This window comes from Streptomyces sp. NPDC051662, from assembly GCF_040681655.1.
In the GTDB taxonomy this organism is placed as follows: domain Bacteria; phylum Actinomycetota; class Actinomycetes; order Streptomycetales; family Streptomycetaceae; genus Streptomyces.
Genome location: NZ_JBFAZD010000029.1, coordinates 1 through 112,871 on the forward strand (window position 1 = coordinate 1; position 112,871 = coordinate 112,871).

Annotated in this window: 97 protein-coding genes, 1 tRNA gene, 9 pseudogenes and 2 CRISPR repeat arrays; of the genes and pseudogenes, 56 read left to right on the forward strand and 51 right to left on the reverse strand. The window is 68.2% G+C overall.

Annotated features, from left to right (window positions below; genetic code table 11):
- Positions 1-533 precede the first annotated feature (533 nt).
- Positions 534-1,229: direct repeats of the CRISPR family, unit length 29 nt; unit sequence GTTGCGAGCCCTCCAGGGCTGATGACGGC.
- Between the two features lie 369 nt (positions 1,230-1,598).
- Genes cas6 through AB0M67_RS33690 form a run of 8 tightly spaced genes read left to right on the forward strand, consistent with a single transcriptional unit; the run spans position 1,599 to position 9,672 of the window.
- Positions 1,599-2,276 (forward strand): CRISPR-associated endoribonuclease Cas6, encoded by a 678-nt coding sequence (gene cas6 / locus AB0M67_RS33655; RefSeq protein WP_365751369.1) that lies wholly within the window; start codon positions 1,599-1,601, stop codon positions 2,274-2,276.
- Positions 2,273-3,703 (forward strand): hypothetical protein, encoded by a 1,431-nt coding sequence (locus tag AB0M67_RS33660; RefSeq protein ID WP_365751370.1) that lies wholly within the window; start codon positions 2,273-2,275, stop codon positions 3,701-3,703. The genes cas6 and AB0M67_RS33660 overlap by 4 nt, the downstream gene beginning before the upstream one ends.
- Entirely contained in the window at positions 3,704-4,762 is a 1,059-nt protein-coding gene (gene cas7i, locus AB0M67_RS33665; RefSeq protein WP_365751371.1) for a type I-B CRISPR-associated protein Cas7/Cst2/DevR, read from the forward strand. It begins immediately after the preceding gene.
- Positions 4,763-4,767: 5 nt separating this feature from the next.
- A complete protein-coding gene (locus AB0M67_RS33670; RefSeq protein ID WP_365751372.1) occupies positions 4,768-5,442 on the forward strand; it encodes a CRISPR-associated protein Cas5 in 675 nt (224 codons plus the stop codon).
- A complete protein-coding gene (gene cas3, locus AB0M67_RS33675; protein WP_365751374.1) occupies positions 5,424-7,889 on the forward strand; it encodes a CRISPR-associated helicase Cas3' in 2,466 nt (821 codons plus the stop codon). The genes AB0M67_RS33670 and cas3 overlap by 19 nt, the downstream gene beginning before the upstream one ends.
- Positions 7,886-8,422, forward strand: coding sequence for a CRISPR-associated protein Cas4 (locus AB0M67_RS33680; RefSeq protein ID WP_365751375.1), 537 nt, complete (start codon positions 7,886-7,888; stop codon positions 8,420-8,422). The genes cas3 and AB0M67_RS33680 overlap by 4 nt, the downstream gene beginning before the upstream one ends.
- Positions 8,422-9,402 (forward strand): type I-B CRISPR-associated endonuclease Cas1b, encoded by a 981-nt coding sequence (gene cas1b / locus AB0M67_RS33685; protein WP_365751376.1) that lies wholly within the window; start codon positions 8,422-8,424, stop codon positions 9,400-9,402. The genes AB0M67_RS33680 and cas1b overlap by 1 nt, the downstream gene beginning before the upstream one ends.
- Positions 9,403-9,417: 15 nt before the next feature.
- The gene (locus AB0M67_RS33690; RefSeq protein ID WP_365751466.1) at positions 9,418-9,672 is read left to right on the forward strand and encodes a CRISPR-associated endonuclease Cas2; all 255 of its coding nucleotides are present in this window, start codon (positions 9,418-9,420) and stop codon (positions 9,670-9,672) included.
- 99 nt (positions 9,673-9,771) lie between these two features.
- Positions 9,772-10,752: a CRISPR direct-repeat array (repeat unit 29 nt; unit sequence GCCGTCATCAGCCCTGGAGGGTTCGCAAC).
- A gap of 1,142 nt (positions 10,753-11,894) precedes the next feature.
- Here AB0M67_RS33690 and AB0M67_RS33695 read toward each other — a convergent pair.
- Positions 11,895-12,410 (reverse strand): hypothetical protein, encoded by a 516-nt coding sequence (locus tag AB0M67_RS33695; protein ID WP_365751377.1) that lies wholly within the window; start codon positions 12,408-12,410, stop codon positions 11,895-11,897.
- Positions 12,411-12,415: 5 nt separating this feature from the next.
- Positions 12,416-13,114 (reverse strand): MBL fold metallo-hydrolase, encoded by a 699-nt coding sequence (locus AB0M67_RS33700; RefSeq protein WP_365751378.1) that lies wholly within the window; start codon positions 13,112-13,114, stop codon positions 12,416-12,418.
- A 160-nt stretch (positions 13,115-13,274) separates the two neighbouring features.
- Here AB0M67_RS33700 and AB0M67_RS33705 point away from each other — a divergent pair, with 160 nt between their 5' ends.
- The 4 genes and pseudogenes from AB0M67_RS33705 to AB0M67_RS33720 all read left to right on the forward strand — a co-directional run bounded on the left by AB0M67_RS33705 (position 13,275) and on the right by AB0M67_RS33720 (position 16,385).
- Positions 13,275-13,958, forward strand: coding sequence for a TetR/AcrR family transcriptional regulator (locus AB0M67_RS33705; protein ID WP_365751379.1), 684 nt, complete (start codon positions 13,275-13,277; stop codon positions 13,956-13,958).
- A gap of 390 nt (positions 13,959-14,348) precedes the next feature.
- On the forward strand, positions 14,349-14,894 hold the full coding sequence (locus AB0M67_RS33710) for a YcaO-like family protein (protein WP_365751380.1): 546 nt from the start codon (positions 14,349-14,351) through the stop codon (positions 14,892-14,894).
- On the forward strand, positions 14,795-15,355 hold the full coding sequence (locus AB0M67_RS33715) for a class I SAM-dependent methyltransferase (RefSeq protein ID WP_365751381.1): 561 nt from the start codon (positions 14,795-14,797) through the stop codon (positions 15,353-15,355). Before AB0M67_RS33710 ends, AB0M67_RS33715 begins: the two co-directional genes overlap by 100 nt.
- Positions 15,356-15,379: 24 nt before the next feature.
- Positions 15,380-16,385, forward strand: a pseudogene (locus AB0M67_RS33720) (NAD(P)H-dependent glycerol-3-phosphate dehydrogenase).
- A 46-nt stretch (positions 16,386-16,431) separates the two neighbouring features.
- Here the strand turns inward: AB0M67_RS33720 and AB0M67_RS33725 are convergent.
- From AB0M67_RS33725 to AB0M67_RS33735, 3 genes are all read right to left on the reverse strand, one after another.
- Entirely contained in the window at positions 16,432-17,313 is an 882-nt protein-coding gene (locus tag AB0M67_RS33725) for a hypothetical protein (protein WP_365751382.1), read from the reverse strand.
- A 10-nt stretch (positions 17,314-17,323) separates the two neighbouring features.
- Positions 17,324-17,887, reverse strand: coding sequence for a papain-like cysteine protease family protein (locus AB0M67_RS33730; RefSeq protein ID WP_365751383.1), 564 nt, complete (start codon positions 17,885-17,887; stop codon positions 17,324-17,326).
- 130 nt (positions 17,888-18,017) lie between these two features.
- Positions 18,018-18,269 carry a hypothetical protein gene (locus tag AB0M67_RS33735; RefSeq protein ID WP_365751384.1) on the reverse strand — a complete coding sequence of 84 codons (252 nt, stop codon included), beginning with the start codon at positions 18,267-18,269 and terminating at the stop codon, positions 18,018-18,020.
- A 288-nt stretch (positions 18,270-18,557) separates the two neighbouring features.
- Between AB0M67_RS33735 and AB0M67_RS33740 the strand changes: the two genes are divergently transcribed.
- Positions 18,558-18,809, forward strand: a complete 252-nt coding sequence (locus AB0M67_RS33740; RefSeq protein WP_365751385.1) for a hypothetical protein — start codon at positions 18,558-18,560, stop codon at positions 18,807-18,809.
- Positions 18,810-18,860: 51 nt separating this feature from the next.
- Here AB0M67_RS33740 and AB0M67_RS33745 read toward each other — a convergent pair whose 3' ends face one another.
- Genes AB0M67_RS33745 through AB0M67_RS33755 form a run of 3 tightly spaced genes read right to left on the reverse strand, consistent with a single transcriptional unit; the run spans position 18,861 to position 20,862 of the window.
- Positions 18,861-19,766, reverse strand: coding sequence for a haloalkane dehalogenase (locus AB0M67_RS33745; protein WP_365751467.1), 906 nt, complete (start codon positions 19,764-19,766; stop codon positions 18,861-18,863).
- 2 nt (positions 19,767-19,768) lie between these two features.
- Positions 19,769-20,173: a TIGR03618 family F420-dependent PPOX class oxidoreductase gene (locus tag AB0M67_RS33750; RefSeq protein WP_365751386.1), complete on the reverse strand. Its 405-nt coding sequence runs from the start codon at positions 20,171-20,173 to the stop codon at positions 19,769-19,771.
- Entirely contained in the window at positions 20,170-20,862 is a 693-nt protein-coding gene (locus AB0M67_RS33755) for an NAD(P)H-binding protein (RefSeq protein ID WP_365751387.1), read from the reverse strand. The genes AB0M67_RS33750 and AB0M67_RS33755 overlap by 4 nt, the downstream gene beginning before the upstream one ends.
- 76 nt (positions 20,863-20,938) lie before the next feature.
- On the opposite strand from AB0M67_RS33755, the gene AB0M67_RS33760 reads away from it, so the two are divergent.
- Entirely contained in the window at positions 20,939-21,595 is a 657-nt protein-coding gene (locus tag AB0M67_RS33760; RefSeq protein ID WP_365751389.1) for a TetR family transcriptional regulator, read from the forward strand.
- 220 nt (positions 21,596-21,815) lie between these two features.
- Here the strand turns inward: AB0M67_RS33760 and AB0M67_RS33765 are convergent, their stop codons facing one another.
- From AB0M67_RS33765 to AB0M67_RS33780, 4 genes are all read right to left on the reverse strand, one after another.
- Complete coding sequence (locus AB0M67_RS33765; RefSeq protein ID WP_365751390.1) at positions 21,816-23,195, reverse strand: MmgE/PrpD family protein; 1,380 nt, start codon at positions 23,193-23,195, stop codon at positions 21,816-21,818.
- 184 nt (positions 23,196-23,379) lie between these two features.
- On the reverse strand, positions 23,380-24,093 hold the full coding sequence (locus tag AB0M67_RS33770) for a haloacid dehalogenase type II (RefSeq protein ID WP_365751391.1): 714 nt from the start codon (positions 24,091-24,093) through the stop codon (positions 23,380-23,382).
- Between the two features lie 134 nt (positions 24,094-24,227).
- Positions 24,228-24,782, reverse strand: a complete 555-nt coding sequence (locus tag AB0M67_RS33775; protein ID WP_365751393.1) for a CGNR zinc finger domain-containing protein — start codon at positions 24,780-24,782, stop codon at positions 24,228-24,230.
- 298 nt (positions 24,783-25,080) lie between these two features.
- Positions 25,081-26,751, reverse strand: a complete 1,671-nt coding sequence (locus AB0M67_RS33780) for a long-chain fatty acid--CoA ligase (RefSeq protein WP_365751394.1) — start codon at positions 26,749-26,751, stop codon at positions 25,081-25,083.
- Between the two features lie 401 nt (positions 26,752-27,152).
- On the opposite strand from AB0M67_RS33780, the gene AB0M67_RS33785 reads away from it, so the two are divergent.
- Positions 27,153-28,322 (forward strand): CaiB/BaiF CoA-transferase family protein, encoded by a 1,170-nt coding sequence (locus tag AB0M67_RS33785; protein WP_365751395.1) that lies wholly within the window; start codon positions 27,153-27,155, stop codon positions 28,320-28,322.
- A 50-nt stretch (positions 28,323-28,372) separates the two neighbouring features.
- Positions 28,373-29,527 (forward strand): acyl-CoA dehydrogenase family protein, encoded by a 1,155-nt coding sequence (locus AB0M67_RS33790; protein WP_365751396.1) that lies wholly within the window; start codon positions 28,373-28,375, stop codon positions 29,525-29,527.
- A gap of 109 nt (positions 29,528-29,636) precedes the next feature.
- Here the strand turns inward: AB0M67_RS33790 and AB0M67_RS33795 are convergent, their stop codons facing one another.
- From AB0M67_RS33795 to AB0M67_RS33820, 6 genes are all read right to left on the reverse strand, one after another.
- Positions 29,637-31,712 carry a SpoIIE family protein phosphatase gene (locus AB0M67_RS33795; RefSeq protein WP_365751397.1) on the reverse strand — a complete coding sequence of 692 codons (2,076 nt, stop codon included), beginning with the start codon at positions 31,710-31,712 and terminating at the stop codon, positions 29,637-29,639.
- A 147-nt stretch (positions 31,713-31,859) separates the two neighbouring features.
- Positions 31,860-33,053, reverse strand: a complete 1,194-nt coding sequence (locus tag AB0M67_RS33800; protein ID WP_365751398.1) for a TetR/AcrR family transcriptional regulator — start codon at positions 33,051-33,053, stop codon at positions 31,860-31,862.
- 132 nt (positions 33,054-33,185) lie between these two features.
- On the reverse strand, positions 33,186-34,016 hold the full coding sequence (locus AB0M67_RS33805; protein WP_365751399.1) for an SDR family oxidoreductase: 831 nt from the start codon (positions 34,014-34,016) through the stop codon (positions 33,186-33,188).
- A 121-nt stretch (positions 34,017-34,137) separates the two neighbouring features.
- Positions 34,138-34,554: a MaoC/PaaZ C-terminal domain-containing protein gene (locus tag AB0M67_RS33810; RefSeq protein WP_365751400.1), complete on the reverse strand. Its 417-nt coding sequence runs from the start codon at positions 34,552-34,554 to the stop codon at positions 34,138-34,140.
- Positions 34,551-35,009 (reverse strand): MaoC family dehydratase N-terminal domain-containing protein, encoded by a 459-nt coding sequence (locus AB0M67_RS33815; RefSeq protein WP_365751401.1) that lies wholly within the window; start codon positions 35,007-35,009, stop codon positions 34,551-34,553. The genes AB0M67_RS33810 and AB0M67_RS33815 overlap by 4 nt, the downstream gene beginning before the upstream one ends.
- 3 nt (positions 35,010-35,012) lie before the next feature.
- Complete coding sequence (locus AB0M67_RS33820) at positions 35,013-36,197, reverse strand: lipid-transfer protein (RefSeq protein ID WP_365751402.1); 1,185 nt, start codon at positions 36,195-36,197, stop codon at positions 35,013-35,015.
- A 223-nt stretch (positions 36,198-36,420) separates the two neighbouring features.
- Between AB0M67_RS33820 and AB0M67_RS33825 the strand changes: the two genes are divergently transcribed.
- From AB0M67_RS33825 to AB0M67_RS33835, 3 genes are all read left to right on the forward strand, one after another.
- A complete protein-coding gene (locus tag AB0M67_RS33825) occupies positions 36,421-37,452 on the forward strand; it encodes a fumarylacetoacetate hydrolase family protein (protein ID WP_365751403.1) in 1,032 nt (343 codons plus the stop codon).
- Complete coding sequence (locus AB0M67_RS33830) at positions 37,445-38,911, forward strand: AMP-binding protein (RefSeq protein ID WP_365751404.1); 1,467 nt, start codon at positions 37,445-37,447, stop codon at positions 38,909-38,911. The genes AB0M67_RS33825 and AB0M67_RS33830 overlap by 8 nt, the downstream gene beginning before the upstream one ends.
- Positions 38,912-39,010: 99 nt before the next feature.
- Entirely contained in the window at positions 39,011-39,961 is a 951-nt protein-coding gene (locus AB0M67_RS33835) for an MBL fold metallo-hydrolase (RefSeq protein WP_365751405.1), read from the forward strand.
- Between the two features lie 65 nt (positions 39,962-40,026).
- Here AB0M67_RS33835 and AB0M67_RS33840 read toward each other — a convergent pair whose 3' ends face one another.
- Positions 40,027-41,586 (reverse strand): AMP-binding protein, encoded by a 1,560-nt coding sequence (locus tag AB0M67_RS33840; RefSeq protein WP_365751406.1) that lies wholly within the window; start codon positions 41,584-41,586, stop codon positions 40,027-40,029.
- Between the two features lie 250 nt (positions 41,587-41,836).
- On the reverse strand, positions 41,837-42,808 hold the full coding sequence (locus AB0M67_RS33845) for an NAD-dependent epimerase/dehydratase family protein (RefSeq protein WP_365751407.1): 972 nt from the start codon (positions 42,806-42,808) through the stop codon (positions 41,837-41,839).
- A 98-nt stretch (positions 42,809-42,906) separates the two neighbouring features.
- Between AB0M67_RS33845 and AB0M67_RS33850 the strand changes: the two genes are divergently transcribed.
- The gene (locus tag AB0M67_RS33850; protein WP_365751408.1) at positions 42,907-43,536 is read left to right on the forward strand and encodes a TetR/AcrR family transcriptional regulator; all 630 of its coding nucleotides are present in this window, start codon (positions 42,907-42,909) and stop codon (positions 43,534-43,536) included.
- Positions 43,537-43,696: 160 nt separating this feature from the next.
- On the opposite strand, the gene AB0M67_RS33855 is transcribed toward AB0M67_RS33850, so the two are convergent.
- The 3 genes from AB0M67_RS33855 to AB0M67_RS33865 form a co-directional block, all read right to left on the reverse strand.
- Positions 43,697-44,236: a YbhB/YbcL family Raf kinase inhibitor-like protein gene (locus AB0M67_RS33855; protein WP_365751409.1), complete on the reverse strand. Its 540-nt coding sequence runs from the start codon at positions 44,234-44,236 to the stop codon at positions 43,697-43,699.
- Entirely contained in the window at positions 44,233-44,382 is a 150-nt protein-coding gene (locus AB0M67_RS33860; RefSeq protein WP_365751410.1) for a hypothetical protein, read from the reverse strand. Before AB0M67_RS33860 ends, AB0M67_RS33855 begins: the two co-directional genes overlap by 4 nt.
- A 143-nt stretch (positions 44,383-44,525) precedes the next feature.
- A complete protein-coding gene (locus AB0M67_RS33865) occupies positions 44,526-45,167 on the reverse strand; it encodes a TetR-like C-terminal domain-containing protein (protein WP_365751411.1) in 642 nt (213 codons plus the stop codon).
- 133 nt (positions 45,168-45,300) lie between these two features.
- Here AB0M67_RS33865 and AB0M67_RS33870 point away from each other — a divergent pair, with 133 nt between their 5' ends.
- Positions 45,301-46,371: a hypothetical protein gene (locus tag AB0M67_RS33870; protein ID WP_365751412.1), complete on the forward strand. Its 1,071-nt coding sequence runs from the start codon at positions 45,301-45,303 to the stop codon at positions 46,369-46,371.
- Positions 46,372-46,617: 246 nt separating this feature from the next.
- Here AB0M67_RS33870 and AB0M67_RS33875 read toward each other — a convergent pair whose 3' ends face one another.
- On the reverse strand, positions 46,618-47,649 hold the full coding sequence (locus AB0M67_RS33875) for a 2-dehydropantoate 2-reductase N-terminal domain-containing protein (RefSeq protein WP_365751413.1): 1,032 nt from the start codon (positions 47,647-47,649) through the stop codon (positions 46,618-46,620).
- Between the two features lie 148 nt (positions 47,650-47,797).
- Here AB0M67_RS33875 and AB0M67_RS33880 point away from each other — a divergent pair, with 148 nt between their 5' ends.
- Positions 47,798-48,406 carry a helix-turn-helix domain-containing protein gene (locus tag AB0M67_RS33880; RefSeq protein WP_365751414.1) on the forward strand — a complete coding sequence of 203 codons (609 nt, stop codon included), beginning with the start codon at positions 47,798-47,800 and terminating at the stop codon, positions 48,404-48,406.
- A gap of 181 nt (positions 48,407-48,587) precedes the next feature.
- Here AB0M67_RS33880 and AB0M67_RS33885 read toward each other — a convergent pair whose 3' ends face one another.
- The 4 genes from AB0M67_RS33885 to AB0M67_RS33900 form a co-directional block, all read right to left on the reverse strand.
- A complete protein-coding gene (locus AB0M67_RS33885) occupies positions 48,588-49,919 on the reverse strand; it encodes an MFS transporter (protein ID WP_365751415.1) in 1,332 nt (443 codons plus the stop codon).
- Positions 49,920-50,019: 100 nt separating this feature from the next.
- Entirely contained in the window at positions 50,020-50,913 is an 894-nt protein-coding gene (locus AB0M67_RS33890) for a cyclase family protein (protein ID WP_365751416.1), read from the reverse strand.
- A 49-nt stretch (positions 50,914-50,962) separates the two neighbouring features.
- Positions 50,963-51,979 (reverse strand): transketolase C-terminal domain-containing protein, encoded by a 1,017-nt coding sequence (locus AB0M67_RS33895; protein WP_365751417.1) that lies wholly within the window; start codon positions 51,977-51,979, stop codon positions 50,963-50,965.
- The gene (locus AB0M67_RS33900) at positions 51,972-52,919 is read right to left on the reverse strand and encodes a thiamine pyrophosphate-dependent dehydrogenase E1 component subunit alpha (RefSeq protein WP_365751418.1); all 948 of its coding nucleotides are present in this window, start codon (positions 52,917-52,919) and stop codon (positions 51,972-51,974) included. Before AB0M67_RS33900 ends, AB0M67_RS33895 begins: the two co-directional genes overlap by 8 nt.
- A gap of 253 nt (positions 52,920-53,172) precedes the next feature.
- Between AB0M67_RS33900 and AB0M67_RS33905 the strand changes: the two genes are divergently transcribed.
- The 5 genes from AB0M67_RS33905 (at position 53,173) to AB0M67_RS33925 (ending at position 58,215) form a co-directional block, all read left to right on the forward strand.
- Entirely contained in the window at positions 53,173-54,510 is a 1,338-nt protein-coding gene (locus AB0M67_RS33905) for an adenylosuccinate lyase family protein (RefSeq protein ID WP_365751419.1), read from the forward strand.
- Positions 54,511-54,642: 132 nt separating this feature from the next.
- Positions 54,643-55,422 (forward strand): SDR family NAD(P)-dependent oxidoreductase, encoded by a 780-nt coding sequence (locus AB0M67_RS33910; protein ID WP_365751420.1) that lies wholly within the window; start codon positions 54,643-54,645, stop codon positions 55,420-55,422.
- A gap of 20 nt (positions 55,423-55,442) precedes the next feature.
- Positions 55,443-55,949: a VOC family protein gene (locus tag AB0M67_RS33915; RefSeq protein ID WP_365751421.1), complete on the forward strand. Its 507-nt coding sequence runs from the start codon at positions 55,443-55,445 to the stop codon at positions 55,947-55,949.
- Positions 55,950-55,996: 47 nt separating this feature from the next.
- The gene (locus AB0M67_RS33920) at positions 55,997-57,076 is read left to right on the forward strand and encodes a Gfo/Idh/MocA family oxidoreductase (RefSeq protein ID WP_365751422.1); all 1,080 of its coding nucleotides are present in this window, start codon (positions 55,997-55,999) and stop codon (positions 57,074-57,076) included.
- A gap of 8 nt (positions 57,077-57,084) precedes the next feature.
- Positions 57,085-58,215, forward strand: coding sequence for a LacI family DNA-binding transcriptional regulator (locus AB0M67_RS33925; protein WP_365751423.1), 1,131 nt, complete (start codon positions 57,085-57,087; stop codon positions 58,213-58,215).
- A gap of 150 nt (positions 58,216-58,365) precedes the next feature.
- Here the strand turns inward: AB0M67_RS33925 and AB0M67_RS33930 are convergent, their stop codons facing one another.
- Both AB0M67_RS33930 and AB0M67_RS33935 read right to left on the reverse strand, forming a co-directional pair.
- The gene (locus tag AB0M67_RS33930; protein WP_365751424.1) at positions 58,366-58,650 is read right to left on the reverse strand and encodes a muconolactone Delta-isomerase family protein; all 285 of its coding nucleotides are present in this window, start codon (positions 58,648-58,650) and stop codon (positions 58,366-58,368) included.
- A 13-nt stretch (positions 58,651-58,663) separates the two neighbouring features.
- A complete protein-coding gene (locus AB0M67_RS33935; protein WP_365751425.1) occupies positions 58,664-59,890 on the reverse strand; it encodes an extracellular solute-binding protein in 1,227 nt (408 codons plus the stop codon).
- 296 nt (positions 59,891-60,186) lie between these two features.
- On the opposite strand from AB0M67_RS33935, the gene AB0M67_RS33940 reads away from it, so the two are divergent.
- Entirely contained in the window at positions 60,187-61,593 is a 1,407-nt protein-coding gene (locus AB0M67_RS33940) for a sugar porter family MFS transporter (protein ID WP_365751426.1), read from the forward strand.
- A gap of 19 nt (positions 61,594-61,612) precedes the next feature.
- Here the strand turns inward: AB0M67_RS33940 and AB0M67_RS33945 are convergent, their stop codons facing one another.
- Positions 61,613-62,800 (reverse strand): ROK family transcriptional regulator, encoded by a 1,188-nt coding sequence (locus tag AB0M67_RS33945; RefSeq protein WP_365751427.1) that lies wholly within the window; start codon positions 62,798-62,800, stop codon positions 61,613-61,615.
- A gap of 359 nt (positions 62,801-63,159) precedes the next feature.
- Here AB0M67_RS33945 and AB0M67_RS33950 point away from each other — a divergent pair, with 359 nt between their 5' ends.
- The 9 genes from AB0M67_RS33950 to AB0M67_RS33990 all read left to right on the forward strand — a co-directional run bounded on the left by AB0M67_RS33950 (position 63,160) and on the right by AB0M67_RS33990 (position 76,052).
- Positions 63,160-65,169: a CBM35 domain-containing protein gene (locus AB0M67_RS33950; protein ID WP_365751428.1), complete on the forward strand. Its 2,010-nt coding sequence runs from the start codon at positions 63,160-63,162 to the stop codon at positions 65,167-65,169.
- A 22-nt stretch (positions 65,170-65,191) separates the two neighbouring features.
- Positions 65,192-66,148 carry a sugar ABC transporter permease gene (locus tag AB0M67_RS33955; protein ID WP_365751429.1) on the forward strand — a complete coding sequence of 319 codons (957 nt, stop codon included), beginning with the start codon at positions 65,192-65,194 and terminating at the stop codon, positions 66,146-66,148.
- Between the two features lie 12 nt (positions 66,149-66,160).
- On the forward strand, positions 66,161-67,066 hold the full coding sequence (locus AB0M67_RS33960; protein ID WP_365751430.1) for a carbohydrate ABC transporter permease: 906 nt from the start codon (positions 66,161-66,163) through the stop codon (positions 67,064-67,066).
- 19 nt (positions 67,067-67,085) lie between these two features.
- On the forward strand, positions 67,086-69,503 hold the full coding sequence (locus tag AB0M67_RS33965; RefSeq protein ID WP_365751431.1) for a glycoside hydrolase N-terminal domain-containing protein: 2,418 nt from the start codon (positions 67,086-67,088) through the stop codon (positions 69,501-69,503).
- Positions 69,497-70,474, forward strand: a complete 978-nt coding sequence (locus tag AB0M67_RS33970) for an alpha/beta fold hydrolase (RefSeq protein ID WP_365751432.1) — start codon at positions 69,497-69,499, stop codon at positions 70,472-70,474. Before AB0M67_RS33965 ends, AB0M67_RS33970 begins: the two co-directional genes overlap by 7 nt.
- A 5-nt stretch (positions 70,475-70,479) precedes the next feature.
- Positions 70,480-71,841 carry a sugar ABC transporter substrate-binding protein gene (locus AB0M67_RS33975; protein ID WP_365751433.1) on the forward strand — a complete coding sequence of 454 codons (1,362 nt, stop codon included), beginning with the start codon at positions 70,480-70,482 and terminating at the stop codon, positions 71,839-71,841.
- Between the two features lie 65 nt (positions 71,842-71,906).
- Positions 71,907-74,144, forward strand: a complete 2,238-nt coding sequence (locus AB0M67_RS33980) for an alpha-galactosidase (protein ID WP_365751434.1) — start codon at positions 71,907-71,909, stop codon at positions 74,142-74,144.
- A gap of 113 nt (positions 74,145-74,257) precedes the next feature.
- A complete protein-coding gene (locus AB0M67_RS33985) occupies positions 74,258-74,941 on the forward strand; it encodes a TetR family transcriptional regulator (RefSeq protein WP_365751435.1) in 684 nt (227 codons plus the stop codon).
- A 292-nt stretch (positions 74,942-75,233) separates the two neighbouring features.
- Complete coding sequence (locus tag AB0M67_RS33990) at positions 75,234-76,052, forward strand: SDR family oxidoreductase (protein WP_365751436.1); 819 nt, start codon at positions 75,234-75,236, stop codon at positions 76,050-76,052.
- Between the two features lie 275 nt (positions 76,053-76,327).
- Here the strand turns inward: AB0M67_RS33990 and AB0M67_RS33995 are convergent, their stop codons facing one another.
- The 5 genes from AB0M67_RS33995 to AB0M67_RS34015 form a co-directional block, all read right to left on the reverse strand.
- Positions 76,328-79,171, reverse strand: coding sequence for a discoidin domain-containing protein (locus AB0M67_RS33995; protein ID WP_365751437.1), 2,844 nt, complete (start codon positions 79,169-79,171; stop codon positions 76,328-76,330).
- Positions 79,172-79,297: 126 nt separating this feature from the next.
- Entirely contained in the window at positions 79,298-81,943 is a 2,646-nt protein-coding gene (locus AB0M67_RS34000) for a hypothetical protein (RefSeq protein WP_365751438.1), read from the reverse strand.
- Positions 81,940-82,869, reverse strand: a complete 930-nt coding sequence (locus AB0M67_RS34005; RefSeq protein WP_365751439.1) for a carbohydrate ABC transporter permease — start codon at positions 82,867-82,869, stop codon at positions 81,940-81,942. The genes AB0M67_RS34000 and AB0M67_RS34005 overlap by 4 nt, the downstream gene beginning before the upstream one ends.
- Entirely contained in the window at positions 82,866-83,756 is an 891-nt protein-coding gene (locus AB0M67_RS34010) for a sugar ABC transporter permease (RefSeq protein ID WP_365751440.1), read from the reverse strand. The genes AB0M67_RS34005 and AB0M67_RS34010 overlap by 4 nt, the downstream gene beginning before the upstream one ends.
- A 138-nt stretch (positions 83,757-83,894) precedes the next feature.
- Positions 83,895-85,166: an extracellular solute-binding protein gene (locus AB0M67_RS34015; protein WP_365751441.1), complete on the reverse strand. Its 1,272-nt coding sequence runs from the start codon at positions 85,164-85,166 to the stop codon at positions 83,895-83,897.
- A gap of 372 nt (positions 85,167-85,538) precedes the next feature.
- Between AB0M67_RS34015 and AB0M67_RS34020 the strand changes: the two genes are divergently transcribed.
- Together AB0M67_RS34020 and AB0M67_RS34025 are read left to right on the forward strand one after the other, a co-directional pair.
- A complete protein-coding gene (locus tag AB0M67_RS34020; protein ID WP_365751442.1) occupies positions 85,539-86,204 on the forward strand; it encodes a GntR family transcriptional regulator in 666 nt (221 codons plus the stop codon).
- Between the two features lie 99 nt (positions 86,205-86,303).
- The gene (locus AB0M67_RS34025; protein ID WP_365751443.1) at positions 86,304-86,759 is read left to right on the forward strand and encodes a VOC family protein; all 456 of its coding nucleotides are present in this window, start codon (positions 86,304-86,306) and stop codon (positions 86,757-86,759) included.
- A gap of 166 nt (positions 86,760-86,925) precedes the next feature.
- Here the strand turns inward: AB0M67_RS34025 and AB0M67_RS34030 are convergent, their stop codons facing one another.
- The gene (locus AB0M67_RS34030) at positions 86,926-87,213 is read right to left on the reverse strand and encodes a transposase (protein ID WP_365751444.1); all 288 of its coding nucleotides are present in this window, start codon (positions 87,211-87,213) and stop codon (positions 86,926-86,928) included.
- Between the two features lie 155 nt (positions 87,214-87,368).
- Here AB0M67_RS34030 and AB0M67_RS34035 point away from each other — a divergent pair, with 155 nt between their 5' ends.
- Entirely contained in the window at positions 87,369-87,983 is a 615-nt protein-coding gene (locus AB0M67_RS34035) for a hypothetical protein (protein WP_365751445.1), read from the forward strand.
- 85 nt (positions 87,984-88,068) lie between these two features.
- Positions 88,069-88,173 (forward strand): annotated as a pseudogene (locus AB0M67_RS34040) (hypothetical protein); the annotation flags it as partial.
- Here AB0M67_RS34040 and AB0M67_RS34045 read toward each other — a convergent pair.
- Together AB0M67_RS34045 and AB0M67_RS34050 are read right to left on the reverse strand one after the other, a co-directional pair.
- Positions 88,146-88,337: pseudogene (locus AB0M67_RS34045) on the reverse strand (IS630 family transposase); the annotation flags it as partial. The pseudogenes AB0M67_RS34040 and AB0M67_RS34045 sit on opposite strands and share 28 nt — an antisense overlap.
- A gap of 335 nt (positions 88,338-88,672) precedes the next feature.
- Entirely contained in the window at positions 88,673-91,123 is a 2,451-nt protein-coding gene (locus AB0M67_RS34050) for a S8 family serine peptidase (RefSeq protein WP_365751446.1), read from the reverse strand.
- Positions 91,124-92,002: 879 nt separating this feature from the next.
- Here AB0M67_RS34050 and AB0M67_RS34055 point away from each other — a divergent pair.
- Positions 92,003-92,464: a hypothetical protein gene (locus AB0M67_RS34055; protein WP_365751447.1), complete on the forward strand. Its 462-nt coding sequence runs from the start codon at positions 92,003-92,005 to the stop codon at positions 92,462-92,464.
- A gap of 731 nt (positions 92,465-93,195) precedes the next feature.
- On the opposite strand, the gene AB0M67_RS34060 is transcribed toward AB0M67_RS34055, so the two are convergent.
- The gene (locus AB0M67_RS34060) at positions 93,196-93,648 is read right to left on the reverse strand and encodes a MarR family transcriptional regulator (protein ID WP_365751448.1); all 453 of its coding nucleotides are present in this window, start codon (positions 93,646-93,648) and stop codon (positions 93,196-93,198) included.
- A gap of 63 nt (positions 93,649-93,711) precedes the next feature.
- Here AB0M67_RS34060 and AB0M67_RS34065 point away from each other — a divergent pair, with 63 nt between their 5' ends.
- Positions 93,712-94,080, forward strand: coding sequence for a VOC family protein (locus AB0M67_RS34065; protein WP_227996749.1), 369 nt, complete (start codon positions 93,712-93,714; stop codon positions 94,078-94,080).
- A 107-nt stretch (positions 94,081-94,187) separates the two neighbouring features.
- Here AB0M67_RS34065 and AB0M67_RS34070 read toward each other — a convergent pair whose 3' ends face one another.
- Positions 94,188-95,441, reverse strand: a complete 1,254-nt coding sequence (locus AB0M67_RS34070) for an aromatic acid/H+ symport family MFS transporter (RefSeq protein WP_365751449.1) — start codon at positions 95,439-95,441, stop codon at positions 94,188-94,190.
- 79 nt (positions 95,442-95,520) lie between these two features.
- Positions 95,521-96,297 (reverse strand): IclR family transcriptional regulator, encoded by a 777-nt coding sequence (locus tag AB0M67_RS34075; RefSeq protein WP_365751450.1) that lies wholly within the window; start codon positions 96,295-96,297, stop codon positions 95,521-95,523.
- Between the two features lie 68 nt (positions 96,298-96,365).
- Between AB0M67_RS34075 and AB0M67_RS34080 the strand changes: the two genes are divergently transcribed.
- The 5 genes and pseudogenes from AB0M67_RS34080 to AB0M67_RS34100 all read left to right on the forward strand — a co-directional run bounded on the left by AB0M67_RS34080 (position 96,366) and on the right by AB0M67_RS34100 (position 99,192).
- Complete coding sequence (locus tag AB0M67_RS34080) at positions 96,366-96,605, forward strand: hypothetical protein (protein ID WP_365751451.1); 240 nt, start codon at positions 96,366-96,368, stop codon at positions 96,603-96,605.
- 328 nt (positions 96,606-96,933) lie between these two features.
- The gene (locus AB0M67_RS34085; protein WP_365751452.1) at positions 96,934-97,209 is read left to right on the forward strand and encodes a hypothetical protein; all 276 of its coding nucleotides are present in this window, start codon (positions 96,934-96,936) and stop codon (positions 97,207-97,209) included.
- Between the two features lie 171 nt (positions 97,210-97,380).
- Positions 97,381-97,746, forward strand: a pseudogene (locus AB0M67_RS34090) (carboxymuconolactone decarboxylase family protein); the annotation flags it as partial.
- Between the two features lie 5 nt (positions 97,747-97,751).
- A pseudogene (locus tag AB0M67_RS34095) lies at positions 97,752-97,859 on the forward strand (3-oxoadipate CoA-transferase); the annotation flags it as partial.
- A 91-nt stretch (positions 97,860-97,950) separates the two neighbouring features.
- On the forward strand, positions 97,951-99,192 hold the full coding sequence (locus tag AB0M67_RS34100) for a 4-hydroxybenzoate 3-monooxygenase (RefSeq protein WP_365751453.1): 1,242 nt from the start codon (positions 97,951-97,953) through the stop codon (positions 99,190-99,192).
- Between the two features lie 254 nt (positions 99,193-99,446).
- On the opposite strand, the gene AB0M67_RS34105 is transcribed toward AB0M67_RS34100, so the two are convergent.
- From AB0M67_RS34105 to AB0M67_RS34120, 4 genes are all read right to left on the reverse strand, one after another.
- Positions 99,447-99,521 (reverse strand) — tRNA-Trp (locus AB0M67_RS34105).
- 247 nt (positions 99,522-99,768) lie between these two features.
- Positions 99,769-99,951: a hypothetical protein gene (locus AB0M67_RS34110; protein ID WP_365751454.1), complete on the reverse strand. Its 183-nt coding sequence runs from the start codon at positions 99,949-99,951 to the stop codon at positions 99,769-99,771.
- A 503-nt stretch (positions 99,952-100,454) separates the two neighbouring features.
- On the reverse strand, positions 100,455-100,811 hold the full coding sequence (locus tag AB0M67_RS34115) for a nuclear transport factor 2 family protein (protein ID WP_365751455.1): 357 nt from the start codon (positions 100,809-100,811) through the stop codon (positions 100,455-100,457).
- Between the two features lie 34 nt (positions 100,812-100,845).
- On the reverse strand, positions 100,846-101,589 hold the full coding sequence (locus AB0M67_RS34120; protein ID WP_365751456.1) for an SDR family oxidoreductase: 744 nt from the start codon (positions 101,587-101,589) through the stop codon (positions 100,846-100,848).
- Positions 101,590-101,725: 136 nt separating this feature from the next.
- On the opposite strand from AB0M67_RS34120, the gene AB0M67_RS34125 reads away from it, so the two are divergent.
- The 3 genes from AB0M67_RS34125 (at position 101,726) to AB0M67_RS34135 (ending at position 103,795) form a co-directional block, all read left to right on the forward strand.
- On the forward strand, positions 101,726-102,574 hold the full coding sequence (locus AB0M67_RS34125) for a helix-turn-helix transcriptional regulator (RefSeq protein WP_365751457.1): 849 nt from the start codon (positions 101,726-101,728) through the stop codon (positions 102,572-102,574).
- Between the two features lie 127 nt (positions 102,575-102,701).
- Positions 102,702-103,082 (forward strand): Rrf2 family transcriptional regulator, encoded by a 381-nt coding sequence (locus tag AB0M67_RS34130; protein ID WP_365751458.1) that lies wholly within the window; start codon positions 102,702-102,704, stop codon positions 103,080-103,082.
- Positions 103,049-103,795, forward strand: coding sequence for a glucose 1-dehydrogenase (locus AB0M67_RS34135; protein ID WP_365751459.1), 747 nt, complete (start codon positions 103,049-103,051; stop codon positions 103,793-103,795). Before AB0M67_RS34130 ends, AB0M67_RS34135 begins: the two co-directional genes overlap by 34 nt.
- Positions 103,796-103,920: 125 nt before the next feature.
- Here AB0M67_RS34135 and AB0M67_RS34140 read toward each other — a convergent pair whose 3' ends face one another.
- The 3 genes and pseudogenes from AB0M67_RS34140 to AB0M67_RS34150 all read right to left on the reverse strand — a co-directional run bounded on the left by AB0M67_RS34140 (position 103,921) and on the right by AB0M67_RS34150 (position 105,439).
- Positions 103,921-104,340, reverse strand: coding sequence for a hypothetical protein (locus tag AB0M67_RS34140; protein ID WP_365751460.1), 420 nt, complete (start codon positions 104,338-104,340; stop codon positions 103,921-103,923).
- An 83-nt stretch (positions 104,341-104,423) separates the two neighbouring features.
- A pseudogene (locus AB0M67_RS34145) lies at positions 104,424-104,573 on the reverse strand (IS5/IS1182 family transposase); the annotation flags it as partial.
- A gap of 149 nt (positions 104,574-104,722) precedes the next feature.
- The gene (locus AB0M67_RS34150; protein WP_365751461.1) at positions 104,723-105,439 is read right to left on the reverse strand and encodes a CDP-diacylglycerol diphosphatase; all 717 of its coding nucleotides are present in this window, start codon (positions 105,437-105,439) and stop codon (positions 104,723-104,725) included.
- Between the two features lie 639 nt (positions 105,440-106,078).
- On the opposite strand from AB0M67_RS34150, the pseudogene AB0M67_RS34155 reads away from it, so the two are divergent.
- Positions 106,079-106,890, forward strand: a pseudogene (locus AB0M67_RS34155) (nucleotidyltransferase).
- Positions 106,891-107,012: 122 nt separating this feature from the next.
- On the opposite strand, the gene AB0M67_RS34160 reads toward AB0M67_RS34155, so the two are convergent.
- Positions 107,013-107,408, reverse strand: a complete 396-nt coding sequence (locus tag AB0M67_RS34160; RefSeq protein WP_365751462.1) for a DUF6188 family protein — start codon at positions 107,406-107,408, stop codon at positions 107,013-107,015.
- Positions 107,409-107,555: 147 nt separating this feature from the next.
- Here AB0M67_RS34160 and AB0M67_RS34165 point away from each other — a divergent pair, with 147 nt between their 5' ends.
- The 3 genes from AB0M67_RS34165 to AB0M67_RS34175 all read left to right on the forward strand — a co-directional run bounded on the left by AB0M67_RS34165 (position 107,556) and on the right by AB0M67_RS34175 (position 110,217).
- A complete protein-coding gene (locus AB0M67_RS34165; protein WP_365751463.1) occupies positions 107,556-107,840 on the forward strand; it encodes a hypothetical protein in 285 nt (94 codons plus the stop codon).
- Between the two features lie 184 nt (positions 107,841-108,024).
- On the forward strand, positions 108,025-108,495 hold the full coding sequence (locus AB0M67_RS34170) for a DIP1984 family protein (RefSeq protein ID WP_365751464.1): 471 nt from the start codon (positions 108,025-108,027) through the stop codon (positions 108,493-108,495).
- A gap of 783 nt (positions 108,496-109,278) precedes the next feature.
- The gene (locus AB0M67_RS34175; protein ID WP_365751465.1) at positions 109,279-110,217 is read left to right on the forward strand and encodes a MerR family transcriptional regulator; all 939 of its coding nucleotides are present in this window, start codon (positions 109,279-109,281) and stop codon (positions 110,215-110,217) included.
- Between the two features lie 657 nt (positions 110,218-110,874).
- On the opposite strand, the pseudogene AB0M67_RS34180 reads toward AB0M67_RS34175, so the two are convergent.
- A pseudogene (locus AB0M67_RS34180) lies at positions 110,875-111,713 on the reverse strand (transposase); the annotation flags it as partial.
- Between the two features lie 692 nt (positions 111,714-112,405).
- Between AB0M67_RS34180 and AB0M67_RS34185 the strand changes: the two are divergent.
- Positions 112,406-112,871: pseudogene (locus AB0M67_RS34185) on the forward strand (hypothetical protein); the annotation flags it as partial.

Genomic DNA, 112,871 nt, shown 5'->3' on the forward strand with positions numbered 1-112,871 from the left:
CAAGCACCGGGCCAGGCGCCACGACGTCGGCAAGACGGTCAAACGCGCCGAGTCGATCAAGGAACACCAAGCCCGCCGAGGATAAACGCCAAGCTAAGACGACGGGACCAAAGAAGAGGTCCAGTTCGAAAAATCCTCAGACCCGCCTCCAGCCGCCCGAAACCAGTTCAGCCGAACTGATTCCATCGGAAGGCTATGCCCCAAGAGGACCGTATCACCCTCTCACATCCCCCCGATGTCGCCATCCTGGGAGACCAACCCACCGAACGCTGTGCAAAAATAACAAGAATATCACCACATCAATTATTACCACCACCCCGCACCAAAAGAAAGGACGCTCGCATACGCGCAGCCGAATAGGAAAAGAGAATAAAAAAACCCGCCCGATTTTCCACTAGGGAGAATCGGGCGGGCTTCCACGGACCCTATAGGGCTGATGACGAATAGCCGGGTGCCGGGCATAGCCTTCTTTGCGACCCCTGCAGGGGTGATAACAGTCTGCGACGGCACCTGTGGTCTGCAAAGCGTAGAGCACTGCGAACGCTCCGGGGCTGATGACGGCAGACGACGCCCGCACCGCCCGCTGGTGGCCCCTGAAGTAGCGAGCCCTCCAGGGCTGATGACGGCCCAGCACGCTTGGTGGCTGATGCATGTGGGCACCGTGTTGCGAGCCCTCCAGGGCTGATGACGGCAAGAGCACCGTGCATCTCCGCGACGGCCAGACCTGGACGTTGCGAGCCCTCCAGGGCTGATGACGGCGCCCCGTCCGTGCCGTTCGTACCGGCCGGCCCGCGCAGGTTGCGAGCCCTCCAGGGCTGATGACGGCAAGCCCAAGACCCGCAGGACCCTCAACAAGGTCGGCGTTGCGAGCCCTCCAGGGCTGATGACGGCCCGGACTTCATGACGGTGCGGCCCTGGAGCAAGGGGTTCGCGTTGCGAGCCCTCCAGGGCTGATGACGGCCCAGGAACCGGGAGTGTTCGTCACGTCGGTGGACGCACAGTTGCGAGCCCTCCAGGGCTGATGACGGCCCGCGGTAGAGGCGTACCAGGGTGTGGTGCCATCCCTGTTGCGAGCCCTCCAGGGCTGATGACGGCCTCGAAGCCGAACACGGCCAGGCCAAGTCCCTACTGCTGTTGCGAGCCCTCCAGGGCTGATGACGGCCCCGGTCAACCCGGCGGGGTGGGACTCGCCGTTGTCACGTTGCGAGCCCTCCAGGGCTGATGACGGCCCCCGAGGGTAAAACCGCTGGTCAGAGTTGTCTTGCGGCGGCGTTTCGGGGCGGATTCTGCAGCGATCCGGCGGTGATGCATCAGTGCAGGTCAGAGCGTTGAGCGACGTGCGGCTACTGCTGCCGCGGGGCGATTGTCAGTGGTGCCCGCTAGTTTGCGGGGTTGGACCTCACAGCAGGCAGCTTCAGCGCTGCTCGTATTGAAAAAATACCCCTATCAATGAAATTCACTCTTTAGTGGCATTTATAACCGATTGCCACTTTTCCTACCTTTGCCTGGCTAGGCTCTGCCCACGTCACGGTCTTGCGGTTAGTGGTGCAGCAACAACCGCTGCTGTCAACGATGTTGGGGGTGCGATGCGGGTCAGAGTGGACGTCAAGGCGGACGTGCCGAGCCTGCGGTGGGAGGACGTGCATGGGCCGGCGCGCGCCGTGATGTACGAGCTCCTGGGGAGCCAGGACGCCGTCCTGGCACGGTCGTTGCATGACGAAGGATGGAAGGGCCAGCCGCTCAAGCCGTTCGGTCTGACGAGTCCGCAGTTCAAGGGGGCCCTGAAGAAGAAGGGCGTGTACACGACGTCGCGTGACGGGTCGGTGTGGTTCGGTTCTCCGGTTCCGGAGATCGCGGCGGTTCTGGTCGCGTCGCTCGCTTCGCGTACCGAGATCGTGTGGGGGTCGGCTCGCCTGACCGTGCGTGGCTTCACCGTCGATGTCGGCACCCCAGCGTCGGACGGCCCGGTGGAGTTGAGGACGGCCACTCCCGTAGTGGTCAAGCACGAGAGCCTTTACCTGCTTCCGGGCGACGACCACTACGTCGAACGGCTTCAGCACAACTTGACGCGCAAGGCTGACTTTCTGGGGCTTCCGGCTCCGCACGGGTTACGGGTGCTGGAGGCCGGGCCCCGGCGCCGGTTCACGGTGCGGGGGGCACCGAGGATCGGGGCGGAGGTCCGGGTGGCTATGGAGGCCGACGCCCGCTTCGTGGAGGCTCTGCGCTCCTGGGGCCTGGGGTTGGACACAGCACAGGGCTTTGGGTGGATCCGATGAGCACGCTGACGACTGCCCCAGGACCGCTGGCGGCGACGAGCCATCCGCTTCAACGCGCCGGTGCGTGGGCGATCGCGGTGCTGGCCGAGCGCGCGATCCCGCAGGAGGTCACTGAATCCGATCTGGACTCGGTGGCTTCCCGTCTGGTGGATGACATCTCGGCTGCCGCCCTGGCCGCGAAGGACACGGCCGCGTACGACTGGTGGAAGGTCCTCTTCGCGCTGTATCCGAACTCCAAGGCGACGCACAGCAAGCGTTCCCGTGACCGGGCGGTGCTCCTGCCGGGGATCGCCGAAATGTTCGTACCCGACGCCCCTGGCGCTCCCACGCGACCCTGCACATTCTGTGGAACGGCCGCCGCTACGGTGTGGACGAAAACGGCCCTGCCGATGTTCGACACCAACAAGGCACTCAACACGCTGCCACCTGGTGTTCCGGGCTGGTCAGTCTGCCGGGGGTGCCGTATCGCGGCATGGGCCCTGCCGTACGGTGCCTGGGTCACCGCCGGGTCGGCGACCGTGCTCTCCTGTGAAGAGGACGGGGTGGAGCGGGAGTTCTCGGCGCGCAATGTGCTGCGGGCCCGGCGGATCATGCATCTTGGGTTCAGCGGCTTGCGGGCCGGCGCCCGGCCCGAACTGGTCGCTGTCCGTGCCCTGCGCTCGTTGAGGGGCGGTCTGCCTGCCGCCGCCACGTTGTGGAGCTTCAAGAACGATAATCAGGACCCCTGGCTACGGGTGACACGGACCCGCCGCGCCGTACCCGTCTTCCTGGCGACGGTGGAGGGCAACACCGAACTGCGCCGGGGTTGGAGGCTGCTGGAGCTGGCCCTCACCAGACATGACAAGCACGGTCATGTGACTACCAGCGGCTCCGCCGAATCGGCACGACTGCTGTTCGAGGCCGAGGACGGCCGCAGCCGGTCGCTGCTGTCACAACTGCACTACCTGCTGGACGAGCCCGACGGTTCCTGGACGAGAGGCGACCGAAGCGCCCTCACCGGGCTCGCCTTCACCTATGCCAAGGAGATTCTGGGCATGAATCCGGACCTGACGCCCGTGGCGACCGTGATCGCCGACTGGATCGAGCACGGCAGCGGCAGCCCGCGAGGGCGGCTGGCGGAGTACCGGAACGTCGCGCTGAGCGATTACAAGCTCGGCACCCTGCTGTTGCAGGCGCACTTCCGGCTGACCCTCGACGGCCGGCCGGTGGCGGCGGGTCCGGAGGACTGGAGGCCGCTGATCCAGCAGCGCCCCCGCGCCTGGGAGCAGCGCATGCTGCTGGCCGCCGGCGTGCTGCAACTCCTCCAGGAGCGTGGCGTGGCCGTGAACGAGAAGCCCGTGGATGCGGACGAACAGGCCCGGACCGAGCAGCTGCTGGAACAGCCGGTGCTCGCTGCCGGCGTGGACGACGAGATGGGAGCGGCGTAAATGGCTTATCTGGCAGGAAAGATGGTGCTCGCGGTTGAGGCGGGCGCGCCGAACAACGGCAAGGGGGAGGAGACCAAGTCGAGGGTGAAGTTCGCCCGTATCCGGGGCCGGCACTATCCCTATATCTCCGCGCAAGCCGTCCGGCGCTGGACGCGCGACGGCATGGTCGAGCTGGGCGCCGTACCCTCACCGGTCACCCGGGTCGGCAAGGCACAGAACAAGGCGCAGAAGGCCAACACCGACGCGGATCCAGTGCGGTATGCCGACGACGATCTGTTCGGTTACATGCGGGCCGGAGCGAAGAAGGACGACGCGGCCACCACACTGCGCGACAGCCCGTTCATGCTGGGCACGCTGATGTCGGTCGAGCCCGCCTATCCGACCGAGGACTTCGGCGTCATGTCGCGCGGGGTCACCGAGCCCGTGCTGCACGGGCACGAGTTCTACACCGCTGATCTGGCTGCCCCCTTCCTGCTTGACGTCCCGAGGATCGGTACGTTCACTCTCCCCGACGGCAATGGCGTGGGCAGGCCGAACTACCTCACCAAGGAGCAGGCCCTCGCCGTGGCCGATGCCGCGGCAGCCGGGGCATCCGCCACCGACTTCCGGGGCCAGCCCGCCGTACGGCTGCCTATCGCGGAACGCCGGTCCCGGGCAGCGCTGCTGCTGGAGGCGCTGGCCCACCTCAGCGGCGGGGCCAAGCAGGCCCTCCACTACGGGGACCGCGTGCCCGACCTGATCGTGCTGGTGCCGTTCAAGGGCGGCATCAATCCGCTGGCACACTGCGTCGACGGCCAGGAAGGCACCGGACTGCGTATCCGGGGCAAGGTGCTGCGAGAAGAGTTGGCGGCGTGGGACGGCGAGTGGGAGGCGCCGGTCCGCATCGGCTGGCGCCCCGGGTTCCGGGACGATCTGCGCGAGGACTTCGAGAAGGAGTGTGCGCAGGAGATCGAGGAAGGGACAGTGGTCATCGACCATCCCCGAACCGTCCTGCGCGGCCTGGCCGCCGAGTTGCGCGAAGGCCAGCTCGACGGCTGGTTCGACGACCCCCAGCGGTGATGTCCGTGCCTCATGAGCCGCAAACGGCATGGCGGGCGGATTTCTGGGCCCCCGTCGCGTCCTTCCGCGACCCCCTCTTCCCCGGCCTCAGCCATGGTCTGCCGCTGCCGCCGCCCTCCACCGTGCGAGGACTGCTGGCGGCGGCAACCGGAGAGCCCTCGGAATCCGTGCCCCTGGGAATGGCTGCCTGGTCCGAGGGGAACGGAGTGGACGCCGAGAAGTACCACCCGATCGCCGCCGACGGCTCCAACCCGGCCGTCTCGGGACGTGTACGCGCCGGTAAGGGCGGCATGACGATCCGGGACCGCCCCTTCCTCACGCATGTCCATCTGAGCGTATGGCTCCCCGGAGCCGACGGCGATCGCATCGCCCGAGCACTGCGCCGTCCCCGCTGGCCCCTGCGCCTGGGACGCTCACAGGACATCGTCCATCCCCTGCGCTTGCGGCCCAGCACTCTGCGCCCCGCCGAGGAGGCGGTCGTGGACCACGCTCTGGCACCGGCCGGCGGCCACGACGTACCCAGCGCGACGCTGCACCGCATGGCAGCCAGTGTCTCCACCGACCGACTCACCACCGCGTGGGCGGACTTTCTGTGGTGCGACGCCCCAACGGGTCACCGGCCTGTCCGGAACGCCTATCAGGATGAGAAAGGTCAGGCGGTGTGGCTGCTCAGCCCGTAACCCCGAGAGCCTCCCGGCGCGTCCTGCCGGACGTCCGTGCCAAGTCCGCCCCGGCCGACGATCCCGAGCGTCTGACGACCCACTCCCGCACCGTCCACGACACCGTCTCCCAGATCGAGAAACGCCTCGCGAACGCGGGTGTCCTCGCCACCGACCCCGCCTTCTGGGCCCGCATCCGTCGGGCCGCGCTCCTCCACGACGCCGGCAAGGTCGCCGAAGGCTTCCAGCAGCAGCTTCGTCCCGGCGGGAAACGCTGGGGCCAGCGTCACGAAGTGCTGTCCCTCGCGTACGTCGATCTCCTCGCCAAAGCAGCAGGATGGGACGACGAGGACCGACTCATGATCGCCACGCTTGTCGCGACCCATCACCGTGCTCTGCACTCCTCGGCGTCGAGCGCGGCAGGGGGCAAGCCCAGCCTGTCGCAGATGTACAACAGCCAGACTCGATGGGACGAAGCCTTCACCCACACCCCGTACACAGGAGGTCTGCAGGTGCAGGTCCAGCTCGGACTGCACCGGGAACTGGTCGCCTGGTTCTCCGGCGCTCTGGACATGGACCCGCCGACACATGCCGCGGGCGGCCCCACCCTTGCCGAGCGGGCCCGGCTGACTCTCGAATATCTGCTGGATTCCTGGCGGCAGCCCGTCCAAGCCGACCGTGGGCTGCTCGCCGTCCTCGCACAGGGCGCGCTGACACTCGCCGACCACGCCGGGTCGGCGCACGAGCACCTGCAGACGCATATGCCGCTGCCCGCCGGCTACTTCGAGCGGCTCCCTCACACGCCCTACGTGCACCAACGACAGGCAGCCGACACTGACGGCCATCTCGTCCTCGTCGCCCCCACGGGCAGTGGCAAGACGGAGGCAGGACTGTCCTGGGCAGCCCGGCAGGTGGCGGCGATGCCGGGCCTGCCCCGTGTCGTGTGGACCCTGCCCTACCGCGCCTCCCTCAACGCGGCGCGCCGCCGACTGCAACGCGATCTCCTTCCCGCGGAGGGAGACACGGTGCCAGACATTGGCCTTCTTCACGGCACCGTCGCACACACACTGCTCGGCGAAGCAGTCGAGGACTGCCCATCGGACGACCGCGCGCCGGACGGCGACACGAACGACAGCGGCGTAGCCGACAACGGGCGCCAGTACGTCGAGCCGACCGCCGCGATGGCACGACAGGCCCGTGCGCGCGCGGGCGCCATGCGCCTGTTCGCCCAGCGCCTACGCGTCGCCACCCCCCACCAACTTCTGCGGGGCGCCGTCGCAGGCCCGGTGTACTCCTCCGTCCTCCTCGAACAGACCAACTCCGTCTTCGTCCTGGACGAGCTCCACGCCTATGAACCGGAGACCTTCGGCCGCCTCTGCGCGGCCATGGGGCTGTGGGAACGACTCGGCAGCCGTGTCGCCGTCCTCTCCGCCACCCTCGCCGCACCCATGACGAAGGTCATCGAGGAGAGCCTCACCCAGCCGGTGACCTGCCACCACGCGCCCCAGGGCACCAGCCCGGTCCGCCACCATCTCGTCCTGGACGACACCCCCCTCACCTCCGCCGAAAGCGTGGAGCGCCTGCGCACTTGGCTCGGGGAAGGCCACAGCGTCTTGGCCGTCGTCAACACGGTCGCCAACGCTCAGCAGTTGTTCAAGGACCTGTACGACGACGCCCGCGACTCGGGCCCCGGCGACCCGCACAGCGCTCTGCTGCTGCACTCCCGTTTCAAGAACCGTGACCGGAACGCGATCGAACGGAACCTCCTGGAGCGGCACCCCGAACGCCACGCGGATGACCAGGCTCGACGAGGCGGACTGACCGTCGCTACGCAGACCGTCGAAGTCTCCCTGCAACTCGACTTCGATCGCGGAGCCGTGGAGAACGCGCCGGTCGAGGCGGTAGCCCAGCGCGCGGGCCGGGTCAACCGGCGCGGTCTCCACCCCGACGGCCCCGCCGAGTTCCGAGTCCACCGTACGGACGGCGCTCGCCCCTACGAACCGGAAGCCGTCGCCGCCTCCTGGGAGGCGCTGAACGCCCTCGCGGCGGACGGCGTCGAAACGCTCAGCGAACAGGACATCGACCGGCTCCTTGCCCTCGCTTATGACACCGCCTGGGGCAAGAAATGGCTGGAGCGGACCCGACGGGCCCGCGACGCGTTCAGGGATGTCTTCCTCACCTTCTCCGATCCGTTCCACGACCGCTCCGAATTCGCCGAGAAGCTCAGCGAGCAGTTCGACAGCGTGGAGGTCCTGCACCGCGACGACACCGAGGAGTACCGGGAGCTCACCACGGGCCGTGAGGGTCACATCCTCCGCGCGGCCGGCCTGCTCATCCCGCTTCGCTACGGCCAGCTCAAGACCTATAACGCTCAGTACGACCGCGGCCTGGGAGTCCATGTGATCGACGGGGAGTACGACGAGACCATCGGGCTGGAACCCCCGCAGGATCCGGAGACCATCCTGTGAGCGCACGAACAACCGCCGCCTCCGACCACGGACCAGAGGCAGAAGACGTGCCGCTGGGCGGCGTACACATCAAGTACCTGCATCACTGCCCACGCCAGTTGTGGCTGTACAGCCGCGGTTACTGGCCCGAACAGCGCAGCGACCTCGTCGCCTTCGGCGAAGTCGTCGACGACACCACCTTTACCCGTCGACGCGACATCGACCTCGGCGAAGCGAAGATCGACTGGGTGACCACGGGGGCGGTCGTACACGAGACCAAGTCCTCCCGCGTCCCCTCACCGGCACACGCTGCCCAGGTCCGTCACTACTGCCTGCTGCTCGAACGCCGGGGCATCGCCGTCCGCGGCGGCACCGTCCACTACCCGCTCATCCGCCGCACCACCGACGTCCCCTGGGACACGGCCGCCCGCGCCGAGGCCGAGAATTCCGAAGTCCGAGCTCGCAGCGTCATCGCCGCCCTCGAAGCGCCGGCCCGTCTCACACGCGCGAACTGCCGCGGCTGTTCCTACCTCGACTACTGCTGGGGAGACTGATGCCCGCCGTCGGCCGTACCTACTGGCTCACCGAACCGTGCCGTATCCGCCGCGAGGACAACAGCGTCCGCATTGAACGCCCCGACGGCAGCCCGGTCCGCATCCCCATCACCGACATCCGCGATTTCGTGGCCTTCGACCACGTCGACGTCAACACCTCCGCCCTGTCCCTGCTGAGCCGCAACGGCGTGGCCCTCCACGTCCTCGACCATTACGGCAACCACGCAGGCCACTTCAGTCCCTCGGAGTCCATGTCCTCGGCCAGCGTCATCCGCCGACAGGTGGAGATCACCGCCGACTCGGACCGACGGACCTCCACTGGCCGGTCGCTTGTCCTCGCCACCGCCGAGAACCTGCGCTGGGCGATGGACACCGAGCTCCTCGACCCCGCTCTGTCGTCCCTGCGCGCCGCGCTGCCCGACTGCGAGGACAGCGACGCGATCATGGGCCAGGAAGGCAACTTCCGCCGCACCGCATGGGCCGTCCTCGACGCTCAACTCCCTGCCTGGCTGCGGCTCGATGGCCGCACCCGCCGACCTCCCACGAACGCGGGCAACGCCTTCATCAGCTACCTCAACACCCTCGTCTACGCCCGCGTACTCACCGCCCTGCGCACCACCCCGCTGCACCCGGCCATCGGCTTCCTCCACTCCGACACCGACCGGCGCCGCAACACCCTGGCACTCGACCTCGCCGAACCCTTCAAGCCCCTCTTCGCGGAACGGCTCCTCAGACGCGCCGCCAGCCAGAAGAAGCTGAAGCCGACCGACTTCGAGACCGACGTGGCCAGGGCCTCCCTCAGCAAGGACGGCCGCAAAAAGGTCGCCGCCCTCGTCAAGGAGGAACTCGCCACGACCGTCCACCACCGCACCCTGAAACGCAAAGTCAGCTACGAGGAACTCATCCACCTCGAAGCGCTCAAGATCGTCCGCATGTGCCTCGAAGACAAGCCGTACAAACCCTTCCGCCCTTGGTGGTGACCAGCCATCTTCGTAATCCTTGTCTACGACACTGCCGTCGAACGCAACCCGAAAATCCTCAAGACCTGCCGCAAATACCTCCACTGGACCCAGCGCAGCGTCTTCCAGGGCGAACTCACCACAGCCCAATACCGCGCGCTCACCGCCGCTCTGAACACCGCCATCGACCCGGAATACGACAGCATCGTGACCTACACCGCCCGCTCCCCCGACATGATCGAGTCCAGCACGCTCGGAGTCGACCTGGGCGGCCCAGGAGACATCCTCTGAACAGCTCTGACCTGCACGGATGCACTACCGCCGGACCGCTGCAGAACGGCTCACGAAACGGCGAGCAATCAGCGCCCTGACCTGCAATTTTACCGTCGGGCCGCCATCAGCCCTGGAGGGTTCGCAACCGGACCAGGCCGACGGCCCGGATCTTCTCCAGCGCGGCCGCCATCAGCCCTGGAGGGTTCGCAACGCGATCAGGGCGGCGGCCTCGTGCAGCGGGCAGGAGGCCGCCATCAGCCCTGGAGGGTTCGCAACCACATGAAGGCCAACGCCAACGCGGCCAGCCGCCTCTCGCCGCCATCAGCCCTGGAGGGTTCGCAACTTAAACACCGGGGCGGCCGACTGGCCGTCAACCTCACGCCGCCATCAGCCCTGGAGGGTTCGCAACTTGCACGGCAGCGGCGCGGTGCGGGTGCCGGACCGCCGCCGTCATCAGCCCTGGAGGGTTCGCAACCCGGCGCGGAGTTTGGTGCGTTCCAGGGCGAGCGGGGGCCGTCATCAGCCCTGGAGGGTTCGCAACCCGCTGGCGACAACGACGTTGTACATGCCGTTCCGGGCCGTCATCAGCCCTGGAGGGTTCGCAACTAGGTCGGCGGGTGCTTCTCCCCCTGGAACCAGGTCGCCGTCATCAGCCCTGGAGGGTTCGCAACACGTGGCCCTCACCATCTACGCCACGACCCACGACCCGCCGTCATCAGCCCTGGAGGGTTCGCAACGCGGTGTAGCGGATGGTCTCGAAGGTCTCGGTCATGGGCCGTCATCAGCCCTGGAGGGTTCGCAACAGGACCAGGCCGTGCGCGCCGCCGCCGACCGCATGATGGGCCGTCATCAGCCCTGGATGGTTCGCAACATGTCCCCGGTGATGTCGAGCGCGCTGGCGTGCGGGCCGTCATCAGCCCTGGAGGGTTCGCAACTGGGACAGCGGTGCTTCGGCCTGGACCGCCACGGAGCGGCAGGTCGTCATCAACCCAGGAGGGTTCGCGACTCCAGCCCGGCCAGGAGGGTTCGCAACAGGAGTGGGGTCTCCTCACCAGTGTCCGGGGCCTACGTCCTCATCACCCCAGGAGGATTCGCACACCGGTTCAAGAGCGAGATGGCGCCGCTTCGCGCGGCCTCAGTCAACGGCCGCCACGCAAGACCGATCTGCCGCCGAAAGAACGTGGCCCTGCACCGATACCCTCTGCCGCCTCCTCGACGGCGACGGAGAAGTGGCACTCATCCATATCGCGCCACTGCCGCACCAGTCGAGGCGGTAAACCACGGCCAATCGGAGCACGTGACGGTTTCCACGCACAGATCGATGAACCGCCGCGTGACGCTAACGAGTGGAGGAGTTCTCCGTTCTCACGGGTGAAGCCTTTCCCGTTTCGGCTCAAGCAGGCCCCTACTTCTCGCAGCACGTAGCTCGCAGAGACGTCGACTCTCACCCGTCCGTCAGCGGAAACAGAGCACCCCTGGCGAGGCAGTTCGAGGGCACATCCAGGGCACATGAGCCTGGGAAACGGCGTGGACCAGTGAGAACTGGGGAGAGGTGTTTCCGCAGGTGATCGCGCTTTCCGTACCGAAACCCCAGGTCAGCATCCCGCCACCCTCAATCGCTGCACGAATGGCAGGACTTCAGCCGCAGGCTCCATGCACGAACAGCAACCCGAACCACCCATAGGTCGGCAGCGGAAGCACACGACCCAGCCACAGGCGGAGCGAGCTGGGGCGAAGTCCACATCGCCGGGGGCGATGCGGCCTTCGCGCTCGTGCCCGTCCAACGGGGCACGGACCGAGGGGGGATCGAGGCCGAGCGTGGCCTCCACCAGGACCAGGAGCAGCCTGCCGAACCCAGCGGGCCCGCCGCCGTCGCCCAGCGGATCCTGACCGACCCCGCCTGGCCCGCCCTCGCCGAATCCGCCGGCACCCCGCCCCGCAAGGCCCTCGCCGACCTGGCAGGACAACGCGAACTCGACACCGCGGACCACCCCGCCGAGGTCCTCATCTGGCGACTGCGAAGCAGCACCGCCGACCGGATCCATCGGCGCGCCCGCTCCGCCCAGCCCCGCACCACCCACCGACACACACCTCTGCCCACCCCACCGCCAGTCACCCTTCAACCGCATCCACAGCCCGGCCGGGACCGGAAACCAACGCGCGCCGCAGCACACGCTGACCGCTGCTCTTCGCGGTGGCGCGGGCGCCGCACGGTATCCACGCAACGGCCTTGCGACTGGTCAGCTGCTTTCCAGAAAGTCCCTCATGAGGGGAGTCGTATGTGCGGCGAGCTTGCTTTTGAGTCCCGTGAGGAGGCTGGTTCCGCGGGAGGAGGTGACGCCGCCGAGGGTCTGTATTGCCCGGTTGGCGGTGTGTACGGCGGCGTCGACGTCTCCGAGCGCGAGATGCGCGTCGGCCTCGCGGGTGAGGCGTGGAGCGGCTGTGCGCGGCGGGGGCTGGTCGTGTGCACTGGCCTGGTGGGCGTTGGCCATGGCGGCGTGGCGGTGGGCGGCGTCCACGAGTTGGAGCGCACCTTCGGGGTCGCCTGTGCTGTAGCGGAGCATCGCCCAGAAGCCGAGGGTGTTGGCGGTGATGACAGGGTCGGCCGCGCTCCCGGCGGAGCGCAGGGCGGCCAGGTAGTGGCGTTGGGCCGGTGCGGGGTGGCCGGAGTCGACGGCGCACCAGCCTGAGATACGTGATGCTTCGGCGGCAGCGGCGAACAGGCGACGGCCGGTGGTGGCGCTGTAGAGCGCCACCTGCCTCACCCGGATGCCGAGAGCCGACTGGGCACCGGAGCGACCTTGTCGAGGCGTCGTCGGGTCTCGTCCGCGTCGAGGGGCCCGCCGTGGCCGGGGAGCAGGCGCTGCGGACGGCGGTCGAGCTCGGTCATGAGCGCCCTGCGCACTCCCGCGGCGTCCTCGGTGAAGAAATGGCGCTTCGGGCTCTGGCGGCGGAGCACGCCACCGCGGACCAGGTCGCCGACGAGCGTGTCGTCGCCGACGCGGACGACGAGCGACCCGGGGGTGTGGCCGCCGAACCGCTCGGCGTGCGCGTCGACACCGTAGGGACTCAGGTCGAACTTGTCCTCCACCAGGATGTCGGCTTCGACCGGCTGGGCCTTCGCGCGGAGGACCATGGGCCTCAATATCGCACCGGCTGGATGACTGATCGGGAGTACGCCGATGCGTCCGGTACGCAGGAGTTGTTCGTCACCCAGGCCGACCGCGATCGGAACGCCGGCATCCGCGAACGACGCCGCCGTGCCGCTGTGGTCGTTGTGGCCGTGGGTCAGGAGGACCAGGGCGATGTCGCGAGGCTGAAGGCCCTGCGCGGACAGCGCGTCGCGCAGGCGGTCGCCGTCCTCCGGTCCGCCCGTGTCCACGAGGATCGCCTGCTCGCCACGCAGGAGATAGGCGTTGCTGTTGCCCATGGAAAGCGGGGTGACGGTCGTGGCGCTCATGCGGTGCACCGTGACCCTTCGGCGCCGGCACCGACGTTCATGCGGCTGTCGACGGTGAGTATGCGAACGAGAACGTCCATGACCATCTTCCTTCACGCTACCAATGTAACTTTACGGCCGTAAGTAGAGCACGAGAACTTACGGCTGTAAAGTCATCGTCATGGCTCCAGCGGCAGCACGCAGACGCAACCCCCGAGGTCAGGGAGGGCAACTCCGCGACGAGATCGTGACCGCAGCCCGTGAGCTGCTGGTCGAGACCGGATCGGACAGCGCGGTGACCTTGCGGGCGATCGCCCGCAAGGTCGGCATCGCGCCACCGTCGATCTACGCGCACTTCGACACGCCCGACCAGATCGTGGAGGCCGTGGTCACCGAAACCCGCTCACTGCTGGTGCGTCATCTTGAGACCGCCCGGGCGGAAGCGGACGGCGCGCGTGAACGACTTCTGGCCGACTGTCACGCCTATCTCGTCTTCGGTGCCGAACAGCCCGAGCTCTACGCCCTTCTGTTCTCCCGCCCGCGGCCCAGGGGTAGCAGCACCACAGAAGAACGCATTGACCAGGCGGTACGCCAGCTCGCGCCCATTGTCGGCGAGCCCATCGCGAGTCAGCTCGCTCCCGCCGAAGCATTCTCGATACTTCTGCGCGACGTCGCCGATGCGATGCGCGACGGCACGTCCCGTGCGGAGGATGCGCTCGCCACGGCGACCGCTCTTTGGGCGGCTCTGCACGGCCTCATTCTGCTCCGCGCTCGCATTCCCCGATTCCCGTGGCCGCCACCCGGTCCGCTGGAGGACGAGATCATCAGTCGGCTCGCATACCTGCACGACCCTGCACCCAGATGACCGCTTGCTCGGCGCGACGCTGCCAGATCGTCAGGGCCCGATTCGAACTCTCTCCAAGAAGCTGTGGTCTTTACGATCTTGAGAGATGCGCGTCGAACGGGAGTCCCGATCGGGTGGTCGGCGGCGCTGCGCGCATACGAACAGGGGCTCTTGAACAGCTCGTTGGTGTCGAATCGCCGAGCAGCAGGAGGCCCTGGTGCAGCAGCCATGCGTGCCGATGGCCGGGCAGTCCAGTGCGGTCACCTGGGAGTGTGACTGCCTGGCTCACCGGTTCGGAAACAAGCGGAGGACGCCGCCGCACCCTGGTCGACCCGCGGAGCGTGGACGACCCCTACTGCCGGGACCTGATCGGCCGGTTCCAGTCCGCCGGTATGTTCCTGGAGATCGCTCGTGGACAGCGACCACCAGATCCCCGTGTGCGCGGCCTACATCTGGTCGGAGGACTATCCGGTCCTCTTCGCCGGTTCCGGACGCCACCGCGATCCGCGCATCGCGCTCTCCCGAGCCCTCACCGAAGCCGCCCAGTCCCGGCTGACCTGCATCGCCGGCACCCGCGACGACCTCGACTCCCACGAGAACGCCTTCGCCGCCCGCCCTCCGTCTCCCGAGCCGGCCTGGCCGGGCAGCGCCGACTGGAACACCCTCGTCAGCCACTACGCGGCGGCCGAGCCGGACTTCGCCCGGGAAACGGCGTCAGTGGCCGCCCGGATCGCCTCCGTCACCGGCCATGAGCCGATCGCCGTCACCCTGCACCAGTCCGACGCCTACGCCGGAGCGAAGGTCATCAGCCCCGGGCTGGAAATGCGCATCAGCTGTGGCTGTCCCGCGCACTGTCCGTGCACCTCGTCGGCATCGACATCTCACCGACGGCGATCACTCTCGCCGCCCAACGAACTCCCGCATTCGTACCGCCCGGACAGGCCAGCTTCCGCGTAGCGACCATAGAGGCCACCGGCCTACCCGACGCGCAGGCCGACGGCATCGTCTGCATCGACGCCCTGGGATTCGCCCCCGACCGGATGGGCGCGCTCAGGGAGATGCGCCGGGTGCTGCGCCCCGGCGGCCGGGCTGTCCTCACCTCCGGTGGCCGCCACACAAACCCCGCGGCACCGCCCTGGCCGCGGCGAGCCGCAGCGGCCGGCCTGGAGCTGGAGTCGGAGGAAGAGCGGCCGGACGAACCGACGATGTGGCGCCGCCTCTACCAGCTGTGGACCGGACACGAAGCGGACCTGCGCCGCCCGCTCGGCGACCACCAGGCCGAGAGCATGCTCACCGAGGCCCGCACACATGCGCCGGCACTCGGAAATCGACGCTCCGTCACCGTTACGCTGTGGCGGCCCCACGTTGAGGACGCAGCCTCAAGCGCCCCGGCACGACTGAGCCGTCCCGGGGGATGAAACGAAAGGTAGGTACACCGGCCGATGCCGACTCGTGTGGCCGTCTACGGGGCCGGATCCTGGGGCACCGCTTTCTCCATGATCCTCGCCGACGCCGGGTGTGAAGTGTCGCTGTGGGGGCGGCGTGCCGAACTCGTCGACGCCATCAACAGCACCCGCAGCAATCCCGACTATCTGCCCGGCGTAACCCCCCCCGAGCGGGATCAGGGCGACGGCCGACGCGGCACAGGCCGCCAAGAACGCTGACTTCGCTGTCCTCAGCGTCACCGCGCAGACCCTGCGGGCCAACCTGACGACCTGGGCCCCCTTCCTCGCGCACGACACCGTCCTCGTCTCCCTGATGAAAGGCGTCGAGCTCAGCACGGCCTCGCTGATGAGCGAAGTCATCGCCGACGTCACAGGCGCTGGGCCAGAGCGGATCGCGGTCGTCACCGGCCCCAACCTCGCAGGCGAGATCATCCGCCGACAGCCCGCCGCCGGCGTCGTGGCATGCGCGGACATGAACGTCGCCGAAAGGCTCCAAGCCGCCTGTCACACCCCGTACTTCCGCCCGTACACCACCACCGACGTCATCGGCTGCGAACTCGGCGGCGCGGTCAAGAACGTCATCGCCCTGGCCGTGGGCATCGCCGACGGCCAGGGCCTCGGCAAGAACACTCAGGCCGCACTCGTCACCCGGGGCCTGGCCGAGACCACCCGCCTCGCCCAGGCAATGGGCGCCGGCCCGCAGACCCTCGCCGGGCTCGCCGGCATGGGCGACCTCGTCGCCACCTGCTCCTCACCCCTGTCCCGCAACCACACCTTCGGCGCCAACCTCGGCCGCGGCCTCACCCTCGCCGAAACCGCCGCGGTCACCAAGCAGACGGCCGAAGGCGTCACCTCCTGCCGGTCCGTCCTCGACCTCGCACGACGTCACAACGTCGACATGCCACTGACCGAGACCGTCGTCGGCATCGTCCACGGCGGCACACCGCTACAGCAGGCCATCAAAGAACTCATGTCACGCTCAGCGAAACCCGAGCTTCACTAAGGTAGGGCCCGGATCCGCATCGGGATCCGGGCCCTTGGGGTTGGGTTCAGCGAGTGCTTGCGCGTCGGCGCCGGCGGAGCACGGCGGCGCCGCCTGCGAGGGCGAGTGCCGTGCCGGAACCGCCGGCAAGGAGCAGGGTGGAGGGCGAGGCGTCGTCCTCCGTGTGCTGGAGGCTGTAGCCGCTGGAGTAGCCCTTGCTGTCGTACTCCGAGCCGGGCAGTTTGTCGGTGTAGCGGGCCTTGACCAGTTTCTGGTAGTCGCTGAGCGACACCGACGCCTTGCCGCCCAGTCCTTGCCGGGCCTGGTCGTTGAGTGGTTCGACGGTGAGGAGCTTGAGCTGGTACCAGCCGCGGATCTGCGGCTCGGTGAAGACCAGCGTGCCCGCGATGGCCTTGCCGGCGTATGTGGCGTCGCTGTCGCCGTCGCGTACGGCCGCCAGGTGCCAGCCGCCGCCCTGAGTGGGGGCGAGCATGACGGTGGCGTTGCGGCCGTTGACGGTGGCGCTCAGCGAGGCGACCAGCTGCGTCAGCTTGATCGCCTCGGTGGGCAGTGGCTGGGCGGTGCCTGCGACGAACCCGGGAGTGATTTCGTTCCGCGCCACCGGGTCCTTGATCGTGAACACCGGGAGGCCCTGGCAGGGCTCGGCCGTTTCGGGAATCGTCTGCACCGGCTTGCCGACGTCGCCGCTGGGCACCGGAGTGCGCAGGAAGCGGCAGACGGCGTTGCGGACGTCGGTGGACTTCACCGCGTTGAGTGCGGCCCGGTAGTCGGGGATGTCGGCCGGGAGGGGGTCCTTGGCCGGGGCCGCGTGCGTCGGACCGACGACGGACAGCAGCGCGGACGCACTCGCTGCGATGACGATGGACAGACGGGAGAAGCGGGTGGCCGCCCGCGTGCTGGACGTTTTGGTGCCGCTGGTGTCGCGCATGTCGCCTGCCTTAGCGGGAGATACCGATGCGGGAGTGGGTCCACTTGGACGAGCTGTTGCTCACGTAGTCGTTGTAGTTCCACCACGTGTACGTGGTGGTGTCCGGCCACGGGTCGGCCACAGCGATCGTGTTGTTCGATGTGTCGAAGCCGTAGACCACGTTCATGTGGCCGCCACCGGAGGTCCACCCGATGCGGGTGCCGATCGGCCGGGCCGCCTTGACTTCGGTGTACACCTGGTTGAACGTGGCCGCGCTGTCCAGGCCCGAGCCGGGGCGGGTCATGCCGAGGCTGCTCCAGCCCCTGGCCATGTCGTCGAGCGTGGCGGGCTGGTTGTTGCAGCCGTAGTAGGGCTGAGCCCGGTTGCAGAAGTCCGTCTGTGTGGAGCCGAAGCCCTGGAACCTGGCAATGGTCAGCCCGGAGGCGACCCAGCACCACTGGGTCTTCTCCTGCTTCAGCATGCCGATGCTGTCCTGACCCGCTTCCGCGTGAGCCGCGCCTCCCGCGGCCACGAGCGATCCCAAGGCGGCCAGCGCGATGGCCGACGCCGTGGTTCCGTACCTGAACCTGCCCATTTTCCTGCCTTCCCCTGATGGGTACAACGAGATGAACGGGGCAATCTGGCAGGAATATGGCAGCACATCATTTCTGAGGTTTTATAGGCGACTTACATGAATCACCCCTTACTGATTATTATTCAGGTAATCAGTAAGGCGATCGCTTTGCTTGTGCTTTGTCTACCGGGCTCGACGGCCCCGTCCCAGGCAAGCGCCATGCCGGGCACGGTAGGGGGCAGCGGAACCATGTGGCCACCTGGTCCGTGGTGAGGATCTGGGTCCCTTCGCGGATCTTGAGGTCCTGCGCGACCACGGCAAGTGTGTTGCCGGCGGTCAAGCCCTCAAGCACCTGCCGCTCTCGGGGCGCGAGGAAGACCCGCGTGACGATCATGGTGGTCACTGCTCAACTCCTCGGTGTGTGTGAACGATCGATCCGCTGGCACCGTGCGGCGAACCGCAGCTCGTCGGCGGCCACCAGGCGATGTCGGACGGGGATCGGCCGCCGTCGGTGTCGCGCCCGGCGCAGAGCCACGAGGGCGAGCGCGCCGAGGAGGAAGGGGCGGAGCGGCGGGGTGCCGCCCGGCGCTGAGGCGCTTCGGCTCCCCGTGGGGGACGTACGGAGCCGTGTTCTCCCAGCGCCGGGTGGGGCGTCGAGCCGCCAGAGGAAGCGGCCCGACATCTGCGGCACATGGAGAAGGCCGTCAAACTCGCGCTGTTCGAGCTGATGGTCCGCCAGCCATGGCGGAAGACCGGCAGCGCCCGTCGCATCCACGAAGCACTCCTGGCCGACCGCCCGGAGGAGCGGGTGACGCTCCTGGTAGAGCCGAGCCACCCGAAGGTACAGGTGCTCTACGAACAGTGGGGATACAAGTGCATCGGTGATCAGCAGCCATTCCCCGACGCCCCGATCTACGCGACCATGCTCCGCCCACTGTCGTAAGGGCCGGGATTCGCCCGTGACGCGGCGCGGCACCGCCGTGATCGAGGGCGTCTACTGGCGTGTCAGCCCGTGACGGTCGGCCCAAGCGGTGATCGCCGCGGCCAGTTCCTCGGGCCTGTCCTCGGGGGAGTGGTGGCCGGCCAGGCCGTGGCGGGAGACCTCCAGGCCCGCGATGTGCTCCTCGCACCACGCCACGGCTCCTTGGTCGGTCATGGCACCAGGGCCCGGCTCGAACGCGGCGAGGAGCTTGGGGACTCCGGGGCTGGCGGCCAGCCAGGCGTCGTAGCGTTCGACGCGGGCCACGACGTCGGCGGGTTCGGCGTCCAGTGGCATCATGCGCGTCCACGCCAGCACCGGGCGGCGGCTGTGCGGGGTCGGGAAGGGGCGACGGTAGATCTCCAGGTCAACGGGGTCGAGTGGGGTGGCGAGCGTGTTCGGGAGCCCCTCGATGAACAGCGACTTCTCCAGGATCATCTCCTCAGCTACGCCGGGAGTGCGCAGGAGGGCGAACAACTCCCGTCCGGCCGCCGGGAATTCGTCGCCGACCAGCGGTTTGATGATGGTCTCGGTGAAGGCGAGGCCGCGGACGCGGCCCGGGAGGCGGGCGGCGCGGTCGAAGGCGAGCGCGCCGCCCCAGTCGTGGCCGACGAGCACGGCCTCGGCAAGACCGAGGGCATCGAACCATGCGTCGAGGTAGCGGGCGTGGTCGTCGAAGGAGTAGGCGAGGTCGGGCTTGCCGGAGTCGCCCATGCCGATGAGGTCGGGGGCCAGAAGGCGGCGGCCGGGCGCTGCCACGCCCGGCAGGACGTTCCGCCACAAGTGGGAGGAGGTGGGGTTGCCATGGAGGAAGACGAACGGCAGCCCGTCGGGGTCGCCGGACTCGCGGTAGTGGAGGGTGGAGTCGAGGACGGGGAGGGTGGGCATCGCGGTGTCACATCGCTTTCCGTACCGGGGGATGATCAGAGATTGAGGCTCAGGACGCGTTCGACGGAGACCTCGACGACGACCATGTCCGGCGGGGTGGGCGGGGCCGCGCGGTAGCGGGCGGCGTAGCGGCGGACCGCTTCGGCCAGGCGTGCGGGGTCGTCGGTGACGGCGGCCCGGCCTTCGAGGGTGACCCAGCGGAAGCCGTCCGCCTGGCAGAGCGCGACGCGGGCCGTCGGGCCGCCCGCCGCCACATTCCGGGCCTTGCGGGCCCCGGCCCTGGTGGTCACCCGGGCAAGGCCGGTGGCCGCGTCGAAAGTGAAGCGGACGGGGGTGACGTGCGGGGTGCCGTCGGAGCGAAGCGTGGTGAGGGTGGCTGTGAGGCGGCGGGCGAGGAACGTCCTTGTGCCGGAGGGGAGTTCGATGGTGGCCCGGCTCACCTCTTCTTCACGCCCTCGTGCCAGATCAGCTTGGCGATGTTCGGCTTCACGGCCGTGGTGATGACGCCCATGGCCGTGCGGCTGTACCGCTTCTCCTCCAGCTCGCGCAGCATGCTCGCGGCGAGGTCCACGCGGGCGGTGAAGACCCCGTCGGCGCTGGTCTCGGCGGTGCGGTAGTCCGTGATGGAGGAGTGCTCGAAGAGGCCCGAGGGGCGCACGAGGGTCCAGTCGAGGTCCGTCCGGCGGATCACGGCCTCCATACGGCGCATGTCCTCGTGGAGGGTGCGGCCGAGGCGTCGGTTCACCAGGGGGTCGAGCACGTGGTTGAAGAAGTGCGCTCCGGTAGGCCGCCAGTCCGGGTCGGCGATGCTGGAACTGACGGTGAGCAGCCGTTTGATGCCGTGGCGGGCCATGGCCCCGGTGATGGCGGTGGCGCTCGCCGAGTACGTGGTGACGGTCTCCTTGCTGAAGCGCGCGCCCAGCGCGGAGAGCACGGCGTCCGTCCCGCCGATCGCGGCATCGACGGCCGCCGGATCGGTGGCGTCGGCGACGGCCACGGTGAGGCCCGCCCGCGCGGGGAGGGAGCCGGGGCGGCGGGTCACGGCGACGACCTCGTGGCCGGCCGCGAGGGCCTGGTCCGTGAGGTGGCGGCCGGTCGGTCCGTTGGCGCCGAAGACTGCGATACGCATGATGTCGGGGCATCCCTTCGAGTGGTGTGCGGAACGCCCTTGACCCTGCCGATCACGGAATGCAGGCTCAACGCTGATGAATAACGCCGCCCCCGCCCCCGCCCGTACCCGAGGCCGCCCACGCGGCAACCCGCCGACCCGCGAGTCGCTCGTCTCGGCGGCCCGCACGCTGTTCCTGGAGCGCGGCTACCGGCGCACCACCCTGCGCGCGGTGGCCGGGGCCGCCGGGGTCGACGTGGCGCTCATCGCGTACCACTTCGGCTCGAAGAAGGGCCTGTTCGCGGACGTGATGCAGTTCCAGTGCGCCAACGCGCTGGCGGTGGACGACGTCCTCGGCGGCGACCCGGTCACCCTCCCCGACCGTCTGATCGACGCGGTGACGGACCTGTGGGAGGACGCCGACTTCCTCCAGCTCACCGCTCAGGGCGACGAGGCCGCCGAGGTCATCCGCGAATACCTGGAACACGAGCTGCTGGCCCGGCTTGTTGAATTTCTGGGCGGCCGGGACGCGACCGCCCGCGCCACGGCCGTGGTGACGATCCTCGGCGGCCTCATCTACACCCGCTACCTCAACCCCCTTCCCACCCCTGCCGCCCTCACCCAGGCCGAGACCCGCCGGATCCTTGTCCCGGCACTACGCGCGGCGCTGACCCCGAGGCCGCGCATCGCGAAAACCGCCGGAGCAGGCCGCCGGGGCTCGCCGGCCTCCGGTGGAGGCGCCGTCCGACCTTGACCACCTGCTGAGGCCGCTGCCAAGGCGCGGTGGGCGGCGACTGCGGTGAGGCTTCGCCCTTCGTCGCGGGTGATCTGCTCGCCGAGTCGGCCGGTGGCGAGCAGCATGGTGCCGTCCTTGTGCGTCGTACCTGAGACGAACACCAGGTCCGCGGCGAGTCGGGCGACGGTCTAGTCGCCGGCCGGCATGGGGAGGTCCACGGACGTGGGATCCGTGGTGGTCACACCTGGGACCCGGACTCGAACAACTGGGTGAGCGTGTTGATGTCTTCCACGGTGTCGAGTTCGTCGATCAGCCGCTTGATCTGTGCCGCACGGTCGGGGTCGACGACGCCTGCGGTGAGGCTGGTGAACTTGTTCTGGAGATCGTTGTCCGACAGGGGGTTCTGTGCCGCGCCGAGGGGGAATTCGACGTCGCGGATGTACTTGGCGCCGCTGTGGGTGGTGACTTGGGTGATCGATCCCACCGACTGGTGCTTGCCGCCTGAACGCTGGTCGAAGAGGCCATCGCCGGTGAGGGTGATCCGGTTGGCGAACTCGGCGATGGCGGGGTCGGAGCGGCGGTCCTCCATGATGTCGGCGAAGTTGACATGCCCCTGGTGCGCGGCGACGGCGAGGACGTACTGGGCGCAGTGTGAGCGCAGCGGGTTGTTGTCGACGACATGGTAGGAGGACTGCGGGGCGCGGACGTGGACGGAGGCGATGTCGTCGACGCTGATGTCCTCGCTCCGCAGGATGTCGAGCAGTCCGTCCAGGCCGGCGGGGATGAAGACGCAGCAGGAGTTGCGCTTGAAGAACAGTTCCGTCACTTCGAACCGCTCGCCGAGCTGGTCCAGCAGTGCGTTCTGGTCCCATTGGCCGGTGAAGGCTTTTCCGAAAGGGTACTTGCCGCCGAAGATGTCGTCCGGTCCCTTGAAGCCGGTGGCGGCGAGCATGGCGGCCTGGACACCGGCCTGGGAGGCGAGGCCGATGTTGAGCGGGCGGGACTGTTCGGAGGGGTCGTCGACCCAGGACAGCAGGCCGCAGGCGCTGGTTCCGGCGAGGCCGAAGGCGCTGGCGAACCGTGCGTTGTCCAGGCCGAGGAGGAGTCCGGCGGCGACGGTGCTGCCGAAGGTTCCCGCCACGGTGGTGGGGTGGAAACCGCGGGCGTACTGCTCGGAGGGGCTGAGCGCGTAGCTGACGCGGGCGGCGACGTCGATGCCCGCCACGATCGCGGCCAGGACCTGCGCTCCGCTGGAGTTCTGGCGCTCGCCGACCGCGAGGGCTGCCGGTGCGACCACGGCGATGGCGTGGACGTTGGCGGAGGGGTGGTGGCTTTCGATGTCGCAGTAGTAGGCCAGGGTGCCGTTGGCGAGGGCGGCGGTGGCCGGGTTGGTCCGCAGTGTGGAGCCGGCGAGGCGGGATTCACCCGCGCCGCCCGCCTCGGTGACCATGTGCTTGAGAAGGGACATGACGGGGTAGCTGTGGGAGGTCGCCGCGAGCAGTGCGCCGATGCTGTCGTAGAGGGCGTTCTTGGCCTGTTTGACGACCGGTGCGGGGAGTTTGTCGTAAGCAAAGACGCCGAGGTTGTCAATGAGTTGCCTGGTGGGTGTGGTGGTCACAGGGGCGTCCGTTTCTGGGGGCGGGTGGTTCCGGAGGTGGTAGCCGGGGGTGATCAGCACGCCTGCGTCACGCACGAGTTGATCGGCCAGGCGGGGGCGCGCAGGGCCCATCGCGCTGAGGACGTCCTCGGCGGCGTTGATGACGGCCCAGGGCGTACCGCGTCGGAAACGCGACGGCCGGCCGTCATGAGCGGGCCTCACCACCAGGGGCGAGCCCGAGCAGGGACAGTAGCCCTGTCAGGTCAGGCAGTTCGGCGGTGGGTGCGGGTGTTTCCCGCCTCAGTGTCTGACCCTGCCGGTTGATCCACACCGTCGGTATGCCCAGGGGCACGGATCGGGGCAGGTCCACGTACTGGGACTGGGCCACGTGAACGACTTCGTGCGGCTCGGCTCCTGCACGCTCCAGTACCAGATCGAACAGGGCCCGGTCGGGCTTGTACGCCTGGACGACCTCGCCGGTGATGGCGTAGGTGAAGGGATCTCCCAGCTTCTTGGCCCCGGCTTCGAGAATGTCGCGCTGGCTGTTGGAGATCGTCGCCAGCGGAACGTGCTTCTTGAGCTCAGCAAGCACGTCAACAGTGTCCGAGAACGGATCGGCCTGAGCCATGACGTCGCCCAGGACGCTGAGCTCCGCCGGGTCGAAGTCGACCTCCGCTTCGGCCAAAGCCTCCGCCATCGTGTTCTTCAGCAGATCACGGTAGAGCTGGAAGGGCCCGGACACGGCGGGCAGCGCGAAGCCGTAGTACCAGCGCTGGTAGAACTCCGCGACGTCGACGTTCACACCCTTGCCGGCGAACAGTTTCGCCACGTGGGCGCGTAGCGCGGAGTCCCAGTCGATGAGGGTGCCGTAGGTGTCGAACGTGATGAGCCGCGGTGTCGCGGGCAGCGGTGCAGCCATGTCTGCCTCCCATGAGCGAGCCGGGCGAACCCCTCATGACCAGGGACGCCATTGGTCGACGCAACGGTAAGCAGCACAGAAGTCATGAGTCAAGCATGGTTAACTAATGCGCCCAGGGATGGCTCCAGTGACCGTCAGTTCGCCTTCTGGCGCTTACGCTCCCGGTAGGCCGAAGCGTGCACCCGGTTACCGCAGCCTTTGGCGTCGCAGAACCGGCGTGATCCGGGCCGCGACGCGTCCACGAAGACGTTGCCGCACTCCGCTCGCTCGCAGATGCGCAGGCGGGAGCCGCCCCCGTCCGCGATCGCGGTGAGCAGGGCCACTACGCAGGTGGTCGCGACCCGCTCGGAGAGCGGTGCCCTGGGGCGGGAGTAGTGCCAGTGCCAGCTGCCGTCGTGGTCACTGAGCTGTGGCTGGGCGCCCAGCTCGCGCAGGACTCCGTTGAGAGCTTCGACCGACTTGCGAACCGCGGGGTTTCCGAAGGCGAGCCTCAGGCGGGGGCGCAGGTCCCGCAGTCGTTTCAGGTCGGAGTCGGACAGTGGGCGGTCCAGTACCCAGCCGCGCTTGCTGAGCAGCTTGGCGGCTGCGGCTTCCGAGGTCAGCCCGTCACCGCCCGTCATCACGTCGTAGCTGTTGATGAGATCGACCGCCGTGAGGGCCGCCCGACCTGAATAATCACTTATTGCCATCTTGGCTCCTGACGAAAAGGAGGGTAGCCCGTCATTACCTTAAGTCAGTATACCCATGACGTTCGTGTCGTCGTTTGGGGCGTGCCTCGCGGCGGGCTCCAGCGACTGGGCGGTCGTCGGATCGGACCGGCTGCCGTGGTCGGCTTCGGCCTGGCGAACCATCCCCGCAAGGCTTCCTCGTGGATACCGAGGTCGGGCAGGTGTCGCCACCGCGCCGCGAGAATGACCATGTCATTCGTCGATGATTCCGATCGACATGCCCCCCGTTCCCCCTCTCTTGCCCGCCGGTGGTGGGTTCTCAGTCCGTGGCTACGGCGTTCTTCGCAGCCTCCGTGGTTGTGGGCGAGCCGACGCGATAGTCGGCGAAGCGTTCGCGCAGGGTCTTCTTGGAGAATTTGCCGACGCTGGTCTTGGGGATCTCGTCGATGAACTCGACCGCGTCGGGGAGCCACCATTTGGCCACGCGCGAGGACAGGAAGTCGATGATGTCGTCCGCGGCGAGGGATTCGCCGTCCTTGACCACGACCAGTGCCAGTGGGCGTTCCATCCAGCGCTCATGCGCGATGCCGATCACCGCCGCCTCGGCCACCTTGGGATGGGCCATGATCGCGTTCTCCAGCTCGACCGAACCGATCCACTCGCCGCCTGACTTGATCAGGTCCTTCGTGCGGTCGACAAGCCGCACGGAGCCATGGCGGTCGATCGTGGCGACATCGCCGGTACGCAGCCAGCCGTCCTCGGTGAACTGCTCATCGCTGTCCTCGGCACGGTAGTAGGACTTGGCGACCCACGGCCCGGCAGCCTGCACCTCGCCGGTGGTCACGTCGTCCCATGGCTGTGTTCGGCCGGTGTCCGGGTCGCAGATTCGCATCTCCACCAGCGGTGTGGCGTAGCCCTGGCGGCTGCGTACGCCGTCACGCTCGTCCTCGGACAGGGCGTCGTGATGGGTGCGTGTCCGCGAGACCGTGGCGATCGGGCTGGTCTCCGTCATTCCCCACGCCTGGAGGATCGGTACGCCGATCGTCTCCCGATAGGCGGCGGACAGAGCCTTGGGGACTGCGGAGCCGCCGCACATGATCGTGCGAAGCGAGGTCAGGTCGTGGTCGGCCAGCAGCGGCTGGACGCCCATCCAGATGGTCGGTACGCCGGCGGTGACGGTCACCCGGTGCCGCTCCAGCAACGAGACGATCGCTGCCGGCGTCATGTCCGAGCCGGGGAACACGATTGACGCGCCCGCCATGAGCGCCCCGTAGGGCAGGCCCCAGGCATTGGCGTGGAACATGGGTACGACCGGCAGCACGACGTCGCGTTCGCTCAGCGCCGTCGGCCCGTCGGCGAGCAGCGTCAGCAGCGCGTGCAGCACCGTCGAGCGATGGCTGTAGACCACTCCCTTGGGATTGCCGGTGGTGCCCGAGGTGTAGCACATCGCGGCGGCGGTGTTCTCGTCCTCGATGTGGAAGACGCCGGCGAACGGCTGGGCGTCGGCGAGCAGACCTTCGTAGTCCGCGATGCGCGGGTCGTCGGGGAGCGGGACATCGGATCCGTCGTCGAGCACCACGAAGGTGCGCACGGTGGGCATCCGGTCGGCCAGCGGCCACAACACCGGCAGCAGCGAGCGGTCGACGAAGACGACCTCGTCCTCCGCGTGTTCCGCGATGTAGACGATCTGGTCGGGAAACAGCCGGATGTTGAGCGTGTGCAGGACCCGGCCGGTACACGGCACAGCCAGGTACAGCTCCAGGTGGCGGTCGCTGTTCCAGCAGAACGTGCCGACCCTGCCGTCCGCACTCACCCGCAGTGTGTCGAGCACGGTGGCGAGCCCGCGGACGCGGGCACAAATTGCTTCGACCGTGGTCGTGGCCTCGCCGTAGGGCCCGGACGTGACGATCGTCTTGTGACCGAAGTAGTGCTCGGCGCGGTGGAACAGATGAGGCAGAGCGAGCGGACGGTCCTGCATGAGTCCGAGCATCAAGGGCTCCTATCTGATGATGAGGGGCAGGGCGATCCTGTGCCGTTCGCTGTGTGACCGGACCACTGCGTCCGTGTGCGCGCCGGACTGATCCATCGCCACTCCTCGCCTGAACCATCACCATCGACTATTAGAAATTCACTTCTTACCTCATACGGATTGACAGCGCCAGTACGAGGAGTCAGTGTTTGCTGCAACAAGCTCTTGGATATTCACAACAAGATCGGCGCACCCCCGGGCCGCTCAGCTCGCGACACCGGTCCCGGTTCGACCACGCTCTCGCCGTCGAGATACGGACGAAGGGGTCGAGACGCGGACGAAGAGGTCGGCTGCGAAACCCCCTGGCCGGCCAAGCGCCGAACGTCCCCACACCGAACTCAAGCCGAAGTGGCGGAGCCACCATGACAAGAACTTCATCCGGGCCACTTGCCGGAGTGCGCGTCATAGAGATCGCCAGCCTCGCTCCTGGGCCGTTCGCCTGTACGGTGCTGTCCGATCTCGGTGCCGAAGTCCTGAGGATCGACCGCGCGGCCTCGGTCGGCGCACTGCCCGAGGGACCGACAGACCCGCTGATTCGGGGGCGCCGATCGGTGGCCGTCGACCTCAAGCATCCGTACGGCGCGCGTTTGGTCCGTGACCTTGCCGCTTCGGCCGACGTGCTGGTGGAGGGGTTCCGTCCCGGTGTCGCCGAACGTCTGGGCATCGGCCCGGACGACTGCCGTGGGCTCAACCCGCGCCTGGTCTATGGCCGGATGACCGGTTGGGGGCAGGAGGGACCGCTCGCGCCACGCGCCGGTCACGACATCAACTACATCGGATTGTCCGGGGCGCTGGAGCCGATCGGTGACGCGGCACGGCCCACCGTGCCGCTGAATCTCATCGGCGACTTCGGGGGCGGCGGCATGCTCCTCGCCGTCGGTATCCTGGCCGCGCTCTTCGAGCGCGAGCGCTCCGGCCTCGGCCAGATCGTCGACGCCGCGATGGTGGACGGCGCCGCGCTGCTCACCGCCGGCCTCCACGGGATGCGTGCCGCAGGGCACTGGCCGGCAGGCCGCCGGGGGAACCTGCTCGACGGCGGCGCACCGTTCTACGACACGTATGAGACCGCCGACGGCCGTTTCATCGCGGTGGGCGCCCTGGAGCCCCAGTTCTACGCCCAGTTGATGACCGGACTCGGCCTGTCCGAAGCCAATGACATACCGCGGCAGGACGATCGCGCACGGTGGCCCGAACTGCGCAGGCGCCTGGCGGCGGTGTTCAAGGAGCGCACCCGTGACGAGTGGACGGCCCGCTTCCAGGACACCGACGCCTGCGTCACGCCGGTGCTCAGCCCCTGGGAAGCCCACGAGCACCCGCACAACGCGGCTCGCGAGGTCTTCCAGTCGTCGTCCGGTGTCCGGCAGCCGTCCCCCGCGCCGCGCCTGGATCGGACGCCCGGCTCGATCGCCGGACCGCCGCCGCACCCCGGGCAGCACACCGTGTCCGCGCTCGCCGACTGGGGCCGGCCCGAGGAGGAGGTCTCCGCACTGCTGGCAGCCGGTGTCATCGTCACCGCCCCGGCCACTGTCTGAGACGGACCTCCCCCTACCTCTCGTACTCTCCTACGGCCCCGAGGAGTCCAGTGAAGAGCAAGCTCTATACCGAGGACCACGAAGCGTTTCGCGAGATGGTCCGCGAGTTCATCGCGCGCGAGGTCACACCGCATCAGGAGCGCTGGGAGCAGGAGCGCCTCATGGACCGGCAGTTGTGGACAGCCGCGGGTAAACAGGGACTGCTCGGCATCGCCGTGCCCGCGGAGTTCGGTGGCGGAGGCGAGAGCGACTTCCGCTATCGCGCCGTCGTCATGGAGGAACTGGCCGACGTCGGAGCCGCGTCGGTCAGCTTGAGCCTGAGCTTGCAGGACGACATCGCGCTGCCCTACCTGCTCGACCTCGCCACCGGGGAGCAGAAGCGCCGGTGGCTTCCCGGTGTCTGTTCCGGCGAGATCGTCACCGCCATCGCCATGACCGAGCCCGGCGCGGGCAGCGATCTGCAAGGCATCCGCGCGACCGCCGTCAAGGACGGCGACGACTACCTCGTCAGCGGAGCCAAGACGTTCATCACCAACGGCATCCACTCGGACCTCGTCATCGTGCTGGCCAGGACCGATCCCGCGGCCGGTGCCAAGGGGATGAGCCTGTTCGTCATCGAGCGCGGCATGCCCGGCTTCACTCGAGGCCGCAAACTGAACAAGGTCGGGCTGCACGCGCAGGACACCGCGGAGCTGTTCTTCGACGAGGTCCGTGTCCCCGCCGCCAACCTCCTTGGCACGCCGGGCCGCGGTTTCGTCCACCTCATGGAGCGCCTGCCCCGCGAGCGCATGGCCATCGCGGTCGTCGCACAGGCCGCCGCCGAGGCAGCCCTGCGATGGACACTCGCCTACTGTGCTGAGCGCACCGCCTTCGGCAAGCCGATTGCCGACCTCCAGAGCACCCGCTTCACCCTGGCTGAACTCGCCACCGAGACAGAGGTGACGCGCGCTTACCTCGACCGGGTGATCGGCGACTTCAACGACGGCACGCTCAGCGCCGTCGACGCGGCCAAGGCCAAGTGGTGGGCCACCGAACTCCAGAACCGGGTCGTCAACCGGTGCGTGCAACTCCACGGCGGCTACGGCTACATGCTCGAATACCCCATCGCACGGGCCTTCGTCGACGCCCGCATCCAGACGATCTACGGCGGCACCACCGAGATCATGAAAGAGATCATCGGCCGTGACCTCACCTCCAACGGATGAGAGGAACGTCACGACGACGACCACTCCAGCCGACGCGACCGTTGCCCGACCGCTTGTAGCCGCCGAAGGCGAGGGGCGCGACATCGGAAATGCCCCGCTCGATGGTGGATCAGGGGCGCGGCCGAGGCCGGGCAATGAGTATCGCCACGTCGTCCCGATCGTGTGGATCACGCAGTGTGTCCAGGAGCCGGTCGCAGGTTTCTTCCAGAGAACGGCCGGGGCCGTCGAGCACGCGGAGGAAGACGTCGAGGCGATCATCAATGGCATCGCGGCGGGTTTCGACCAAGCCGTCGGTGTAGAGGACCAGTTGGTCTCCGGGGTACAGGGGCGCGGTGGTCGTTTCGAACGGGACGCCGCCGACGCCGAGGGGCGCGCCGGATGGCAGGTCAAGCAGCTCGGAAGGCCCCGATGCGGGGATGAGTGCCGGGGGCAGGTGTCCGGCCCCGGCAATACGGCACTGATCGTTGTGCGGGTCGTACTCGACGTAGATGCAGGTGGCGAAGAAGGGCTCCAGACCGGCGGTTATCTTGTCGAGGTGTCGCAGCACCTCGGCGGGCGAGAGGTCGAGGTCGGCCAGTGTGGCGGTGGCGGTGCGCAGGCGGCCCATCGCGGCGGCCGCGTCGATGCCGCTGCCCATCACATCGCCCACCACGAGCGCGGTCCTGTCCCCCGCGAGGGGGATGACATCGAACCAGTCGCCACCAACCTCGTTGGTGGCCACCGCGGGTTGGTAGCGCGTGGCGACCTCCAGGCTCTCGGGCGGCGCCGGTCGCGGCAACAGACTGCGCTGGAGTGTCACCGCCGTGTTGCGGACGCTCTGGTACAGGCGCGCGTTGTCGAGGGACACCGCGGTCCGGCCGGCCAGCTCACCGGCCAGGATGGAGTCGTCCGCCGTGAAAGGGAGCGGATTGGGGCCGCGCATCAGGCTCAGTACTCCCCGTACCTCGCCCTGGGCTGCGAGCGGTATCGCGAGATATGAGTGGATGCCGCTCCTGGCCAGGACAGCGGCGGCTTCGGCGTCACGGGCGATGCGTGCCAGATCCTCTTCGTCCACGTGAGCCACCATGATCGGGTGACCGGTCCGTACTGACTGGGTGAGCAGTCGATCGGCGTCGTAGTCGGCCAGTTGGTCGACTGTGCCGAAAGCGGGGGCCACTTCTGTGGGGCAGGCGGTCTTCACCGCGAGGGTACGCACGAGTACCGGGCCGCTGTCGAGTACCGCGGGGCGACGATGGCCCAGGGTGGAGTCGAGCACGTCCACCACCGCGATGTCGCTGAGTCCGGGCACCACGACGTCAGCCAGTTCGCGGGCCGTCTGTGTGATGTCCAGGGTGGTTCCGATACGGGCGGAGCCCTCGGCGATCAGGCCCAGACGCCGACGTGCCTGGGCCGCCGCTGTGATCGCATCGTACCGATCGGTGATATCCACTACCGACGTGGCCACGCCCAGAACCTGTCCGTGGGGACCCTCCAGCCGGTATACGGAGACGGACCAGGCATGATCGTTGTCAGGGTCGGCCGCGGTGCGGCCCATGGAGAACTTGTCGATCTGAGGGCGTCCGGACTCAAGCACGTCCCTGGCTACCGCTTCGGACGCCTCGACACTGGCCGAGGGCAGGACCTCGCCGAGCCCCCGGCCCAGGTGGTCCTTGGCCGGCAGACCATGGAACCGTTCCATCGCCGGATTGACGGCCACATAACGCAGATCGGTGTCCAGGACCGCCAGCCCGATCGGCGACTGGGCGATGGACTGCGTGTACAACGCGATATCCCGCTCCACGTCACGCACCTTCGACGCGTCCGTGGCGATACCCAGCGCGAAGAAGTCCCCCTGGTCGCCCGGTAGCCGCGTCCAGCGGAATTCCACCTGCCGCGTTCCTCCGTCCTCGGTCCGGACGGGAAGGACACGGGCCCAGCCCTCGCCGGTCTCGACCATCCGCGCGCACTCGCCGGCCACCAGCTCCCCGCTGCTGTCATGGGCCAGCAACCGCGTCGCGCGCCGGCCGAGCACTTCCCGCGCGGGGTAGCCGAAGAGCTGCTCGGCCTGCGGGCCCCACAGGACGATCCGCCCTGCCGCGTCCAGCGCCACCACCGCCACACCGAGTGCGTCCAGCACCCCACTCGGCCGCTCCAGCGGACGGCCGGAAGAATCGCTGTCGGCCTCGAAAGATCCCGTTTCCGTCATCCCGGACCGCACCTTCCACCTTGCCGGCGCCTGACCTCCTCAGCGCTGGCTCTGAAGCTGGGGCGCTGGGATGTCTCCCGTGACTTCCAGTGCTTCCATTGTCCCCTGATACGGTCGACGACGCACAGTTACCGCTCGGTCCGCGGTTCAGTGCTGCGGCAAGGCTGGGGTTCCCAGCAGCCGCAGGCACAGTGTCCGCACCGCGGGCTCGGTGGCGGTGTTGTGGCGCAGGTGCGGTGTGCGGGCGGTGTCGTTGGCGACGGCCAGCGCGGCATGGACCCGGATGCGGGCGGCCGTGGGGTCGAGCTCGGGCCGGGCGGCGCGCAGCAGGTGTGCCCATTCACTGACGTAGTCGTGCTGGGCACGGCGGGCGTCGTGCCGTTCGTTGTCGGGCAGGTGCCCGAGTTCGGTGATCATGAGGTCGATCAGGTCGTGGTGCTGGCGGGTGAAACCTACATACGAGGCCACGAGCCGGGTGAGCGCTGCTGCCGGGTCGGGGGCTGTGCCGTAGATGGTCGAGAGTTCCATGGACAGCACGGCCGTGCCACGCCGCAGGGCGGTGACGAGCAGCTCGGCTTTGGTGTCGAAGTGGTTGTAGAGGGAGGCTCCAGCGATGCCGACGGCCGCGCCGATGTCCTCGATGCCGACCCCGGTGTAGCCGTCACGGGCGAACATCCGAACGGCCTGGGTCAGCATCGCCTCGCGGCGTGAATGCGGCACAAGCCCCGGCGGCCCGGGTGCGGGCGGTCCGGGATCGGGCAGATGCGGCAGCGGGGTGTCAACGACGATGCCGACGAGATCGGTCAGCAGTGCTGTGTACTCCGGCGTGGGCAGGTCGAGGCGGTGGAACGACGTACTCATCAGAACCCCGAGGATCGACCAGGCCAGCAGGTCGGCCGCCGCCGGGGAGAGGTCCGGCCGGGCGTGCCGCAGACGGCTCGCGAGCAGTTGCCCGATCCCGCTGAGTTCGGCGCGCAGGTCGGTGAAGTCCGGCTGGGCGACGTGGCGGGCTTCGCGCTGCCAGAGGACACCGAGCCGGCGGTGTTCGAGCGCCAGCAAAGCGAGTTGGGGAAGCCCGGTGGCCCGATCGGTGAGATCCAGGGTCTCGATGGTCGCGCGGAACGGGACCAGGGCCGAGGTGAGGACTTCGCGCAGCAGGGCCTGTTTGCCGGCGAAGTGCCGGTAGAGCGCCGACGGGCCGATGCCGACGGCCTCGGCGATGTCGGACACGCCGATCTTGTCGTAGCCGCGGTCGAAGAACAGCTCGGTGCCCGCGCTCACGATGAGGGCGCGGCGGTTGCGTGGGCGGGTGGTCCGCGGTGCCGCGCTGCCGACGGTCATGGTCTCCTCCGCGTCGCGGTTGCCGGGTGCTCGATTGTCACTCTCGCACGCCGAGGCGCGGTGCGGTGTAGAACGTGATGACGAACCGGTCGGAGTTCGTCGCCGTCCTTCCCCGACGCGCCGATGTCGGTCTCAGATGATGAATCCGCCGCCGCAGACCAGGGTCTGAGCACTGACGTAGTCCGATTCGGGGATGCACAACAAGTAGACCGCGCCGGCGGCTTCCTCGGCTGTGCCGGTGCGGCCGAGCGGGATCATCCGTTCCATTGTGGAGAGCAGTTCGGGGTTGACGCCGACCTTGATCTCTTGGCCCGCCACGTCGATGGTGCCGTCGCCATTGGCCGATGCTTCGGTGAGGCGGGTCCTGATCATGCCGAAGGCGACGGTGTTGACGGTGACGTTGTAGCGGCCCCATTCCTTGGCCAGCGCTTTGGTCAGTCCGGTGACGCCGGCTTTCGCGGCGGCGTAGTTGGCCTGCCCGGCGTTGCCGCCGAGTCCGGCGATCGAGGAGATGTTGACGACCTTGCGGCAGGGCACCGGTTCGCCTGCCGCCGCGTCCTTCTTGGCCGCCGCGGAGATCACCGGTTGAGCGGCGCGCAGGATCCGGAACGGCGCTTTGAGGTGGACGTCGAGTATGGCGTCCCACTGCTCGTCGGTCATCTTCTGGATGACGGTGTCCCAGGTGTATCCGGCGTTGTTGACGATGATGTCCAGCCCGCCGAAGTTCTCCACCGCGGCGCGCACGAACGTCTCGGCGAAGCCGTCCTCGGTGACGCTGCCGACGACCGCGACCGCTTGTCCGCCCGCGGTCCGGATGGCAGCGACGGTTTCCTTGGCCGGTGCGTCGTCGATGTCGTTGACCACGACCGACGCGCCGTCGGCGGCGAGTTTCAGCGCGATCTCCCGGCCGATGCCGCGGCCGGAGCCGGAGACGATCGCTACCTTCCCGTCGAGCTTTCCCATGTGCGTCAAGACCTTTCGCCGTCACGTGTCATCGATGAGGATTACGTCGCTGTCGGACGGGGCCCCGGGGGTCCGCGGACGTCACAGGCGCGTCCGGCAAGCGGGACTTCGAGCGCCGTCGTCACGGACCGAGTCCGTTTCGGACATCGATGACGGCGTCGCCGGTGAGGGTGATGGTGCCGTCCTCAAGGGTGATCGTCAGCTCGACGGTCGCCTCGTCGTGGTCGAGGGACACGACGGTGCCGGTACAGGTCGGTTGGCCGTGGACCGGGGTGATCGAGACGAAGCGCACCCGGTAGGAGCGGATCCGTGACTGCGGGACCCACCCGGTCAGGAGCCTGCCGAGGTAGGCCATCGAGAGCATGCCGTGACAGAACACATCGTCGAGTCCGGCGGACTTGGCGACGTCGAGGTCGAGATGGATCGGATTGTGATCCCCCGACGCGCCGGCGAACAGGGCGAGCGTGGTCCGGGAGATCGGCTCGACCCGCAGGGGCGGGAGTTCGGTGCCGACCCGGATCTCCGGTGCCGTGGTCATTTCGCTGCCTCCGGGTGACGGACGACGAGCACCGAGGTGGCCTCGGCGACAAGGTCGCGGTCGCGGGTGATGTCGGTGCGCTTGACCAGGAACTCCAGCGCGCCGCCCTTCTTGCTGTACACCTCGCTGATGCGCGGCCGCAGGGTGAGCGTGTCCCCGGCATGCGCGAGCGAGTGGTAGGTGAAGGACTGCTCGCCATGCAGGATCGTGCGCAGGTCGATGCCGATCTCGGTGAGGTAGCCGAACGGGTCGGGGGCCTCCAGTTCGAGGCTGAAGTAGAACGTCGGCGGGATCAGTAGGTCGCGGTGCCCGGCCTGCTGGGCGGCGTGGAGGTCGGTGTAGACCGGATCCGTTTCACCGATCGTTCGGGCGAAGAGCGCCAGCCGCCCTCGGTCGGCTCGCACCGTCAGCGGGTCGAAGACCAGCGCGGTGGCCTTGCCCGGGTCGATGGTCAAGGGTCAGCTCACCTTCTCGTAGAGGGTGACGACCGCGGCGCCGCCGAGGCCGATGTTGTGCTGCAGCGCCAAGTTCACGTTCTCCACCTGCCGGGCGTCGGCCTGGCCGCGCAGCTGCCACACCAGTTCCGCGCACTGCGCCAGCCCGGTCGCGCCGAGCGGATGCCCCTTCGACAACAGGCCGCCGGAGGGGTTGGTGACCACGCGCCCGCCGTAGGTGTTGTCGCCGTCGAGGATGAACTTCTCCGCTGTGCCCTCGGGCGTGAGGCCCAGCGCTTCGTAGCAGAGCAGTTCGTTGGTGGTGAAACAGTCGTGGAGCTCGACGACCCGGATGTCCTCGGGGGATGCGCCGGACCTCTCGTACACCTGCTGCGCGGCGGCTCTCGTCATGTCGTAGCCAACGACTTTCCGCATGTCCGCGTCGGTGAAGGTCGACGGGGTGTCGGTGGTCATCGCCTGTGCCTTGATCGCGACGTCGGTGCGCAGCCCGTGTTCACGGGCGAAGTCTTCACCACACAGCACCGCGGCCGCCGCGCCGCACGTTGGCGGGCAGCATTGCAGACGGGTCAACGGGCCGAAGATCTGCGGCGACGCCAGCACCTGCTCGACGGTGACCGGGTCGCGGAACACCGCGTACGGGTTGTTCGCCGCGTGTGCGCGGGCCTTGACGGAGATCTTCGCGAGCGTGTCGTCGGCCAGACCGTACTCGGCGGCGTAGGCCGCACCCGCGCCGCCGAAGTACTGTGCGGCGAAGGGGGCGTCGGACTCGCCCTGGATCGCCTGGGCGACCTCGTCGAACCGGACGAACGGACTGGGCCGGTCCTGCCACCCCATGCCGAGGGCGCCACGCTGCATCTGCTCGAACCCCAGAGCCAGCACACAGTCCACCGCGCCGCTCTCGATCGCCTGCCGGGCGAGGAACAGCGCAGAGGACCCGGTGGAGCAGTTGTTCGTCACGTTGATCACCGGGATGCCCGACTGGCCTACGCGGTAAAGCGCCGCCTGCCCGCAGGTCGAGTCGCCGTAGACATAGCCGACGTACGCCTGCTGCACCCGCTCGTAGTCGATCCCGGCGTCGGCGAGCGCCGCCCGGGTGGCTTTCTCACCCATCACGTCGTACGGCTCACTCGTCCTGGGAGTGGCGAACGGGACCATGCCCACCCCCGCCACGTGCACTCGCTGACTCATCGCGGCTCCTCATCCGAATCATCGCCATCGACTATTCAATATTCACTTCTTACCGCATGGCGATTGACAACGCCAGCATGGGGAGCCAGTGTGTGCTGCAACACGCTCTCGGTGATTCACAACAAGAACGGTCCAGTGACACGGCGAACGGCAAGCTGCCGCCGCCCGCGTGTCCTTGTCCGAGCCGCGACGCAGCACAGCAATCAGCAGATTGGAGACGGGCATGCGACTGGTGACTTTTCGCCCCGGTGCGGGTGGACCGCGACTCGGAGTCCTCGACGGCGAGAGCGTGGTCGAACCGGGACCGGCGTTGCGAGCTGAGCAGCGGTTGCGATCAGGGCCGACGGCCGGCGGGCGAGCCCCCGAGGTCGCGACGGAGATGGTGGCGTTCTTCGAGAGCGGCGATGACGGTCTCGAACACGCGCGCCGGGCGCTGGAAATCGTGCGTGAACGTCGCCGCCGCGGCGACACCCTCACCGGTGACGACGACGCCCCAGTCGTCCACGCGATCGACGATGTCCGACTGCTCGCACCGGTACCGCGCCCTCGGCGCGTGCGGGATTACCTGACCTATACCCAGCATGCCACCGGCGCGGGGCTGGCCGTGCCGGCGGCGTTCGCGGCGATGCCCGTCTGTTACAAGTGCAACGTCGAGACGATCGTCGGCCCCGACGACGAGCTGCTGTGGCCGTCCTACACCGACCAACTCGACTTCGAACTGGAAATCGGCTTCTTCACCGGCGGTGGCGGGCGTGACCTCACACCGGCCGAGGCCCGCACACGTATCGCGGGTATCACGATCTTCAACGACGTGAGCGCCCGCGACATCCAGTTGTTCGAGATGGCCATGACCATCGGCCCGTCCAAGGGCAAGGATTTCTGCACCGCGATGGGCCCGTGCGTCCTGACGATGGACGAGGTCGACGAGTGGTCGATCGCGATGAGCGCCCGGGTCAATGGAGAGGTGTGGGCGTCGGGCACGTCCAAGGAGCGGCAGTACTCCTTCGCCGAAGTGCTCGCCTGGGCCTCGCTCGACGAGGACGTGTACCCCGGGGAGTTCTTCGCCACGGGGACGGTCGGTGGTGGCTGCGGTTTCGAACTCGATCGGTGGATCAAGCCGGGAGACGTGGTCGAACTTGAGGCATCCAACGTCGGGGTGCTGCGTAACACTGTGGGGAACAAGCAGGTCCGTCGCGAGGGCGCGGGAGTCGCCAGCTATCACGGTGCGCCGTCGATACATGTCGCTCATGACTGACACCGTCGCCGGACTGTTGCGTCGCCACGCCGTCGGACAGGACCGCGTCTTCGCTGTCCTGCCCGACGGCGAAACGATCACCTACGCCCAGCAGTTGGCGCGCAGCCGGGCGATGGCGGCGGGGCTGCGTCGCAGTGGCGCGCGACCTGGTGACCGTGTCCATGTGCAATTGTCGAACTGCCCCGAGTTCTTCGATGTCTGGTTTGCCACGGCGCTGTCGGGCACCGTCCTGGTGCCGACGAATCCGCAGTCCTCGGAACACGAACTGCGCGACATCCTCGACGACGCGGTCCCAGTGGTCTCGATCCGCGACACCGCCGAGGTCGACGCTCTACGCGGCACCACGCCGGCGCAGGCGGCGCAGGACACCGACGAGCGGAACCCGGGACGGGTCGCCGCCATCCTCTACACGTCGGGCACCACAAGTCGCGCCAAAGGTGTCATGGTCACGGACGCGAACTATGTCGCCGCGGGCAACGCCGTCGCCGACCACCTGAAGGTCACCGAGCGGGACCGGTGGCTGATCGTGTTGCCGCTGTTCCACGCGAACGCCCAGTACTACTGCGCCATGTCGGCACTGGTGCGTGGTGCGTCGGTCGCACTCGCGCCGCGTTTCTCAGCCAGCGGTTGGGCACGACAGGCACGAACGATGGACGCGACCCTCGCCAGCTTGTTCGCGGCTCCTGTGCGCATGATCCTGGCCGGCGCGCCAAGGCCCCGCGACGCGGACAACCGCCTGCGGACCGTGCTGTTCGCCCAAAACCTCACCGCGACCGACGCAGCCACATTCGAGCACCGCTTCGGCACCCGCCTGGTGCAGCTGTACGGGATGACCGAAACCGTCCTGCCACCCACCATGAACCCCGACGACGACGGTCGCCTGTGGGACAGCATCGGCCGCCCCGTCCGGGGCGTCACCGTCGACCTCGTGGACGAGAACGGCCACACCATCGCCGGCCCCGGCACCGGCGAAATGCGCATCGTAGGACATCCCGGTGAAACCCTGGCCGCCGGATACTGGCACGACCTTCCCGCCACCCGGGAGACTTTTACCGATCAGGGCCTGCGCACCGGCGACCTCGCACGTCGCGACGCCGATGGTTTCCTGTTCTTCGTCGACCGCTCCAAAGACATGATCAAACGCTCCGGGGAGAACATCTCGGCCGGCGAGATCGAACGCGTCGCCGGCGACCACCCTGCCGTCGCCGAATGCGCCGCCATCGGTGTCCCCGACCCGGTCCGCGACGAGGCCATCGTGCTCGTCGCCACCGTCCGTTCCGGCTATGAGCTCAGGGCCAACGACCTACTGGACTGGTGCGCCGAACGGCTCAGTGCTTTCAAAGTCCCCAGCTCCGTCGTGTTCCTCGACCGCCTCCCACGCACCAGCGTCGGCAAGATCCGCAAGGCGGAGCTACGCGCACAACACGAGATCCGCGCATCGCGAGGCCGTCCGGCCTGACCCCCTCCCGGCGGCGCGACCCACCGCCGGGGCCATCATCCTCCCCACTGCCCCGCAGCAGCCGGTCCTGTCGGCTGCCCGACCGGAAAGAGCACACCCATGACCTCGACTCCCTCCATCCCCTACACCCGCGGCCTGCACCGTCTCACCGAGCATTGCCACGCCTGGCTCGTCCCCGACGGCACATGGGGCTGGAGCAATGCCGGCCTTGTCGCCGGGGCCGGTGAGTCGTTGCTGGTGGACACCCTGTTCGACCTGGCCATGACCCGCGAGATGCTCGACGGTCTGGGTCAGCTCACCGGCGACAACCCGATCCGGACCGTCGTCAACACCCATGCCAACGGGGACCATTGGTACGGCAACGAACTGGTCGCCGACGCCCAGATCATCACGTCGCGGGCCACCGCCGACGAAATGGCGACGAGCGGTCCGGACCTCGTCCGGGGCCTACTCACTCAGACAGGGCCGGCCGGTAGATTCGCACGCCACATATTCGAGCCATTCGACTTCTCCGACATCACTCCCACCGGCGCCACTCGCACCTTCGACCATGAACTGACCATGGACGTCGGCGGCGTCGAGGTGCGGCTGATCAACCTGGGGCCGGCCCACACCGGCGGAGATACCGTGGTGTTCGTACCCTCCGAACGCGTGCTGTACGCAGGCGACCTGCTGTTCATCGGGGGCACACCGATCAGCTGGGCAGGCCCTGTCTCCAACTGGATCACCGCCTGCGACCGGATGCTCGCCCTGGAACCCGAACTGGTAGTCCCCGGCCACGGACCCGTCATCGCCGCCTCGGGCATCCACCAGGTCCGCGACTACCTGACCTGGGTGCAGGCCGAAGCGCGAGCCCGCCACGAGAAGGGAATGACACCCGAGGACGCCATGCGCGACATCAACCTCGGCCGGTTCGCCGATCTCGACGAGCGCGGGCGGATCGCCCAGAACATCCTCGCCGTCTACTACGAACTCGACCCCACCCTGGAACGAGTCGACACCCTCGAAGTGTTCCGCCGGATCGCCGAACTCGAAGGATTCACCGAATGAGCACCTCAACCCAGGTTGGCAGAGAGGGCACTTCGACGAGCTGAGTGGCGCGGACCGCCTGAAGGTCAGACTTTGCGGTCGCGGTGAGCCCAGTACTCGTCTCGTAGTTTTCGACGGAGGACTTTGCCGACGGGAGAGCGTGGAAGGTCACGAAATTCGACGAATTTCGGCGCCTTTACTGAGCCCAGAGCCTGTTTGCAGGCGGTAATGACCTGGTCGGGATCCAGGGTCTGCCCCGGTTTCGTTTCGATGACGGCAGTGACCGCCTCGCCCCATTTGTCGTCCGGGATGCCGATGGCGGCACAGTCGTTCACGGCCGAGAAGGTGTGAAGCACTGCTTCCACTTCGGATGGAAAGACGTTGAATCCACCGGTGATGATGATGTCTCTTTTGCGATCGAGTATGTAGACGTAGCCGTCTTCGTCGCGGTAGCCGATATCACCGGTGCCGTGCCACCCTCCCCGGCGTCGGGTTTCGGTCGATGCCTCAGGATTATTCCAGTACCCGCCGAATACGAGATCGGAGCGTACGACGATCTCGCCTTGCTCGCCGGGGCCAAGGAGATCGCCGAGATCGTTCATGATCTCCACTCGCGCCGCGATCGTCGGTCGGCCACAGGACGCAAGTCTGCCGCGATGCTTCACGTCGGCGGCGGCGTCGGCGATGTCTTCCCGTGTCAACACCGTGCAAACGAACGGGGCTTCGGCCTGGCCGAAAAGTTGGGTCATTACCGGGCCGAACACTTCGACCGCTTCGGCGAGCCGTTCGGGGGCGATCGGTGCTGCGGCCAGCAAGAAGTAACACAAGGACGAGAAGTCTCGCGTGCGCACATCCGGGTGAGCCAGTAGGGCATACAGCGCGGTCGGTGGAAGAAAGATCCTGGTCGCTCGATTGAGCTGGATCGATTCGAAGATGTCGACCGCTTCGACCCCCTGATGAATGATCACCTGGCCGCCTTCGGCGAGCACCGGGAAAGCTGCCATCCCTGCGGCATGCGTCATCGGCGTCGCACAGATGTATCTCGGAGGCTGCTGTTCAGGAAAGTGGACGTTCTGCGCCAGGCACATCAACACCAACTGTCGATGGGTGATGGGCACCGCTTTCGGTGCGCCCGTGGTGCCTCCGGTCGGGGCCAACATCGCAAGGCGCTCCGTGTCAGCAGGCTGATCGGCGCACAGAGTCCCCACCGGTGCCATCCAGTCCGACAGTACGGGATCGTTGCCGCGGCCGCGGCCAATGGAGACCACCGACTTGATCGAGGGGACGCGTGCGAGCAGTGCGGGTACTCGATCGGCAAGGCTGCCGTGATAGATCAATCGGGTGCACCCCACCAGATGCAGAAAGCTGCCGGTCTCGTCCTCTTTGCCGGCCACGTTCACTGGTGTCCACACTGCGCCCGCGCGAACCGTAGCGACAACGCACGCGAACGCGTCCCCGTCGTTCGGGCTGAACACGGCGACACGGTCACCAGGCTTGAACCCATGGGAAAGAACTGCCGCGGCGATTCGATGGGTCAGCTGATGGAACTCGGCGTGCGTGCTCAGTGTCGTTCCGTCGGGCAGTGTCATGCACGGCGCGTCCGGGGCTATCCTCGCGCCTCGGTCCAAGTAGTCGATCAGCATCATCTCTTGAGATCCTTCCGCAAGGTCCGCGCGAGAGCGGTGATCAGAGCGTCGATCGCATCGAACGCGTCATCGACGCCGATCGCGATGGAGATGCGATCGGCGTCGATCGGTACCGCCCGAGTCGGCACAGCTCACCCACTGGCCTCGGGTGTTGCCGGGTCAAGGCGATCGCGCCACGCGCGGCGGCCAGGGCCCACGTCGTGCAGTCTTTTCGATGCGCTGGAGTCGTCCTGTCCCAGCAGCCCTCGCGTCAGAACTTGACGAGCGACGCCGCCGGTTGACGCTTCGGCTCCGGGTAGACGCTCTTGAGGTCAAGCGGCTGGGGAAGTGACGCGAGCTCCTCAAGGAGACCGGGGCGGTGCGGCTGCCAGCCAAGTTCCTCCCGCGCCTTCGCGCACGAGGCGCGGAGGTTGTAGAAGAAATCCCCTTCATTCGCTCGGCCATTGAGCTGTCGCATCGTCATGTGATCGACGACCACGATCTCCCCACCGAGGCCGGCCGCCTTACTGACTCCACGCGCCACATCCATCATGTGGACGGTGTCGGTCGCGGCGATGTACTGCCCGCGTGTGGAGGGATTGTTGAGAGCGATCGCGTACAGGTCGGCGAGGTCATCGACGTGGACGAAGGTGAACGCATTGTCCGTGTTGCATGCGTGGACCACCCCATGCTTGCGAACGTCGTTGAACGATCGCCCGACCGGCCCGATGTAGCCGCCGCCCCGCCCGTACAGCTGGCCCGCCGCGATGATGATCGCGCGGACGTCCTGGACCGCCAGGAGTTTCTGGGCGATCTGAAGGAAATGAATGTAGAAGTGCGGGACGGTCATGGGATCAGCTTCGGTGACGACCCGCTCGGGGAAGGCACAGCCGGTGTCGAGCCAGCCGCCGGTGCCGCCGGTCCAGATGTAGGGCTTGTCCGTGCCGGCCAGGGCCTCCAGTACGGCATCGGTGGTCGCCACGGCTTCATGGACCGTGTCCAGCGCCTGAACCAGGAACCCGCCCGTCGTGATCTGAACCACGCCGTCGGCCGCCCGCGACTCCTTCTGGATGATGTCGACATCGCCGAGTGCGCCGCGCACCGGCTCGATGCCGTCCTCGACGAGCTGGGCCGCTGCCTCGTCGCTGCGTGCCAGGCCCCGCAGCTGGTGCCCTTCGGCGAGCAGCCGTTCGCAGACGACCGATCCGATGTAGCCCGTACCGCCCATGACGAAAAGCTTCATCCTGTTCCCCTTCCATGAACGCACATCGTTGTGCGATAACGGCGATGCTATGCGCACTCACACACTTATTGCAAGCTCGTGTGCGTTAGATTGGTGGCATGACAGAATCAGTCCGCAGAACAGGTGGCCGCAGCGCGCGAGTCCGACACGAGGTCCTCTCCGCCACCCAGGCCCTCCTCCTTGAGGAAGGCCTGGAGGCGACGACCGTCACCGCTGTCGCCGAGCGCTCGGGGGTGCACCACACGTCGATCTACCGTCGCTGGGGCGACCGCGCCGCGCTCGTGCGCGATGCGCTGCTAGGAGCCGTCGACAGCGCGGTACCCGTTCAGGACACCGGCAGTCTGTACGACGAACTCGTTCAGATGCTCAATGATGTTCTGGCGATGTATCAGTCTGCTCTTGGACCTGTCCTGCTGGACCTGATCCGTTCCAACGAGCCGTCGCTCGCCGAGCTTCAGGTCGGCTATCTCGACGAGCGCCTCAAGCTCTGCGCCGAGGTCATCGAGCGGGCCAAGGAGCGCGGCGAGCTGCCCAGAACGGTCGACCACCGCCTGGTTTTCGAACTCCTCATCGGCCCCGTGCTCGGCCGCGCACTTCTCACCGCCGACGGCGTCAATTCCCTGGACTCAACAGTCATCGTGCGGGCAGCGCTCTACGGCGTATGCGACGGCCAGGACCGTGATCCAGCGCCATCTCGGGCATCGGGACGTCGCGCCTCGGCTCACTGATCGAAGAACGAGACCGCCGCCCTGCCGCTCGGCCGCCGCGCGGAAGCGGCGGAAGGGCCACCCGTCCAGCGGATGGCCCTTCTTCAGGCGGACGACGCGGGCCCCGGGATGGTGCGGAGCTACCCCTCCGTGGTGCCGGTGAGGCGGGTCATGTTGTCGGTCAGGCGGGGGTTTCGGCGGTGGCGGTCAGGACCGCGCGGCCGAGGATGTGTCCGGCCATGGTGAAGCCGAGGTAGGCCGGGGTGGCGTCGGCCGGTACGCCGATGGACTCGACGTCAAGTGCGTGTACCACGATGAAGTAGCGGTGCGGGCCATGCCCGGCGGGCGGGGCCGCGCCGATGAAGCGGGCGGCGCGGGCGTCGTTGGGCAGTTGGAAGGCGCCCTCGGGCAGGCCCGAGCCGGTGTCGTCGCCCGCGCCTTCGGGCAGTTCGGCGACGGTGGCGGGGATATCGGCGACCGCCCAGTGCCAGAACCCCGACCCGGTGGGGGCGTCGGGGTCGTAGACGGTGACGGCATAGCTCTTGGTGCCGTCCGGGGCGCCGCTCCAGGACAGCTGCGGGGAGATGTCCTTCCCGCCGGGGACGCCGAAGATGCCGGAGAACTGCTCGGGCGCCCAGGCCGCGCCGTCGGTGACGGTGGTGCTGGTGACGGTGAAGGAGGCCGCCTCGGGCAGGCGGGCGAAGGGGTCGTTGGCGCTCATCGCGTCGTTCCTTCCGGGCACTCGACGAGTTGCGCCGCCGGTTCTTCCCTGCGCGCCGGCCCGATGTGCACTCGCCCATCGGCTTGCAGGCGGTCCGAGACGACCGGATCGAGGTGGCTCGTTGCCTTGATAACGAACAGTTTCATGGTGATGTCCCTTGTTAACGCACTATCCTTGTGCGTTAGCTCACCATAGATGCGCCGCACGGCAAACGCAAGTGCATGTGCGTTAATCTGCCGCCGTATCGCGGGGTTCCGAAGTCGCCGCGCCCTCGATGGGCTGCCTGCCGTCAGGGGGTGTGGGTGCCGGGGAGCAGGACGGGAAGAAATACTTCGTCCACGATGCTGATGATCTCCTCGTCGCCGACCCTGCCGTGCATCAGGAAATCGTGGCGCAGCAGGTCCACGGGGAGTGTGAGCACGCGGGGGGTCGGGAGGTCGGGCCCGAACTCCCCCCGGGCAATGGCCCGGTCCACCAGTGTGACCACCAGTTCCTGACGCAGGACGCGGGAGTGCTGGGCCAGGACCAGGGCGAAGAGCCTCTCGTCGTGGGCGGTTTCGGCCATGAGGCCCCAGAACACCTCCGGGCCGAGGTTGGCGAATCTGTCGGAGACCCATCGGAGCAGGGCGATGACATCGGAGCGGAGGGAACCGGTGTCGGGCAGCTCGTCCGTGCCGGGATGAGAGTTGGCCACGGCGGCGAGTACGAGTTCGGCGCGGGTGGGCCAGCGGCGGTTCAGGACCGGCCTGCTGGTGCGGGCCCGGGCCGCGACGCCTTCGATGGTGAGCCCCACGTAGCCCGTCTCGGCGAGTTCCTCAAGTGCGGCGCGGAGGATGGCCTGCTCCAGCTCTTTGCCGCGGCGACGTGTGGCGACCTTGCCCGCTGTCCGAGTGGTGGGCGCGAGCTGGCTGGCAGTGGAAGTGTGCCGCACCGGGCCTCCTAAGAGCGACTCTGCATCTTATGTGGTTCACTATACCGCGACGGCTGAAGATGCGCCGTGCATCTTATTTTCGTCACGCGTTGACACTTCCCTTACCGCACCACACATAGATCCAGGAGGACCGGTGACTCCATCACCGTCATCACCGTCCCAGGCCCCGGCGCCGCCCTCCGATGACTGGCGCCGCCCCGCGATCGTCGTCGCCGGGCTGGTCGTGCTCTTCCTCGCCATGCTGTCGGCCTTCGCCCTGCCGCCCCTGCACTCGAAGCCGCATGACATCCCGATCGCTGTCGCCGGACCGAGCGGGCCTGCCGGGCAGCTCCGAGATCAACTGCGGGAGCAGGACCCCGGCGCGTTCGACATAGCCACGCTCGGCAACGGCCAGGAGGCCAAGGACCGCATCCTGGACCGCGACGCGTACGGCGCCTTCGTCACCGACGGCACCCATACGACCGTGCTGGTCGCCGGCGCCGCCAGCCCGGCGGTCGCCAATACGCTCAAGACCCTCGCGGTCCAGTTGGGGGAGGCGCAAGGAGCGGCTGTCCCGGTCGAGGACGTACGGCCGCTGCCGCCGGACGACCCCACGGGTGCCGGGCTCTCCGCGGGTGCGTTTCCTCTCGCGCTGGGCGGCTGGATTTGCGCGGCCGTGCTGCTGGCCACCGTCCCCCGGCAGCGCCAGCGTGTCGTCGCCGCCTTCGCCTTCTCTGTTACGGGGGCGATGGCTCTCACGGCCTTGCTGCAGTACGGATTCGGTTCACTGGACGGCAACTATTGGCTGACCAGCGCCGGCGCCGCCCTCGGGATCGCCGCGACGGCGTGGACGATCCTCGGCCTGCGCACGGCGTTCGGCAACGCGGGTCTCGGTCTGGGTGCCGTCACGATGATCTTCGTCGGCAACCCTCTGTCCGGCCTGAGCAGCGCACCCGAACTGCTTCCGTCCGGCTGGGGAACCCTGGGCCAGTTTCTGCCACCGGGCGCCACCGGCAGCCTGCTGCGCTCGTTCGCCTTCTTCGACGGTGCCGGCTCCGCGCGACCGCTGATCGTGCTGTCCTGCTGGCTGGCCGGAGGTCTCGCCTTGTACGTCATCGGGCTGCGACGCCTGCGCGGCAAGGGTGCGGCCGTCCCGTCCGCGAACAGTGAGGGCAAGCCTTCCAGCGAGGACAATCCTTCCGAGGAACTCCTGCCCACAGCCTGATCATGTCGACCCCACGATCCCCTCGGTACGGACGTGGTGGACGAGCGGCTCTCCTCACGAGCGGTCATCGATCTGAGGAGAGCACCGCTGGAACACTTCCGTTCTCCTTGTCGCCGCCCGGCATGGGTCAGGCGGCGCGGGGCGAAGCCGTCGTCGTAACCCACGTGTTGAACGGACGCGACGAGTGCCGGGTACCTGGATACGGCTCGCGGTCCCCGATGAGAGTCTGTTCGGCGTGGACTGTCGTCAGACGGCTTGCTGACGGAACGCCGTCAGATCGGCGATCAGCTGTTTCAGTGTCACCATGGGCTTGCCCTGACGCTCCCCGGCGGCGACGTGGTCCCGCAGCAGTTCCAGGTCTTGCTGCGCGACCTTGCCGCCGTGGTGGAACGCGTTGAACGCGTTCGCGTCCAGCGGCAGGGCTTTCTCCTCAAGGGCTGCCATCATCCCCTTCAGGAACTCGCTGCTACTGGCCTGATTCGCGGGGGCGTACTCGTCGAGGGAGACGACCTCCCGGACCGCGTCGACGGCGAGTTTCCAGGTGTCCTTGTGGTCGGTGAGCTGTGCCGCAGGGGGCCAGCCCATCAGCTCGCATGCGGCGAAGACCGGAAACACGATGGCTACTTGGGCCGGGAACTGGTCGTGGTCGACGATGTCGCAGTGCGATACGTCGCAGGCGTCGTAGAGCGCCTTGAAGCGAGTGGCGACGGCGGGGAACCGGTCCTCGACCGTGAAGCTTCCCGTGGGCATGGTGCGGTAGGCCATGTCGGCCTGAGCCAGGAGGGCGGGGTCGGTGGGTGGGTGGACGGGTAGGTCGGCGGAGGCGACCTGGTGGGCCAGGAGGGTGAGCGCTCCGCTGATGACGCGTTCCTCGTCGAGGCCGAGTGCGTCGAGGCAGTGCCGGCGCAGACCGAGGCCGACGCCGCCGATGATGACGACCGCAGAGGTGTCGCGGACGGTGTCGCCGAGGCCGTTCAGCAGGGCCGTGCCCTCGGCGGAGCGTGAGGAAGCGCCGTCGAGGGTGACGATGACGTAGTCGTAGGCCCGGTCGCCGGCCTTGGTGACGTCCGAGAGAAGCCGGTAGCCGGAGAAGGGCTTCAGGCTCACGTCGTCGTAGGAGTACAGCATCTGGGGCCGTGACAGTTTCTCCACGCGCTGGGGACGCACCAGGAACGTCACCTCGGCGCCGGCCAGCCGCAGGTGGTAGCCGGACATGATGCCCATTGCTCCGGCTCCGACGATCAAGATGCTGGGAGCCGACGGTGTGTTGCAGGACATGAAGTGCTCCTGTTGTCGGGTGTGGGGGCCGACCGCGGTTGAAAGCGCGGAGGCGGTCGTGCCACATACTAACTGACCGATTCGGTCAGAGTGTCCCCGATTCGGTCAGTCGGTGTCTGGGGTGGTCAGCTCGCGATAGGCTGACCTCATGCGAATCCGGCCGTCCAAGGAGGAGATCGATGAAGAGGTACTCGACACCGCCGCGGGGCTGCTGGCCCGCCGAGGCGTGAAGGGCACCTCGATCCAGGCCGTGGCCGATGCCACGGGCTACTCCAAGGCTGGGATCCTCAACCGTTTCACCAGCAAGGACGCTCTGATCGAAAGGGCGGTCCAGCAATGCGGGAGGCAGACCCGCACCGCCCTTCACACCGTCAGTGACCTGCCCTGCGGGCCGGCACGCGACGCCGCCGCTCTCGTCACGTTGACCGAACTGGCGCTGCGTCGGCCGGGCTACATCACCCTCGTGTCGGCGTTCATGACACCTCTTGAGGAGCCGCACCTGCAGCGCGGCCTTGAACTGCTCGGCGAGGACTTCTGTCGCATGTTCTGTCTGCCGGGCCCCAGGCAGGGAGACCTCGAACGCTGGTGCCGTGTGATCGGAGCCCTGGGAGCCCTCTGCACACTCGCCGTCGCCACGCCGGATCACGCCCCCGTGACCGTGCCCCTGCAGGCTCAGCCTCACATTCTCGCGACGGCGTGGAGCGCTCTCGGGCACGGCATGGCACTGGGCGACGCTCAGACAGCCGCAGCGACCTGAGCGGCGCACGGACACAATGATCGCGGGTCGGCGCCACCGGCTCGGAGGCGTCGTGAGCCGCTACCCGATCCAGAACGTCTCGCCCGCCGACCCGGCCCAACTCCGCGTTGTGCGCGGCGGGGTTCTGTCCTGACGACGTCGGCCCGCACAGGGTGGCGACTGGTCGCGATGACCGGTTCACTCAGTGGTGAGGGCGCGGTACGGATACGGCGTGGTCGGCCTTTCCCCGCGTGGTGGTCTCCGGGGAACCGGATGCCGGGGCGGGTGGCCGAACGAGCGTGGCCAGGGCCACCGCGCCGGCGAGGGCGAGGGCGGCGCCGAGTATGAACGCGGAGGTGTAGCTGCCGGTGGTTTCCACGATGGCACCTGTCACGATGGGGGCCAGGATCCCTGCGAGTGTTGAGCACATCTGAACGACGCCGGCCAGGCGTCCGGTGTACTCCGGCGGGACCGTGGCGATGATCAGCGCCTGGTAGTGGTAGCTGGCGAACAGGAAGAAGATCGCCACGCAGACGAGCAGCAGGCCGACGGTGGGGGATCGCACGGCGGGGGAGGGCCCGAAGCAGGCGGCCACCATGACGAGCGAAACGACGATCATCCACTTGCGCGGTGTGATCAGGTTGGCGCTCTTCTTGATCAGCCTGTCCGCGGTGAATCCGCCCAGGACCAGTCCGGCCGTCGCCGCGACCCACGGGATCGTCGCCGTGCCCGCGAGGTCCGACTTGTCCATGCCGCGGGCGTCCACGAGGTACTGCGGATACCAGGTCAGGAACATGAACAGGACCCAGGAGTAGGCGAAGAAGGCGATCGCGAGAGCGATGACGTGGCGCTGCCGGACGAGGTTCCAGAATTCGGCGTGGGAGGTGCGGCCCGTCGGCCGGCTCCGGTCGGTGGCCGGTGTGTGGTCGGCGGTGATGTAGGCGTGCTCCGCCGCATCGACGCCGGGGTGGTCCGCGGGCCGGTCCCGCGCGGTGAACCACCACACCGCACACCAGAGCACACCGAGCGAGCTGAGCATCAGGAACGCCGGACGCCAGCCGAGGGTGGCGCAGATCCAGACCACGAACGGGGTGGCGATGATGGGGCCCACGGTCGTGCCGGCCTGCGCGAGGTTCAGCATCGTCGAGGTCTGCCGCCTCGGGAACCAGTCCGCTGTGAGCTTGGCGCTGATGGGGGCCTGCGGTCCTTCGCCCATACCGAACAGCATCCTGACGGCTATGAAGGTGGCGGCGTTCCAGGCGCCCGCCGTCAGCGGGATGGTGAGGGACCATGCCAGCATGCACGCCGTGTACGCCCGGCGCACGCCGATACGGTCGACCATGAAGCCGCCGAGGAGCGCGAAGGGCGAGTACGTCCAGAAGAAGGCGCTGAGGATGAGACCCCACACCGCGGGGGAGAAGTGGTACTCGGCGAGGATGAACGGCGCGGCGACGGACAGAGCGGTCCGGTCACCGTAGTTGATCAGACACGCCAGGAAATTGAGCGCGAAGAGCCGATAGCGGACCTTGGACATGGAGACTCCGCGGTGGTGATCGTGCCGCACGGCCTGGGGCACGGCCGAGCGGCAGGAAGAGAGCGGGACAGACGCGGTCAGTCCGGGTGAAGGACCGCTTTCAGAAAACGCAGAGCGGGTTCACCGGCGAGCCGGTACCGCCCGGGAGACGCAGCGGAGCCACGGTCAGCATGAACTGATGGGTATTCAGCTCGCCGCAGATGGCGACGAGACCGGCGAGCCTGGGGCAGTCGAGCAGGACCAGCCCCATGGACACCAGCCCGATCTGGTGCAGGGGCAGCGGTACGGCCTCACTGGGGAAGGGGATGCGCTCGACGCAATCGCCGCTGTAGACGGCCACTTCGTGGTCGTGCAGCCAGGGGACGCAGTCCGCGCCGAGTCCGGCGCGCAGCGACAGATCCTCCGGTCCTTCCTCGGCTTCCCTGCGCTCCAAGCCCACATGGACGAAGACCGCGTCTCCCGACTCGACTGTCAGGCCGGCCAGTTGTTCGGCGGCGTCGAGGTCGGCCGCGGTGACCGTTTCGCCCGCTCGCAGGAACGGCACCCCGCGCGCGGCTGCCACATCCAGGAGCACGCCCCTGGTCACGATGCCCTCGCGCTGTGCGTACACCGAACCGAAGTTCAGCCCGCTCGGCGTGACGACGTCCTGCGTTGAGCGCCCGTTGTACGACCGCCCGTTCCAGAACACATGACTGAGCGCGTCAACATGTGTCACGGCGAAGCCGTGGATGGACATCTCGAAGCTGTCGACGGCGGAGAGCGGTGCGATCGCGTCGAAGAGCATGCGATGGCGCACCGGGTCGGTGTTCACGGCGTCGGCTGTGGTGGACAGATCCCGACCGAGGGAAACCGTCCGGCCGTGGCGGACCTGGGTCGCGGCCTGGAGCCGCTTGGCATCGGTGATGTAGTTGAGGGTGCCGAGTTCATCACTGTCCCCCCAACGCCCCTCGTTGGAACAGCGGGTGAAGAGGGAGATGAGTTCGTCCTCGGTCATCGTGCGATTCCTTCCGTGGCCGTGGCCGTGGCCGTGGCCGTGGCCGTGATCAGTGGGCAGGGTGACAGGAGGGCCCCTTGTCGAGAGAGAACGCGGAACTGAGCTCCTCGGTGATGCGATCGACGCCGGGGACCAGATGCGCGGCCAGTTCGGGCGCGGCGGGGATGCGGGAGTCGGGTGCGCCGATCCGTACAGGCCGGCCGCTCAGTACGCCGGATTCGGCGATCCGGGTGATCACCTCGGCACCGAAGCCCGCCGTCGTGTTGGCCTCGTGCACCACGGCCAGCCGGCCACCCGTCCTGGCCACCGACGCCACGACCGTGTCTGTGTCGAACGGGTTGAGCCAGGGTGTCTCGATGACGGTGACCGGCGTTCCGCGTGCGGCCAGCCGGTCTGCGGCCTCCAGGACCCGGTGGGTCACCGCGCCCCAGGTGACGACCGTGGCTTCCGTCCCGGTGCGGCGGATGTGGCTGCCACCGACCGGGGCCGGTGGCCGGCCGGTGATGATCTCCTGCTTCTCGCCGAAGTACAGGGTCCGGTTGTCGAAGACGACCACGGGGTCGTCGCAGTGGACGGCGGAGACCATCACGTCGTACGCGTCCTGCGGTGTCGAGGGCATAGCGACCCGCAGGCCCGGGGTGTGCAGGAACAGTGCTTCGAGGTTCTGCGAATGCTGTGCACAGGCGCCCGGTGAGTTGCCCTGCTGGGTGCGCACGACGAGCGGTGCGGTCAGGCGGCCCTCGGAGACATAGCGCACGTTGGCCGCTTGGTTGATCATCTGGTCGAGGGCGACCAGGAAGAAGTCCGCCCACATGATCTCGACGATCGGGCGCCGGCCCATCATGGCCGCGCCCACGGCGGAGCCGAGGATGGCCGACTCACTGATGGGGGTGTCGAAGACGCGGTCGCCGAACTCTTTCCACAGTCCGCGGGTCACCCCGTGCACTCCGCCGGGTTTGGCGACGTCCTCGCCGTAGAGCAGGGTCTCGGGAACCTCGGACAGCACCCGGCGCAGGGCGGCGTTGACGGCTCCGGAGTAGTTGACCTTGATGGTTTCGTCAGGCATAGATGTGCTCCTTCGCGCTGCTGCTGTCGGCCGACGGGTCAGCGAGCGCGGCGGCAGTCGCCCTCTCGACCTCCTCGCGGGCGCTCTGCTCCGCCTGTGCGATCTCGTCCGTCGGCACTCCCGCGGCGGCCAGTTCCCGGATCGCCCGGGCAATCGGCTCCCGCTCCCGGTCCCGGGCAACCTCCTCCCGCGTGCGGTACTGCCCCGGATCGCCCACGTAGTGGCCCACCAGCCGTTGGGTGTCCAGTTCCACGTAGGCCGGGCCGCCTCCGTCACGGGCCTCTTCCACCAGGTCGGAGACCGTTTCGCGAATGAGTTCCGGGTCGTTGCCGTCGATGCGCACGGACGTGATGCCGAGCGCCCTCGGCCGGTCGGACAGCGCCGGATTACGGACGGCCTCGCGGATCGGGGTCAGCTCCGACCATTGGTTGTTCTCGCATACGAAGATCACGGGCAACCGCGTCGCCGCGGCGAAGTTCATGGCTTCGTGCACGGCTCCCTGATTCATCGCGCCGTCCCCGAACACCGTCAGTGCCACCCGGTGTGAGCCGTCGTGGCGTCCGGCCAGGGCGGCACCCACCGCGATGGGGGCGCCGGCGCCGACGATCGAGTTCTCACCGTAGAAGCCGTACTCCGGAGCGCTCAGGTACGCCGATCCGCCCCGGCCGCCATTGACGCCCGTCGACCGGCCCAGCAGCTCCGCCATCAGCGGGTGCAGCGGCGTGCCGCGCGCGATGGCCCAGCCATGCCCGCGATACGTGGCGTACAGGGCGTCCGCGGCGTCGAGTGCGTCGCACGCGCCGACCGGCCCTGCCTCCTGGCCGTTGCACAGATGGACCGACCCCCGGATGTCACCGGACTCGACCAGTGCCTGCGCCTTCTCCTCGAAGGCGCGAATGCGCCACATTGCCCGTAGGTCCGTCATGAGACGTTCGCGCATCACGCTTCCTCTCTGCTGTGAACAGGATTCAAACCTGAAGTCATGGTCTGAGTCAATCGATTGACTTGACGCTGGTCCGAGTCTAGGTGGCGACCGGCCCTTGGGCAACGTTTCCAGCACTGAGCAGCTCTGTCATCCAATGTCGCGGCTTGCTGCGGCAGGCGTCGAGGTCTACATTAGACAAACGATTGACCAGAGGTCGGGTGAGCACGGCTATGGCTGCCCGCGCCTACGCGACCATGAAAGGGGGACGATGAGTCCGCGCCGTTTCGAAATGCTCGTCGGCCTGTACGGGGACGACGGCATGGCCGTGATTCTGTCCGAGGAGGAGACCGTCCGGTCGTGGCTGCGCGTCGAGGCGGCTCTGGCCACTGCCCAGGGTGAGGCGGGTGTGATCCCCCCGGAGACGGCCGAGGTCATCGCCCGCACAGCCACGCTTGAGGCCATCGAGCCGGCGCGGCTGTGGCGGGAGACCCGCAATGTGGGCTATCCGATCCTGCCGCTCGTGCGCCAGTTGGACGAAGCGCTGCCCCCGGAGCATCGGGGCCGTGTCCACTACGGCGCCACGACACAGGACATCATGGACTCCGGGCTGGCCCTGCAGTACACCGCCGCGGCCAGTCGTCTGGGGGAGCTGCTCGCGGGGTTCGGAGAGGCCATCGCCACTCTCGCGACCACCCACACCGACACGGTGATCGCCGGACGGACCCACGCCCTCCAGGCGGTGCCGACCACGTTCGGCGCCAAGATGGCGGGTTACCTGGGCGAACTCGCCCGCGATCGCGCGCGTTTGTCGAGCGCCGTGGAGGCGGTCGCCACCGTGTCGCTCTTCGGTGCCGGCGGTACCTCGGCCGCATACGGCGACCACGCCGTGAAGATACGTGCGCGCGTTGCCGAACTGCTGGAACTGGCGGCCACCGACGTGCCCTGGCACGTAGCCCGTGACCGGATCGCCGAGTACGGCTCGGTCTGCGCCCTGCTCACCGCGACCTGCGCGCGCTTCGCGCGGGAGGTCGTCGACTTGTCCAGGACCGAGATCGCGGAGGTGTCCGAGGCCGCCGGGCACCTTCGCGGCGCGTCATCGACGATGCCGCAGAAGGCGAACCCGATCGAGTCGGAGGCCGTCATCGGTATGGCCGTGACCGCGGGCGCTCTCTCCTCCGCCCTCTACAGGATCATGGAGGCAGGACACGAGCGGGCCGCCGGCGAATGGCAGGCGGAGTGGCAGGTGCTGCCCCACCTGTCCGCGCTGGCCGCAGGGGCGCTCGCCACCGCTCGCTCGATCGCGGAGGGCCTCCAGGTCTTCCCCGAGGCGATGCACCGGAACCTGGAGGCCGATTCGGGTCTGGTCATGGCCGAGGCGTACATGATCGGCCTGGCCGCCACGCTGGGCCGCGAACAGGCACATGACCTGGTGTACGAGGCAGCGCGCCGCTGCCGCGAAACCGGCGAGGATTTGGGGGCCGTGCTGCGGGAGGTGGCACCGGCCGGAGCGGCGGCCTCGGTGGCCGAACTGGCGCCCGCGGACTACGTGGGAGATCCACACATCACCGTTGATTCGGCGCTTTCCGCATGGCGGGCAGGCGGCTGAAGGGATACGGCGCGGCGGGCCGTACTCCAGGCCGCCGGTCACCGCGGGCCCGCGACGGCCGCGCACAGGGAACGATCCGGAACCGGGCACGAGCCGGCCCGGGGACAACAGGCAAGAAGGGAACGATTCTCCATGGGACGCTTCGAAGGGCTCACCGCTGTCGTCACCGGGGCGGGAGGTGGGATCGGCCGGTCCGTCGCTCTCCGTCTCGCTGCTGAGGGCGCACGCGTCGCTCTGCTGGACATCTCCACCGGGGCCGCCGATCGGACGGCCGAGGCGATTGCCGAGGCCGGGGGGCGGGCGGAGAGTTACCGCACGGATGTGACGCGCCTGGCCGATGTCGAGGACGCGCTGGATCGTGCTGAGAACGACCTCGGACCGCTCACCCTGGCCGTGGGCGCGCACGGCATCGTACGCAACCACCCCTTCCTCGAACTCCCCGCCGACGACTGGGACGCCACGCTCTCCGTGAATCTCAAGGGGATGTTCCTGCTGTTGCAGAGGGCCGCTGTGCGTGCCGCGGCGAACGGAGGAGGTGCCATGGTCGCTGTCTCCTCCGTCGCCGGACGCGGAGCCCGTCCGACGTGCGCCGACTACGCCGCCAGTAAGGCCGGTGTGATCAGCCTGGTCCATTCGGCCGCGCTCGCGCTGGCGTCACACGGTGTCCGTGTCAACGCCGTGTGCCCTGGCGTGGTGGACACCGAGATGACCCGTGCCATCCACCGGCAGAAGGCGGAGATCAACGGAATCACCCCGGAAGAGTCCTTCGCCGAGCAGGCGGCGAAGATCCCCCTCGGCCGCATCGAGACACCCGAGGAGATCGCCGGGGTAATCGCCTTCCTGCTCTCCCCGGAGTCCTCCTACATCACCGGCCAGGCAGTGAACGTCTGCGGCGGCCTGGAAATGAACTGAACGAGACGAGGAGTCCCCACATGCTGCACGGCGTCTGGCACTTCAGCTTCACCGTCGCCGACCTGGACCGGTCGGTGGACTTCTACACCCACCATCTCGGGTTCGACCACATCCACTCGCAGGAACAGCAAGGCGGCTACACCAGCGAACTCGTCGGCTACGAGGACGCTCATCTGCGCATCGCGCAACTGGCCGTCCCCGGCAGACCGGCCGGCCCCTCCACGCACGATCTGGAGCTGGTGCAGTACCTCAACCCTGTCGGTATCCGCCAGGACCCGGGAATCAAGCATCCCGGAGCGGCTCACCTGGCCCTGACCGTGGATGACATCAGCGAGCGGTACGAGCGGCTGAGCGCCGTCGGCGTGCGGTTCTACTCGCCCCCCAACGCCATTACCGGCGGTGTCAACAAGGGCGGGTTCACCTGCTACTTCGAGGACCCGGACCAGATCGTCCTGGAGTTGGTCCAGCCGCCGGCCCACCGGCTCACGGCGCCCGCCCACCCGGGGGACGTCGCCCGCCCAGTCTGACCGGACCACCGGTCCGGCCGCCCACGGCATCAGGAAGGATCCTTCTCATGCTGGATGCCTACGCGTCCATTGCCGAGACCATTGACACCGCGATCGCCCCCGAACACCGGCTGCCGGTGGCAATCGTGGGCGCTGGAGCCATCGTCGACGTAGCCCACTTGCCGGCATACCGCACGGCCGGACTGGAGGTCCGCGGCCTCTTCGACCTGGATGCGGAACGGGCGAAGGACGTCGCCGGCCGCCACGGCGTGCCGAATGTCTACGCCTCTCTGGACGAACTGCTGCATGACAACGCCGTACGGGTCGTCGATATCGCCGTCGCCCCACAGGCCCAGCCGGACATCGCCCTGCGCGCTCTCCACGCGGGCAAACACCTTGTCTGCCAGAAGCCGTTCGTACCCGACGAGGAGACGGGCAGGAAGATCATCGAAGTCGCGGACCGGCTCGGCCTGAAGATCGTTGTCAACCAGCAGATGCGCTACGACGAGGGCATCGCCGCGGCTCGTGCCATGGTCGAGGCGGGCTGGATCGGCGAACCCACGACGCTGTCGTTCACCGTGAACATCGCCACGGACTGGACGCCATGGCCCTGGCTGGTGAGGAGCGACCGGCTGGAGATCATGTACCACTCGATCCACTACCTCGACGCGATCCGATCGGTGTTCGGCGATCCGGTACAGGTCTTCTGCACCGGGTCACGCACTCCTGGCCAGGTCGCAGCCGGGGAGACCCGGACGATCAGCACACTCGTTTTCCCCGGCGACGTACGCGCCGTCGTGCACGCCACTCACGAGAACCGCACCGGTGACTCGGAGGCGACCTTCCGCATCGACGGCTCCGGCGGCAGCATCAAGGGCACGATCGGACTGCTCTACGACTATCCGCACGGTCGGCCGGACACGCTCGAAGTCAACAGCCTGTCGCTGCCCACCGACGGTTGGCTGCCGTATCCCGTCACCCGCCGCTGGATTCCCGACGCGTTCGCCGGACCGATCGGTTCGCTGCTCCGCGCCGTGGCGGACGGAAGTGAACCGTATCCGTCCGCGCGCGACAACCTCGGCACGATCCGACTGGTCGATCGGCTCTATGCCTCGATGGACTCGGGGCACAGCATGCCTATGAAATGATGGCAGCGATGGCAGCCAAACCAGCTGAGAACGCCAACCGGGCCACGAACGCCAAACGGGCCACGAAGGCCGAGCCGGCGCCGCGCCGCGCCGCGCCGTTGAAGAACACACCCGCGAAGGCCGGTCCAGGCAAGGTGACCCTCGCCGATGTGGCCCTGGTCGCCGGCGTCGACCGCTCGGTGGTCTCCCGAGTGATCAACGACGACCCGAAGCTGAGCATCCGACCGGACACCCGGCAGCGGGTCCTGGACACCATCGGCAAGCTCGGCTACCGGCCCAACGCCGCGGCGCGCAGCCTGCGTACGGCGCGGTCGAACATGCTCGGGCTGTTCATCCCCGACTTCGCCAACCCCGTCTACGCCGAGATCATCAAGGGCGCGGAGACAGCAGCGAGCAGCCTCGGGTACGGGCTGATGACAGCCAGTTCCGAAGGGCTGCGCCGGGGTGTCGAGAGCTATCTGGATCTGTTCGGACAGAGCCGTGTCGACGGTCTGCTGTTCGCCGGCGACGAGACGGGCCGGGCCCTCGACCAGATGCGCTCTCTGCGGCTTCCCTGGCTCCTGGTCAACCGCCGCGCCGCGGGATCCGACCGCTACGTCATCCTTGACGACGAGCACGGCAGCCAACTCGCCGTCGATCACCTGGTGGCACTCGGCCACCGCCACATCGCGCATATCGCGGGTCCGGAGACCGCGGACACCGCCCGCCGGCGGCGCATCGGATACACCTCCGCCATGACCGAGGCCGGACTTGTGGCGGACCCCCGGCTGATCGTGCACGCCGACTACACACCGGCCGGCGGCCACGCGGCTCTGGAGGCTCTGCTCGACACCGGAACCGGCCCGCGGCCGACAGCGGTGTTCGTCGCCAACGTCGCCTCGGCGGTCGGGGTGCTGCACGCGCTCCACGCACGCGGCGTACGGGTCCCTGATGACATGTCAGTGGTCGCGGTACATGACATGCCGCTGGCGGGCCATCTCGTTCCCGCACTGACGACGGTACGGATGCCCTTGGGCGAATTGGGTGCGCGCGCCGTTTCCCTGCTCGTGGCGAGCACACCCGAGGACAGCATCACCGAGGTGGTCGCGGCACCGGCGGAGATAGTGGTGCGGGAGTCGACTGCCCCGCCGCCCGCGTAGGGCGTGTTGCGAAAGTCCCGCCTGGCCTGCGGGCGGAGGGCGCTACTTTCGCAACACGCCCTAGCCCGCCGCGGCGGTCGCCCTACGGCGCACACCGCCATACGCGGACAGAGCTGCGGCACCTCCCGGGCAAGGCCGGAGGTGCCGCCTTCACCGCTGCTCCTGGTCCAGCGGATGCTTGGCCAGCGCCGTGATCGTCACCCGGGCGTACCGCCACACCGGCAGGCTCACCAGCGCTTCATGCAGTTCCTCAGGGCCCGGTGTACTCCAGATCGCCACGTTGGCCAGCTGCCCGGGCAGTCGCCAGATCCGCTGCAGGGTACCGGCCGCGCGCAGCTCACGGCCCCGCTGCCGCTCCTGAGCGAGCAGCGCACGCCGGTCCGGCTCCGGCATGTCCGGAGGAAGCGCGGTTTCCACGCGAACGAGGAAGTCCATGTGCTGTGCCCGCTCACCCGAGTTCCGTCAGCCTGCGATGGGCCTCGGCAACGGCGTCGGCCGGCCGTGCGGTGTCCGCCACGAGTGAGCCGACCATCTCGTTGAGGATCACGGAGATGCGAGGCCAGCGCGGGTCCCGCGGCAGTGCGCGGGTGGTGCGATGCGCCTCCTCGAACTGCGCGTAATACGGAGCCAGTGAGGACACCGCCGGATCGGCCCAGGAGTCCCGGCGGGTGGCTGTGCCGCCTTCCTGCGCGGTGATGCGGTCCATCTCGGCTGTGGTCAGGCCTCGCAGCAGGTCGTACGCGGCGGCCGGCCGGGTGGAGCCGGCGGCGATCGCCAGCACCCGGTAACTGTTCAGCGCGACCCGCGAACCACCAGGAGCGCTCACGCGCGGTACCGGTGCGCACCGCACCCGGCCGTGCGTGGGGGAGTCTCCCGGCGCCGAAAGCGCGGCGAAGCCACTCCAGTTCACCATCATCGCGGCCTCGCCCGCCGCGAAGTGCACCCCTGCGGCCACGCTGTCCCACTGAGCTGCCGCCGGGTCGACCACACGGTGGGTGTGCCACAGGTCGTACAGGAAGCGTGCCGAGTCCAGCGCCTCGGGCATGTCCAGGCTCAGATCGCCGGACGGGTCGGTGAGGTCGGCGCCCCGGCCCCACAGCTGGGTGAGGAAGTCGTACACCGTGTTGTGCTCGTCCGGGTACCCCGCGACGATCGTGCCGTACAGACCGCGCTCCGGCCGGTTGAACCAAAGCGCCTGGTCGGTGTACTGCTCCCAGGTGTCGGGCGGCGCCAGCGGATAGCCGAACTTCTCGGCGAAGCGCGCCCGTTCCACCGCGTCCTCGTACAAGTCGCCGCGGTACAGCAGCATCTCGGGGCCGACGTGGTACGGCACCCCGTATGTGCGCCCGTCGGGTCCGCGCTGTAGCGCGCGCAGCGCCGGGTGCCACGCATCCGGCCAGCCCTCCGGCGGTGTGTCCCGGAAGAATTCGTCCAGTGGGAGCACCTTGCCCTCGTCGATCAGGGCGGGCAGCCAGTCGGTCACCACCAGCAGCACATCCGCCTCACCCGACGTGGCCGCTTCTCCTTCCACGACCTCGGCCCGCAGGTCGAGGATCTCGGGCAGTCGGTACTTCGCGGGTCGGGCGGCGGCCTTCGGCAGCTGGCGACTCAACGCCCGGTCGAACCCGTCGAAGGAGCGGCCGAGCAGCAGCAGGGGCTCTTCACGTTCGGACATGATCCTCCTCCAGCCCGCGTGCCGTCCCGCCCGCGGACCGTGCGTCCGGGGGCCCCGCGGGCTCCCCATCCGGATCAGGCAGGACCGGAACAGACCGGTCCAGATCTGATCAATCGATTGTTCGTGAAGTATTACCTTGCTGAGCTGTATGGGTCAATGTCACACACGCAGCTCTCGCAGGGCTGCTCTCCATCCCGGGCATTGTCATCAGCGGGGCTCGCGATTACGGTTAGGCAATCGATTGACTAGTGATGTCGGGTCACCGCGGGCATCGCACCGAACACGCAGGAGGCATCGTGGCCAAGCTGGACAGCGTCGTCGGCACCGGCGGGAAGCGCGGCAGCACCGCGGTCGTCAGGAGTGCCGGAGGCCGGCCTCCCCGGCTGATCTACGCCGTGGCTGTGCTCGGCGGAATGGCCGGACTGCTCTACGGATACGACTCCGGCGCGATATCACTCGCCCTGCCCTTCGTCACCGAGCAGTTCGGGCTGAGCGCCGGCGCCCAGGGCTGGGTCACCAGCCTCCTTCTGCTCGGTGCCTTGCCCTCCATCGTGGCGGGCACGTTCATGGCCCGCCGCTACGACCGGCGGATCCTTCTGGTCGTAGCGGGTGCGATATTCGTGATCGGCTCGGTTCTGTGCGGTCTGGCTCCCGGCCCCGGCTGGCTGATGACCGCTCGATTCATCCTCGGCCTCGGCGTCGGCCTCGCCAACATGTTCGGCCTGATCTACCTCGCCGAACTCGCACCGAAGCAGAGCCGCGGCCTGATCACCGCGCTCTACCAGTTCAGCGTGAACATCGGCATCCTCATCGCCTATGCCACCGGCGACGCGTTGTCGGGTGCGGGCGCCTGGGAGTGGATGCTCGGCCTCGGAGCCATCCCGGCGGCTGTCTTCTTCGTCGGCATGATTATCAGCCCGTCGAGTCCGCGCTGGCTGCTGCTCCACGGCCGCACCGACGAAGCCGTCGCGGTGCTGCGGCGACTGCGTACAACTGAGCGGGAAGCACAGGCCGAGGTCGCCGAGATCGGCGCCAGCCTGCATCAGCAGGAGGTGGGCCTCGGGGAACTGCTCCGCCGTTACCGACCCGCGATCGGTGTGGTGCTCGTTCTCGCCTTCTTCCAGGTCTTCACCGGCATCAACGCCGTCGTCTACTACGCTCCGTCGATCTTCCAGGGGCTGGCGACGCATTCCAGCGACACCGCGATCATCGCCAACTACTGCGTCGGTGGTGCGCTGGTGCTCTCCACCGCCGTGTCTCTGCCCCTGATCGACAGGGTCGGCCGACGGGCCCTGCTCGCCTGGAGCCTCGGCGGCCAGATCGCGCCACTGGCACTGCTGACACTCTTCCCGCACGCCGTGACGCTGAATGTCGTGTGCGTGTTCGTATTCACCTTCGCGTTCGGCATCGGCCTGGGCCCGGTGTTCTGGCTCTACGCGCCCGAGGTGCTGCCGCTGCGGGCGCGGGCGATCGGCATGGGCGTCATCACCTTCGTCGAGTACGTGATGAACTTCGCCTTCTCCCAGACCTTTCCCAGCATCTTCGCCGCGATCGGCAACGACGTATTCATCATCTACGCGGTGCTGTCGCTGGCCGGGCTCGTCTTCGTGCTCCGCTGGGTCCCGGAGACGGCCGGCCGGTCCCTGGAGGAGATAGAGGAGCACTGGCGAGAGCGCCGAGCGGACTCCGTTCAGGCCGCCTGACGAAATGGAGTGGCCCAGGTCAGTAACTGGTCGCCGCCGCGGTCAGTCCCGGCGGCGGGGAGAAGAGGCGCTGCGCCGCCACCGCCGCACCGCCCCGTGCCCAGGTCTCGAACGGCAGTGGGCGCACCACCAGATCGCAGTCGGCCGCCGCACCGAACGCCTGTGCGCCGAAGGTTCGGCGGATCTCGTCGGCGAAAAGGTCGTATGTCGCGACACCCTCGCCGGAGATGATGACGCGCTCCGGTCCGATGAGGTTGGCGACCGAAGCGATGGCCAGCCCCAGGGCCCGCCCGGCCCGGGTGAACGCGCCGCGCGCCGCGGCGTCGCCGGCGTGGGCGAGACGCACGACGTCGGTCGTGGTCAGATCGGGGTCGCCTGTCTCCTCCCGTACCTGTTCGACGATTGCCTGCGAGGAGGCGATCGCCTCGACGCACCCGGTGTTGCCACAGGTGCAGACTCGGTCCGTCCCGCCGACGGGCAGGTGTCCGATTTCCCCGGACACCCCGTGTGCCCCTGAGATCACCCGACCGCCGACGGAGATGCCGCAGCCGATGCCCGTGCCGACGGTGATCAGGGCGAACGAGGAGAGCCCCGCGCCGGAGCCGAACCACTGCTCGGCGACCGTGAGTGCCCGTACGTCGTTGTCGACGACCGTGGGGACCCCGGTCGCGGCCTCGACGAGACGGGCGAGCGGAACGCCCCGCCAGTCCAGGAACGGCGAGTAACGTACCGTGCCCGTCTGCCGGTCCACGTCACCGGAGACCGTGACTCCCACACCGTGCACCCCCGAGGCCGTGCCGCCGTCCGCGGCGCCTGCCTGGGCAGCGAGTGCGGTGACCAGCCGGGCGACGGCCCGCACGACTGTGCCCACGTCTCGTGAGCCGAGCGTGGCCCGGCGCGTGGTCAGCGGGGTGGCCGTGAGGTCGACGAGCATGCCGATCAGCTCGTCCGAGGTGATCTTGACGCCGATGAACCGGGCCCGCTCGGGCCGGACGGCCACCAGCGTGGCGGGCCGTCCGGCCTGCCGCTCCCTGGCAGGGCCGATCTCGGTGATCCAGCCGTCGGCGAGGAGGGGCGCCGAGACCTTGGTGACGGCGCCGGAGGAGAGGCCGGTGCGCCGTCCGAGCTCGGCCCGGGTCAAGGGTCCCTGGGTCAGCAAGGTCTGGAAGACGAGAGTGGCGGCGGGTGGCTGTTCGGAGAGGGTCACCCTTCACAGTTTACCTTCCTGGCGAAGGTAAGAGTGGCCCTGTCGAGTACCCCAGGCGGCCGCACCTCGTGATTGCGACAGGAAAACGAGGACGTGAATATATTGACGAAGGAAAGAAATTCTCGTTACAGTCGCCGCGCTCCCCTCAAGAGGGAGGCCCGGGACCCCAGGCCACGAGGTGGTCCCGTTCGAGCCGTGCGGCTGGGAGAGATCCGGCACGGCACCGCCCATGAACTGCCGCGATGAAGCGGCGAGATGGAGCAGCGATGGCACTGTCAGGACATCCCATACGGGGGCGAGCGGCCCGGGGCGGCGGCAGGGGACGTTGGTCGCTCGTACTTGGAGGACTCTCGGTCTGTGTGCTGGCGACAGGTCTCAACGGCCCGCCCACGGCCGCGGCCGCCACGGAACCGGGTACCGCGCAGCATCGGGACACCGCGCGGGTTCTCGCGGAGAAGCCCTACATGGGCTGGAGCAGTTGGAGCCTCTCGGCCACCAACTACCCCGGGGTCAACCCGGATGGGCCCATGAGCTGGATGAGCGAGCGGCACATACTGGAACAGGCCGATGTGATGGCGTCCAAGCTCAAGAAACACGGCTACGAGTACATCAACATCGATGCCGGCTGGACCGATCGCTATGACGACTACGGGCGCCCGGCCGCCAACCCCAAGACCTTCCCGCACGGCCTCGGCCACCTCGGCGCCGAAATCAACGCCAAGGGCCTCAAGATGGGCGCCTACCTCGCGGTGGGCCTGGAACCCAAGGCGTACGCCGACGGGAAGACCCCCATCCTCGGCGCCGAGGGCTGCACCACCAAAGACCTCGTCTATCCAGACCTGCGCACCACGAACGGCTGGGACAGCGCCTACAAGATCGACTACTCGAACCGCTGCTCCCAGGCGTACATCGACTCCGTCGCCCAGCTCCTCGCCGACCAGGGCGTCGACTTCCTCAAACTGGACGGTGTCGGTCCCGGCTCTTTCAAGGGCGGCGAGAACTACGACAACCGCGCCGATGTCAAAGCCTGGCGCACCGCACTGGACCGCACCGGCCGGCCCATCGAGTTCACCCTCTCCTGGTCGCTGAGCCACAGGTACGCCGACACCTGGAAGCGGTACAGCAACGGCTACCGCATCGACACCGACGTCGAGTGCTACTGCGACACGCTGGTGACCTGGGACAACTCGGTCAAGCAGCGCTGGCACGACGTCGTTCAGTGGATCGACGACGCCGGGCCGGGACACTGGAACAACCTCGACTCCGTCAATGTCGGCAACGGACAGATGGACGGCCTGACCAAGGCCGAGCGACAGAGCTATATGACGCTCTGGGCCATCGAGGCCGCCCCGCTCTACATCGGGGACGACCTGACGAAGCTCGACCCGTACGGCCTGTCGCTGCTCACCAACGACGAGGTCATCGCGATCAACCAGGCGGGCCGCCCCGCCAAGCCGGTCGGTCAGTCCTCCGAGCAGCAAACCTGGTACGCCCGTAACGCAGACGGCAGTTACACCGTCGCCCTGTTCAACCTTGCCAACGCCCCCGCTTCCGCCAACGCCGACTTCCGTGATCTGGGCATCAGCGGCGCGGCCCAGGTCCGCGACGTCTGGAGCGGCACCGAACTGGGCCGGCTGGACGGTGAGTTCAGCGCCGCCCTGCCCGCCCATGGGTCACGGCTGCTGCGCGTCACACCCCGCCCCGACCGCGCCCCCACCCTCCCGACCGGACTGCACGGCACGGGCTCCACGCCCACCTCCGTGTCACTGGACTGGGATGCCGTCCACCCGGCTCGCGGCACCACGATCGACCACTACGAGATCCGTGACGCGGGCCGCGAGGTTGCCTCCGTCCGTTCCACCTCCGCGACGATCACCGGCCTGGCAGCGGCTTCCGGCCACACGTTCACAGTCGTCGCCGTCGATTCCCGCGGCCGAGCCTCCGCACCGTCGGCGCCGGTCCCGGTCACCACACCAGGTCCCGCCGGCCCGGTGACGTACGAAGCGGAAGCGGGCGGAAACACCCTGGAGGGCGGTGCGTCGGCCGGGGACTGCTCAGGCTGCTCCGGCGGACGCAAGGTCGGCAACCTGGGCAGCGCCGGCGTACTCACTTTCGATGGCATCACCGCCCCGCGCGACGGCACCTACCTCGTCACCGTCGGCTATGTGGACGCGGACTCCAGCAGGCTCGGTGTGGTCACCGTCAACGGGCGCAAGCCCTTCCAACTCCCGTTCGCCGGCACGGGGGACAACGACTGGAACACCGCGCAGACGGTGACCGTGCCCGTCGAACTCAAGGCCGGAGCCAATACCGTCCGGATCGCCAACCCCACCGGCTATGTCGCCGACATCGACCGGATCACCGTGTAGTACCAGTGCCAAGGAGTGCGCCGTGGCGCAGTTCGTGAAAGACCACCCGGCCGCGCCGCGGCCCAGTGCGCAGGGCCGCCGGACGCAGCGCACCGCCGCGCCGGCGGGCCGACGCCGCGGTGACGCCAGACTGGCGTGGCTGCTCATCAGCCCCGCTGTCATCGGATTCCTCGTCTTCTTCGCCTATCCGACTCTGCGTGGCATCTACTTCAGCTTCACCGAGTTCCACATCCTCACCCCGGCCCGCTGGATCGGCTTCGACAACTTCCGTGAACTGTTCAGCGACAGTGTGTTCTGGCAGTCCCTGTGGGTGACCGTCTACTTCGTCGCCCTCTCGGTCGTGCTCGGCGTCCTGCTGTCGCTGATAACCGCCGTCGTCCTGCACCGGCTGACCAGGTCCACGGTCATCCGCGGCTTCATCATCCTGCCCTTCCTGATCTCCGGTGTGGTCGCCGCACTCGTGTGGCAATGGATGCTCGACCCTCAACTGGGCATCGTCAGCGCCCTGATCGAGAAGGTCACCGGACAGCATCTGCTGTTCTTCGGCGACAGCACCTGGGCCGTTCCCTCGCTGGCGGCGATCAGCGTCTGGAAGTCCATGGGCTACAACGCCGTACTGATCTTCGCCGGGCTGGGGACCATCCCGCCGACGGTCTACGAGGCGGGCCGCCTCGACGGGGCGAGCGAACTCCAGATGTTCCGCCGCCTCACCGTGCCGCTGCTGCGGCCGATCCTCGTCATGGTGGTGATCCTCACCATCATCGGGTCCTTCCAGGTCTTCGACATCGTCCAGGTCACCACGAAGGGCGGGCCGGCGAACTCCTCGAACGTCCTGCAGATGTACATCTACCAAAAGGCCTTCGGGGAACTGGACTTCGGCTACGCCTCGACGATGTCGCTCGCCCTGTTCGTGCTGCTCATCGCGATCACCTTCACCCAGATGCGGCTGGCCCGCGCAAACGAAACCGATCTGAACTAGAGGAGCCGGTCCATGTCCACCGTCACGGCCGGCAGGCCGCGCCCACGATTCTCCCCGGGCCGTGCGATCGCCTGGGTCTACATCGCCATCGTGCTCGTCGTCACCATCTTCCCCTTCTACTGGATCCTGAGGACCGCGCTCTCCAACACCGTCGCGCTGCCTTCGGACCCCTCGTCGCTGCTTCCCGTCGACTTCACCTTCGGCGCCTTCAAACGGGCTCTCGGCCTGGCGTCGACGGAGGAGGCCCAGGCGCAGGGCGGCTCGGGAGCGTCTCTGGACACCGCGCTCTACCTGCGCAACTCAGTGATCTACGCGGTGGGACAGACGGCACTTGTCGTCTTCTTCTCATCCATGGCCGCCTACGCGTTCTCCCGGCTGCGGTGGAAGGGCCGCGACGCCGTCTTCACCGTGCTGCTGTGCGCGCTGATGGTGCCCGGCATCCTCACTCTCCTGCCGAACTTCGTTCTGGTCAGGAACCTCGGGCTGATGGACTCCTTCGCGGGGCTGATCCTGCCCGGGGCGCTGTTCTCCGCCTTCAACATCTTCTTCCTGCGGCAGTTCATGCTCGGCCTCAGCACAGAAGTGGAGGAGGCGGCCATCATGGACGGCGCCTCCCGGATGCGGATCTTCTTCCGGATCACACTCCCCATGACGTCCGCCCCGATCGCCACGGTCGCCCTGCTGACGTTCATCAACACCTGGAACGACTACTTCTGGCCGCTGCTCGTCACCAACGGCGAAGACGCCCGCCCGCTGACCCTCGCGCTCGGCGTTTTCAAACAGTCCTCGCCGCAGGCCGCCCCCGACTGGGCCGGACTCATGGCCGCCACCCTCATCGCCGCCCTGCCGATGCTGGCGCTGTTCGTGGTCTTCGGCCGCCGCATCGTCAACTCCATCGGCTTCACCGGCATCAAGTAATCTGAGAGAGCACGAATTCATGAACGACATCCGCACATCCGACGATCTGCGTCTGGCCTGGCCCCAACCGGCCCATGAATGGAACGAAGCCACCCCCGTCGGCAACGGCCGCCTCGGCGCCATGGTCTTCGGCGGCATCGAGACCGCCAGGTTCCAGATCAACGACTCCACCCTCTGGTCCGGGACTCCCGCGGGCCCGGCCCACGCCCTGGCCGCCGTGCGGGACCAAGGGGCGGGCCCGGAACGCCTCGCCGAGATCCGGGCCGCCGTCCGGGCCGGCGACCACCGCCTCGCGGAATCCCTGCTGATGTCCTTCGAGGGCGACTACAGCCAGGAGTACCTGCCGTTCGCCGACCTCACCATGGGCCTCGAAGCGGAGCTGCCCGGCACCTACCTGGGCCGCACCCTCAACCTCGACAACGGAGTCGTCGAGGAACAGATCCGCTTCGGCCCGCAGACCGTACGCAGGCGCACCTGGGCGAGCCGGCCCGCCGACGCCCTGTGTATCGAGGTCACCGCCGACACCGGAACACTGTCCCTGAACCTTGGTCTGACCTCTCCCTTGCGTGAACTCGACCGCGAGACAGGGCAGAAGGGACTGATCCTCGCGGTGTCCGTCCCCGTCGACGGAGCGCCGCTGCACGAACCCGGCGTCGCCGAGCCGCTGCGGTACACGGACGAGGTGACCCCCGGGGGATACGACCCGTACGCCGCGCTCGCCGTCCGCGTCGACACCGACGGCGAGGTGCGCGGCGCGGACGGCCGCTGGACCGTGCACGGGATGACCCGGGCCCTGGTCACCGTCGCCTCCTCCACCGCCGCGGCGTGCTTCTGGTCCCGTACCGACGCCAAGAGCCGCGCCGACCACCGCGCGGCCGCCACCGTCAGCGCCGACCGGGCGCTCGCCTCCGGCGCGGAGGCACTGCTGCGCGAGCACCAGGACGATCTGAGGACACTACTAGCCTCCACCTCCCTGCGCATCGGGGCCCGCAGGTCCGGCACCTTCGACGTCGCGCGCGACATCCTCTCCGGGGCCGACGACGCGCTCACCGCCACCGTCATGTACCAGCTCGGCCGCTATCTGCTGGCCTCCGCGTCCCGCCCCGGGGCCGGCCCGCCCGCCAACCTCCAGGGCATCTGGAACGCCGAACTGCACCCGGCCTGGTCCTCGAACTACACCCTCAACATCAATACGGAGATGAACTACTGGCCCGCCGAGGTGGCGGGTCTCAGCGAGTGCCATCTCCCGCTCTTCGACCTCCTCGACCGGATCGCCGAGCACGGCACCCCGGTCGCCCGCGAGCTCTACGGAGCCCGCGGCTGGGTCGCCCACCACAACAGCGACATGTGGGGCTGGGCCCTGCCCGTCGGCATGGGGCACGGCAACCCGTCCTGGGCGATCTGGATGATGGGCGGCACCTGGCTCACCCAACACATCTGGGATCATTACGACTTCACCCGGGACGCCACCTTCCTCCGCGAGCGCGGCTGGCCCCTGCTGAGCGGTCAGGCGGCTTTCTGCCTGGACTGGCTGGTCGAGGGCGAGGACGGCTGTCTGGACACCGTCCCCACCACCTCGCCGGAGAATCTGTTCTTCTCGGCAGCGGGCACCGAGGAGTCCCTGACCTACTCCGCGACCATGGACATGGCACTCATCCGGGCCCTCTTCGAGAACACCCTGGCCGCCGCGGACACACTGGGGATCGACGACCCGCTGTGCGCCGAGATCCAGGCCGCGCTGCCCCGGCTCCGTACGCCCGCGGTCGCCGGGGGCGGCTGGCTCCAGGAGTGGGCCGAGGACCTCACCGAAGTCGATCCGCTCCACCGCCACATGGCGCAGATGGTCACTGTCTTCCCACTCGGGCAGATCGACCCCGCCACCACCCCGGAGCTCGCCGCGGCGGCTGCCCGGCTGCTCGACCGGCGAGGGCCGGGCGCCATGGGGTGGTCCTGGGCGTGGAAGATCGCGCTGCGGGCCAGGCTCGGTGACGGCGACACCGCGAGGGACCTGTTCCTGGAAGCCGTTCAGCCTCTCTCGTACGACGCGTCGGAGCACGCACCCGTCGACGGCTCGCAGTGGGGCGGGCTCCTTCCGAACCTGTTCTCCACCCACCCGCCGTTCCAGATCGACGGTAACTACGGCTTCACCGCCGCACTCGCCGAACTCCTCGTACAGAGTCAAGGCGATGTGCTGCGCCTGCTCCCCGCCCTGCCCACCGCCTGGCAGGAGGGTGAAGTACGCGCAGTGCGCTGCCGCGGCGGCCTGGAGGCCGACCTGCGCTGGCACGGCGGGCAGCTCACCTCCGTCAGTGTTCGGCGCACAGCGGGGACCGCCGAGGACGACATCCGCATCCGGTGCGGTGAGCACGAGACGCTCACCCATCTGCCCGTGGGCGGCTCACGCACCTTCGACGCCGAGCTGAGGCCGCTGTGCTGAGCGACCTCGACCTCCCGGCCCTCCAGGACTACCGCAGCGCCTATCAGGAACCCGACGACTTCGACACCTTCTGGACCGCGACCCTGACCCAGGCCCGCGGCCACGACCTTGCCGTCTCACGTACCCCGGTCGTCACCGAGCTGCGCGCGGTCGAGGTGTACGACCTGACGTTCGCCGGGTACGACGGCCATCCCGTACACGCCTGGCTGCGCCTGCCGCGGGCCCGCCGCGGCCGACTCCCGGCTGTGGTCCAGTTCCACGGTTACGGCAGCGGGCGCGGCAACCCGTACGACGACCTGGTGTGGGCGTGCGCCGGATACGCGCACCTGGTGATGGACGCCCGCGGCCAGGGCGGCGCCCACGCGGGTGGCGCCACCGGCGACCCGGTCGGCAGCGGCCCGTCCCACCCCGGTTTCCTCACCCGCGGCATCGAGGACAAGGAGACCTACTACTACCGGCGGGTCTTCACCGACGCGGTCCGTGCCGTCGAGGCCGTGCGCTCCCTCGACTTCGTCGACCCGCCGCGGGTCGCCGTGGCGGGCAACAGCCAGGGTGGCGGGATCGCACTGGCCGCCGCCGGACTGGTGCCCGACCTGGCCGCCGGATACTTCCAGGCGCCGTTCCTGTGCGACGTACGCCGCGCCGTACGCATCACAGCGACCGCCCCGTACGCGGAGCTGACCGGCTATCTGGCCGCCAGGCGACACCGTACCGACGCGGTCTTCGGCACGCTCGCCTACTTCGACGGTGTGGGTTTCGCCCGCCGCGCCCTCGCCGCCGCACACTTCTCGACCGGGCTCGCGGACGACATCTGCCCGCCGTCCACCGCGTTCGGCGCCTATCACGCCTATCGCGGACCCAAGCGGATCACGACATGGGAGTTCAACGGGCACGAAGCCGGAGGTTCGGAGGACCTCGCTGACGCACTGGCCGTCTTCCACGACGTACTGGCCCCAGGAAACGAGGAATGATGACCATGCGGACCGCTCGACGCAAGCTCACCGCGGGGGTACTCGCCTCGGCCCTGACCGGGCTGCTCAGTGCCTGCGGGGCGGACACGGGGTCCGCGCCGAACCAGATCAACTGGTGGACCTGGGACGACAAGCAGGCCGCCGCGTACCAAGTGTGTGCGAGCGACTTCGAGAAGGCCAACCCGGGCGTGAACGTCACGATCTCCCAGTACAACGTAGCGGACTACTTCACCAAGCTGCTCGCGAACTTCGTGGCCGGCACCGCGCCCGACGCCTTCCAGAACAGCCCCCAGTTCTTCCAGCAGTACGCCTCACTGGACCAGCTGATGCCGCTGGACGACTTCATGAGGAAGACCGGCTACGACCTCGACCGGTTCTCCACCGGCACCACTACCTGGAGGTACACCGACGGCAAGCAGTACGGCCTGCCGCTGGACTGGTCCTCGGCCGCCCTCTACTACAACCAGGACACGGTGAAGAAGGCGGGCTACACCGCCTCCGACATCGAAAATCTCAACTGGAACCCCGACGACGGCGGAGACTTCGACAAGGTGGTCGCCCACCTCACCGTCGACCGCGCTGGGGTACGCGGCGACGAGCCGGGCTTCGACAAGAAGCACGTCGCCACGTTCGGCATCGGCCCACTCGGGACGAAGGACTTCACCGGCCAGACCACCTGGGCCCCGTTCTACGCCTCACTGGGCAAACATGTCGCCAACAAGCCCGCCTGGCCCACCGAGTTCACGTACAACGACCCGCAGTTCGTCAAGACCACGCAATACATCCGCTCACTCAGCGATCGCGGATTCGCCCCGCGAGACGGTGAGTTCGCCTCCGCGGGCAACACCCCCAGCGGCCCCGAGCTGATCGGCTCGGGCAAGGTGGCGATCATGCCGGACGGCTCCTGGTCGGCCGCCCAGTACGCCCAGGTGCCCAAGCTCAAGACCGGAATCGCGCCAACCGTGACCGGACCCGACGGCACGACCCGCGGCACCATCTCCAGCTCCAACGGCAACAACATATGGTCCGGCACCCCGCGTCCCGACCTCACTTGGAAGTGGGTCTCCTACATGGGATCCGCCGCTTGCCAGACCAAAGCGTCCGGCTCGGGCAGCTTCTTCCCCTCCATCCCCGCCTCGATGGACGCCTCGGCGCAATCCATGGCCGCCAAGGGTGTCGACCTGTCCGTCTTCATCGACCAGCAGAAGAACGGCGAACTGTTCGCCAACCCCGCCTACGCGAACGGCACCGCGATCCAGGCCACCGTCGAGCCGCTCTTCCAGTCGTACTTCGCCCACAGCCGCGGCGAGGAAGCCTTCAAGGAGATGGCGAACCGCAGTAAGAGCCTGCTGGCGGGCGAGAAGTAGGGGCACGGCCTGCCCCGACGCGGCCGGACTTCCGGCCCTCACCAACTGGTTTGAGAGGACATGGCATGACCCGCACCACCACCCGGACCGTTCACCTGCGCGCGGCCGGAGTGAGCTTCGTCGTCGAGCTCTGTGATCCGCTGCCCCGGATCCTGCACTGGGGCGAGGATCTCGGCGAGCTGACCGGCGACGACCTGACCGCACTGAGCCTGACGGCAGGGGCCGCCGTGCTCAACAACGCCATCGACGCGCCACGGCAGTTCACCGTCTGGCCCACCGAGGCCGACGGCTGGTCCGGCACCCCCGCCCACCAAGGCCACCGCAGCGGTACCGCCACCACCCCGCGGGTTCGTCTCACCGGCACCGACGAGCGTCCCGGCGAACTGACCGTCTCTCTGCGAGACGAGGGCTCCGGCCTGGATCTCGCCCTCACCTACCGCCTCGACGCATCCGGGATCCTGAGCGTCCGCACCCGCATTACCCGCCCCGCCGCGGCGGAGGACGGCCCGCGGCCGGGACCGCACGAGGCAGCCCCGTACGATCTCACCGGCTCCACCACGATGCTCCCGCTGCCCGGCCGGGCACAGGAGATCCTCGACTTCACCGGCAAGTGGTGCCGCGAACGTTCCCCACAGCGCGGCCGGCTCGGCCACGGCAGTCACGTCCGCGAGGTGCGCAGGGGACGCACCGGCCAGGATGCCCCGCATCTGTTGACCGTCGGCGTGCCCGGCTTCGGATTCCGTAAGGGCGAGGTCTGGGCCCTCCACGTGGCGTGGAGCGGCAACCAACGCTGGCTGGCCGAGCGGCTGCCCGAGGGCGCCGGCGCACACTCCGGGGTACTGGGCGGCGGCGAACTGCTCGCACCCGGCGAGATCCGGCTCGCACCTGGGGATACCTACACATCACCCGAATGCCTCTTCGCCTGGTCGGACCAGGGTTTGGACGGACTGGCGGACCGCTTCCACGACATGCTTCGATCCCGCCCCCAACACCCGCGGGCAGTACGCCCATTGACGCTCAACACCTGGGAGGCCGTCTATTTCGACCACCACCAGGACCGGCTGCTGGACCTGGCCGACCTGGCCGCCGCGTCAGGGGTGGAGCGCCTCGTCCTCGACGACGGCTGGTTCCTCGGCCGCCGCGACGACACCGCGGGACTCGGCGACTGGACTGTGGACCGCACAGTCTGGCCCGAAGGACTCGGCCCACTGGCCGACCGGGTGCACAGCCACGGCATGCAGTTCGGGCTCTGGGTCGAGCCGGAGATGGTGAACCTCGATTCACGGATGGCACGTGAGCACCCCGAGTGGATCCTCGGCCCGTCCGCGGGCCTCGGCCCGAGCGCCCGTCATCAATACGTCGTCAACCTTGCCCACGAGGAGGCGTTCGCCTACCTCCTGGAGTCGTTGGACGCGCTCGTCACCGAGTACGCCATCGACTACCTCAAGTGGGACCACAACCGGGACCTGCACGAAGCGGTCCACCGCGCCGCGTACGGCGCCGACCGGCCCGGCGTACACGCCCAGACCAACGCCCTCTACCGCCTCATCGACGTCCTCAAGTCCCGCCACCCCGCGCTGGAGATCGAGTCCTGCTCCAGCGGCGGCGGCCGCGTCGACCTCGGCATCCTCGCACGCACCGACCGAGTCTGGGCCTCGGACTGCAACGACCCGGTGGAACGCCAGAGCATCCAGCGGTGGACCGCCCAGCTGCTACCGCCCGAACTGATCGGCTCGCATGTCGGCGCTCCCCGCAGTCACACCACAGGGCGGATCACGGACGCCTCGTTCCGGCAGATCACCGCGCTGTTCGGCCACGCGGGCATCGAGGACGACCTCACCGCCAGGACCCCCGATGAACTGGCCGCCCTGACCCACTGGGCGGCGCTCTACAAAGAACTGCGGCCCCTGCTGCACAGCGGCCGGGTGGTCAGAGCGGACCTCGACGACGAGACGACCCTCCTGCACGGTGTCGTCGCACGCGACGCCGGCTCGGCCCTCTACTGCTGGGCCCGCCTGGAGACCTCGGCCGCCGGCCAGTCGGGCCGGGTCTGCCTGCCCGGCCTCGACCCGGGCCGGCCCTACCGCGTCCGAATCCGCAGCGAGGCCGGCCTGCCCCTGCTGCACCAGGGCAGCGGACCGGCCTGGTACACGGCGGCGCTCGACGGCTGGGTTCCGTTGCCCGGCACCGTACTGACCAGGGCGGGCCTGCCCATGCCGACGCTCGCCCCGAACCAGGCTCTGTTGATGGAGATCGCCGTCGCCGAATCCCTCCCCACCGCTCAACGGGACGCCACCGCATGAGTTCCCGAGTCGACCTCTATGTAACGCATATGTAACGCATAGCCTGTGCGCTAACCAGGCTGTGGGGACAGGGCGCACAATGCAACGCACGTCACGTGCGCTAACGTAGGGGTGTGAACCCCTCATTTCAGCGTGCGCGCTCCGCCGAGAACAAGCGTCAGAGGGCGACCGCGCTGATTGAGGCCGCGCGGTCCCTGGCGCTGGAGACCGGCGTCGCGTCGGTGACGCTGACTGCCGTGGCCGAGCGTGCGGGAGTGCACCACTCCGCCGTGCGGCGCTACTTCAGTTCGCACAAGGATGTTCTTCTCCACCTGGCCGCGGAGGGCTGGACGCGCTGGTCGGACGCTGTGTGCGATGCGCTGCGGGACCGTGCGCCGACGACCCCCGCGACGGTGGCCGAAGTGCTGGCGACCACGCTGGCCGATGATCCGCTCTTCTGTGATCTGCTCGCCAACGTTCCCCTGCATCTCGAACACGACGTCGACGTCGAGCGTGTCGTCTCGTTCAAGCGGGTCAGCCGCGCCGCCGTCATGTCCATGGCCGAGGCGGTCGGGGACGCGCTGCCGGGCCTCGGTCGCCGCGACGCGCTCGACGTCGTGACGTCCGCCAACGCCGTCGCGGCCACCCTCTGGCAGGTTGCCCACCCGCCCGAGGCGCTGGCGCGCGCCTACGCCGAGGACCGGACCATCGCGCCCACCTGGGCCCTCGACTTCGCCGCCACGCTGACGCGCCTGCTGACCGCGACCTGCGTCGGCCTCCTGGTCCAGGCAACGGTGTCCGGGGCGGGGAGGCCGTAAGCCAGGCGCCTCCCGCCGACGAAGACGAGGTTCACGGGACCCGGACCTCACGTGCGGGCGGCGGCTACCGGCCGCATTCACGGCGGACACGCGAAACGAGTCGCGACCGTGCGGCAATCACCACCGGTCTGCGGGATCTCGCCCGCAGGTGATCACCGCCGGACAACGCACATGGCGTGCGTTGCGTGTCGACGAGGCCCGTCGTAGCATCTATAACGCACGAGCTGTGTGTTATCTGGCCGCATCACCGTTGGCCTGGCCACCCGACCCTGGACAAGACAGGAGCCGCCCGATGGCGTCCAAAACCTGGTTCATCACGGGGACCTCGACCGGTTTCGGCCGTGCCCTCACCGAGGAACTGCTCGCCCGCGGGGACCGCGTCGCCGCCACGCTGCGCCGTCCCGCCGCGATCGACGACCTCGCCGCCCGATACGACGGCCTCCTGTGGCGCGTCGCACTCGATGTCAGCAGGCCCGCTCAGGTACGGCAGGCCGTAGACGACGCCTTCGCGGCGCTCGGGCGGATCGATGTCGTCGTGTCCAACGCGGGGTACTCGCTGGTCGGCGCCGCCGAGGAACCCACCGACGCCCAGGTCGAGCGCCAGCTCGACACCAACGTCCTCGGTTCGATGACGCTGGCGCGCGCGGCGCTTCCCCACTTGCGCAGCCAGGGCGGCGGCCATCTGATCCAGTTCTCCAGCGTCGGAGGACAGGCCGCCTTCCCTTTCGTCAGCATTTACAACGCGACCAAATGGGCCATGGAAGGGTTCTACGAGGCACTGGCCCAGGAAGTCGCCGGGCTGGGCATCGCCACCACTCTGGTCGAGCCGGGCGGGTTCCGCACCGACGCCAACAACCGCAGCGTGGACGCCGCGCCCGCGCTGCCGGTCTACGCCGGACTGCGCGAGCGGCTGCTGGGCAACTTCGCCGAACCCGTCGGGGATCCGGCCAGGCTGGCCACCGCGGTCATCGCCGCAGCCGAGGCGGAACAGCCACCCCGCAGACTCCTGCTGGGCAGTGATGCCTACGCGGCGGTGCACGACTCCCTCACCGCCCGGCTCCACGAAGTCGAAGCCCAGAGAGAGAGCGCCCCTCGGACCGACCACGCCTGAGCGTCCGCGCCCGAGGGAGTGCCGCCGGAGGTGAAGCGTCCGGAGGGCGGAGTGCGCCCCTCCGGCTCGGAGCGGGTCGGCCCACTCCGGCCCGCGTGGCAGGCCGTCAAGGAACCGTCAGGTTGTGTGTGGGGTCCGTCTTCGCAGCTGAACTGGACGACCTGCTGGTACACCGGGCTTGATTCATACGGCAGTCGGCGGGCTTCCGAGATGATGAAGCCCGCCCTGCCGTGTGCCGGAGCCGTGTGCCGGAGCCGTGTGCCGGCGTCCGGCTCTCAGGCCGGGTTGATGTGGTACGTCTGGTTGGCCGTCGTCTGGATGGTGATCACACCCCCCGGAGTGGTGTACGGCACCGCGTTGCCGGCCGCGTCGGTCACCGTGAAGGCCGTCGACCACGGGTTCTTCACCCGCAGCGTGCCGCCCGCCTCGCTGCGGACGTCCACGTACGAGACCTTGCCCGCCACCTTCGAGCTGGAGACCACGAACGCGCCCTTCTGGCGCAGCTGGTAGAAGCTCGCGTCCTTGGCCGCGGGCCAGGCGGGGAAGAGCGAGATGATGGATTGGTCGCTCTGCACCAGCATGCTGTTGATCGCCTCGGTCGCGCCAGACTTCTCGATACCGTGGTTCGGGTCGGTGATCCGCAGGTTCGGCGCCGTACGCGTCGAGATCACCGACTTGAACGTGTTGATGAGCTGATCCGCCGGATAGCCCACCCGCGCGGCCTGGTTGAAGATCTTCGGGAAGCTGTTCTCCTGGCCCCACGAGTTCATCGCGGTGACGGTGTCGCGCGCGATCTGGAGCCGGCCGGCGTCGGAGTTGACGCCCAACTGGTCGGCGGGCTGGATGAATTCGAGGTTGATGGTGTTGTCACCCGGCCGGATCAGCCGGGTGTCCGCGCCCTGCATGCTGCTTGCCAGTGAGTAGACCGTCTTGCCGTTGAGCGTGGTTGTCGGCTGGGCCGGCAGGTTGTCGAGGATGTTCTGCCAGACCACTCGGCGGTCGGCGTCGACGTTCAGCTTCTGGCTGCCGGAAACGGCGGCGGCGAGCACCTGCTTGAGCATGCCGAGGTCGGGCGAGGAGTTGTTGCCCCAGGTGCCTTCGTGCGGACCTCCCCAGAGCGAGTACGTGCCGGCCGCGTCCCGCTCCAGCCAGTGCTCGAAGAACTGCGCGACCTGGCTCAGGAACGGATATCCCTTGGTGCGCAGGAAGTTCTCGTCCTGTGTGTACTCGTAGTACGCCACGAACTGCGTCGCCGAGAAGAGGGAGTTGGAGACCTGCTGGTGGTACTGGTCGTCCGTGGTCGAGCCGCTCGCCGATCCGAACGGGCTGATGCCCACCGGGAACAGGACACCCGACGGCACACCGCCGCTCGGGAAGCGCGAGGTGACGTAGTCCTGATTCACCCGTCGCAGGTCCTGTTTGGCCCGGCGCTGTGCCTCCGGCACGTAGGAGAGGATCGCCTCGTGGAACGGCAGCGCGAGGTCGGGGCGGTTGCTGGAGTAGACCCCGTAGAAGGGCGCCTGCGCGTTGTAGTTGAGGTGGAGGTCGCCGTCCCACATCGGGTCGTCCGTGGTGGTCCAGATCCCGAAGATGCCGGGAACGGTCTTGCCCGCGCGGCTGGAGGCGCCGATGAAGTACTGGGCGGGGTAGTAGTACCTCTCCAGCGCGGCGTCGTTCAGGCTGACGGCCGACCGCAGCCAGAAGTCTTTCCACCAGGCGACCCGCTGGGTGTCGAGCGTGCCGATGGAACCGGCGTTCTCCGCCCTCACCTGCGCCACCGCGTCATTGCGCGGGGCCGTGGGATTCTGGCCGCCACCGGCGACCGCTGTCACCAGCCTGACGGTGCCCCCCGCGGGAATGGTGAAGACCGTCTTCGCCGTGGGGCCGGACGAGGTGGGCGGCTGTACGGCGGTGGCTCCGAGCACCGTGGAGGCCAGGGCCGCGCGGGACACCCAGTTCGGCCCGGACGGTGTGGCGCGCTCGGCCCACATCACCTGGCCGTTGACGCCGGACGAATTGCTGTACTGGGAGTTGGGGCTCCCCATGGCACCGGCGAACGTCGACGCCTGGAGCTGCACCGGCTGGGAGCCGGTCGAGGTGACCGACGTGACCATGATGTTCTTATCGGCGGCCAGCCATGTCTTCATCGACAGCGGGGTGTTGCCCATCGACACGGACGTGGTGATCGAGCCGTCGACGATGTGCTGTTCCTCGCGGAACGGCTGCGCGGGCGGTGTCGTACCGTCCGCGCTCGCGTAGAGCTCGATCTGTCCGATACGGGCGCGCGGGTTGTTGGTCGAGTCGGGTGTGGTGTTCTGTGTCGGCTCGGTGATGTGCAGCCGGACGTAGCGTGTCTGTACGGCGGTGACGGTCCGGTCGATGACGTCGGCGGTGTTGTTCGTGACCGTGTTCACGGTGTTCCAGGTGGTGCCGTCCGCGCTGGTCTGGAACGTCAGGTTCTTCGTGTTGAACGCCTCGTTCCCGGGGCGCGCCGCGTTGTCGTTGCGCACCACGAAGCGCGCGATCGTCTTGACGGAGCCCAGGTCGAGAGCGATCCACTGCGGCTTGCCGATCGCCGAGACCCAGCCTTCGTAACCGCTGCCCCACTGACCGTTGACCGCGCGGGACGCGGCGAAGGAGTCGGTCGTGCTGCTGGCGGACGCCGTGGCGCCGAGCGCGAGGTTGGCGTTGCCCGGCGCGGTGGTGCTCTGGAGGGTGACACCTCCGATGGGCGCGGTCCTCGTCGTCGGGTTCCCCGCCCAGAAGTCGCCCTTGGAGACGTAGAACGACTTCACGCCCGTGCTGCCGCCGGAGGTCACTCCGACGTCGCCGTTCCCGAGGAGGGCGGTGTCCGGCGTCGTGCGGGATACCGAGCCGGTGTAACTCTGGTTCGTCCAGGTGCCCTTGATGCCCTCCAGCTTCGGCCGCAGGATGTTCCACTGCTCGGTCGGGGACGGTGCGCCCGCCGCAGCCCGGACGGGCGCGGCGCCCGCTGTTCCGGCGAGCACGCTGCCGGCGACGACGAGGGCTGTCGCCACGGCGAGCGCCGGCAGCCCTGAGTGGCGCCGTATACGGTCAGTACCGCGGAAGCGTGACCGCGTTGTTCTCTCCTGCCCCATCTTTACTCTCCTTTGAGCGGGGTGGTGCGAGAGGTGAGGTCGTACAGGTGCGGGTGGTGTGTGTGCGGGTGGTGTGTCTGTGCGTGGGGAGCGTCCGGGGGTGGGCGCCGTCGGCCGACGGCGTCGTCAGCGGACCGGCCTCGGGAGGCCGAAACCGATCGCGCGTACGTGGTCGAGCTCGCCGTACGGGCTCCGTACCGTCCCGATGTCCTCGGTCAGGCTCTCGATCCCGGCCTCGATGCCGAACAGCCCGGCGATCACGGCCTCCGTCACCGCGACGGCCGCGTTGCTGTCACGGTTGGCGACCCCACGGCCCGCGACGCGGTACGTACCGTCGTCGGTGACCTCCATCGCCTGCCCCCACAGCCCGCCGGACGTGGCGCGGTGCGCGCGGCGCAGCACGTCCGCCGCGATGTCGGGGTGGCCGAGCCGGCACATGCCGAAAGCCGTGGCCCCCGGCCATGCGGCGAACGCGCCCGCCGCACCGTGGTCGGGCCGGTCGGAGAGCGGCGCGATCGGGTCGCCGGGGTCGAGCGCGCGCATCCAGTCCCCGTCGATGAGGTGCTCGCTGACGAAGCGGACCATCGCGTCGCCCCGCTCCGGTGACAGGTCCTGCGGCATGTCGGCGGCGACGAGCTCGAAGTCCAGGCAGTGGCCGATGACTTCGTCGCCCTCGGGGTGGGCGATCAGCCACCGGCCGTCGCCCGCGTACTGGCCGAGTACGGCCGCGGCCAGCTCGTCCGCCTCCGCCGTCGCCGCCGCCGCCTCGGCGTCGCCGTCATCGCCCAGCGCGCGCAGCAACGCGGCGAGGGAGCGCAGCATACCGACGTACCCGGCGTTCAATGACACAACGCCATCCCGGTAGTTGGGGACACACTCCAGCAACTCCCATGCGTCGCGCCCGAAGTCGACGAGCACTCCGTCGCCGAATGCCGCCCGCAGCCCGCGCGGCCGGTAGGCCATCGCCCGCAGGTGGTCGAGCACGCTACGGCCGCCGGGCTTCTCGTCCAGCAGCGTGAGGTCGCCGGTCACGCCGACGTACGCCTTCACCGTGCGGAAGAGGGAGTGGTCGTTGGCCGCGTAGTGGTTGCCGACGGGCAGCAGATTGCGGGTGTCGAAGGAGTGGCAGTGGTCGTACGGCTGCGCGAGCGCGGCCATGATCCAGGCGCGCAGCCCGGCCGGTTCCAGCAGGCTAGCCGTCCTGGCCCACTCCGACTGGTCCCAGAAGAAGGTCGTGGTGGCGCCGAGACGCGGCCCGCCGGTCAGGAACACCGGGCCGATCGGGCTGACGGTGGTGTTGCGCAGATAGATCGCCAGCAGCGCGCCGAGATAGTACGTGCGGGAGAGGTCGGAATCCTCGGTGCGCAGTGTGGGCAGATGGCCGGAGAACTCCGTGTTCCCGGGCTCGAAGGCGCTGTCCCATGTCGTACGCCACCGCTCGGCCACCGCCTCGAATTCGGTGGCGAAGGAGGCAGCCACGGCCGAGGCGTCCTGCGCGACCCGTTCCGCCGACGCGCCGATCTCCAGGACGATGCCGAGCGTGGTCGCGGCGCCCGGCTCCAGCGTGACATTCCAGCGTGCGACCGCACGCGCACCGGCAGCCTCGACGGTGTCGGGAGCCGTCGCGAAAGCGTAGACGCAGCGTGCGGCTGATCGAGTGTCGGTGACGGAGACGGTGGCGCCGTCGGTCGTGGCCGTCCAGCGCTGCCCCTCCCACCAGAGTGATGTTGTCAGTACGGGTGCGCCGTTCAGTCTCAGCTCACAACCACCGTCGCTGACAAGGATGCTGACGGTGTGCCAGCCTTCAATGGACAGGGGCTCCGGAGAGACCAACAGCTCGCCCGCGATCCGCAGCGTCAAGCGCCCCTCGTCCAGGGCTATCTGGAGGGAGTCGGGGTGGTTGCCGTGGGTGAGAACGACGCCGGTGACGTCCGGCTCATCGACCCGTATGTCGCAGGCGAGGACATCCCCGCCGCGCAGCTCCACCGTTCCGATACGCAGATCCGTGCGGGCTTCGACCTTGTACTCCGCCCCGTCGCCGAGCGGCATGAGCGCTCTGTCGCCCGCCGGGCGTACGTGGACCGACTTGACGCGGCAAGCCGCGCCCGGCGCGCGTACCCGCTCCGCGTCCTTCGTCGAGTGGTCGGGCAGCTCCGACTCCAGCAGCATCGGCGCGTTGTCCTCGTCGCGCTGGATCCCCGGGATACGGGGGCTGCCGAGCCGGATCCAGCGCTCGCCGACGGGCAGGAACTGCACCTGGCGCGGGCTGTCGGCCGTGGCCTCGTCGCGGATGCGCTCGGTGGTGAAGTAGTCGTGGTGGTGTCCGGCGTTCCACGGACTGCCGTACAGCCAGCCCCAGTCGACGTCGGAGTGGGCGAACATGGCGAGCAGTTCCTGTTCCACCACGGCCGTGGCCTGCTCCGACGTATCGTTGCGGAGCGTCAGGCGCCACATCAGACGGCTGCGCTCGTACCCCATGCGTACGTCGGTGGTGATCCCCAGACCGCTCGCGGTGGCCGCGCGTTCCACGCCCCAGGGGGACCAGCGCAGCCGCTCGGCGGCCGGCACACGGCTGTCGATCCGCAGCGCGCCGGTGTGGTATCCGCCGCTGTACGGGGCGAACGCGAGCCAGGACAGCGACGTCAGGTCGCCGTTGACGTGCCCCTGGCCCCACTGGTTGCGCAGCGAGGGCAGGTGGTTCAGCGCGGATCGCTCCAGCCATTCACCGGCGAGTGTGTCGAGGGCGGGAACTCCGCCGATGTGCTGGGTCACTTGGAGGCTCCCGACATGAGTCCATGGATGAACTCGCGCTGACTGACGAGGTATCCGACGACGGGGATGATCGCGGCGAGGAACATGATTCCGAACAGTTGGCTGTAGTCGGTGGAGTAGGCACCCAGCGAGACATAGATGCCGGTGGTGATCGTCTGGCCCTGGAGCGGGCCGAGGATGAACTGCGGGTTGAGGAAGTCGTTCCAGACCCAGAGTCCGAGGAAGATGGCCACGGTGGCGGTGGCCGGGCGCACCACGGGGAAGACGATCCGCCACCACAGTCGCAGGTCCCCGGCGCCGTCCACCCGGGCGGCCTCGATGACCTCGCGCGGGATGGTGCGCAGGAAGCCGACGTACACGAAGACCGCGAACGACATATAGCCGCCACCCACGTTGGACAGGATGAGGCCGGTGTACGAGTTGGCGAGGCCGATCTCGCGCAGCAGTGTCACGATCGGGAGCAGTACGACCTGCGGGGGCACCATCAGGCCGAGTGCGAAGATCGCGAGCATGGTGTTGCGGACGCGCGGGGTGCGTTCGGAGATGTAGAAGGCGAGCATCGAGCTGAGCGGCACGAGGATGACGAGGGTCGCGACCGTCACGAACACCGAGTTGAGCAGTCCCGCCTGGACGAGATTGTCCGGCCTCCGCAGTGCGTTGACGATGTTGTCGAAGGTGAACGGTACGGGCGGGGCCGCCGGGTTCGCCAGGATCTGGTCCTGGGTCTTGAAGGCGCTGACGAACGCCACGTACACGGGCAGGATGAACGCCAGCGTGATCAGCCAGGCGCCCAGGAGACGGGACTTCTCGCGGAAGTACAGCCGCTGTGGGCCCTGACTCCGTGACGGGTCCGGCCTCCGGGGCGCGTGAGGTGCGTTGATCTTCCGCGGCCCGGATACTTCGCGCGGTGCGACGGGAGCGCTCACAGGTTTGTCTCCCTTCGGCGCAGCAGGGCGGTGACGCCGTATGAGACGACGGCGGTCAGGACCAGGAGGAACATGGCGATGGACGAGGCGTAGCCGAACCGGTTGTCGGTGAAGGCCACGGAAATCAGATAGAAGGCGGTCGACTTGGTCGAGTCCGCGGGGCCGCCACCGGTGAGGGCGGCGATCACGTCGTACAGCTTGAGCGTGGTGATCAGACAAAGGGTGACACTGATCGTCGTGCCGGGTGCGATCATCGGCAGGGTCACATGGCGAAAGCGGCCGAGTGAACTGGCGCCGTCCATCCGGGCCGCCTCGTACAGCTCACGCGGCACGGACTGGAGCGAGGCCGTGTAGACAACGGTGGCAAAGGCGATCGTGATCCAGCTGACGACCACGATCACCGAGAATGTGGCGAGACCGGGGTCGCCGAGCCAGGAGACCGGTTCGTCGATCAGGCCGATCTGCGCCAGCACGGTGTTGAGCAAGCCGTTCTGGGTGAGGATCGACTTCCAGATGAAGCCGACGATCACGCCGGACAGGACCTGCGGGACAAAGATGAGGGTGCGCATCACGCGGTAGTTGGCGGTGGAGCGGTTGAGCAGCATCGCCAGCAGCAGACCGACCACATTGGCGATGACGGTGACCGCCACGACCACGACCGTCGTGAACAGCAGGCTGGACACGAGCCGGTCGTCCCCGAACAGCTCGCGGTAGTTGGACAGGCCGACGAAGTCGCTGCCGCTCTGGAGTGGACTCTTGTCCGTGAAGCTGAGCCAGAGGCTCTGGACCAGTGGGTAGAGCAGGAACACCCCGTACAGGACGGCCGCGATCAACGCAGCGGGAGCCAGCCCGAAGCCGCGGCCCGCTCGTGGAGATCGACTGTGCACAGCTTGATCCTTCGAGTTGAGGGGTGAAGCGGCGGGCCGCGGCCGGATGTCCACGTACGTGATCTGGACATATAAGCCTGACAACGATGTCAGAATCCGTCCGGACCTCGGCCCGCCCGCTTCACCGGCGGGCTCCGCCTACTTGGCGGCCTTGTCCCAGTCGGCGTCGAACGTGGCGAGCAGCCCCTTGGTGTCGGAGCTGGTGAAGAGTTTCTGTGACAGGGAGTTGAACTGGTCGACCACGCCCGGCGGCAGCGCGTCGTCGTTGTTGACCCAGCCGAAGGCGCTGACCTTGCTGTTCTGGTCGGTCACGAGCTTGTAGCCCTCGGTGTAGATCGGCGTGACCTTCGCGCCGAAGTCGTCAAGGGTGACGCCCTTGAGCATCGGGAACGCGCCGTCCGTCTCGATGAGCGTTTTGAGATTCGGCTTGGACAGTGACCACGTCTGCGCGAACGTGGTCGCGTCCGCGACGTTCTTCGACTTGGCGTTGACCGATGTCGTACCGCCCGTGTTGAAGGGGACGACCGGCTTGCCCGTCTCGCTCGGCAGCAGGAACGTACCGAAATCGTTCGCCGATTCCGCTGGGATCTGGCCGATCAGCCAGCTGCCCATCGGATACATGGCGCTCTCGCCGGCCAGGAACTTCTTGTTGGCGTCCGCGTAACTCACGCTCAGCGCGCCCTTGTCGAAGGCGCCGGCGTCGATGAGCTCGCGATACTTGCCCGCGGCGGCGACCACCTCGGGGTCGGTGAACTTGACCTCGCCCTTGTAGCGCTTCTGGATCCACTCGGGGTCGGCGCCCAGCACGTCGGCGGTGATGAGACCGGACAGCGGGATCGCGGCGGACCATGGCTCGCTGCCGGCCATCTCGACCGGGGTGAGGCCGGCCTTTTTGAGGGTGGTGACGACATTCATGAACTCGTCCCACGTGGTCGGGACGTCGAGTTTGTGCTCAGCGAAGATCTTCTTGTTGTAGAAGACCATGGGGATGATCTGCGAGTTGGTCGGCGGGATATACGTCTTGCCGCCGATCGCGTTCCCGTTGGGGTCGGTGAAGTGCTCGTCGAGCCACTTCTGGTCGTACGCCTTGAGCAGCCCGGCCTCGGTGAAGTCCTTCGGATTGATCGAGGACAGGATGTCGGGGAACTGGCCCGACGCCTGGAGTTGCTTGGCATAGGCGTTCCGGTCGGCGTCAGGCGAGACAATCTTCTTCACCTCGCTGTCCGGGACCGACTTCTGCGCCTGCGCGATGGAGGCATCCCAGAAGGTGGCGGTCAGCGCCGGGGTCTCGAACGTCATGAACGTCAAGCCGCCACCGCCCGCCACGCTCTGGCCGGTGGAACAGCCCGTGATCGCCAAGACGCTCACCAGGCCGCTCACCGCCGCCACGAGAGCAGGTGTGCGCTTCATGTCATCCTCCTTGATGCTTCGCGCGTCGCGGCCGGACTCCGGCCACCGTGTGCCGTCGATCGAGCTACCAGAAACACTGTTTCGTATACTTTCCAGAAGGTTAGCCAGCATCGCCCCCCAGTCAATACTCGTACCGATCTTTACCTGATCGAGATGCGACGTCAGGCTGGCCCGTGTCCCCGAGGGTGTCTGAAAGCCCAGTTCAGAAGGGCTTCTTGGGTCACATTGGAGGCTACTTTCCAGTGGACGGTATGCACTGGGCAACGGTGAGAGTGCGACGATGGGGGCCCTCGTGCCTCCCCGGCTGAGGCCCTGGAAAAAATATGATCGAGAAGGACTACTCTCTTGGAGACCGATCACAGGAGCAGCACCATGGCAGGTACGCCTCGGCGGCAGGCGCTCACCGACACGGCCTACGACACGATCCGTCGGCGTCTCGTCGACCACGAGATCGAGCCGGGGACGAAGCTCAACATCAACACACTGGCCCTGGAGCTGGAGATCTCTCCGACGCCACTCAGGGAAGCTCTTGCCCGCCTGGAGGCGGAGGGCCTGGTGATCAAACGCTCACTCGCGGGATACACGGCGGCGTCGCTGCTGAGCACCCGGAGTCTGGGTGAACTATTCGAGGTGCGGCTCTTGTTGGAGCCGACCGCGGCCGCCCATGCCGCGACGCGGGCGACGGAGGACGATCTGCGTGAACTCGCCGAGCTGCTGGTCGAGATGCGCAAGGCGACGGATGAATTCCGCAGCCGTGCCACGCTGTTGCTCTACATGCACCACGACTCCGTGTTCCACGACCGCATCGCCCGCCTGAGCGGTAACGGATTCCTCCGCTCGACCCTGGAACGGCTTCACGCGCACACGCACCAGTACCGGCTCTCGTTCCGCGAGGGCTGGGCGGAGGCAACGTGCACGGAGCACGAGCGGATCCTGGAAGCGGTGAGTGAGAGCGACGAGGAGACGGCGGCGGCCCGGATGCGTACACACCTGCGCAGGGCGCACCTCCGGCTGACGGACGCGGCAGCGCGGGACTGAACCGGTCGGCACTCCGGCCGGGCAAACACTTCCGGTCGCGGCCCTAGGGCGTGTTGCGAAAGTGGATCGTCTGTCAGACCTGTCTGGGAAGCTCCGGGCATGGAGATGACAGTGCAGCTGACGATCGACTGCTCCGATCCGCAGAGAATGGTGGCGTTCTGGGCCCAGGCCCTGGGCTATGTGCCTGAGCCCGCGCCGGACGGGCACGCAACGTGGCGCGCCTACTGGGAGGCGATGGGGGTGCCCGCGGAGGAGTTGCCGACCGGGGCCGGCGACCTTCCGGAGTCGATCGTCGATCCGACGGGTCGCGGACCGCGCGTGTGGTTCCAGCAGGTTCCGGAGCCGAAGACCGCCAAGAACCGGTGGCACTTCGACCTGAAGGTCGGTGGCGGCCGTGACATCCCGCTGGACGTCCGCGCGCGGCGGATCAGGGCCGCGGTGGACCAGCTGGTCGAGGCCGGTGCCACCGTGCTGAGGATCAAGGACGAGCCGGACATGGGGCTCTACGCCGCGGCCATGCGGGACCCCGAGGGCAACGAGTTCGACGTCGTCTGAGGGCCGTTGCGATGGTGCTGGTCACAGCCACTCGTGCCGCGTGAGCGTCCCAGCCCGTGATCACGAGGCTCGGTGAACACGTGGCCTGGCGGTTCCTTCTGCAGGTTGTCCTGCTTGCGGGCCCCGGCCGCGTGCTGATGGGCGCGGCACCCCGTGGAGTCGATGCTCAGGTCCACGTGATCGCACCCTTCGCGTCGGCCGGGGACTGGAGGCGGGTGAGGATCCGGTGCCAGGTGCCGTTCCGCTGCCATCGGCGGAACAGGTCGTAGATCCGTCCCCACGGCCCGTACTCGATGGGCCCGTCCCGCCACGGCACACCGGTCCGGACCTGGAATCGTATGCCGTCGATCAGCTGCCTCCGAGGCCAGACAGGAGGCCGCCCCACCCTCGCTCCCTTCGGCAACAACGGCTCCAACACCGCCCACTGCTCGTCCGTGAGATCTCCCCGACCCATGAACCGTGATCATTCACAGCCCGAGATCCACTTTCGATACACGGCCTAAAGCCGTAAAACCACTTCTCCGGAAAGTCAGGGTGAGAGAAACTCGCCACGACAGTGGGTAAGAGACCGGCGGTTGTCGTACATGCCGCGCTGGCGGGAGGAGGGCCATGGTGAGACCCGCAGTCGGGGTCGGCTTACGCCGCTGCGCGGAATGCACCGGATTTGAGTACAGCGGTGCGCCCGCCTGTGCCTCTTGCCGTGAACTGGTCGACAGCATCGTGGAAGAGGAGTGGTCTGCCTTTCTGCGCCATTGGGACGTCAGCGGCGACCAGGAAGTCACGCTTGCCGAGATGGTGGCGGCGGAACCAGACCGTCACGACTGGCGGGTGGTCGACGCCGCGCTCGACAGACTGGTCTGCTCCGAATGCGGTGACCGGCTCAGCCGCGGCCCCGTCGGCTGCTCCGCCTGCGACCTGGCTCACGGCTTCCGCTATGCCGCGATCGAGACGGACCGGCCAAGTGTCCCCCAGGGCAACGAACACGCAATCCGGGTCAATGTCTCGGTCGTTCGTCGGCCGCAGGTCACCTCCGAGAGCGAAATGCTTGCCCGGCGCCTGCTCCTACCGGCACTCCTGGTGGGTCTCCTGCCGACCACCGAAGAGGCCCAGCGGATGAGCGCCCTGATCAAGAGGAGCCCTCGAACAGAGAAGATCCGCCTCATGGAGCAGGCCGTCGAGGAAGCGCTCCAGCGCCAACGCGACAGACGTCGCTCTTCGAAATGAGATGACCTCTTAGGGCTTGCCGATCATCAAGGTGTTGCTTTCGGGGTCAGGGCTCGTCGACGTCGTATGCGTATCCCGGACGGGACTGGGCGAGGCCATCCCCTATGGGATCTACGACCTGGCGGCCAACACCGGCTGGGTCAAAGCGGGTACCGATCACGTCACGTCGCGGACGGTGTCCTCATCGGCCTGGACCAATTGGGCGATCACGGGGGCCCGGTTTCCTCAGGCCGAGGCCAGGACCATCATCGCCCGCCGGTAGCGCACCGTGCTGGTGCTGCCCCGGCGCACGATCTGTTGAAGCTTCTGCCCTTCTTGGTCCGTCAGTCTGCGGACCTTGACCGGATCTGCCACCGCGCCTCCTTGCACCAGGTTGGATGTCGATACATCCAATCGCGCGCAAGGCCCGCACCACGGACGGCAACCCGGTGAACCTTCACGGTCAGAGCACAGCGAGAACAGCGATATCCCCGCAGGCCAGGCACTCAAGACACCTCGCCCTCGTCCAGATGCCGCGCTCGCCTCAGCCGTCCTCGACCGACTCCTGCCCCACGACGAGGGGGCCAGGGAGCTCCTGTCCGTATGACAGGCGAAGCACCGGCCGACGAGACCCACGACGGTGACATGACAAGCTGCGCATTCCGGTCCCGGCCAGGGCCGGAATGCGCAGCTTGCCTGGCACGCAGGTTTCAGTGGCGCGCCCCTGTGTCGCGTGGTTTCTCACGCGGCATCGAGCCGCTGTCAACGCGGGTCTTGGTGGTGCGGAAGGTGATGCCGAAGCGGTCCGTGAGCACCGGCTTGTTCAGTGAGTACTGGAAGGCATCGGTCCCGTCGGCGTTCTCCAGGCCGATGGTCGCTTGAGCACCGGCTTCCAGGAAGTCACCGACGGTGTCCTTGTAGCGGTAGGAGATCGTGCCGTCCTCCCCGATCAGGGCGGTGACGGAGAACCGCTCGCCATGCCCCCACATGTGGATGACGTTGCGCCATTCGACGACGTAGGAGCGGTTCGGCGCTGTGCCCACGACCCCGGTGTAGACCGCGGCGTCGAACTGCGGGAGGTAGAACAACTGGTCCCAGAACGGGTAGAGGGCCGTGTTCGGGGCACTGCTGGACGGGATGGCGGTGTTCTCGTCGTCGGTGCTGGGCTCGGTGAAGGTTATGGCCCCGTCTGCGGAGACCCAGCCCGAGGTGTAGCTCTCTCCGTACAGTGATACGGGGAAGGGCAGTTCGACCTTCTCCGCACCGGAATCCCCTGTGAGCCCGAGTTTGTGGTCGCCTGTGACGAAGTCGGCCGGGCCGGCGTCGCAGGTGTATCCGAACGTGTCGGTCTTGTCGGGCAGCCGGATGTCAAGGACGGTCTCGCCCGTCACCTCCGCGGTCGTACTGCCGCGCCCGAGACAGAGATCGGAGTACGAAGTGGACAGTTCGTACGATCCCAGTGGGAGAGTGGTCTCGAAATTCCCCTGGGCGTCAGCTGTCGCGACCACCGGGGTGCCCACCACGGTGACAACGGCTCCGGCGGCCGGGCCTCTGCTGCTGGAGACGCTGCCGGTGACCTTGGCGGAGGGCACTTTGGCGACGGTGACATCACCGGTCGCCGTTCCCTCGTCGGTAACCGATATGTCGGCGGTCGCTGTTACGTGGCCGTACTTGGACACAGAGATCTTGTAGTCGCCCACGGAGAGCAGGGGGATCGTGTATTTGCCGTCGGCCCCGGTGTGCACCGTACGGTCAAGGGGGCCCTGGGCGACGACCTCGGCTCCGGGGAGGCGGGCGCCGTCGGAGGTGATGACACCCTGGATCGCGCCCAGCGGAGCGTGCGGAGCGGCCTTCGCCAACGCGGTCACGTCGAGCCTGCCTTCGCCGAAGACATTGTTGTCGGCGGCGGTGCCGCCGCAGGACGTGTCATCGGCGTCGATCGCGGTCCGGTCGAGCAGTGCTTCGGTCGCCGGGATGTCGTTCTCCAGTTCGGGGGACAGCGACCACAACAGGGCTACGGCTGCCGTGGTGTGGGGAGATGCCATCGACGTACCGGACATTGCTTCGTACCCACCGCCGGGGACCGAGGAGCGGACGTTCTCACCGGGCGCGGAGATATTCGGCTTGATCTCCCCCTTCTCCCCGGCGCCGCGTGAGGAGAAGTCCGAGATGGCGTTGTCGATGTCGAACGAACCCGAGCTGTAGCTGTTGACGTACATTCCCGGTTCGATCGCGGTGTTGCAGTCGGAACCACTGTTTCCGTTCGAGAACGACGGGAAGATGCCCGCGGCGCGCCAGGAGTCGACAATCTTCTGGTACCAGTATGTGATAGGTGTACCGCCCCAGGAGTTGTTGACCACGTCGGGCGCCAGATCGGGGCGGGGATTCTGCCCGTTGAGGTCGGTCGGGGCGACGATCCACTGCCCTGCGGCGATCAGGGACTGCTCACTGCAACCGTTCGACTCGCAGCCCTTGACTGCCATCCAACTGGCTCCGGGCGCGACGCCGGTCCGATTCCCGGAAGCGTCATCGCCGGTCATGGTGCCCATCGTGTGTGTGCCGTGCCCCATGTTGTCGCACGGTTCCGCCGCGGGGCACGAGTTGGACGGATCGAACCAGTTGTAGTTGTGGTTGAAGGTGCCGTCACCGTTGTTGCCCCGGTAGGAGGCCTCCAGTGCAGGATGCGTGTACTCCACTCCCGTGTCGATGTTCGCGACAACGATGCCCTCGCCCCGGCTTCCGAACTCATCCCATACCTTGGGAGCGTTGATCCGGTCGACATTCCACTCGACGCCGGCGACCCGCTTGTGCGCGGCGGCCTTTACAGGCTCGGGAAGCTGGATGACGTCATCCGTTTCGATGCGGGCGACTTCGGCCCGCGCCGCGAGCTTCTCGACCAGCTTCTCGTCGCCGCCCTTGACCTGGACGGCGTTGACTATCCAGTACGAAGTGTGGGCGACACCTGCCGCGTCCAGCGCCCTCAACAGCCCGGCCTGGGTGCGCCTGGCGTGGTCTTTCCCGGCTTTGTAGACCGCGGCACCGCGCTCGGCCTTGGTCCGGGCCCCGTCGACCGCCGCATTGATATCGGCGGCGCTGTCGAGATAGACCCAGAAGGTGTTCTCCCGGCTGTCGTCGAACTGACGGAGAAGTCTCTCCTCCACTTTCTCCGCGACAGCCGCTTGCGGAGAGTCCGTCGGACCGGACCTCTGCGCCGCGCCCTGCTGCGCTGTCGCAGTGCCGGCTGACACGGAAACCATCAGAAGCGTGGACAGGACAGCGAAGAGTAACTGCCGTGATCTCGTACATCGGTTACCGCGGGCCACATTGGGCTCCTCTGCGTCGCACGGCGGGGCGGGCCCGCACGTGGGGGATGGGGGGTAGCGTGCTGCGGTCTCCTGGAACCCCACGCCGGAGTTGGCCCAGGGAGGCGAATGCCACCCAGGCAATGTCATGCTCCGGCCAAGGTTCACACTCGTCTGTACCTGCCCAGCTAATCGCACGCGCATGTGCGACAGTCCGCATACCGGCCAGAGGGCAACGCGCGCATTTCCTACCCTGGCGGGTCAACCCAACCGCGGTGGGCTGCCTGGCAAAGTGACGGCGCGGGCCGTCAGGGAGGGCCGGCACCCGCGAACACTCAGGCCAGAGGGAACTGGGCTCGCACTCGCCCGCATCCGACGTCACCCCCCTGTCCGAAAGGATGGACAAACGATATTCCGTCTCAAAACATTCACCACAGAGCCTAGATGAAAAGAGCAAATTTCTTGAAATAGGTGCGATCGCGCCATACGGAACAAGCTGATGGGTGCGGCGACTGATCACTGATCTGGTTCGCCGGCGGCGTGTCGCTGGAGGAGGCCGAAGACAGGGATGACGATGCCGACGCGCAGTCAATTCCCCTCGGCCCGCTGCAGAAGCCACGCCCGGAGAAGAGGGAGCCCACGACGAGTTCCCTCACTCATCCGGCTCCTCGCGCGCAGCCCCATCCGTCGTTGTACCGCGCGCCGCGGCGCGCGGTGAAGCGTGGAGGAGGGCGGGACATGACTTCGTCGCCTTGCAGCGCTGTCCGGACAGATCCCTGGGCCGCGTACGTGTGGGTGCTCGGGCGGATCCGTGTCGACTGCCCCGAACAGCGGATCAGCGAGCCTTGCCACTCGGAGGGCATGGCCTTCCTGCTGCCCGAGGACGGCCGTGAGGTGATGGTCGACTTCGCCGGGCGGCCAGGCGATGGTCGACTTCTCTGGGCGGCTTGGGTTCGTCTACGAGGGCTGCCGGACGACGGAACCTGCGGCAGTGACGGCGACCCGTATTACGTGTGGTGGGTTCGTGTGCCACAGGCCTTGCATACTCGACGCGGTGCGAGCGGCTGGCCCTTGGCGATCGCGGAACGCCAGCAGCAACTCGGCCGCATGTTCGCACACCAGCATGCGTGGGAAGTGCGCGTCGATGGGCCTCTGGCCCAGGCCCTCCACGACGGGAAACCGCTGCCGCCCATGCGCTGACCCCGGGCCCGGAGCGACACACCCTGGAAGGGCCTCTGAACAGGGCGCCGATTTACGGGGGTTGGCGAACTCACATCATGTGTCGGCTGATGTGGCCCTGCGGGCTCGGATCGTGTTGTGGTCCGGCGAGGGCCGACGGCGTAAGGACGTCGCAGGACTCGCCGGGGTGTCGCCGGTGACCGTCGACCGTTGCAAGAGGCGCTCTTTCGCATACGGTCCGGCCGGGCTGGAGGGGAATCGCCGTGGTGGGCCGCGCGATCAGGTGCCGCCGCGGACGCGGACGCGGGGACGGGTGATCGCGTGATCGCGTTGACAAAGACGTCCCCGCCGGTTCCGGGCTCTCGCACTGGTCGACGCGGACCTTGGCCGATCACCTGAAGCGGCGCAAGGGCATCTCGGTGTCCTGGCACTACGTCGCGCGGATCTGGCGCGAGGAGAATCTCAAGCCGTAACGCGGCGGCACTTTCAAGATTTCGAAGGACCCGGTGTTCGCGGGCAAGGTCGCCGACGTGATCGGCCTGTACGTGGCTCCGCCGGCGAAGTGCTCGGCGAGTGCAAGCCAAACCGGAACGGCAAGGACTTCCCGGCCTTCCTGAAGAAGGCCGTCAAACCGGCTCATCGCAGAAGAGGCTGTAGTGAGGGGTCTGTCGGGTTTCGAGGTCGCCGGCACGGATTTCCACGCTCGGCCGCACTCCTGTCCGGGCGCGGCGAGATGTGCGCCGGGGAGCGAGCTATGCGCTGTCGTTGCCGTCACGCAGGGAATGGATCATGCTCTGCAGGATCCGGAACGCGCTTGACTGCTCGGTCTCGGTCATGCCGGCCAGCATTCTGACCTCGACGGACCGGACCGCTACGGTCGCCTTCTCCAGGCTCCGTCGGCCGCGAGGTGTGAGCCGTGTGGGAAGAACCTTTCCGACGGGTGCCTCCGCGGGCCTGGTCACGTAGCCCTCTCGTTCCAGGGCCTGGAGCAGCACGTTCATCGACTGCCGTGTCACGAACGCGCCTCGCGCGAGCTCGGAGTTCGACAGGCCCGGCCGTTGCGCCAGCAGCTCAAGGCAGGAGTAGTGCGTCACGCTCATCCCGAGTGGCCGCAGCACCTCCTCCATGGCTGCGCGCAGGGCGCTCGACGCCTCTTTCAGCAGGTAGCCCAGTGACTTGTCCAGGTCGACACCGTCTTGATTCATGTCAGGATTCTGACATACATTGACCTGTGTCAGAAAGCTGACACGAAAAGAAGGAGCATCATCATGCCCGCCACCGGCCCCGACTTCATCTCGCTCCAGGCGCGCGACCTCGACGCTTCGCAGGCGTTCTACGAGCAGTACCTCGGCCTCGTCCGCTCGCAGGCCGGACCCCCGCACGCCGTCGTCTTCGAGACGAAGCCGATCGCGTTCGCACTCCGCGACATCGTTCCCGGCACCGATCTCGCATCCGTTGCCCAGCCCGGCATCGGTGCCGCGATCTGGCTCCACGCCACCGACGTCCAGGCCATTCACGATGCTCTCGTCGCCGACGGTCACACCATCGTCTCCGCACCGATCGACGGCCCCTTCGGCCGGACATTCACCTTCGCCGACCCCGACGGCTACCAGGTCACTCTCCACGACCGCGCCTGACCGGCCGAACGCCAGGGGGCTGTACAAAGCCGACGTCAATTGGTCGACAGGCTCGATCAGCCCTCACTGCCCGTCGGACAGACCGGTCTCGCAGGGCTCGCGCTCGCTCACGGTGTTGAGTCCAGCATGCCCGAGTGGTCGCGGGCTGGCGCCGGCCGTACGGTCACCAGGGCGAGTACGGCGATCGCGGCGGCCAGGGCGAAGACGTAGAACCCCCATGGGTAGGCCACGCCCGTCGCGACCAACTGCCCACCGAGGTAGGGCCCGACGATCGCGCCCGCCCGGCCGACACCGGCGGACATGCCCAGCGCGGTGCCGCGGATCGCGGGCGGGTAGAGGTGTCCCACGAAGGCGTAGACGAGAACCTGCGCGCTGAAGACGAAGACGCCCGCGGCGAGTACGGCGGCGTGCACCAACAGCGAGCTGCCGGTCCTGATGCTGAGTAACGCGAGGAAGATGCCGGCGAGCCCGAACCAGGCGAGCACGGTTGCCTTGGTGCCGCGCAGGTCGGCGATCGATCCTGCCACGAGCAAGCCGATGACCGCGCCCACATTGAGCACAAGCAGCAGAGTGAGTCCGCCGGTCAGGGAGTAGCCTGCCTGGCCCATGATCGTGGGCAGCCAGGTGTTGAGACCGTAGACCAGCAGCAGGCCCATGAACGAGGCGGCCCAGATGCCGAGACTGATCCGGCGGTAGACGCCCCGCACCACGTCGGTGCTCCGTGCCGGTTCGGCCTGCCCTTGTGTGACGCGCAGGTATGCCTCGGACTCGGGCAGCTTCGCCCACATCAGCGGCAGGCCGGCCAGACCGAGGATCCCTCCGAGCGCGAACATCCACTGCCAGCCCAGGTTCGGGATCACCCACAGGGCCGACAGCGCGGTGAGCACGGCACCGACGTGATAGCCGGTCATCATGCGGGTGACCGCCGTGCCGCCGCGGCCGGCGCCCGCGTGTTCGGACATGAAGGCCAGAGCGGTCGGCAGACAGGCGCCGAGACCGAGTCCGGCGAGGAAGCGCAGCAGCACGAAGGTCGCCACGTTCGGTGCGACGGCGATGGCCAGCGTGAACAGGGAGAACGCGGCGATGCAGCCGATCAGGCAGCGCCTGCGTCCGTAGCGGTCGGTGAGGGGGCCGATCGCGATGGCGCCGATGCCGACGCCGACCAGTCCGACGGTCGCGGCGGTTGTCAGTGAGGCGGAAGTGAAGCCGAGGGCTTGGGTCTTGGCGATCGTGGGGATGACCGCGCCGAGGACGACGAGGTCGAAGCCGTCGAGGGCGACGGCGATCCAACACAGCAGGACCGGCCAGCGGTTGTCTGGTCGTTGTTGCCCGGTGCGCGGGGTCGATTTCGCTGCTGACATGGGGGCCTCCGTTCGGGTGTCCGTGAGCGTGACAGCTGTCACAGGCGACCCCAACGGTTCTCTTCCGCTGAGCGGAAGGTCAGTCGGGCGAGTGGGAACCGAGGCTCCGTCCGATGCCCTGGGCGGCCACCTGGAGGGCCGCGACCAGGCGCGCCTTGTCGCGGCGGAAGTTCGGCACGACGACTCCGAGTGCGGCCACTACCGCGGCCTCGCCGGACAGGGTGGGCGCGACGACCGGTACGGCGAGGGAGCAGGCGCCGAGCGACATCTCCTCGACGGTACGGGCGTAGCCGTCCCGCGCTACCCGCACCAACTGCTCACGCAGCTGCGCGGGTTGGGTGATCGTGTACGGCGTGATCCGGGTCAGGTTCGCCAGCACCCGGTCGCGTACCTGTTCCGGCGCGTGGGTCAGCAGTACCTTGCCGACACCGGTCGCGTGCATCGGCAGCCGGGTGCCGACCTGGCTGACCACCGGCACCGATGCCCGGCCGGAGAGCCGTTCGATATAGAGGACGTGTGCCCTGTCCCGGACGGCAAGGTGCACGGTCGCCAGCGTGGCCGCGTGGATGTCGTTCAGGAACGGCGAGGCGACGTGCCGCAGTTCGGTCTGTACGGGCGCGAGCAGGCCGACGTCCCAGATCCGACGGCCCACGACGTACTCCCCGGACGCCCTGCGTAGCAGCGCTCCGCCCAGGACGAGTTCCCCGGCCAGTCGGTGCGCTGTCGTCAGTGGCAGGTCCGCGCGCCGGGCCAGGTCGGCCAGGGTGAGCCTGCGGTGTCGTTCGTCGAAGGCGTACAGCAGCGACAACGCCCGTGACACCACCGAGACTCCGGGGCTCGACGTGTTCCCAGCCATCAGGTTCCTTCCGCTCAGCGGAAGCATAGGCTCGCTCGCCCCCACCTGGAAGGCCCACGATGTGGGTCATGAGCACGAGCGAGGCGTCGCTGGAGACGCGGACCGTCGTGAGCGAGCAGATCGCACGGCTGCACCGTGCGTCGACGTCGGCGCAGACGCAGCCACGGCTGGACTTCGCGCCGTACCGCGGTTCGGCGCCGCGGCATCCGACCAGAGCCTTGTGGCTCGCCGACCCCGAGGGGGCCGAACTGGTGGCCCCGGCCTTCGGCCACGGCCACGCCACTCCGATGGTGCACGGCCATGCCTGAGCCGCCCTCGCCCACGCCCGGCCGGACCGTCGGCCCGTTCTTCCCCTACGCGCTGCCCTACGCACGCGGCAACGAGCTCGTGCCGCCCGCGACGCCGGGAGCGATCCGGCTGCATGGCACCGTGTACGGCGGCGCCGGCGCGGGCGGTCCCGGAAGCGCTGGTGGAGATCCGCCAAGCCGACGGCGGGGGCCGGGTGCCGCGGGTGGAGGTCTCGTTGCGCCGCGACGGGATGGCGTTCACCGGCTGGGGACGCGCGGCCACCGACAGCGCCGGCCGCTACTCGTTCACCACCTGCGAACCGGGACCAGCCGGACCGGGGACCGCGCCGTGGGCGCGCACCGCGCCGCCGGGCCGGCCGACGACGCGGCGCTGGTGGCCGCGATGCTCGCCGTCGAGGCCGTCGAGGCCGTCGAGGCCGCCTGGCCGCACGCGCCGGCAGCCGGCGGGGCGCTGGACGCCGCGGACGCCGTCGCCCACGCCTTCGGTCTGCTGCTCGCCGAACGCGGCGCACCGGGTGATCCGGCCGGCTATCCGGGTGCCTCGGGTGGGTTCGTCGATTCCGTTCTGGCCCGGTTCCAGCGGGCAGGGGCGGACCATGACTGAGGCCCCCCGCCTGACTTTCACACGACTGGCGGCAGCCCCGGCCGAGGAGACCTGCTGGTTGCCGGCCCCTCCCTCGGCACCGATCGCCGCGCTGTGGGGGACCACCGCCACGCTGCCTGCCGGCCACTTCGCAGTCATCGGGTGGGACCTCCCATGACCAACCCCTATGACACCGGAATGCAGGTGCATCGCCAGGTGCTCGGCGACGCGCACGTCGATCGGGCCGAAGCAGGCAAGACCGCGCTCACCACGGACTTCCAGGAGCTGATCACCCGCTACGCCTGGGGCAGCGTCTGGACCCGCCCCGGCCTGGACCACCGTACTCGCAGCGTCGCCATGCTCACCGCGCTGCTCGCGCTCGGCCACTGGGAGGAGTTCGCGATGCACGTGCGCGCCGCCCGTACCAACGGGCTCACCGAGGCCGAGATCGGTGAGGTGATCACGCATGGCGCCAGCTACCGCGATGTGCCCGCCGCCAACCGCGCGTACGCGATCACCCATCAGGTTCCCGACGCGCTGGACGCCGGTGATGAGTGAGGTGTTCCTACCAGGTCTCCGCCCGGGGCGACCTCGCCAACTGGCACACCGGAGAGCCGGACGCCATCCCCGCGGTCGGCGGCGCCATGGACCTGGCCATCGGCGCCAAGCAGGCCTTGGGGACTTGTTCGGCAGGGCCTTTCCCAACCTGCGAGCCCTCGTCGAGATTCCACTCGTCGACGACACCGAACCCAAGGAGCGACCATGTCCCGCACTGCCTCCCGCACCACGGTCGGGATCGTCGGAGGCGGCCCGGCAGGGCTGATGCTCTCCCACCTGCTCCAGCTGGCCGGCGTCGAGTCCGTCGTGATCGAAACCCGCACCCGCGGAGAGATCGCGGAAACCCAGCGCGCCGGCATCCTCGAACGTGACAGCGTTCGCCTGCTGGTCGATTCCGGTGTGTCCGACCGAGTGCTGCGCGAAGGCCACGAGCACCGCGGCATCCAGCTCCGCGTCGACGGCGTCGGCCACCGCATCGACTTCCAGGAACTGGCAGGCGCCTCGACCTGGCTCTACCCCCAGACCGATGTCTTCCTCGACCTCGCCGAAGCCCGCGCCCGCGACGGCGGGGATGTCCGGTACGGCGTCAGCGAGTCCTCCGTCGCCGACGTCACCGGCGACCGCCCCGCGATGCTGTTCACCGACGCCGACGGCCGCGACCACGAGGTGCGGTGCGACGTGCTGGTGGGCGCCGACGGCTCGCGCAGCATGACCCGGCACTCGGTCACCGGCCGTCAGGAATACGTCCGCCGATACCCGTTCGCCTGGTTCGGCATCCTCTGTGCGGCGCCACCCTCCTGCGACGAACTTGTCTACGCCCGCTCCGACCGCGGCTTCGCCCTGATCAGCCGACGCACCGACACCATGCAACGGATGTACTTCCAGTGCGCCCCCGACGAGTCCGTCGCCGACTGGTCCGACGACCGCGTCTGGGCCGAACTCCAGGCCAGGGTCGCCGGCGAGGACGGCTTCACTCTGCTCGAAGGCCCCATCATCGCCAAGTCGGTCCTGCCGTTCCGCTCCTACGTGTGCGAACCGATGCGCCACGGCAACCTGCTCCTCGCCGGCGACGCCGCACACACCGTCCCGCCCACCGGCGCCAAAGGACTCAACCTGGCGCTGGCCGACGTCCGGGTCCTGGCCGAGGTGATCGAACGCGCCGTACGCGAAGCCGACCGCTCCGCCCTCGACCACTACACCCCGCGCGCCCTGGATCGGGTCTGGAAGGCCCAGCACTTCTCCTACTGGATGACCACACTGCTCCACCGGACACCCGGCGCCCCACCATTCGACGCGCGCCGCCAACTCGGCGAACTCACCCACCTCGTGACCTCCCGCACCGCCTCCGCCCTCCTCGCGGAGGGCTACACCGGCTGGCCGCGGTCCGGTCGGGATGGCGGAGCGACGCGGCCGGCATCCGGCATCTGGCCGGAGCCGACGCGGTGAGCCGTCACGAACTGGGCACCCTCATCGCCGAGCGCGACGGCCTCGACGTCTCCCGGCTGCGTACGGGCCCGCGGGCACAGAGCGCCCTTCCCGGCGCACTGGACGTCCGCCTGGACAGCCGGGCGACACAGAAGAAGCTGCGTACGGCTCCGCGGCGTGCGGGAAATCTGCACAGTCCCCGCCTCAAGGTCTCAGTTCCCCGGCTCATGAGCGAGCGGCCGGTCCTCTGCCGGGCCCGGCCGCTCCACGGCGCGCAGGGGCGGCAGGATTTGAACCTGCGGCGTGCGGGTTTGGAATCCGCTGCTCTGGCCGGCCTGAGCTACGCCCCTTCGGTGAAAGAGAGCCTGGCACGACTGCGAACTGCGCCGCCACCGGATTACGCGCCCGATCCCCTCCGGACCGCCTGGACTCTCCATCGTGACGGGCATGTTCGACTGACCTCCGGGTGCGACACGCCACCCGGCAGGCGCCGGGATTTCATCCTCATCCTGTGGGTGATCGCCGGGTCCTGAGCGACGGCACGACGAAGGCCCACGCCGGTCGGGTCCGGCGCGGCGCTTCGCCGCTGAGCTGCCGTCAGTTGCCCTGGTCACTCTGATCGGTCCGGTAGGTATTCGTGACGGTGCTGCCGTCCGCGGCGGTCTCCATGGTGGTCATGGACTGGCCGCCGGTCAGGGTGATGGTCTCCGCTGTCTCCTCGGGGAGGTCAGTCGCCGATGAAGTGCAGGTAGCCAGTCCGGTGAATGGCTTGCCTCGCACCGTCTATCACCTGCTGGACGACAGGGGTTCGGTCGTCCTCGGGAAGTGACCTGGTGCCCGACGGTCATGAGCCCGTCGCGTACCGGCTCGGCGCGCGACCAGGCCAAGCCCGGCGCGCGACCAGGCCAAGCCCGGCGCGGGCTACCAGATGATCGCCGACACGTTCGCGGCCCGACTGCGGTGCCTGGGCCGACACTGGTGCGGTTGGCTGGAGAACCCGCACTGCGGCTTCGGGCGCAAAGACCCGTGGTACGAGCCGTATACCGACCTGGTGAGCGTCGCCGAGGAGACCAACCGGCGATGGAGGGACGCGGTCGCATCCGCGCCGCCCGCATGATCCACTGCCGGGCCCGGGACGGCGGGCACAGCGGGGCGCCGACGTCCGGCCATGCCCGCCGCGAGCGGTGCCTGACGTACGGCCAGTGCCGCGGGGTGCCCCCCACCGTCGGGATGGCGCGCCCTCGATTCCCGTTCGTTGGATTCCCGTGATGGCCGTGCGTGATTCAGGCCTGGTTGTTCCACATGCGGAACATGGTGCATGTGGCGTTCTTGTCGAATGTCACGGTCCACAGATTGGCGAAGGTGCCCAGTTCCTTGTAGTAGCCGGTGCCCTCGATCGCGGCGGTGTCGCCGTTGACGGTGAGGATGGACCACTCGAATTCCCAGCCGCCCTCCTGCCATGGTGCGCGATCGAGCCAGCCGTCGATGATCGCCTCTCGTCCGACCCAGTCGGTCTCGTAAGGCCATTCGTGATATTCGGCGTGCGGGGTGAACAGTGCGGCGATGTCCTTCCTGCCGTTGGTGGTCCAGGCCCGCACATAGCCTTCGACCCAGTCGCGTACCTGCTGTTCGCTCACCATCGGTGCCGCCGTTCCGTGACGTGTGTGCGTGTTGTCATCCTTGGGCCGTGGGTCGGACGACGAGTTCGTTGACGTCCACGTCGGCAGGCTGGTCGATGGCGTAACGGACCGCTTCGCCGATCGCGGTGGCGGGGATCGCGATGCCCATCTGCTCCCGCACCGCGTCCTTGACCCCGCTGTCGCCGATGGACCCGGTCAGCTCGCTTCGGGTCAGGCCCGGACTGACCACGGTGACCCGCAGTTCCCGGCTCTCCTGGCGCAGGCCCTCCGACAGGGCGCGGACGGCGTGTTTGGTGGCGCTGTAGACGGCTGCGGTCGGGTCGACCCTCAGTCCCGAGACGGAGGAGATGTTCACGATGTGCCCGCGGCGCTGGTCCCGCATGATCGGCAGGACGGCGGCGATGCCGTGCAGGACCCCGCGCAGGTTCACGTCGATCATGCGGTTCCACTCGTCGACCCTCAGCGAGTCCAGGCGCGACAACGGCATGATGCCGGCGTTGTTGACCAGGACGTCGACGCGCCCGTACCGGTCGTGGGCGGCTGCGACGAAGGACCGCACGCCGGCCGGGTCGGTCACATCCAGGGCGAGCGGAAAGGCGCTGCCTCCCTGGGCCTCGATGTCCTCGGCGAGGGCAGCGAGGCGGTCGGTGCGCCGTGCCCCGAGAACCACATGGTGGCCCGCGGCGGCGAGTGTTGTGGCGGTGGCCTCGCCGATACCGCTGCTGGCGCCGGTGATCAGGACCACCTTCGAAGCGACCGTGGTGGACGGGCTTGACATGGGCTTCCCTTCGGAGTGACGACGGCCGCGCGGTGCGACGGCCGGTGCTGCCAGGATGTGTCCGATCCCGCCCATGCGGCAGGACAGGCTTTCCTGGGTGCGCCGCTCCCAGGAACCGGCGGCGTACGATCCAGGCATGAGCGGCAATGAACTGGGGGAATTCCTGCTGGCACGTCGCTCCCGGCTCAGCCCGGCCGACGTGGGTCTTCCCCTTTCCCGGGGCCGCCGCGTCAGCGGACTGCGGCGCGAAGAGGTCGCCGTCCTGGCCGGAGTCAGCGCCGACTACTACACCCGTCTGGAACAGGGCCGCGAGCGGCATCCCTCCGGCCAGGTCGTCGACGCCCTCGCGCGGGCCCTGCGGCTGGAATCCGACGCCTGCTGGCACGCCTACCGCCTGGCCGGGCTCGTGCCGGGACACCAAGCCTCCTCCGTGGGCGAGGAGCGGGTCGCGGCGGAACTGCTGCAGCTGATGGGAGCCTTCCCCGCGGCGGTGGCCTACGTGGTCAACCGGCGCCTGGACGTCCTCGCCTCGAACGCACTCGCCGACGCCCTGCTCTCCCCGCTCGCGGACCCTCGACGCATGGCCCGGTCCCTGTTCTGCGACCCCGCGGCCCGCGAACTGTTCGCCGACTGGCACACCGTGGTCCGTGACACCGTCGCCACGCTGCGACTGGCCCATGGCCATGAACGGAACGATCCGCGCATGCTCGCCCTGATCGACGAACTGCTGGCGGAGAGCGAGGAGTTCACGGCGCTCTGGAGCCGTCAGGACGTCAGCCGCCTGGGCAGCAAGACCAAGACCTTCCACCACCCGCGGGCCGGACGGCTGACCCTCGCCTACCAGACGTTCGAGGTCCAGGACGCTCCCGGCCAGTACCTCCTGGTCGGCACCGCCGAGCCCGAAAGCCCCGACGCCCGCCGCCTGGCCTCGCTCGATGCCCACCGTGCCGCAGACGATCGGAGCGGTACGGCCGACCGGAGGTGACGAAGACCGCCGAGGTCTGTCCCGATCGCCCTCGAACGGGGCCTCCACTTGGGGCGCCGGCGCGGGTACTCGCCGAGGGCAGTCGTAACTGTTATGGTTACATCACGATGGGAGGTGAGGGACGTCAGTGGGGGCCAACAGCAGGCTGACCGTCGCCGCGCACGCCCTGACCTGGATCGGGCTGTATCGGCGCCGCGGCCACGAGGTCGCCACCTCCGAGCAGATCGCGACGAGCGCCAACATCAACTCCGTGGTGATCCGTCGCCTGCTGTGGCGGCTGCGCAAGGCCGGCCTGGTCGACTCGCGAAGAGGCGCCGGCGCCGGCTGGACGCTGTCCACGCTGGAAGACGCGCTGCACGACGTACTGAAAGCCACCTGGCTTCGACCGCGGGCCCCAGTGGGCCGCGGCAGCAGGGCGCTTTTCGCGCCCCTGAATGTAACAACAACAGTTACATCAAGTATTCGGAGAATGTCATGGGACAACTGGACAACAAGACCGCCCTCGTGACCGGGGCCTCCACCGGCATTGGCCTGGCCATCGCCCGCCGGTTCGCCGCCGAGGGAGCCACCGTCTACCTCACCGGCCGCCGCGAGGCCGAACTGGAGAAAGCCGTCGAACAGATCGGCGTCCGCGCCATCGGCGTCCGGAGCGACGTATCGAAACTCGACGACCTCGACCGGCTCTTCGCCGAGATCACCGAGCGCAGCGGCCGTCTCGACATCGTCGTGGCCAACGCCGGCGTCGGCGACTTCGGCCCGCTCGGCTCGATCACCGAGGAGGAGTACGACCGCACCACCTCCATCAACCTCAAGGGCACGGTCTTCACCGTCCAGAAGGCACTTCCACTGCTGTCGGCCGGAGCCTCGGTGATCCTGCTCTCCTCCAGCGCGGCCCTGCGCGGTGTCCCGGGCCTGGGCGTCTACGCCGCCACCAAGGCCGCGATCCGCAGCCTCGCCCGCACCTGGGCCGCCGAACTCGCCGACCGCGGCATCCGAGTCAACGCCCTCACCCCCGGCCCCGTCACCACCCCCGGCGCCGACGAACTGCGGGCAGCACTCCCGCGAGACGGCCAGACCGCCGAACCCGCCGCACCGACCCCGCTCGGCCGAGCCGGCCGTCCCGACGAGGTCGCCGCCACCGCCCTCTACCTGGCCGGGGACCAGAGCTCCTTCACCACCGGCGCGGAACTGTTCGTCGACGGCGGTACCACTCAGCTCTAGTCACCCAGACCGCCCTCGGCACGATCCCGCGCCGAGGGCGACTCGCTGACGCCAACTCGCCTGTGGGGTTCCGAAAGTCCCGCACGCGCGCTGGCCTGGGCATTCGCCGGTTTCGCCGATCCTTGTCAGGCGGCGTTGCGGTACTCGTGGATCAGCCCGCTGAGGATGTTGCGGTGCTGGGTCCGCGCTGTCGGCAGCGAGCGCACCCGCCCCCGTAGGACCTCGTCCGGGACGTGCGGGCGACCCGGGCACACTGCGCGGGCCTCGTGGGCGGTGACCGCGGTGTCCCGGGCTTCCTGTGCCGTTTCCATCTTCGTTTTGGCGGCCTTGATGCCCTGTTCCCGGGCGGTGATGTAGTTGGCTCCGTCCAGCCGCTCCTTGAGCTGGGCGATGTCGCGGCTGAGGTCGTGGGCTTCTTTCTCGGCCTGCTGCGCGGTCGTGCGGGCGGGCAGGACGTGGCTCTCGTCGTGGGCGTCACGGGCCGCCAGCGCGTCCGCGACCGCCTTGTCGCCTGCCGCCGCCTCTTCCAGGCCCCGCAGCTTCAACCAAGGCCGATCCACTTTGGCGCGGGCCGCGGCGATCTGGTTCTCACGCCGGTTCACCACTCCGCCGTGCCGTTGTGCGCATTCAGCACATGGACGATCGCCGCGAACAGCGTCTCATCAGGGGTGTCCCGCGTCCCACCGCCCTGTCACCGCACCTTCGACGGCGGAATCAACGGCTCCGCGATCTCCCACAGCCCATCCGGAACAGTCCAACTCCACGTACCCCGCCCCATGTTCAGCTCAACCAGCAATCTCCACAGAGGACACGACCGACAAGGCTTACAGCAACGGGCCGTGCCGCGGATCCCATCGTGCCGGCAAGCCTCTGCGAGAACGTCGACGTCACCGCCCCGCCCCCGGGCCGGCTGCCATCGAGCAGTCCTCAGCTATACACCAGCAGGTAGTCGCACGTGCTCGTGCCGTCGTGGAGGGACGTGTCGCTGTTGAGGACGTAGAAAGAACCTGCGAATCCGGTGGCCGTCATCTTCGGGACCACAATCATGGTCTGGTTCGCCATGCTCAGCGAGTTCGGGACCACCACGTTCCGGTACAGCAGCGTGAAGGGGTTCTGCTGGAGGTCGTGGAGTTTGAGGATGCGGTAGACGCGGTCGCCTGAACCCGCGGGCCCCGAAATGGGCGCTTGGTTGCCCGGGGCGGCCCATTGGGAGGGCTGGGTGGCCATGCGGCCCTGGGATTCGAGTTCCTGGAGTCGCCTCTGTGTGCTCGCCCTGATTCCGGCCATGTGAATGTGCAGCTGATTGAAGTGGCGGGTGCCCTGCGAGTTGATCCCCAGTCCGATATTCGGGTACTGTACGGGGACGCTTCCTCCGCTTCTCGCGTTCTCCCATGCTTCCTGCCAGTAGTTCGCCGCCGAGTCCATGTGGATGAACGGGCATTCAATGCCCGTGATCCGGCACGAGGGGAGGAGGAGATAGTTGTGCGTATTCTCCGGTTTTCCGTGCAACACGACGTAATTCGGGGTCGTCTTCAAGCAGTCGGGCTTGGGCTGTGGTGCCGGCGGGACGGTGCCCCGCGTGCAGTACTGGACGTCGTGCCAGAGCGGGTCGTTGTCGGTGGGCCGGCCGCAGAGGGACTGCATCTGAGAAGGCGGACAGGGGCTCGCGGGCCCACCGGGAGGAGGGGGTGGGGGGCACGACAGGGCGGGGGACGTTCCTCCGTGCGCCGGACTCGCGGTGGCGGTCGTTCCCGCCATGACTCCCGCACCGGTGAGCAGCGCTGCGGCACCAAGGGTGCCCGAGAGCGCAACGAATTGACGCCGGGGAAATTCGTTCGCGTTCTTCTGGTCGTTCATGCGTGTGTGATCTCCCATAGTGATGACCGTTGTCTGAATGTGGCGGCCATGAGCGAGAGGGCGTTTTCGCCCTGGCCCTTCGCCCTCGCCGATCCGTTCACAGAATAGGGATATGAGATCGGATTACCCATCGACTGCACGGGTTGGTGTGTCGGTTCCGCCATTGAGAGGCATTTCGTTTGCGGTATGGGTGCCGCTTCCCGTCGCCGCTAAAGAGTCGGCCGATGCCGGAAAGCCCCGGAGTATCGGAGCCCCGGAGCCTTCCGAGCCGGCGAACGTGCCCCTCACGTGATCGCCCGGACAAGTCCTGACTGGCGCGGCCGAGCGGACGCTCGGTTCGACGCCGGCCGGGGGAGGGTCAGGGGTCTGTGCCACCACCTCAAAATCGGCTCGGCAGCACATGGCAGCACACGGCACAGTGACCATATGAGCGAACAAGGGCTGGCCCACGACGGAACGATTGCGCGCGAAGGTGCACTGGACCGAGTCCCGGCCGCGTTCACCCCCGTTATCGATGCCGCCCGCACTCAGCTCGCCGAGACGTTCGACAACACGCGGCTGCACAGCGCTTACATCTACGGCAGCATCCCTCGCGGCACCGCCGTCCCTGGAGTCTCCGACCTCGACCTTCAGCTCGCCCTCCACCACGAGCCCACCGAAGCCGACCGCTCCGACGCCACAGCGTGCGAAGTCGCACTGGACCACGCGTTCCCCCAGATCGACGGCGTCGGCATCCTGCTGACCAGCACACGCGCTCTGCTGAGCGATCTCGAACGCCACGATGCAGGGTTCTTCATCGCCTGCCTGTGCACCCCGCTGCTCGGCCCCGACCTTGCCGAACGACTTCCCCGCTACCGGCCCACAACCGTGCTCGCCCGCGAAACGAACGGCGACCTTGCCCTCGCGCTGAAACGCTGGCGCACCCGAGCAGCCGAAGCCGCCACGGACGCCGACCGCCGGACCCTCAGCCGCGCCGTCGCGCGTCGTATCGTGCGCACAGGATTCACTTTGATCATGCCCCGCTGGGTCGGCTGGACCAGCGATCTCGACGAGTCCGCCGAACTTTTCGGCCGCTACTACCCCGAGCACGCAGACCACATGCGCACCGCCGCGACCATCGGCCGCGCTCCCTCAGCCGATCCGGCAGTACTCAGCACACTCATGACGGCCTGGGCCTCTGGCTCGCCGCCGAATACACAGCCGTGCATGGCGAGAAGACACCCCGTCCCGCCCCATGACCACGCACGTGCCGACGCATGGTGGTCAGCCGGTGGGCCCCGTTCTTTCGCCCAACTGAGCGGATTCCAGAGGTCGTCGCAACACAGGTTGAGTGCCGCGACGGTGTCGGTCGCGGCGGTGATCAGTGTTGCCAGTCGGTTTCGCCGCCTGGGCCCACCAGGACGGGATCGATTCCCGAGCCGGTGAGGTTCCACGACTCGTAGTCGGGGTCTGGCTCGACGCTGAGCCGAGTGCCGTCATCGAAGCCGAGCGACAGGGTGCCTTGCCCGGTGACCGCGGTTTCGGTGACGACCCTGGCGAACAAGCCGAGTAGCGGCGCCAAGGACGGTCCGGTGGCCGGCGTCAGAAGGGCATGGTGGCCGGAGGCGTCTGTGAGGGTGAACGGTGTCTCGATGACGAGCTCACCATCGACGCGGATGCGGCCGTCTGGGGCCTGATCGGTGAAGCTGATCCTGACCTGGTGATCGAAGGCAGTGCGCGTGACACGAGTGCCGACCAGCTCCGCAGGTACCTTCACCGTTCCCCCTGCCGCAGTTCTGCCGTGTTTCGTCGGCTCCAGTGAGCCTTGAGCAATGTGGAAGCGTACTCGCGCCCCAGCCATCACAAGAAGGGCACCAAGCCCAGACGCGTCGCTGGTGAACAACCCACGTGACAGTCTTCCCCCATGGCCTTGGAGACTTGGGAACACGACGGCGACCACTACTGCCTGCAGTCGACCTATGTGAAGGGCGACGAGGCGTGGTACTTCGAGCTGAGCGAGGCCCGCTCCGCCCCTGCCGTCCGGACGGCCGGCCCCCGTCACGACGGCTTCCTGCCAGGTCCTGCGGCCGTCACCGTCATCGCCCATGACCCAGAGGTGGAGAAGCCGCCCTACGTCCACTTCGACGGCAACCAGGCACTCCCGTTCAACGTGCTCCACAACGTTGGTCGCCACGAAACTGGCCAATGATGACACGCAGCCGCCGAACTCTGACTGATGAAAGAGCAGTCGACTGACGTCAAACGTCAAGCTGAGCGGCTGTCCGCTATCACCCAGTGGCTGGTCAGGGCTCTGGCGGAGCAAAATCCAGATGCGTTTGGGCCGGTTCGCACTCGTATACTCGTGCGACCTCATGGAGGGGGAGGCGGAGACAGTGAAGCTTGCTGAGGCGCTGGCAGAACGTGCGGAGGCGACGCGCCGTGTAGAACAACTGCGAGCGCGTGTCGTCAGCAGTGCGCGGTACCAGGAAGGGGAGACACCCGCCGAGGATGCGGCTCAGCTGTTGGCTGAGGCCGATGAGGTGCTGGACGCTCTGGAAAGATTGATCCGGCGGATCAACCGGACCAATGCCACCGCGGAGATGGGTCCGGACGGCACGCTCACCGATGCCCTCGCACGCCGGGATGTCCTGCGGTTGCGTCACTCTGTGGTCACCGCGGCGGCGGACGCGGCGGTGGGTAAGGGCGAGCGGGGATACGGCCGGCAGCTTCGGTCCGAGCTGATGATGCTTTCCGCGCTTCCGGTCGCAGAACTACGCGGTCAGGCGGATGCGCTCGCCCGGGAGATCCGCGAGGTCGATGTGCGGATCCAGCGTACGAACTGGGAGGTCGATCTGCTGGACTGAGTAGTCCAGCAAGCTGGGACGATGTGGAGCAGGTAGCAGCTTCGGAGGCGTGCACACACCGAGGGCCGGCGGTTTTCCAGCCCACTCCTGGCGCGTGAGGAGCAACGCGGGGGTTCGACTCCCCATCAACACAGTGCAGCTCAGCACCGCGTACAGGTAACAGTGCACATCGCACAGCACATCACCACGTGCAGATCCAGGCGGCGAGGGCGGGTTCGGGGCTTTCCACATCGCAGCACCATGGGGAACGGCGATCTCCGGCGGACGCTGTTGGCGATTGTGGTGGTGCTCCTGCGTCTGTCGCGAACGAGACTTCCGCGATAGGGGAGCTCGGTCGCCGCACGTTTTCCGACCCTGCCCCGGTCGCGGCACGTGCCGACCCGGGCCCTGACGGCGACAGCCTCGCCGGCTACGTTTCCAGATAGAGCTCGAATCGGGATGCTACGAAGCGTGATTGAAAGGCATCGCAACTTGAACGGCGTGACCACCCGTCGGCCTCTCCGGCTCTGCCGCATTCCAGCGGCGCCAGCGCGACGGACCCGTGCCATCAACCAAGCTGGGCACGAGACCCAATGGGAGCTTGGCTTCGTCAACGTGCAAGGACAGCGTTTGTCGACGAGTCTCAACGGTGATCAGTGGCCAGGGAGCCCGCGAGTGTTCACGGGAAATGACGGCACTTCGGGAGATCTGCGATCCCTGTCGGGACTCTGAAGGCGCGGTTCGTTCAACCGGAGGGCTTAACCGCTTGTGTCTCCAGTAGGGGGAGACAGCAGGGTGGAGCGCATGAACGGCGACGCGCTCTACGCGATTGGTGACCTTGCCCGGCGAACCGGGCTGACGGTGAAGACCATCCGGTTCTACTCCGACGCGGGAATCGTGCCGCCCACCGACCGAAGCCCGGCCGGCTACCGGCTCTACGACATCGACGCCGTCACACGTCTCGATCTCGTGCGCACCCTGCGCGACCTCGGGCTGGACCTTTCCGCCATCAGGAAGGTCCTCGACAGGGAAGTCTCCGTCCCCGAAGTGGCTTCAGCGCATGCCGATGCCCTGGACGTGCAGATTCGTACGCTCCGTCTGCGTCGATCCGTACTGAGAGCGGTGGCCAAGCGTGGCCCTACACCTGAGGAGCTGGATCTCATGCAGAGACTCGCCAAGCTTTCCGACAGCGAACGGCAGCGGCTGGTGACCGACTTCATCGATGACACCTTCGGCGGCTTTGACGCCAACCCGGAGTTCGTGGCCATGATGCGGTCGGCCATGCCCCAACTCCCCGACGATCCGGCGCCCGAACAGGTCGAGGCGTGGGTCGAACTCGGGGAACTCTGCCAGGATACGGACTTCCGGGCAGCCGTCCGAAGGATGGCCGAACACCAGGCGGCGGAACGGGCGCAGGGCGACACGACCGGCCTGCATCATGATCTGACCACCGCGGTGTGTGAGCAGGTCGGCGAAGCTCTCGCGGCAGGAATCCAGCCGACGTCGAACCAGGCGACGCCGGTTGTCGATTCCCTCGCCGGTCTCTATGCCGAGACTTTCGGACGCGCCGACGATGCCGATCTGAGGCACTGGCTCGTCACCCGGTTGGAGACCGGCGCGGACCCCAGGGCGGAGCGCTACTGGCAGCTTCTGTCGACCATCAACGGCTGGCCGGTACCGCCTGCTCTCGCGCCGGTCTTCAGTTGGTTCATCACCGCTCTGCGCTCGCAGTTGAGCCGATAGCACGCCGCGCAGCCCCGGACGGCTTGTGAATGTCGACGGGAAATGACGGCGCTGCCGTGCCTCGAACGCGGGATGGCCAGGGGCCCGTCAGGGCGGTTGGCCATCGAAGCTGGTGGTAGCGGGCGGAGGTCGGAGCGTGATTCCGTCGGAGGTCTTGGGAGTGGAGCGTTGCAGGGGGCTTTGTTCTGGAGCACGCCTCGCCTCGACGGCGGCTAACGCCGGCGCAGGGGCAGGGGCAGGGAACGGGAAGGGAGCGGCCGACGGCGCCCCAACCGGACCGAGGTGGTCGTTGACACCGGCGAACGACGTTGAGGCGGTCTTCCCGGCGCCCTGTGAACCGGTGGCCTGGACGGGCCCGTCACCGCCATCGGCGAAGGCGGCGCCGGTGCCACCGAGCAGGATGCCGGCGGCGAGGACGGACGCGGTCAGGGCGGAGCGCATCACCGCGATTACGGCACCGCCAAGATCGCCCACAATGCTTGCTGCCCCGGCCTACACCAGACACGGACCGGCAGCAGCCGTGCTGCCGGCGAGCTCTGGCAGGCCATGCGCCTTCGGATACTCCTCGGGCCGTCATCGCGCGGCGGCGTCCGCCGACTCGACACCGGCCGTGGCAGTAGGGCCTGTATTGAGTTGTGATCACTGAGTGGTTCGCTCGGCGTCGTGGGTGACAGGTCGACCGCCGCGTCGGCCCTTCTTCTTCCGGTTGGCCGCCTCGTCCGTCTTCTCCTGGTTGACCGCCTTGATCCCGCGTTCACGCAGGTGGGCGCGGTTGCCGCGGGAGGAGTATGCCTTGTCTTCGGCGACCGCGTCCGGTCGGGTGCGGGGGCGCCCGACGGGCCCGCGGACTCGCACTTTGGCGAGCGCGGGGATGAACTGCGGGCTGTCCGCGGCCTGGCCGGCGGTCAGAGTCAGAGCCAGGGGCCGGCAACAGCGGCCGGCAGCCAGGTGGATCTTGCTGGTCTGTCCGCCTCGCGAGCGCCCGAGCAGAGCGGCTTTCAAACGGAGCCTGCGCCGCCGCCGGACGCGCCGCCGTTCGGCCCGGCCGGGATCGCGGACGTCGCTCTGCCCGCCTTGTTCCTCCGCGCCATCCTCTCTCGCCGGGCCGCCTTGGCCCCGACGGCGGCCTTTTCCAACGCGTCCAGGACGCGCTCCTCCGAGCGCATCCCGGCCGCGTCGTGGTGAGCCCGGACAGTCGTGGAGTCCACGCCGACCAACGACAGGTCCACCCGGCCCCGTTCGGCCGCCTCGGCGATCACCCCCTCCAGCAGAGCCTCGAAGACTCCGACGTCCCGCCACTGCCGAAACCGGTTGTGCACGGTGGACCAGGCACCGAACCGGTCCGGCATCTCTCGCCATTGCGCTCCCGAGCGGAACTTCCAGATCACGCCCTCGAACTGCTGCCGCAGCCGCTCGGGATACGGCCCGTACTCGCCGACCGGCAGAAACGCCTCGACGAACCCCCACTCCTCGTCCGTCAGTTGCGCACGCGTCATGAGCACCGGACTACCGGAACCACCTGTCTCCTCACGAACTGAGTACCGAGAGCGCTGGCCGGCCGCCTGGCCGGGCCTGAGCCCGTCCGCACGGGGCCGGCTACCCGACCGAGGCCCGTCCGGCCAGCGGTACGGGCGTGGCCTCAGCTGCCAGCCTGCGTTATAGATGCATGCTGAGTTTCCTGCCCAGCCCTGCCCACAGCCCCGCTGGCAAAGAAGACTCCTTGGCCGTTCCTGCTGAAGCCTCAACAAGGCGAAGCCCGGACACCGCTTCCTGAACTATGTGGCCTGCCGGCAACTGCGGGCACGCGATGAGGGTGTTGCCCTCCAACAGAGGCAGGAACGGTGCTCGGCACGATGAGCACTGTGACAGCAGCTTGTGCTGCCGATGCCAGACCCGATCCGGGGAGACACACGTCGGTTCGGAACGACTGTGCTCGATGTGTGCGAAGTGCTGCGGGAACTGCGGCCGAAAACCCGCATCCCATCTGGACGGGCAGCCACACGGCCTGTGTTCCACGTGCCGGTGCGAGTGCCGGCGCTGCGGCCAGTTCCTCTCGGCAGCCGACCGCGAAGCCGGGCGCGCGGACTGCCAGACCTGCGCCACGCCGCTGGTCGGGCCTGGGGCCGACCCGGCGGAATTCGTTCTGCGCCGCCTGCCCCGCCCCCTGCTGGACGCGATGCAGAGCCGGGTGTCCGCCACCGTGTACCAGACCGTTCTCGCCGAGTTGACGCGACGCACCCCGCAACAGCTCACAGACCGTGTCGAGCGCCGCTGGTACGGGCGCTGGGCCCGCGCACTGCGTGACAAGGACGAGGACGGGCGACTTCGCTGGAGCGCAGACGAGATCGCTCTGCAGCTCCTGGCCTCCGCGGCCTGCCCGGTCGCCCAATGTGAAGACGGCATGCTCCACAACTCCGACCAGGCATGCCAGCAGTGCCGACTGCCTGAGCACCGCTTCATCGCCGCCACTGGCTCTGTGTCGAGCGACCGGACCCGCAAAGCCGCTCTCGCCACATGCGCGAGGCAGTGCAGGCCAGCCCGCACCGAACCGGGGCCGGTGCCGGCCGCCGCGCGACACGTTTTCCCTGACCTGCCGATCCGGCCTCCATGGTCCAGGCCACGGCGGCGTAACGCCGGTTACCTGCAGGGCATTA

What these genes read in the sequence shown, in the direction of transcription:
- AB0M67_RS33660 (WP_365751370.1), top strand. Translation starts at nt 2,273, where the DNA reads ATGAGCACGCTGACGACTGCCCCAGGACCGCTGGCGGCGACGAGCCAT.
- cas7i (WP_365751371.1), top strand. Translation starts at nt 3,704, where the DNA reads ATGGCTTATCTGGCAGGAAAGATGGTGCTCGCGGTTGAGGCGGGCGCG.
- cas1b (WP_365751376.1), top strand. Translation starts at nt 8,422, where the DNA reads ATGCCCGCCGTCGGCCGTACCTACTGGCTCACCGAACCGTGCCGTATC.
- AB0M67_RS33700 (WP_365751378.1), bottom strand. Translation starts at nt 13,114, where the DNA reads ATGAGCGCCACGACCGTCACCCCGCTTTCCATGGGCAACAGCAACGCC.
- AB0M67_RS33705 (WP_365751379.1), top strand. Translation starts at nt 13,275, where the DNA reads ATGGCTCCAGCGGCAGCACGCAGACGCAACCCCCGAGGTCAGGGAGGG.
- AB0M67_RS33725 (WP_365751382.1), bottom strand. Translation starts at nt 17,313, where the DNA reads ATGCGCGACACCAGCGGCACCAAAACGTCCAGCACGCGGGCGGCCACC.
- AB0M67_RS33730 (WP_365751383.1), bottom strand. Translation starts at nt 17,887, where the DNA reads ATGGGCAGGTTCAGGTACGGAACCACGGCGTCGGCCATCGCGCTGGCC.
- AB0M67_RS33740 (WP_365751385.1), top strand. Translation starts at nt 18,558, where the DNA reads ATGGAGAAGGCCGTCAAACTCGCGCTGTTCGAGCTGATGGTCCGCCAG.
- AB0M67_RS33755 (WP_365751387.1), bottom strand. Translation starts at nt 20,862, where the DNA reads ATGCGTATCGCAGTCTTCGGCGCCAACGGACCGACCGGCCGCCACCTC.
- AB0M67_RS33760 (WP_365751389.1), top strand. Translation starts at nt 20,939, where the DNA reads ATGAATAACGCCGCCCCCGCCCCCGCCCGTACCCGAGGCCGCCCACGC.
- AB0M67_RS33770 (WP_365751391.1), bottom strand. Translation starts at nt 24,093, where the DNA reads ATGGCTGCACCGCTGCCCGCGACACCGCGGCTCATCACGTTCGACACC.
- AB0M67_RS33775 (WP_365751393.1), bottom strand. Translation starts at nt 24,782, where the DNA reads ATGGCAATAAGTGATTATTCAGGTCGGGCGGCCCTCACGGCGGTCGAT.
- AB0M67_RS33780 (WP_365751394.1), bottom strand. Translation starts at nt 26,751, where the DNA reads ATGCTCGGACTCATGCAGGACCGTCCGCTCGCTCTGCCTCATCTGTTC.
- AB0M67_RS33785 (WP_365751395.1), top strand. Translation starts at nt 27,153, where the DNA reads ATGACAAGAACTTCATCCGGGCCACTTGCCGGAGTGCGCGTCATAGAG.
- AB0M67_RS33795 (WP_365751397.1), bottom strand. Translation starts at nt 31,712, where the DNA reads ATGACGGAAACGGGATCTTTCGAGGCCGACAGCGATTCTTCCGGCCGT.
- AB0M67_RS33800 (WP_365751398.1), bottom strand. Translation starts at nt 33,053, where the DNA reads ATGACCGTCGGCAGCGCGGCACCGCGGACCACCCGCCCACGCAACCGC.
- AB0M67_RS33805 (WP_365751399.1), bottom strand. Translation starts at nt 34,016, where the DNA reads ATGGGAAAGCTCGACGGGAAGGTAGCGATCGTCTCCGGCTCCGGCCGC.
- AB0M67_RS33810 (WP_365751400.1), bottom strand. Translation starts at nt 34,554, where the DNA reads ATGACCACGGCACCGGAGATCCGGGTCGGCACCGAACTCCCGCCCCTG.
- AB0M67_RS33820 (WP_365751402.1), bottom strand. Translation starts at nt 36,197, where the DNA reads ATGAGTCAGCGAGTGCACGTGGCGGGGGTGGGCATGGTCCCGTTCGCC.
- AB0M67_RS33825 (WP_365751403.1), top strand. Translation starts at nt 36,421, where the DNA reads ATGCGACTGGTGACTTTTCGCCCCGGTGCGGGTGGACCGCGACTCGGA.
- AB0M67_RS33830 (WP_365751404.1), top strand. Translation starts at nt 37,445, where the DNA reads ATGACTGACACCGTCGCCGGACTGTTGCGTCGCCACGCCGTCGGACAG.
- AB0M67_RS33835 (WP_365751405.1), top strand. Translation starts at nt 39,011, where the DNA reads ATGACCTCGACTCCCTCCATCCCCTACACCCGCGGCCTGCACCGTCTC.
- AB0M67_RS33840 (WP_365751406.1), bottom strand. Translation starts at nt 41,586, where the DNA reads ATGATGCTGATCGACTACTTGGACCGAGGCGCGAGGATAGCCCCGGAC.
- AB0M67_RS33845 (WP_365751407.1), bottom strand. Translation starts at nt 42,808, where the DNA reads ATGAAGCTTTTCGTCATGGGCGGTACGGGCTACATCGGATCGGTCGTC.
- AB0M67_RS33850 (WP_365751408.1), top strand. Translation starts at nt 42,907, where the DNA reads ATGACAGAATCAGTCCGCAGAACAGGTGGCCGCAGCGCGCGAGTCCGA.
- AB0M67_RS33855 (WP_365751409.1), bottom strand. Translation starts at nt 44,236, where the DNA reads ATGAGCGCCAACGACCCCTTCGCCCGCCTGCCCGAGGCGGCCTCCTTC.
- AB0M67_RS33860 (WP_365751410.1), bottom strand. Translation starts at nt 44,382, where the DNA reads ATGAAACTGTTCGTTATCAAGGCAACGAGCCACCTCGATCCGGTCGTC.
- AB0M67_RS33875 (WP_365751413.1), bottom strand. Translation starts at nt 47,649, where the DNA reads ATGTCCTGCAACACACCGTCGGCTCCCAGCATCTTGATCGTCGGAGCC.
- AB0M67_RS33880 (WP_365751414.1), top strand. Translation starts at nt 47,798, where the DNA reads ATGCGAATCCGGCCGTCCAAGGAGGAGATCGATGAAGAGGTACTCGAC.
- AB0M67_RS33885 (WP_365751415.1), bottom strand. Translation starts at nt 49,919, where the DNA reads ATGTCCAAGGTCCGCTATCGGCTCTTCGCGCTCAATTTCCTGGCGTGT.
- AB0M67_RS33890 (WP_365751416.1), bottom strand. Translation starts at nt 50,913, where the DNA reads ATGACCGAGGACGAACTCATCTCCCTCTTCACCCGCTGTTCCAACGAG.
- AB0M67_RS33895 (WP_365751417.1), bottom strand. Translation starts at nt 51,979, where the DNA reads ATGCCTGACGAAACCATCAAGGTCAACTACTCCGGAGCCGTCAACGCC.
- AB0M67_RS33900 (WP_365751418.1), bottom strand. Translation starts at nt 52,919, where the DNA reads ATGCGCGAACGTCTCATGACGGACCTACGGGCAATGTGGCGCATTCGC.
- AB0M67_RS33905 (WP_365751419.1), top strand. Translation starts at nt 53,173, where the DNA reads ATGAGTCCGCGCCGTTTCGAAATGCTCGTCGGCCTGTACGGGGACGAC.
- AB0M67_RS33910 (WP_365751420.1), top strand. Translation starts at nt 54,643, where the DNA reads ATGGGACGCTTCGAAGGGCTCACCGCTGTCGTCACCGGGGCGGGAGGT.
- AB0M67_RS33915 (WP_365751421.1), top strand. Translation starts at nt 55,443, where the DNA reads ATGCTGCACGGCGTCTGGCACTTCAGCTTCACCGTCGCCGACCTGGAC.
- AB0M67_RS33920 (WP_365751422.1), top strand. Translation starts at nt 55,997, where the DNA reads ATGCTGGATGCCTACGCGTCCATTGCCGAGACCATTGACACCGCGATC.
- AB0M67_RS33925 (WP_365751423.1), top strand. Translation starts at nt 57,085, where the DNA reads ATGGCAGCCAAACCAGCTGAGAACGCCAACCGGGCCACGAACGCCAAA.
- AB0M67_RS33930 (WP_365751424.1), bottom strand. Translation starts at nt 58,650, where the DNA reads ATGGACTTCCTCGTTCGCGTGGAAACCGCGCTTCCTCCGGACATGCCG.
- AB0M67_RS33935 (WP_365751425.1), bottom strand. Translation starts at nt 59,890, where the DNA reads ATGTCCGAACGTGAAGAGCCCCTGCTGCTGCTCGGCCGCTCCTTCGAC.
- AB0M67_RS33960 (WP_365751430.1), top strand. Translation starts at nt 66,161, where the DNA reads ATGTCCACCGTCACGGCCGGCAGGCCGCGCCCACGATTCTCCCCGGGC.
- AB0M67_RS33965 (WP_365751431.1), top strand. Translation starts at nt 67,086, where the DNA reads ATGAACGACATCCGCACATCCGACGATCTGCGTCTGGCCTGGCCCCAA.
- AB0M67_RS33975 (WP_365751433.1), top strand. Translation starts at nt 70,480, where the DNA reads ATGCGGACCGCTCGACGCAAGCTCACCGCGGGGGTACTCGCCTCGGCC.
- AB0M67_RS33980 (WP_365751434.1), top strand. Translation starts at nt 71,907, where the DNA reads ATGACCCGCACCACCACCCGGACCGTTCACCTGCGCGCGGCCGGAGTG.
- AB0M67_RS33990 (WP_365751436.1), top strand. Translation starts at nt 75,234, where the DNA reads ATGGCGTCCAAAACCTGGTTCATCACGGGGACCTCGACCGGTTTCGGC.
- AB0M67_RS33995 (WP_365751437.1), bottom strand. Translation starts at nt 79,171, where the DNA reads ATGGGGCAGGAGAGAACAACGCGGTCACGCTTCCGCGGTACTGACCGT.
- AB0M67_RS34015 (WP_365751441.1), bottom strand. Translation starts at nt 85,166, where the DNA reads ATGAAGCGCACACCTGCTCTCGTGGCGGCGGTGAGCGGCCTGGTGAGC.
- AB0M67_RS34020 (WP_365751442.1), top strand. Translation starts at nt 85,539, where the DNA reads ATGGCAGGTACGCCTCGGCGGCAGGCGCTCACCGACACGGCCTACGAC.
- AB0M67_RS34025 (WP_365751443.1), top strand. Translation starts at nt 86,304, where the DNA reads ATGGAGATGACAGTGCAGCTGACGATCGACTGCTCCGATCCGCAGAGA.
- AB0M67_RS34030 (WP_365751444.1), bottom strand. Translation starts at nt 87,213, where the DNA reads ATGGGTCGGGGAGATCTCACGGACGAGCAGTGGGCGGTGTTGGAGCCG.
- AB0M67_RS34035 (WP_365751445.1), top strand. Translation starts at nt 87,369, where the DNA reads ATGGTGAGACCCGCAGTCGGGGTCGGCTTACGCCGCTGCGCGGAATGC.
- AB0M67_RS34055 (WP_365751447.1), top strand. Translation starts at nt 92,003, where the DNA reads ATGACTTCGTCGCCTTGCAGCGCTGTCCGGACAGATCCCTGGGCCGCG.
- AB0M67_RS34060 (WP_365751448.1), bottom strand. Translation starts at nt 93,648, where the DNA reads ATGAATCAAGACGGTGTCGACCTGGACAAGTCACTGGGCTACCTGCTG.
- AB0M67_RS34065 (WP_227996749.1), top strand. Translation starts at nt 93,712, where the DNA reads ATGCCCGCCACCGGCCCCGACTTCATCTCGCTCCAGGCGCGCGACCTC.
- AB0M67_RS34070 (WP_365751449.1), bottom strand. Translation starts at nt 95,441, where the DNA reads ATGTCAGCAGCGAAATCGACCCCGCGCACCGGGCAACAACGACCAGAC.
- AB0M67_RS34075 (WP_365751450.1), bottom strand. Translation starts at nt 96,297, where the DNA reads ATGGCTGGGAACACGTCGAGCCCCGGAGTCTCGGTGGTGTCACGGGCG.
- AB0M67_RS34080 (WP_365751451.1), top strand. Translation starts at nt 96,366, where the DNA reads ATGAGCACGAGCGAGGCGTCGCTGGAGACGCGGACCGTCGTGAGCGAG.
- AB0M67_RS34100 (WP_365751453.1), top strand. Translation starts at nt 97,951, where the DNA reads ATGTCCCGCACTGCCTCCCGCACCACGGTCGGGATCGTCGGAGGCGGC.
- AB0M67_RS34115 (WP_365751455.1), bottom strand. Translation starts at nt 100,811, where the DNA reads ATGGTGAGCGAACAGCAGGTACGCGACTGGGTCGAAGGCTATGTGCGG.
- AB0M67_RS34120 (WP_365751456.1), bottom strand. Translation starts at nt 101,589, where the DNA reads ATGTCAAGCCCGTCCACCACGGTCGCTTCGAAGGTGGTCCTGATCACC.
- AB0M67_RS34125 (WP_365751457.1), top strand. Translation starts at nt 101,726, where the DNA reads ATGAGCGGCAATGAACTGGGGGAATTCCTGCTGGCACGTCGCTCCCGG.
- AB0M67_RS34135 (WP_365751459.1), top strand. Translation starts at nt 103,049, where the DNA reads ATGGGACAACTGGACAACAAGACCGCCCTCGTGACCGGGGCCTCCACC.
- AB0M67_RS34150 (WP_365751461.1), bottom strand. Translation starts at nt 105,439, where the DNA reads ATGCAGTCCCTCTGCGGCCGGCCCACCGACAACGACCCGCTCTGGCAC.
- AB0M67_RS34165 (WP_365751463.1), top strand. Translation starts at nt 107,556, where the DNA reads ATGGCCTTGGAGACTTGGGAACACGACGGCGACCACTACTGCCTGCAG.
- AB0M67_RS34175 (WP_365751465.1), top strand. Translation starts at nt 109,279, where the DNA reads ATGAACGGCGACGCGCTCTACGCGATTGGTGACCTTGCCCGGCGAACC.